The organism is Streptomyces flavotricini, from assembly GCF_020639365.1.
GTDB classification, from domain to species: domain Bacteria; phylum Actinomycetota; class Actinomycetes; order Streptomycetales; family Streptomycetaceae; genus Streptomyces; species Streptomyces flavotricini.
The window spans coordinates 5,632,620-5,735,616 of the sequence record NZ_JAINUL010000001.1; the positions used below are offsets into that span (position 1 = coordinate 5,632,620).

General features: G+C 72.9%; 88 protein-coding genes, 2 tRNA genes and 2 pseudogenes. 43 read left to right on the forward strand and 49 right to left on the reverse strand.

Annotated features, from left to right (window positions below):
- Window positions 1-164 precede the first annotated feature (164 nt).
- Genes K7B10_RS25655 through K7B10_RS25670 form a run of 4 tightly spaced genes read right to left on the reverse strand, consistent with a single transcriptional unit; the run spans window position 165 to window position 4,990 of the window.
- The gene (locus K7B10_RS25655; protein ID WP_229339475.1) at window positions 165-1,499 is read right to left on the reverse strand and encodes an AAA domain-containing protein; all 1,335 of its coding nucleotides are present in this window, start codon (window positions 1,497-1,499) and stop codon (window positions 165-167) included.
- A complete protein-coding gene (locus tag K7B10_RS25660) occupies window positions 1,496-3,061 on the reverse strand; it encodes a hypothetical protein (RefSeq protein WP_229339477.1) in 1,566 nt (521 codons plus the stop codon). Before K7B10_RS25660 ends, K7B10_RS25655 begins: the two co-directional genes overlap by 4 nt.
- Complete coding sequence (locus K7B10_RS25665) at window positions 3,049-4,194, reverse strand: hypothetical protein (protein WP_229339479.1); 1,146 nt, start codon at window positions 4,192-4,194, stop codon at window positions 3,049-3,051. Before K7B10_RS25665 ends, K7B10_RS25660 begins: the two co-directional genes overlap by 13 nt.
- Window positions 4,133-4,990, reverse strand: coding sequence for a phosphatase PAP2 family protein (locus tag K7B10_RS25670; RefSeq protein WP_229339481.1), 858 nt, complete (start codon window positions 4,988-4,990; stop codon window positions 4,133-4,135). The genes K7B10_RS25665 and K7B10_RS25670 overlap by 62 nt, the downstream gene beginning before the upstream one ends.
- Before the next feature lie 117 nt (window positions 4,991-5,107).
- Here K7B10_RS25670 and K7B10_RS25675 point away from each other — a divergent pair, with 117 nt between their 5' ends.
- Window positions 5,108-5,704 carry a histidine phosphatase family protein gene (locus tag K7B10_RS25675; RefSeq protein WP_030866362.1) on the forward strand — a complete coding sequence of 199 codons (597 nt, stop codon included), beginning with the start codon at window positions 5,108-5,110 and terminating at the stop codon, window positions 5,702-5,704.
- A gap of 71 nt (window positions 5,705-5,775) precedes the next feature.
- Window positions 5,776-6,117 carry a VOC family protein gene (locus K7B10_RS25680; RefSeq protein ID WP_229339483.1) on the forward strand — a complete coding sequence of 114 codons (342 nt, stop codon included), beginning with the start codon at window positions 5,776-5,778 and terminating at the stop codon, window positions 6,115-6,117.
- A gap of 80 nt (window positions 6,118-6,197) precedes the next feature.
- On the opposite strand, the gene K7B10_RS25685 is transcribed toward K7B10_RS25680, so the two are convergent.
- Window positions 6,198-7,493: an NsdA family TPR-like regulatory protein gene (locus K7B10_RS25685; protein WP_229339485.1), complete on the reverse strand. Its 1,296-nt coding sequence runs from the start codon at window positions 7,491-7,493 to the stop codon at window positions 6,198-6,200.
- Between the two features lie 275 nt (window positions 7,494-7,768).
- On the opposite strand from K7B10_RS25685, the gene K7B10_RS25690 reads away from it, so the two are divergent.
- The 3 genes from K7B10_RS25690 (at window position 7,769) to K7B10_RS25700 (ending at window position 9,544) form a co-directional block, all read left to right on the forward strand.
- Window positions 7,769-8,284 carry a hypothetical protein gene (locus K7B10_RS25690; RefSeq protein WP_229339487.1) on the forward strand — a complete coding sequence of 172 codons (516 nt, stop codon included), beginning with the start codon at window positions 7,769-7,771 and terminating at the stop codon, window positions 8,282-8,284.
- Window positions 8,275-9,204, forward strand: a complete 930-nt coding sequence (locus K7B10_RS25695; RefSeq protein WP_372481564.1) for a spermidine synthase — start codon at window positions 8,275-8,277, stop codon at window positions 9,202-9,204. Before K7B10_RS25690 ends, K7B10_RS25695 begins: the two co-directional genes overlap by 10 nt.
- 133 nt (window positions 9,205-9,337) lie before the next feature.
- The gene (locus K7B10_RS25700; RefSeq protein WP_229339489.1) at window positions 9,338-9,544 is read left to right on the forward strand and encodes a cold-shock protein; all 207 of its coding nucleotides are present in this window, start codon (window positions 9,338-9,340) and stop codon (window positions 9,542-9,544) included.
- Window positions 9,545-9,587: 43 nt separating this feature from the next.
- Here K7B10_RS25700 and K7B10_RS25705 read toward each other — a convergent pair whose 3' ends face one another.
- Complete coding sequence (locus K7B10_RS25705; protein WP_229339491.1) at window positions 9,588-10,130, reverse strand: hypothetical protein; 543 nt, start codon at window positions 10,128-10,130, stop codon at window positions 9,588-9,590.
- 79 nt (window positions 10,131-10,209) lie between these two features.
- Between K7B10_RS25705 and K7B10_RS25710 the strand changes: the two genes are divergently transcribed.
- The 4 genes from K7B10_RS25710 (at window position 10,210) to K7B10_RS25725 (ending at window position 13,511) form a co-directional block, all read left to right on the forward strand.
- Complete coding sequence (locus tag K7B10_RS25710; RefSeq protein WP_030010722.1) at window positions 10,210-10,899, forward strand: response regulator transcription factor; 690 nt, start codon at window positions 10,210-10,212, stop codon at window positions 10,897-10,899.
- 25 nt (window positions 10,900-10,924) lie between these two features.
- Window positions 10,925-12,316 (forward strand): sensor histidine kinase, encoded by a 1,392-nt coding sequence (locus tag K7B10_RS25715; RefSeq protein WP_229339493.1) that lies wholly within the window; start codon window positions 10,925-10,927, stop codon window positions 12,314-12,316.
- Between the two features lie 64 nt (window positions 12,317-12,380).
- On the forward strand, window positions 12,381-13,055 hold the full coding sequence (locus K7B10_RS25720; protein WP_229339495.1) for an NADPH-dependent F420 reductase: 675 nt from the start codon (window positions 12,381-12,383) through the stop codon (window positions 13,053-13,055).
- A gap of 159 nt (window positions 13,056-13,214) precedes the next feature.
- On the forward strand, window positions 13,215-13,511 hold the full coding sequence (locus K7B10_RS25725; RefSeq protein ID WP_229339497.1) for a DUF3303 family protein: 297 nt from the start codon (window positions 13,215-13,217) through the stop codon (window positions 13,509-13,511).
- A gap of 79 nt (window positions 13,512-13,590) precedes the next feature.
- Here the strand turns inward: K7B10_RS25725 and K7B10_RS25730 are convergent, their stop codons facing one another.
- On the reverse strand, window positions 13,591-14,097 hold the full coding sequence (locus tag K7B10_RS25730; protein WP_229339499.1) for a MarR family winged helix-turn-helix transcriptional regulator: 507 nt from the start codon (window positions 14,095-14,097) through the stop codon (window positions 13,591-13,593).
- A 119-nt stretch (window positions 14,098-14,216) separates the two neighbouring features.
- Between K7B10_RS25730 and K7B10_RS25735 the strand changes: the two genes are divergently transcribed.
- The 3 genes and pseudogenes from K7B10_RS25735 to K7B10_RS25745 all read left to right on the forward strand — a co-directional run.
- Window positions 14,217-15,038, forward strand: coding sequence for an NAD(P)H-binding protein (locus K7B10_RS25735; RefSeq protein ID WP_229345410.1), 822 nt, complete (start codon window positions 14,217-14,219; stop codon window positions 15,036-15,038).
- Window positions 15,039-15,152: 114 nt separating this feature from the next.
- Window positions 15,153-15,770: a hypothetical protein gene (locus K7B10_RS25740; protein WP_229339501.1), complete on the forward strand. Its 618-nt coding sequence runs from the start codon at window positions 15,153-15,155 to the stop codon at window positions 15,768-15,770.
- Between the two features lie 76 nt (window positions 15,771-15,846).
- A pseudogene (locus K7B10_RS25745) lies at window positions 15,847-16,559 on the forward strand (substrate-binding domain-containing protein); the annotation flags it as partial.
- An 89-nt stretch (window positions 16,560-16,648) separates the two neighbouring features.
- Here K7B10_RS25745 and K7B10_RS25750 read toward each other — a convergent pair.
- The 4 genes from K7B10_RS25750 to K7B10_RS25765 form a co-directional block, all read right to left on the reverse strand.
- Window positions 16,649-16,721: transfer RNA gene (locus tag K7B10_RS25750), tRNA-His, on the reverse strand.
- A gap of 107 nt (window positions 16,722-16,828) precedes the next feature.
- The gene (gene orn / locus K7B10_RS25755) at window positions 16,829-17,431 is read right to left on the reverse strand and encodes an oligoribonuclease (protein WP_048474947.1); all 603 of its coding nucleotides are present in this window, start codon (window positions 17,429-17,431) and stop codon (window positions 16,829-16,831) included.
- A gap of 92 nt (window positions 17,432-17,523) precedes the next feature.
- Window positions 17,524-18,696 carry a helix-turn-helix domain-containing protein gene (locus K7B10_RS25760; RefSeq protein WP_229339503.1) on the reverse strand — a complete coding sequence of 391 codons (1,173 nt, stop codon included), beginning with the start codon at window positions 18,694-18,696 and terminating at the stop codon, window positions 17,524-17,526.
- 374 nt (window positions 18,697-19,070) lie between these two features.
- Window positions 19,071-19,391 carry a hypothetical protein gene (locus tag K7B10_RS25765; RefSeq protein WP_229339505.1) on the reverse strand — a complete coding sequence of 107 codons (321 nt, stop codon included), beginning with the start codon at window positions 19,389-19,391 and terminating at the stop codon, window positions 19,071-19,073.
- A 453-nt stretch (window positions 19,392-19,844) separates the two neighbouring features.
- Here K7B10_RS25765 and K7B10_RS25770 point away from each other — a divergent pair, with 453 nt between their 5' ends.
- Entirely contained in the window at window positions 19,845-20,375 is a 531-nt protein-coding gene (locus tag K7B10_RS25770) for a universal stress protein (RefSeq protein ID WP_229339507.1), read from the forward strand.
- Window positions 20,376-20,474: 99 nt separating this feature from the next.
- Window positions 20,475-21,044 (forward strand): GPR1/FUN34/YaaH family transporter, encoded by a 570-nt coding sequence (locus K7B10_RS25775; RefSeq protein WP_229339509.1) that lies wholly within the window; start codon window positions 20,475-20,477, stop codon window positions 21,042-21,044.
- A 70-nt stretch (window positions 21,045-21,114) separates the two neighbouring features.
- Here K7B10_RS25775 and glmS read toward each other — a convergent pair whose 3' ends face one another.
- The 3 genes from glmS to K7B10_RS25790 all read right to left on the reverse strand — a co-directional run bounded on the left by glmS (window position 21,115) and on the right by K7B10_RS25790 (window position 24,311).
- Window positions 21,115-22,932 carry a glutamine--fructose-6-phosphate transaminase (isomerizing) gene (gene glmS, locus K7B10_RS25780; protein WP_229339511.1) on the reverse strand — a complete coding sequence of 606 codons (1,818 nt, stop codon included), beginning with the start codon at window positions 22,930-22,932 and terminating at the stop codon, window positions 21,115-21,117.
- 77 nt (window positions 22,933-23,009) lie between these two features.
- Complete coding sequence (locus K7B10_RS25785) at window positions 23,010-23,285, reverse strand: hypothetical protein (RefSeq protein ID WP_030008735.1); 276 nt, start codon at window positions 23,283-23,285, stop codon at window positions 23,010-23,012.
- 120 nt (window positions 23,286-23,405) lie between these two features.
- A complete protein-coding gene (locus tag K7B10_RS25790; RefSeq protein WP_229339513.1) occupies window positions 23,406-24,311 on the reverse strand; it encodes a DUF4429 domain-containing protein in 906 nt (301 codons plus the stop codon).
- Between the two features lie 51 nt (window positions 24,312-24,362).
- Here K7B10_RS25790 and K7B10_RS25795 point away from each other — a divergent pair, with 51 nt between their 5' ends.
- Window positions 24,363-25,946, forward strand: coding sequence for a beta-N-acetylhexosaminidase (locus tag K7B10_RS25795; protein WP_229339515.1), 1,584 nt, complete (start codon window positions 24,363-24,365; stop codon window positions 25,944-25,946).
- 177 nt (window positions 25,947-26,123) lie between these two features.
- On the opposite strand, the gene K7B10_RS25800 is transcribed toward K7B10_RS25795, so the two are convergent.
- The 6 genes from K7B10_RS25800 to K7B10_RS25825 form a co-directional block, all read right to left on the reverse strand.
- Window positions 26,124-27,914, reverse strand: coding sequence for an IucA/IucC family protein (locus K7B10_RS25800; protein WP_229339517.1), 1,791 nt, complete (start codon window positions 27,912-27,914; stop codon window positions 26,124-26,126).
- The gene (locus K7B10_RS25805; RefSeq protein WP_229339518.1) at window positions 27,911-28,498 is read right to left on the reverse strand and encodes a GNAT family N-acetyltransferase; all 588 of its coding nucleotides are present in this window, start codon (window positions 28,496-28,498) and stop codon (window positions 27,911-27,913) included. Before K7B10_RS25805 ends, K7B10_RS25800 begins: the two co-directional genes overlap by 4 nt.
- Window positions 28,495-29,796 (reverse strand): lysine N(6)-hydroxylase/L-ornithine N(5)-oxygenase family protein, encoded by a 1,302-nt coding sequence (locus K7B10_RS25810; protein WP_229339520.1) that lies wholly within the window; start codon window positions 29,794-29,796, stop codon window positions 28,495-28,497. The genes K7B10_RS25805 and K7B10_RS25810 overlap by 4 nt, the downstream gene beginning before the upstream one ends.
- Window positions 29,780-31,270, reverse strand: a complete 1,491-nt coding sequence (locus K7B10_RS25815) for a pyridoxal phosphate-dependent decarboxylase family protein (protein ID WP_229339522.1) — start codon at window positions 31,268-31,270, stop codon at window positions 29,780-29,782. Before K7B10_RS25815 ends, K7B10_RS25810 begins: the two co-directional genes overlap by 17 nt.
- A gap of 147 nt (window positions 31,271-31,417) precedes the next feature.
- Window positions 31,418-32,338: a siderophore-interacting protein gene (locus tag K7B10_RS25820; protein WP_229339524.1), complete on the reverse strand. Its 921-nt coding sequence runs from the start codon at window positions 32,336-32,338 to the stop codon at window positions 31,418-31,420.
- Between the two features lie 71 nt (window positions 32,339-32,409).
- Window positions 32,410-33,450 carry an ABC transporter substrate-binding protein gene (locus K7B10_RS25825; RefSeq protein ID WP_229339526.1) on the reverse strand — a complete coding sequence of 347 codons (1,041 nt, stop codon included), beginning with the start codon at window positions 33,448-33,450 and terminating at the stop codon, window positions 32,410-32,412.
- A gap of 220 nt (window positions 33,451-33,670) precedes the next feature.
- Here K7B10_RS25825 and K7B10_RS25830 point away from each other — a divergent pair, with 220 nt between their 5' ends.
- Both K7B10_RS25830 and K7B10_RS25835 read left to right on the forward strand, forming a co-directional pair.
- Window positions 33,671-35,551 (forward strand): GTPase, encoded by a 1,881-nt coding sequence (locus K7B10_RS25830; RefSeq protein WP_229339528.1) that lies wholly within the window; start codon window positions 33,671-33,673, stop codon window positions 35,549-35,551.
- A complete protein-coding gene (locus K7B10_RS25835) occupies window positions 35,551-37,620 on the forward strand; it encodes a dynamin family protein (protein ID WP_229339530.1) in 2,070 nt (689 codons plus the stop codon). Before K7B10_RS25830 ends, K7B10_RS25835 begins: the two co-directional genes overlap by 1 nt.
- Window positions 37,621-37,692: 72 nt before the next feature.
- Here K7B10_RS25835 and K7B10_RS25840 read toward each other — a convergent pair whose 3' ends face one another.
- The 4 genes from K7B10_RS25840 to K7B10_RS25855 are packed head-to-tail and all read right to left on the reverse strand — an operon-like array spanning window position 37,693 to window position 43,484.
- Window positions 37,693-38,853 (reverse strand): acyl-CoA dehydrogenase family protein, encoded by a 1,161-nt coding sequence (locus K7B10_RS25840; protein WP_229339532.1) that lies wholly within the window; start codon window positions 38,851-38,853, stop codon window positions 37,693-37,695.
- 8 nt (window positions 38,854-38,861) lie between these two features.
- Window positions 38,862-39,782 carry a hydroxymethylglutaryl-CoA lyase gene (locus tag K7B10_RS25845; protein WP_229345412.1) on the reverse strand — a complete coding sequence of 307 codons (921 nt, stop codon included), beginning with the start codon at window positions 39,780-39,782 and terminating at the stop codon, window positions 38,862-38,864.
- Window positions 39,783-39,793: 11 nt separating this feature from the next.
- Entirely contained in the window at window positions 39,794-41,851 is a 2,058-nt protein-coding gene (locus K7B10_RS25850; RefSeq protein ID WP_229339534.1) for an acetyl/propionyl/methylcrotonyl-CoA carboxylase subunit alpha, read from the reverse strand.
- 16 nt (window positions 41,852-41,867) lie between these two features.
- Window positions 41,868-43,484 carry a carboxyl transferase domain-containing protein gene (locus K7B10_RS25855; protein WP_229339536.1) on the reverse strand — a complete coding sequence of 539 codons (1,617 nt, stop codon included), beginning with the start codon at window positions 43,482-43,484 and terminating at the stop codon, window positions 41,868-41,870.
- A 99-nt stretch (window positions 43,485-43,583) separates the two neighbouring features.
- Here K7B10_RS25855 and K7B10_RS25860 point away from each other — a divergent pair, with 99 nt between their 5' ends.
- Together K7B10_RS25860 and K7B10_RS25865 are read left to right on the forward strand one after the other, a co-directional pair.
- Window positions 43,584-44,162, forward strand: a complete 579-nt coding sequence (locus tag K7B10_RS25860; RefSeq protein WP_229339538.1) for an SACE_7040 family transcriptional regulator — start codon at window positions 43,584-43,586, stop codon at window positions 44,160-44,162.
- A gap of 56 nt (window positions 44,163-44,218) precedes the next feature.
- Entirely contained in the window at window positions 44,219-45,025 is an 807-nt protein-coding gene (locus K7B10_RS25865; protein ID WP_030868509.1) for a phosphatase, read from the forward strand.
- A gap of 47 nt (window positions 45,026-45,072) precedes the next feature.
- Here K7B10_RS25865 and K7B10_RS25870 read toward each other — a convergent pair whose 3' ends face one another.
- Window positions 45,073-45,933 carry an SDR family NAD(P)-dependent oxidoreductase gene (locus K7B10_RS25870; RefSeq protein WP_229339540.1) on the reverse strand — a complete coding sequence of 287 codons (861 nt, stop codon included), beginning with the start codon at window positions 45,931-45,933 and terminating at the stop codon, window positions 45,073-45,075.
- Between the two features lie 78 nt (window positions 45,934-46,011).
- On the opposite strand from K7B10_RS25870, the gene K7B10_RS25875 reads away from it, so the two are divergent.
- On the forward strand, window positions 46,012-46,485 hold the full coding sequence (locus K7B10_RS25875) for a MarR family winged helix-turn-helix transcriptional regulator (protein WP_229339542.1): 474 nt from the start codon (window positions 46,012-46,014) through the stop codon (window positions 46,483-46,485).
- A 66-nt stretch (window positions 46,486-46,551) separates the two neighbouring features.
- Window positions 46,552-47,418 (forward strand): DUF4253 domain-containing protein, encoded by an 867-nt coding sequence (locus K7B10_RS25880; RefSeq protein WP_229339544.1) that lies wholly within the window; start codon window positions 46,552-46,554, stop codon window positions 47,416-47,418.
- An 11-nt stretch (window positions 47,419-47,429) separates the two neighbouring features.
- Here K7B10_RS25880 and tesB read toward each other — a convergent pair whose 3' ends face one another.
- The 4 genes from tesB to K7B10_RS25900 form a co-directional block, all read right to left on the reverse strand.
- Complete coding sequence (gene tesB, locus K7B10_RS25885) at window positions 47,430-48,308, reverse strand: acyl-CoA thioesterase II (protein WP_229339546.1); 879 nt, start codon at window positions 48,306-48,308, stop codon at window positions 47,430-47,432.
- 18 nt (window positions 48,309-48,326) lie between these two features.
- On the reverse strand, window positions 48,327-49,484 hold the full coding sequence (locus K7B10_RS25890) for an acyl-CoA dehydrogenase family protein (protein WP_229339548.1): 1,158 nt from the start codon (window positions 49,482-49,484) through the stop codon (window positions 48,327-48,329).
- A 169-nt stretch (window positions 49,485-49,653) separates the two neighbouring features.
- Window positions 49,654-49,977: a hypothetical protein gene (locus K7B10_RS25895; RefSeq protein WP_229339550.1), complete on the reverse strand. Its 324-nt coding sequence runs from the start codon at window positions 49,975-49,977 to the stop codon at window positions 49,654-49,656.
- 130 nt (window positions 49,978-50,107) lie between these two features.
- Window positions 50,108-51,574: a PucR family transcriptional regulator gene (locus tag K7B10_RS25900; protein WP_229339552.1), complete on the reverse strand. Its 1,467-nt coding sequence runs from the start codon at window positions 51,572-51,574 to the stop codon at window positions 50,108-50,110.
- Window positions 51,575-51,684: 110 nt separating this feature from the next.
- Between K7B10_RS25900 and speB the strand changes: the two genes are divergently transcribed.
- A complete protein-coding gene (speB, locus tag K7B10_RS25905; RefSeq protein WP_229339554.1) occupies window positions 51,685-52,650 on the forward strand; it encodes an agmatinase in 966 nt (321 codons plus the stop codon).
- Window positions 52,651-52,676: 26 nt separating this feature from the next.
- Window positions 52,677-54,365, forward strand: coding sequence for a thiamine pyrophosphate-binding protein (locus tag K7B10_RS25910; protein ID WP_229339556.1), 1,689 nt, complete (start codon window positions 52,677-52,679; stop codon window positions 54,363-54,365).
- Window positions 54,366-54,389: 24 nt separating this feature from the next.
- Here the strand turns inward: K7B10_RS25910 and K7B10_RS25915 are convergent, their stop codons facing one another.
- Window positions 54,390-54,818, reverse strand: coding sequence for an ATP-binding protein (locus K7B10_RS25915; RefSeq protein WP_229339558.1), 429 nt, complete (start codon window positions 54,816-54,818; stop codon window positions 54,390-54,392).
- Between the two features lie 151 nt (window positions 54,819-54,969).
- Between K7B10_RS25915 and K7B10_RS25920 the strand changes: the two genes are divergently transcribed.
- The 4 genes from K7B10_RS25920 (at window position 54,970) to K7B10_RS25935 (ending at window position 61,788) form a co-directional block, all read left to right on the forward strand.
- Entirely contained in the window at window positions 54,970-55,731 is a 762-nt protein-coding gene (locus K7B10_RS25920) for a GntR family transcriptional regulator (protein ID WP_229339559.1), read from the forward strand.
- Between the two features lie 141 nt (window positions 55,732-55,872).
- The gene (locus K7B10_RS25925) at window positions 55,873-59,751 is read left to right on the forward strand and encodes an ABC transporter ATP-binding protein (RefSeq protein WP_229339561.1); all 3,879 of its coding nucleotides are present in this window, start codon (window positions 55,873-55,875) and stop codon (window positions 59,749-59,751) included.
- 158 nt (window positions 59,752-59,909) lie between these two features.
- On the forward strand, window positions 59,910-60,269 hold the full coding sequence (locus tag K7B10_RS25930) for a hypothetical protein (RefSeq protein WP_229339563.1): 360 nt from the start codon (window positions 59,910-59,912) through the stop codon (window positions 60,267-60,269).
- 85 nt (window positions 60,270-60,354) lie between these two features.
- Entirely contained in the window at window positions 60,355-61,788 is a 1,434-nt protein-coding gene (locus tag K7B10_RS25935) for a S28 family serine protease (protein WP_229339565.1), read from the forward strand.
- Between the two features lie 33 nt (window positions 61,789-61,821).
- On the opposite strand, the gene K7B10_RS25940 is transcribed toward K7B10_RS25935, so the two are convergent.
- Complete coding sequence (locus K7B10_RS25940; RefSeq protein WP_229339568.1) at window positions 61,822-63,747, reverse strand: glycoside hydrolase family 3 protein; 1,926 nt, start codon at window positions 63,745-63,747, stop codon at window positions 61,822-61,824.
- A 9-nt stretch (window positions 63,748-63,756) separates the two neighbouring features.
- Window positions 63,757-64,713, reverse strand: a complete 957-nt coding sequence (locus K7B10_RS25945) for a LysR family transcriptional regulator (RefSeq protein WP_229339570.1) — start codon at window positions 64,711-64,713, stop codon at window positions 63,757-63,759.
- Window positions 64,714-64,824: 111 nt separating this feature from the next.
- Here K7B10_RS25945 and K7B10_RS25950 point away from each other — a divergent pair, with 111 nt between their 5' ends.
- Complete coding sequence (locus K7B10_RS25950) at window positions 64,825-65,790, forward strand: EamA family transporter (RefSeq protein WP_229339572.1); 966 nt, start codon at window positions 64,825-64,827, stop codon at window positions 65,788-65,790.
- Here K7B10_RS25950 and K7B10_RS25955 read toward each other — a convergent pair.
- Together K7B10_RS25955 and K7B10_RS25960 are read right to left on the reverse strand one after the other, a co-directional pair.
- Window positions 65,741-66,244: pseudogene (locus tag K7B10_RS25955) on the reverse strand (GNAT family N-acetyltransferase); the annotation flags it as partial. The gene K7B10_RS25950 and the pseudogene K7B10_RS25955 overlap by 50 nt on opposite strands.
- A 46-nt stretch (window positions 66,245-66,290) precedes the next feature.
- Window positions 66,291-66,824 (reverse strand): DUF937 domain-containing protein, encoded by a 534-nt coding sequence (locus K7B10_RS25960; RefSeq protein WP_229339574.1) that lies wholly within the window; start codon window positions 66,822-66,824, stop codon window positions 66,291-66,293.
- A gap of 286 nt (window positions 66,825-67,110) precedes the next feature.
- Here K7B10_RS25960 and recD2 point away from each other — a divergent pair, with 286 nt between their 5' ends.
- Together recD2 and K7B10_RS25970 are read left to right on the forward strand one after the other, a co-directional pair.
- Window positions 67,111-69,357, forward strand: a complete 2,247-nt coding sequence (recD2, locus tag K7B10_RS25965; protein ID WP_229339576.1) for an SF1B family DNA helicase RecD2 — start codon at window positions 67,111-67,113, stop codon at window positions 69,355-69,357.
- A gap of 182 nt (window positions 69,358-69,539) precedes the next feature.
- Window positions 69,540-70,829, forward strand: a complete 1,290-nt coding sequence (locus K7B10_RS25970) for a citrate synthase (RefSeq protein ID WP_030161574.1) — start codon at window positions 69,540-69,542, stop codon at window positions 70,827-70,829.
- A gap of 382 nt (window positions 70,830-71,211) precedes the next feature.
- Here K7B10_RS25970 and K7B10_RS25975 read toward each other — a convergent pair whose 3' ends face one another.
- The 3 genes from K7B10_RS25975 to K7B10_RS25985 all read right to left on the reverse strand — a co-directional run bounded on the left by K7B10_RS25975 (window position 71,212) and on the right by K7B10_RS25985 (window position 74,719).
- The gene (locus tag K7B10_RS25975) at window positions 71,212-73,491 is read right to left on the reverse strand and encodes a heavy metal translocating P-type ATPase (protein WP_229339578.1); all 2,280 of its coding nucleotides are present in this window, start codon (window positions 73,489-73,491) and stop codon (window positions 71,212-71,214) included.
- A gap of 97 nt (window positions 73,492-73,588) precedes the next feature.
- Window positions 73,589-73,825 carry a heavy-metal-associated domain-containing protein gene (locus tag K7B10_RS25980; protein WP_030868575.1) on the reverse strand — a complete coding sequence of 79 codons (237 nt, stop codon included), beginning with the start codon at window positions 73,823-73,825 and terminating at the stop codon, window positions 73,589-73,591.
- Window positions 73,826-73,987: 162 nt separating this feature from the next.
- Window positions 73,988-74,719 carry a TetR/AcrR family transcriptional regulator gene (locus tag K7B10_RS25985; RefSeq protein ID WP_229339580.1) on the reverse strand — a complete coding sequence of 244 codons (732 nt, stop codon included), beginning with the start codon at window positions 74,717-74,719 and terminating at the stop codon, window positions 73,988-73,990.
- Window positions 74,720-74,850: 131 nt separating this feature from the next.
- Here K7B10_RS25985 and K7B10_RS25990 point away from each other — a divergent pair, with 131 nt between their 5' ends.
- On the forward strand, window positions 74,851-77,139 hold the full coding sequence (locus tag K7B10_RS25990; protein WP_229339583.1) for an MMPL family transporter: 2,289 nt from the start codon (window positions 74,851-74,853) through the stop codon (window positions 77,137-77,139).
- Between the two features lie 67 nt (window positions 77,140-77,206).
- Here K7B10_RS25990 and K7B10_RS25995 read toward each other — a convergent pair whose 3' ends face one another.
- The 3 genes from K7B10_RS25995 to K7B10_RS26005 all read right to left on the reverse strand — a co-directional run bounded on the left by K7B10_RS25995 (window position 77,207) and on the right by K7B10_RS26005 (window position 79,582).
- Window positions 77,207-77,407 (reverse strand): helix-turn-helix transcriptional regulator, encoded by a 201-nt coding sequence (locus K7B10_RS25995; RefSeq protein WP_030297784.1) that lies wholly within the window; start codon window positions 77,405-77,407, stop codon window positions 77,207-77,209.
- Between the two features lie 229 nt (window positions 77,408-77,636).
- On the reverse strand, window positions 77,637-78,647 hold the full coding sequence (locus tag K7B10_RS26000) for a Gfo/Idh/MocA family protein (RefSeq protein WP_229339585.1): 1,011 nt from the start codon (window positions 78,645-78,647) through the stop codon (window positions 77,637-77,639).
- Between the two features lie 20 nt (window positions 78,648-78,667).
- Window positions 78,668-79,582 (reverse strand): sugar phosphate isomerase/epimerase family protein, encoded by a 915-nt coding sequence (locus K7B10_RS26005; protein WP_229339587.1) that lies wholly within the window; start codon window positions 79,580-79,582, stop codon window positions 78,668-78,670.
- Between the two features lie 41 nt (window positions 79,583-79,623).
- On the opposite strand from K7B10_RS26005, the gene iolC reads away from it, so the two are divergent.
- The 4 genes from iolC to K7B10_RS26025 are packed head-to-tail and all read left to right on the forward strand — an operon-like array spanning window position 79,624 to window position 84,811.
- Complete coding sequence (gene iolC / locus K7B10_RS26010) at window positions 79,624-80,574, forward strand: 5-dehydro-2-deoxygluconokinase (RefSeq protein ID WP_308284637.1); 951 nt, start codon at window positions 79,624-79,626, stop codon at window positions 80,572-80,574.
- Window positions 80,575-80,594: 20 nt separating this feature from the next.
- Entirely contained in the window at window positions 80,595-81,434 is an 840-nt protein-coding gene (gene iolB, locus K7B10_RS26015; RefSeq protein WP_229345416.1) for a 5-deoxy-glucuronate isomerase, read from the forward strand.
- Complete coding sequence (iolD, locus tag K7B10_RS26020; RefSeq protein WP_229339589.1) at window positions 81,431-83,299, forward strand: 3D-(3,5/4)-trihydroxycyclohexane-1,2-dione acylhydrolase (decyclizing); 1,869 nt, start codon at window positions 81,431-81,433, stop codon at window positions 83,297-83,299. Before iolB ends, iolD begins: the two co-directional genes overlap by 4 nt.
- A gap of 12 nt (window positions 83,300-83,311) precedes the next feature.
- Window positions 83,312-84,811 carry a CoA-acylating methylmalonate-semialdehyde dehydrogenase gene (locus tag K7B10_RS26025; protein ID WP_229339591.1) on the forward strand — a complete coding sequence of 500 codons (1,500 nt, stop codon included), beginning with the start codon at window positions 83,312-83,314 and terminating at the stop codon, window positions 84,809-84,811.
- Between the two features lie 83 nt (window positions 84,812-84,894).
- Here the strand turns inward: K7B10_RS26025 and K7B10_RS26030 are convergent, their stop codons facing one another.
- The 7 genes from K7B10_RS26030 to K7B10_RS26060 all read right to left on the reverse strand — a co-directional run bounded on the left by K7B10_RS26030 (window position 84,895) and on the right by K7B10_RS26060 (window position 92,121).
- Window positions 84,895-86,052 (reverse strand): hypothetical protein, encoded by a 1,158-nt coding sequence (locus tag K7B10_RS26030; protein WP_229339593.1) that lies wholly within the window; start codon window positions 86,050-86,052, stop codon window positions 84,895-84,897.
- Between the two features lie 58 nt (window positions 86,053-86,110).
- The gene (locus K7B10_RS26035) at window positions 86,111-87,145 is read right to left on the reverse strand and encodes a WxL protein peptidoglycan domain-containing protein (RefSeq protein ID WP_229339595.1); all 1,035 of its coding nucleotides are present in this window, start codon (window positions 87,143-87,145) and stop codon (window positions 86,111-86,113) included.
- A gap of 161 nt (window positions 87,146-87,306) precedes the next feature.
- On the reverse strand, window positions 87,307-88,599 hold the full coding sequence (locus K7B10_RS26040; RefSeq protein WP_229339597.1) for a hypothetical protein: 1,293 nt from the start codon (window positions 88,597-88,599) through the stop codon (window positions 87,307-87,309).
- A gap of 343 nt (window positions 88,600-88,942) precedes the next feature.
- Window positions 88,943-90,133 carry a S8 family peptidase gene (locus K7B10_RS26045; protein WP_229339599.1) on the reverse strand — a complete coding sequence of 397 codons (1,191 nt, stop codon included), beginning with the start codon at window positions 90,131-90,133 and terminating at the stop codon, window positions 88,943-88,945.
- A gap of 105 nt (window positions 90,134-90,238) precedes the next feature.
- Entirely contained in the window at window positions 90,239-90,652 is a 414-nt protein-coding gene (locus K7B10_RS26050; RefSeq protein WP_229339601.1) for a GNAT family N-acetyltransferase, read from the reverse strand.
- Window positions 90,653-90,753: 101 nt separating this feature from the next.
- Window positions 90,754-91,452 (reverse strand): 4'-phosphopantetheinyl transferase family protein, encoded by a 699-nt coding sequence (locus K7B10_RS26055; RefSeq protein ID WP_229339603.1) that lies wholly within the window; start codon window positions 91,450-91,452, stop codon window positions 90,754-90,756.
- A 144-nt stretch (window positions 91,453-91,596) separates the two neighbouring features.
- A complete protein-coding gene (locus K7B10_RS26060; RefSeq protein WP_229339605.1) occupies window positions 91,597-92,121 on the reverse strand; it encodes a hypothetical protein in 525 nt (174 codons plus the stop codon).
- 309 nt (window positions 92,122-92,430) lie between these two features.
- Here K7B10_RS26060 and K7B10_RS26065 point away from each other — a divergent pair, with 309 nt between their 5' ends.
- Window positions 92,431-92,901 (forward strand): phospholipase, encoded by a 471-nt coding sequence (locus K7B10_RS26065; protein WP_229339607.1) that lies wholly within the window; start codon window positions 92,431-92,433, stop codon window positions 92,899-92,901.
- A 112-nt stretch (window positions 92,902-93,013) separates the two neighbouring features.
- Here the strand turns inward: K7B10_RS26065 and K7B10_RS26070 are convergent, their stop codons facing one another.
- Entirely contained in the window at window positions 93,014-93,775 is a 762-nt protein-coding gene (locus tag K7B10_RS26070) for a class I SAM-dependent methyltransferase (RefSeq protein ID WP_229339609.1), read from the reverse strand.
- 199 nt (window positions 93,776-93,974) lie between these two features.
- Between K7B10_RS26070 and K7B10_RS26075 the strand changes: the two genes are divergently transcribed.
- Window positions 93,975-94,463 carry a hypothetical protein gene (locus K7B10_RS26075; RefSeq protein WP_229339611.1) on the forward strand — a complete coding sequence of 163 codons (489 nt, stop codon included), beginning with the start codon at window positions 93,975-93,977 and terminating at the stop codon, window positions 94,461-94,463.
- Between the two features lie 80 nt (window positions 94,464-94,543).
- Here the strand turns inward: K7B10_RS26075 and K7B10_RS26080 are convergent.
- A tRNA-Arg gene (locus K7B10_RS26080) sits at window positions 94,544-94,616 on the reverse strand.
- A 332-nt stretch (window positions 94,617-94,948) separates the two neighbouring features.
- Here K7B10_RS26080 and K7B10_RS26085 point away from each other — a divergent pair.
- The 6 genes from K7B10_RS26085 to K7B10_RS26110 form a co-directional block, all read left to right on the forward strand.
- On the forward strand, window positions 94,949-96,562 hold the full coding sequence (locus K7B10_RS26085) for a GTPase domain-containing protein (RefSeq protein WP_229339613.1): 1,614 nt from the start codon (window positions 94,949-94,951) through the stop codon (window positions 96,560-96,562).
- A gap of 4 nt (window positions 96,563-96,566) precedes the next feature.
- Window positions 96,567-98,456, forward strand: coding sequence for a GTPase (locus K7B10_RS26090; protein ID WP_229339615.1), 1,890 nt, complete (start codon window positions 96,567-96,569; stop codon window positions 98,454-98,456).
- Window positions 98,457-98,566: 110 nt separating this feature from the next.
- Complete coding sequence (locus K7B10_RS26095) at window positions 98,567-98,974, forward strand: single-stranded DNA-binding protein (protein WP_229339617.1); 408 nt, start codon at window positions 98,567-98,569, stop codon at window positions 98,972-98,974.
- A 197-nt stretch (window positions 98,975-99,171) separates the two neighbouring features.
- On the forward strand, window positions 99,172-100,368 hold the full coding sequence (locus tag K7B10_RS26100) for a thioester domain-containing protein (protein WP_229339619.1): 1,197 nt from the start codon (window positions 99,172-99,174) through the stop codon (window positions 100,366-100,368).
- A gap of 233 nt (window positions 100,369-100,601) precedes the next feature.
- Window positions 100,602-102,071 carry a bifunctional phosphatase PAP2/diacylglycerol kinase family protein gene (locus tag K7B10_RS26105; RefSeq protein WP_229339621.1) on the forward strand — a complete coding sequence of 490 codons (1,470 nt, stop codon included), beginning with the start codon at window positions 100,602-100,604 and terminating at the stop codon, window positions 102,069-102,071.
- A 474-nt stretch (window positions 102,072-102,545) separates the two neighbouring features.
- Window positions 102,546-102,997, forward strand: a 452-nt coding sequence (locus tag K7B10_RS26110; protein ID WP_229339623.1) for an ATP-binding cassette domain-containing protein, incomplete at its 3' end; no start/stop codon positions are given.

Genomic DNA, 102,997 nt, shown 5'->3' on the forward strand with positions numbered 1-102,997 from the left:
ATCGTGCCGCCGTCTCGCCGTGTCAGGGCCTCCAGGGCACCCGGTGCTCCGCGAGGTGGGCCAGGACCGAGTGGTTGGCCTCCCAGCCGTCCGGGCTGTGTTCACCGGCCGCCTCCGGCGGCGTGCCGGACTCCGTCCGGCGATCGTGCCGCCGTCTCGCCGTGTCAGGGCCTCCAGGGCACCCGGTGCTCCGCGAGGTGGGCCAGGACCGAGTGGTTGGCCTCCCAGCCGTCCGGGAACTTCACCGTCACGCCCAACTGGACCGGCTCCGTGGACGGGTGGTCGTCCAGCAGCTCCGCTATGCCCGCCCGGGCCACCACCACGCAGGCGTGCCGGTGCCGCGAGGCCAGCACGCACAGGCGGCCCGTCTCCAGGTGGAACGCCGTCGCGTCCGGGCGGCCCGACAGCGGATGCAGCACCACCGTGAGGTCGTACTCCCGCCCCTGGAGCCGGTTCGCGGTGTCCACCGTGACCCCGGCGACGCCCAGCTCCGCCAGCGCGGCCCGGACCGCCGAGGCCTGGTCGCGGTGCGCCGTGCCGACCGCGATCCGGTCGGCGGTCAGCGGGGTCGGGGCCTGCGACTGCTCGTCCGCCGTCACCGCACCCCGGTCCAGCGCCCGCCGGACCACCAGGGCCACCGCCCGTACGGCCTCCGGGTCGGTGCGCGGGGTGTGCCGCGCGGGCAGCTCCAGCAGGCCCCAGCCCGACTCCGCGGCCTCGTCCAGCACCCGGTCCGGGCCCGAGCCGTCGCCGGCGACCCCGTACGACAGCCGCCGCTCGCCCGGTCCCGTACCGCTGCGGAACTGCGTGTACGGGTAGAACGCCCGTGAGACCAGCGGCGCTGCCGACGCCGGGAGCCGCCAGGACACCGGCAGCCGGTGCTGCGGCAGCTGCGGGTTGTGCGCCAGCAGGGTGCTGACGGCACTCGCCGAAGGGTCGTACGACAGCCCGGCCCACTGCTCGGCGCCGACCACGCTGAACGGGTCCAGCTGCCCCGGGTCGCCCACGAACAGGGCCCGGTCGAACAGCCCGGCCACGGCCAGCAGCGCGTCCGAGCGCATCTGGTACGCCTCGTCGACGATGGCGTGTTCCCAGGGCTCGGCGTCCTTCACGTACGCCCACTTCGCCGCCGTCGAGATGGTGATCGGCAGCTCCGCGAGGTCCTTCGGCTTCGCCGAGAGGGTGACCGAGGGCAGCTCGCGCAGTGCCGGATCGTAGGCGTCGCCCTCACTGCTGTGCAGCCGGCCGACCTTCAGCTCCGGATCCTTGTCGGCGAGCCGCAGCACCAGGTCGTCGACCTGGGCGTTGGTCTGCGCGACCACCATCAGCCGGCGCCCGGCCGCGGCCAGTTCGCGGGCGGCCCGCACCACCAGCGTGGACTTGCCGGCCCCCGGCGGGGAGTCGACGACCACGCCGCGCTCGCTGCCGTGCAGGGTGTCGCGCAGGATGGCGGCGGTCGCCTCGGCGGCCGCGGCCCCCGGGTCGAATGCGGTGGTCACAGGATGTCCTCGTCCGTCACGGCGTCAGGAAGCGGAGCGGCGGCCCGGGATCCGGGCGGGCCGCCGTGCGTCCACGGGGTCTTCTCCGGGTCCGGCAGCTTCGGGCCGCCGCGCGCGTCGTGCTCGAACAGCGTCCAGCAGATCCGCTCGCCCTTCTCCGGCACCGAGCCCGGCTCCGGCTCCCTGCCGCGGCCCATCTTGTCCAGCAGCCGCAGCACGAGCCGCCCGTCCTCCTCGAAGCGGACGAACTGCGCCGCTTGCGGGCGGCCCTCAAGCGAGCGGAACACCTTGCCGCCGCCGCCCTCGGCGAGCTGCGGACGGTCCTCCGTGGCCACCGTCACCAGCGGGCGCGGACTCGGCCGCTTCGACTCCGTCCACTCCATCACGACCTCGGTGACCTCGCCCGCGAAGGCCTCGCCCGACAGCCGCCGGCCCGCCATCACCAGCGGATCGTCCAGCGCCTCCTGGGCGTCCAGCCGCACCTGCTCGGTCTCCCGCGTCGCCAGCTTCTGCGCGGCCGTCACCGCGTCGTCGCGGCGCGGCTGTGGCGGCTCGCCCGCCCGGACCCGGTCCCGGTGGCCGGTGTACGACCAGCGGTCGCGGGTCCAGCGCTCCTCGGCCCGCTCCCCGGCCGGCAGCGCGCGCAGCAGCTCCAGCGACTGCCACACCGCCCGCCAGGTGGGCCGCATCTGCTCCGCGACGAGCTCCCGGACGGCCGCCTCGGCGCGGGCCGCCGCCTTCGGGTCCCCGTCGGCGCGCGCCGCGTCGTAGCGGGCCATCGCCGGGGCCAGCAGCTTGTTGTCGAAGGCCGGATCGGTGGCCGGTCCGGCGGGCGGCACCAGCAGCTGCCCGTCCCGGTCGCGGCCCAGTTCGGCCCGCAGGGCCGCCTCCGCGCCCGATTCCCCCTCCGGCGGGGCTATCCACGACAGCAGGGCGCCCAGGTGCTGGTCCTCCAGATTGCTCTGGCCGGTGGCCCAGTGCCGCCCGAGCAGCTCCGTCGCCGACAGCAGCATCGAAGCCCCCGGAACCCGCGAGCGCTCGCCGAGGTGCGTGAACCAGCGCCCCAGCAGCGGCACCCGCGTGGGCGCCGGATACGGATTCTCCGGATCCTCCTCGGCCGTCCGCCTGAACCGCATCGACCGCCCCAGCAGCCGTACGTACTCGATGCCGGCCCGGCTCGGCACGATCAACTGCGGCGCGTCCAGGCAGAGCTCGGCGGCGACCTTGCTCTTCGCGCCGGTGTCCGGGTCGGTCTCGGTGCGCTCCACGTACTCGACGTCGTCCGCGTACCCGTCCAGGTACGGCAGGACCACGTCGGCCAGGTCCGCCAGGAAGGCCCAGCGCAGGTCCCGGTCGCGCGGCTGCGCCACCACGAGCAGCCGCGGCTCCGCGGGATCCGTGCCGACGAGCGCGCCGAGCGGGGCCCCGGCCTCGCCCGCCGTGGTCAGGGGTACGAGGACCAGTGGGCGCTCGCTCAGATGCCGGTGCCGTACGGTCGCCAGGGGCCGGGCCCGGCCCGCCCGGACGGCCTCCAGTCGCGCGAGGGTGTTCAGCAGGGACATGCGGCCGCCTCCAGGGCCTCGGCGCGCAGCCGGGCCGCGTGGTGGAGCGAGGCCGCCGTCGGGTCGTCGGGGCCGCCGGATCCGGCGGCCGCCGCCAGGGCCTCCTCGACGGTGGTGAGCGCGCCGAGCTCCCCCCGTACGGAACGGCCCAGCGCGGTCACCGCGTCGGCGGCGCGGGCCCGCTCCCGGCAGTGGAAGGCCAGCTCGCAGGCGGCCAGGCATTCGGGGGCGTAGGAGGCGGAGACGGCCGCCACCGCCTCGGTCAGCTCCTCGGCGGGGCGCGCCGGGTCGAAGCTGAGCCCTTCGGGCAGGGCCGCGGCCAGCTCCTCGACCCGGGTCAGCCGCTCCAGCTGGCGCCGGGTCACGGCCCGCTCGCGGCGGATGTCGACGGGCGCGGCGGCGGGCAGGTTGGAGAAGTCCTTCGGGCAGACGAGCAGCACGGTGTGCCCGACCACGGCGGAGGCCAGCTTCCCGGCGGTCTTCTCCAGGGCCAGTACGTACACGGCGGCCTGCCGGGCGGCGGCGCCCACCTTCGCGGCGTCGGCGGCCCCGTCGATCATCGGGAACGACTTGATCTCGACGACGGTCCAGCGGCCGTCGGGGTGCACCACGACGGCGTCCGGCTCCAGATAGGCGGGGGAGCCCGCCACCTCCAGGGCCAGCATCGGGTGGTCCAGCAGGGTCCACGCGCCGGAGGCGGCCGCGGCGGCGGTCGCCTCGCGCAGCGCGAGCGCGGTGCGGGCGGCGCGGCCCTCGGGCCCGGCGGCCGTCAGATCGGGGACGCGCGCGTCCGGGCCGGGGGGCTCGGAGCCCGCGCCGAGGTGCTCGTGCACGAGCCGCAGGAGCTCGGCTCCGCCGTCGCCCTTGACCTTGGCCTCGAAGGAGTTCCCGCGGACGATCGCGAACTGCGACTGGCCGAAGGCGGCGGGCGAGCCGAGGGCGGCGGCCAGGGCGGTCTTGTCCACGCCCGCGCCGTCGAGCAGGGCTCGTCTGCCGCATCCTGGGTTGGCGGCGAGCGCCGCCAGCGCTCGGGCGTCGAGCGGGCGGGGCGGCACGGCGGGGCCGCGCAGGTCAGCGAGCCGCTGCCGCAGTGTCGTCTTCGGAGGCGGGCCGCTGGGCGGGTAGGAGCTCACGGGCGGAAGTGTCCCATCCGCCACTGACAATCGGGGCGGTACCGCGGAAACCGGCTGTTCGGGCCGGTGGCCGGGCGGCTCGCGCGGGCAGCCGGCGGGTGATCGCGTACCCGGCGGCCATCACGGCGGCTCCGGCCGCCGCGTCCAGGAAGTAGTGGTTGGCGGTGCCCATGACCACGAGCGCGGTGACGGCGGGATAGGCGATGCCGAGCGCCCGCAGCAGCGGGTGGCGCCCGTGCCGCCAGAGCAGGACCCCGCACCACAGGGCCCAGCCCACGTGCAGGCTCGGCATGGCCGCGTACTGGTTGGTCAGGCCCCCGAGCCCGCGCGGCGCACTGGCCTCGGCGCCCCACCACCCGTACGCGCTGTACTGGGCCATCGTGTCGGTGAACCCCTGCGCGGAGTCCAGCAGCCGGGGCGGGCAGGTGGGCATCAGGGTGAAGCCGACGAGCCCGAGGAGGGTGGAGACCACGAGCCAGGTGCGGGCGGAGCGGTAGTGCCGGGGCCGGCGCAGGTACAGCCAGACCAGCACGGCCGGGGTGACCAGGTAGTGCAGGGAGGCGTACATGAAGTCGGCGGGTATGCCGAGCAGTGCCTGCTGGGAGAACAGCCGGTTGAGCGGCCGTTCGAAGTCGAGCCCCAGCAGCTCCTCGGTCCGCAGGACGGAGAGGCCGTGGCCGACGGCGAGGTGCACGTCGCCCCGGGCGAGGAGTCTGCCACCGGTGTACGCGCCGTAGACGAGCCCCAGGAGCAGCAGTTCGGCCCACCACCGGGTGGGCTTCTGCCGATCAGTCATACGCGGTAGGACGCTTGTGCGACGGGGTGGGTTGCCTGGTGTTCATGTGATGGATGATGGATGGACGACGCAATCGCCCAAAGTCGTACGAAAAACTACTTACCGGGAGAGTTCCCTATGGCCCCCCGCATCCTCCTGGCCCGGCACGGCCAGACGGCGTGGTCCCAGCTCGGCAAGCACACCGGACGCACGGACGTGCCCATGCTGGAGGAGGGCAGGCGCGGCGCGAAGCTGCTCGGCGAGCGGCTGGCCCGCGCCCCCTGGAACGGCCTGCCCGGTGTGGAGGTCCGCACCAGCCCGCTGGTCCGCGCGAGCGAGAGCTGCGACCTGGCGGGCTTCGGCGCCCAGGCGGATCCGTGGGACGCCCTGATGGAGTGGGACTACGGCGACTACGAGGGCATGACCCCGGCCGAGATCCAGGCGGTCCGCCCGGGCTGGCTGATCTGGCGCGACGGGGTGCCGGGCGGCGAGTCCGTTGCCGACGTCGCGGCCCGCGCCGACGAGGTCGTCGCCTGGGCCCGCTCGGCGGAACGCGACGTGCTGGTCTTCGCGCACGGGCACATCCTGCGCACCCTGGCCGCCCGCTGGCTCGGCCTGGAGGCCTCCTTCGGCGCCCGCATCCGCCTGGAGCCCACGTCCCTCTCGGTCCTGGGCTGGGCGTACGGGGCCCCCGCCCTGGAACGCTGGAACGACACGGGCCACCTGGACCTGTAGTCGGGTCTCCGTCCGAAGTCCCATGCTGGGGTGGCTGGTTGGGAGCTCTGCGCGGCTGCGAGGATGGGGTCGTGACGATCGATTCCGTGGTGATCAGGCGGCGCGTGCCCGACCTCGACGCGGTCCAGACGTTCTACGAGGAGCTGACCGGCGAGCCGGCGAACCGGTTCGCGTTCGCCGGTCTGCAACTGGCGGCCGTCGGCCCCTTCCTCCTGTTCACCGGACCGGACGAGGTCGCGGAGCGGTTCGCGGGGGTGGCCGCGACCCTGGGCGTGGCCGACCTGGACGCGGCCGTCGAGCAGGCCCGGGCGGCCGGCGCCGAGCTCGTCGCCGCGCCCGCCGACACGCCGAACGGGCGGAGGGCCGTGCTCCGGCACCCGGACGGCGCGGTCTACGAGTACGTCAGCGGCTGAGCGCGGCGGCGGGGCGGGCCCGGCCCGGGCGGTGCGAGCGGTCTGGCCGTCGAGTGGCGCGTCAGACCGTCGAGTGGCGGTCAGGCCGTGGCGTGGCGGGTCAGGAAGGCGGACACGCGGGGGCTGCGCTGGTGCGGGACCAGGGTGCGGGCCGTGCCCGAGAGCATGGACCGGATCCGGGTGGACTGGACCTCGGTGAGCAGGTCCAGGACCCGCCCGCCCGCCCAGGCCGCCTCGTCCGGGGCGCCCGCGCGCGCCAGGTCGTCGGCCAGCTCCGCCGTGTAGAGGGCCACGTTCCGGGCGAAGTGCGGATCCTGGAGGTCCGCCGCGCGGCGGGCGTGCCGGGCCGCGCGGGCGTGCTCCCCGAGGGCCGCCCAGCACCGCGACTCCAGGGACTCCAGTTCGGCCTCGCCGAAGAAGGACATCCACTCCGGGTCGGCTGCCGCCGGGCCGCGCGAGAACTCCGTGTGCGCCCGGGTCAGCGCCTCCTCGCAGGCCTTGCGGTCGGCCAGCCCCGCCCAGCCGCCCGCCTCGCGCAGCGCGAGCAGCGACAGCAGCCGCGGGGAACCGAGGGAGCGGGCGGCCCGGCGGCCCGCCTGGGCCGCCCGTACGGACTCCCGGGGCCGGCCGCAGTCCCGGGCCAGGAAGGCCATGTTGCTGAAGGCGTGCGCCTCCAGGCCCGCGTCCCCCGCGACCCGGGCCGTGGCGAGGGCCTCCGCGTAGTGCGAGCGGGCGTCGTCGAAACGGCCGGAGTCGTGCGCCAGCCAGCCCACGGAGACGGCCAGTTCACCGGCGCCCGCGTGCAGCCGGTCCTCGGTGGACTGCCGGGTGGCACCCGCGTCCAGCAGCGCGTAGGCGGTGCGCAGGGGTTCGGCGGCCTTGCGGTACAGGGCGTCGGCCCCGTGCCGGTCGTCCAGCAGCCGGATCTGGCGTACGGCCTCCTCGACCGCGGCCGCCTCGGACTCGCCCGCCCGGGAAGGCGGCCGGCGGGTGTCGCCGAGCAGGGTGAAGCCGATCGTCGCGGCCGCCACGGTCGCGGAGCCGCCCGCCATGAACGCGCGACGCAGCACGTCGCTCTCCTTGTGGGTGAAAGGGGCGCTGCGCTGCGCGGACCGGCCGCGGACCGCCTCGCGCGGAGAGAAGCCCAGATCGGCCAGGGTCCGGCCGGGGAACATGTGCAGGAAGACCCGCTCGTACGCGTAATTGGGACAGCGGATCTCACCGGACTCGACCCGGCCGATGTAGCGGGCGTCGCAGGAAACCGTTTCTCCGATTTCCTTCGCGGCCCGGCGCACCATGGCCGCGAACTCGGCCGGGGAGTTCCGGCCGCGCAGTCGCCGGAACGTCTGATTGGGTGAGTGGGGGAACGCCGCCATGGACGTGGCCTCTCTGGCAAGGGACGCACCGCCGGTTCCGCGGGATGGGGCCGGTCCCGGCGCGCATGAAAGTACCGCCAGAGGCGGACGGCTGACGCGGTGTTTGGCTACAAAAGGGATATCTCACCCGCGATCCGCCATGAACTGCCATCCTTTGCAGCGTCTTGCCACCGCACCCGTTGACGTTTTCGCGCGTTGAGCCCATGCGGGGTGTGAGCTGACTCCCGCCCCGCTCGTACGCGGATCGAGGAGGGGTTCCCTTGGTGGAGGGCGGCATGGAGAGCACTGGAATGAACACCGCGCCCGCGTCTTCGGGCTCGACCCCCGTCCCGGCCGCGACCGCCGTGGCGGTCGCCCCGGTCGCCGGGGTGGCTCCGGCCGGTCCGGTGGCTCCGGCCGTCGTCGCCGTCGCCCCGGCGGGCGCGGTGGGCCCGGCCGAGGCGCCGGACCTGGTGACCGTGCCCACCCGGCAGGGCCTGGAGGCCGTGGACATCATCCGCCGCGCCGCCAGCCTGGCCGGCGGGGTCGGACCGGTGCTGCACGACGGCTCCGGCGACACCCTCGGCTTCATCGTCCCGCCCGGCACCGCCGACGCCTGGGACATGCCGGGCAGCGCCTGCACCCAGACCAACGGACGCGGCATGCGCTTCGGCGACGTCTCGCCCACCGCCGGTGACACCGGCTGGCTGCTCCCCCCGGAAGCCGTCGGTCCGGTCACCGACCCGGAGGTGCTGCGCGCCGCGCTCGGCGAGGCCGCCCGCCTGATCGAGGCGGCGGACAACTGCCGCTGACCGGCGACAATGGGGTGGTGGCAGGCAAGGGCAGAGGAAGCGGCAGCGGCGGCGGCAGGCAGCGCGGGCGCGGAGGCGGGAGCGCGGGCTCCGAGGCGGTCGTCGGGCGGGTGGACGGCGGCACGGCGGAGCTGGCTCCCGACCGGGAGCGCGCCGAGGCCTGGACGCTGCTCATCGACGGGGCCCCGCAGTCGCATGTGGACCTGGGCGATCCGGGGTACCTGGACTTCGCCTACCAGCGCCGGATCGGCCACCTCATCGACCTCGTCGCACCCGCCCGGCAGCCCCTGAACGTGGTGCACCTGGGCGGCGGCGCGTTCACCCTCGCGCGCTACACGGCGGCCGCCCGGCCGCGCTCCACCCAGCAGGTCGTGGAGATCGACGCCGCGCTGGTGGCCTTCGTACGGCAGCACCTGCCGCTGGACCCGCAGGCGCGGGTCCGGGTCCGGGCGGTGGACGCGCGGGCGGGCCTGGCCAAGGTCCCGGACGGCTGGGCCGACCTGGTGATCGCGGACGTGTTCAGCGGCGCGCGGACCCCGGCCCACCTGACGAGCGCCGAGTTCCTGGACGACGTACGCCGGGCCCTGGCGCCCGGCGGGTGGTACGTGGCCAACCTCGCGGACGGTCCGCCGCTCGCGCACCTGAAGGGCCAGATCGCGACGGCCGCGTCGCGCTTCGAGCACCTGGCGCTGGCCGCCGACCCGGTGGTGTGGCGGGGGAAACGGTTCGGCAATGCGGTGCTGGTGGCCGCGGACCGGGAGCTGCCGGTCGCCGAGTTCACCCGCCGGGTCGCGAGCGATCCGCATCCCGGCCGGGTCGAGCAGGGGCGGGCCCTCGCGGACTTCGCGGGCGGCGCGGCGCCGGTCGCGGACGCCTCGGCGGTGGCCTCGCCGGAGCCCCCGCCGTCGGTCTTCCGCTGAGGGGCGCGGTCCGTCGCGACACGCCCTCGTACGGATGACCTTGCGGTCCGATCACCCCGGGAGCGGGTATGTCTGCGAGTCGGATGCCCCGCCGGGGCGCCCGGACACCGTCAGGCAGCAGGGAGACAGGGACATGGCTCAGGGCACCGTCAAGTGGTTCAACGCGGAGAAGGGCTTCGGGTTCATCGCGCCCGAGGACGGCACCCCGGACGTCTTCGCCCACTTCAGCGAGATCCAGGGGACCGGATTCAAGGAGCTCCGGGAGAACGACAAGGTCGAGTACGACCTCGGCCAGAGCACGAAGGGGCCGCAGGCGACGAACATCAGCGTCATCCGCTGACGGGCCGGGCGCCCCGGGCCCGGCCTGATCCAGAAGACGCCGCCTAGCCCTCGTACGTCTCCACCAGCGGCGGGTGGCCGTTCCAGGTGCAGAAGACCGACATCTCCCGGCCCGCCTTCGTGAAGGTGACCCGGATCCAGTACGGCTGTTTCCACACCTGCATCTGCCAGCCGGCGTCCGGCGTCGCCGAGACCAGCTCGGCCGAGGACGTCCCGAGGTCGAAGACCACGCGGCCGCCCGTGACCGGGTAGGCCTTCACCTTGCCCGGATCCCCGTCGCCCTGCTGCCCCTCCGGGCTCGGGCTCGGCGGGGCCGCCTTCTGCGCGGGCTTCGAGGGCGAGGCGCCGGCGGAGGGCGGAGCCGAGGGGGAGGCGGCGGACGGGGAGGGCGCGTCCGGGGACGGCCCGGCCGGGGGCGTCGCCGCGTCGTGCGTCGAGGAGGACAGCGGCTGCGTGGTGAGCGGCACCGCCAGCGGCGGATCGTAGGCCGTTCCGGACATGACCGTGTGCACGCCCCACCAGGACAGCGTCACCGCCGCCCCGGTCGCCAGCGTCCAGGCGAGTGCGTGAACAAGACCTCGGTGCATGAAGGCACATACTGCACCACGCGTCCGGGAAGCGGCCCGACACCCCGCCGGGTCCCCCGAATGGACTACGGTGCGGCCCATGGCAAGTGTGCTCGTGGTCGAGGACGACCAGTTCGTACGTTCCGCCCTGATCCGGCACCTGACCGAGGCCTCGCACACCGTGCGGAGCGTCGGTACGGCCCTGGAGGCGCTGCGCGAGGTCGCCCACCACCGGTTCGACGTGGTCATCCTCGACCTCGGGCTGCCCGACCTCGACGGGTCGGAGGCGCTGAAGATGCTGCGCGGCATCACCGACGTACCGGTGATCATCGCCACCGCGCGCGACGACGAGGCCGAGATCGTCCGGCTCCTCAACGACGGCGCCGACGACTACCTGACCAAGCCCTTCTCCGTGGAGCACCTCTCCGCCCGCATGTCCGCCGTCCTGCGCCGTGCCCGCGCGGCCGCCGGGGCCGAGCCCCCCTCGCGCGTACTGCGGGTGGGCGGGCTGGCCATCGACCCGCTGCGGCGCCAGGCCGAGCTGGACGGGGCCGTACTGGACCTCACGCGGCGGGAGTTCGACCTGCTGGCCTTCCTCGCCGGGCGGCCCGGGGTGGTCGTGGCCCGGCGCGAGCTGCTCGCCGAGGTCTGGCAGCAGTCGTACGGGGACGACCAGACGATCGACGTGCACCTGTCCTGGCTGCGCCGCAAACTGGGCGAAACGGCCGCCCGGCCGCGGTACTTGCACACCCTGCGGGGGGTCGGCGTCAAGCTGGAGCCGCCCCGGTGAGCGCGGTGGACGCGGTGGGCGCGCGATGAGATGGGCGCTGGTCAAGGTGTGCCTCGCGGTCACGGCCATGGTGGTCGTGGCCTTCGCCGTGCCGCTCGGGCTCGTCGTCCAGGAGATGGCCCGCGACCGGGCCTTCTCCAACGCCGAACGGCAGGCCGCCACGATCGGGCCGACCCTGTCCATCACCACCGACCCCGGTCAGCTGCGCAAGGCCGTCGAGTCCACGCAGATGGGCGCGGCCCAGCGGATGGCGGTCCACGTGCCCTCGATCGGGGGCGGCGCACCCGTCGAGATCGGCACCACGCGGGCCGGGTCGCACGCCGTGGAGGAGACCCGGCGGATGGGGCGGGCGATGACGGCCCGGCTGGCCGGGGGCGGTTCGGCGCTGCTCCAGCCGACCGCGCTCGGCTCGGGGGACATCGCCGTCGTGGAGATCTTCGTACCGGAGAGCGAGGTCAGCAACGGCGTCGCGACGGCCTGGGTGGTGCTCGCGGGGGTCGGCCTGGCGCTGATCGTGGGCTCCGTGGCGGTCGCCGACCGGCTCGGCGCCCGGCTGGTGCGGCCGGCCGAGCGGCTCGCGGACGCCGCGCACCAGCTGGGCGAGGGCCGGCTGGGGGCGCGGGTGCCGGAGGACGGGCCGAAGGAACTGCGCTCGGCGGCCGTCGCGTTCAACTCGATGGCGGACCAGGTGGTGGAACTCCTCGCCAACGAGCGGGAGCTGGCCGCCGACCTCTCGCACCGGCTGCGGACGCCGCTGACGGTGCTGCGGCTCAACGCGGCCTCGCTCGGCGACGGGCCGGCCGCCGAGCAGACCCGGGCGGCGGTGGAGCAGCTGGAGCGGGAGGTCGACACGATCATCCGTACCGCCCGTGAGCAGCGCGCTCCGGCGTCCGGCGCGGCCGGCGGCGGGGGCGGGGCGGGCTGCGACGCCTCGGAGGTGATCCGCGACCGCATGGCCTTCTGGTCGGCGCTGGCGGAGGACGAGGGCCGCGAGGTGCGCCTCGCGGGGGTGGACCGCACGGTGCGGCTCCCGGTCGCCCGGCCGGAGCTCGCGGCAGCCCTCGACGCCCTGCTCGGCAACGTGTTCCGGCACACCCCGGAGGGCACCCCGTTCGCGGTGGACGTGCACGACGCCGGGGACGCGGTCATTGTGCTCGTCTCGGACGCGGGCCCCGGGATCGCCGATCCGGACGCGGCGCTGCGGCGCGGCAACGACGGCGGGCGGGACGGCTCGACGGGGCTCGGGCTGGACATCGTGCGCCGGGTCGCGGAGTCGACGGGCGGAGACGTGCGGATCGGGCGCTCGATGCTCGGAGGGACCGAGGTCCGGGTGTGGATCGCCCTGGACGACCGGGCGCGGGGCGGCTCGGGCGGCGTACGGACGCGCCGGGTGAGCCGGCGCAAGCGGCGCGGCTGACGCGTACCGTACGGGGGTTGTTGCTCGTCCTTCGTCCCTTCCCTCGAACGGAATGGAACCGGTCATGCGCTATGCAGTCCTCGGCACCGGCATCGTCGGCCGTACGGTGGCCGCCCGCCTCGCCTCCCTCGGCCACGAGGTGGTCATCGGCACCCGGGATCCCGAGGTCACCCTCGCCCGTACCGAGTACGCCGAATGGCAGTCGGCCAACCCGCAGGTCGGCCTCGCCTCCTTCCCCGACGCCGCCCGGCACGGAGACGTCCTGGTCAACGCCACCGGCGGGCAGGTCAGCGTGGCCGCCCTGACGGAGGCGGACGCCGCGCACCTGGACGGGAAGGTGCTGATCGACATCGCCAACCCGCTGGACTTCTCGCACGGGTTCCCGCCCACCCTCGACCCGGTGGACGACGACAGCCTGGGCGAACTGCTCCAGCGGACCTTCCCGGGGCTGCGGGTGGTCAAGACGCTGAACACGATGAACTGCCAGGTCATGGTCGAACCGGCGCGGGTGCCGGGCGAACACAACGTGTTCCTGTCGGGCGAGGACGCCGATGCCAAGAAGTCCGTACGCGAACTCCTCCACTCCTTCGGCTGGCCGGAGGAGAGCATCCTCGACCTCGGAGGGATCGAGTCGGCCCGCGGTACGGAGATGCTCCTGCCCGTCTGGCTCCGTCTGATGGGGACGCTCGGGCACGCGGACTTCAACTTCCACATCCAGGGCGCGACGGCGGGCGACTGAGGACGTCCGGGGCGGCGCGGGGCCCCGGCCGGCGCCGGCGCCGGCGCCGGCGCGGGTGCGGGTGCCGCGGCCGGTGCCTCGGCCGGGGCCGGATGGGCGAGGAGAGGTTGCCGGTGCCGGTGGCCCGGCCGAGTGTGGGCCCGACGGAAGGAGTCAGGCATGAGAGTCATGCTCCGGGCCCACATCGACACGCAGGCCGGCAATGAGGCCACCAGGGCCGGCACCCTGCCCCAGGCCATGAAGAAGCTCATGGAGAAGGTCAAGCCGGAGGCAGCGTACTTCGGCCCCTCCGAGGGCGTCCGGAGCTGCTGGATCGTCTTCGACATGCAGGACAGCGCGGAGATGCCGGCGCTGCTCGAAGGGCTCTTCACGGAGCTGAACGCCGAGATCGAGATCAGCCCGGTGATGAACGCGGAGGACCTGGCGAAGGGGCTCTCGCAGATGCAGGGCGCGTAGCGCCCGTACGCGACCGTGCCCGGCCGGCGGCCGCCACCGCGAACGACGCGGAGGCGGCCGCCGGTGCGTGTACGAGGGATCAGCCGCCGGAGTTCAGGCGCTGTGCCTGGGCGCGGCCGACCTCGGCGGCGCGGTGCAGGTAGTCGGCGATGACGGCGAGTTCGGAGTCGGAGTAGCCCTCCAGGACGGCGCCGAAGGCCCGGCCGGGGGTCTCCCAGGCCTCGCCGATCCGGCGGCGGGCCTCGGGGACGAGGGCGACCAGGGAGCGGCGCCGGTCGCGGGGGTCGGCGAGGCGCTCGACGATGCCGGCCTTGACCAGCCGGTCCACGAGGCGGGTCGCGGAGCCGGAGGTCAGGCCGGTGAGGCGGGCGATGTCCCCGGTGCTGACGGGACCGGGTTCCATGTCGAGGAGCGCGACGCACTGCATGTCCGTGGGGTGCAGGCCGACGTGGTCGGCCATCGCCTGCGTGAAGAACGAGTAGTCGGCGTAGTGCCGCTGGCTCTCGGTGACGATGCGCGCCAGGAGTTCGGCGCGGCTCCACTCATCGGGGGCGGCGTCACTCGAACGAGGGGAATCGGTTGACATCGGCTTCTCCATGCCTGAAATTTATCTGCGTGGCGCAGAGTATTTGTGGTGCAGAATCTGTGCCGCGTACTCATCTTAGCGTGGACACCGTCCACATGAACAGGAAGCAGGAACCCGTCATGTCGATCCTCGTCACCGGTGCCCGCGGCTCCGTCGCCCGCGGTCTCGTCTCCCTCCTCGCCGCCCGCGCCGTCCCTCACCGCCTCGCCTCCCGCGAGCCGGACACGCCGGACACCGTCCGCTGTGACCTGGGAGATCCCGCGACCTTCCCGGGCGCTTTGGCCGGAGCGCGGTCCGTCTTCCTCTACGCCGAGGCCTCCGCCGTCGACGCCTTCGTCAAGGAGGCCGTCGCCGCCGGAGTCGAGCACGTCGTGCTCCTGTCCTCCTCCTCGGTGCTCGCCCCCGGCGCCGCCGACAGCCCGCTGGCTGCCGCCCATCTCGCCGTCGAGGAGGCCCTGCTGGGCTCCCCGCTGCGCACCACCCTGTTGCGCCCCGGCTCCTTTGCGAGCAATGCCCTCGGCTGGGCCCGGTCGCTGAAGTCCGGCCGCCCGGTCCACCTGCCCCACCCGGGCTCGCACGGTGACCCGGTCCATGAGGCCGACCTCGCCGAGGCCGCGTTCGCCGTCCTCACCGACCCGGCCCTCGCCGGCCGCGCGTACCACCTGACGGGACCGCAGTCGCTGACGTTCGCGACCCAACTCGCGATACTCGGGCGGGTCCTGGGCACCCCCGCACCGTTCGAGGCCGTCACCGCCGAGCAGTGGAAGGCCGAGGTCGACGGGTACATCCCCGGCCCCTACGCTGACGCGCTCCTCGAATACTGGGCCGCCGGCGACGGGATACCGGCCGAGATCACCGACGCCGTCGAGCACCTCACGGGCCACCCGGCCCGTACCTTCGAAGCGTGGGCCCACGACCACGCGGAGGCCTTCCGCGGCTAGGGCGCGTGCCGGGCGTCGCGGGGCAGGCGGGACTTTGCGGACACCCCCCATGGGGTGTCTTGTCGATCGAGCCCGGCCAGACGGGGCTTTGACGACACGACCTAGGGTGTCGGGATGCAGAGGATCGGTGTGGCGGGGAGTGCGGAGGGGGGCGTGGCGGTGCGGCCGCGGCGGACGGCGAACACCCTGTTCTGGGCGGCTCTGATACCCACGGCGGCCACGGCGGGCGGCTTCGGCAGCCAGTACCCCTACGGCATGTTGTGGGTCGGCGTCCTGATCGTCCTCGCCGCCGCGGCAGCGGGGGCGATCGTGGCGGGCTCGGTCTGGAGGCGGGCGGGCGCCGCCACCCTGGTGGGCTTCGCCGTCTTCGCGCTGGGGCTGTTCGCCGGGTCCAACCTCAACGAGACGTACCTCAAGCAGCTGGGCGAAGGCACGGGCGCGGTGGTCGTGGAGGCGGGGGAGCGGGTCAACGTCAGGGGCGACGTACGGCACTTCTGCCGAGTCCTCGACGATTCGGGGAGCCGCGCGGAGCTGGGCGACATCCAGAACTGCCACGGCCAGTTCGCTACGGGGCGGCGCGTCGTCCTCTTCGAGGACCGGCTGGGCGGCCTGGATCCGTGGATCGAGGCCGGTGACGACCGTGCCGTCGACCCCGTCGGCCTGGGCATCACCGCGGGCCTCTACGTCCTGACCGCCGCGACCCTCCTCTACGCGGGCCAACGCCGCCGCTGAGCCGCCTCCCGAGCAGCGTGGCGGGCCCGACCTGATCGGCCGGGGCGGCAGCACCGGAGGGCTGCGCGGCCGGCCCGTCTTCGCCGGCAGTGACCGCGAGCGCCGCCGGCTCGCCCAGTACCTGTCCGCGCACCGCGTCGACGGGGTCCTACTGGTCGCCGTCCACGCCGACGACCCGCTGCCCGAGCTGCTGGCCGAGCTCGGCATCCCGGCCGTGATCAGCGGCCGCCGCTCGGCCGCCGCTCGGCCACCGAGCCGATGCCGTCCGTCGACTGCGACAACGCGGCGGGCGCCGCCGGGGCGGTACGCCACCTCCTCGGCCGGAGCCGGCACGCGATAGCCACCGTCACCGGGCCGCTCGACGTGTACGGGGCGCGGTGCCGGCTCGACGGCTACCGGGAGGCCCTGACGGCCGCAGGCCTCCCCGTCGACGGGCTGCTGATCACGGACGGGGATGTCACCGAGGAGGGTGGCCGCCGGGCCGTGCGCGAGCTGCTGGAGCGCCGTCCCGCCCCCGACGCCGTCTTCGCCGCCTCCGACGTGATGGCCGTGGGCGCCCGCCGCGAGCTGCGCGCCGCCGGCCGCCGGATACCCGAGGACGTGGCGCTGGTCGGCTTCGACGACTCGGTGCTGGCCCGGCACATGGATCCACCGCTGACCAGCGTCCGCCAGCCGGTCGAGGAGGTGGGCCGGACCATGGCGCGCGTGCTGCCGGCCCGGATGGCGGGGGAGCCCGGGGAGGCAGCCGTGGTGCTGCCGACCGAGCTGGTCGTGCGGGAGCCCTCGTAGGCCGTCATCGCAGGCCGTCCCCGGATGCCGGGGAGTCCGTACAACGCAGAGGGCCCCGGCCGCTTTCGCGTACCGGGGCCCTCTCGCAGGGTGAGTGACGGGACTTGAACCCGCGGCCACCTGGACCACAACCAGGTGCTCTACCAACTGAGCTACACCCACCATGTCCGGTCGGAAAACCGACCGGCCGAAGAAAAGGGTACAGGGTCCGGGAGGGTGCTCGCTCCTCCGTTTCCCCCGCCCCCTTCTCCGGAGGCCCCCGCCGGGTCCTATTCGGCGGACAGGGTGTGCTTGGCGGCGATCGCCCGGGCGGTGTCCGAGTCGGGCCCGGGCTGCGGGACGAAGACCGCCTCCCGGTAGTACCGGAGCTCGGCGATGGACTCCCTGATGTCCGCGAGCGCCCGGTGGTTGCCGTTCTTCGGCGGGCTGTTGAAGTACGCCCGCGGGTACCAGCGCCGCGCCAGCTCCTTGACCGAGGACACGTCCACGATCCGGTAGTGCAGGTGGCTCTCCAGCGCGGGCATGTCGCGCAGCAGGAATCCGCGGTCGGTACCGACCGAGTTTCCACAGAGGGGCGCCTTGCGGGGCTCCTTCACGTGTTCCCGTACGTACGCCAGGACCTGTGCCTCGGCGTCGGCGAGGGTGATCCCGTCGGCCAGCTCGTCGAGCAGTCCGGAGGCGGTGTGCATCTCGCGCACCACGTCGGGCATGGTCTCCAGGGCCGCGTCCGGCGGGCGGATCACGAGGTCCACGCCTTCGCCGAGCACGTTGAGCTCCGAGTCGGTGACCAGTGCGGCCACCTCGATAAGTGCGTCGTCCGTCAACGAGAGCCCGGTCATCTCGCAGTCGATCCACACCATGCGATCGTTCATGCGGCCCAGCTTATGCGGATAACGCGGAAGGTCCCCCGCTCCGGTGGCGACCGATGCGGGGGACCTCCGTCAGGCAGTGCCCGTGGCGGGAGCTACGCGTGCTCGCGCAGGACCCGGTTCGGGGCGTACAGCTCCGTCACCGTCGGGCCGGCCGCGGCCAGGGCCGCCGCCGCCCGCTGGGGCTGCGGGGTGCGCTGGTGCGGCACCGGGTTCCCCGACATCTCGGAGACCTGCGACACGTCGGCCTGCGGCCGGCGTGCCCGGTAGGCCGAGCGGTACGCGGCCGGGGAGGACCCGAGCTGGCGCCGGAAGTGCCCGCGCAGGGCGACCGGCGAGCGGAAGCCACAGCGCCCGGCGACCTCGTCGACCGAGTAGTCGGAGGTCTCCAGCAGCCGCTGGGCCTGGAGCACCCGCTGGGTGATCAGCCATTGCAGCGGCGCGCTGCCGGTCAGCGAGCGGAACCGGCGGTCGAACGTGCGCCGGCTCATGTACGCGCGGGCCGCGAGCGTCTCCACGTCGAACTGCTCGTGGAGGTGCTCCAAGGCCCAGGCGACGACCTCGGCCAGCGGGTCGGCGCCGATCTCCTCCGGCAGCGACCGGTCGAGATAGCGCTCCTGGCCGCCCGTGCGCCGCGGCGGGACGACGAGCCGGCGGGCCAGTGCCCCGGCCGCCTCGCTGCCGTGATCCGTGCGCACGATGTGCAGGCACAGGTCGATTCCGGCCGCGGTGCCCGCGGAGGTCAGCACGTCGCCGTCGTCGACGAACAGCTCGCGCGGATCGACATGGACGGACGGGTACCGCTTGGCCAGCGTCGGCGCGTACATCCAGTGCGTCGTCGCGGGCCGGCCGTCCAGCAGACCGGCGGCGGCGAGCACGAAGGCCCCCGTGCACAGTCCGACGATCCGGGCGCCTTCCTCGTGCGCCAGACGCAGTGCGTCGAGCGCCTCCGGAGGCGGCGGTGAAGTGATCGAGCGCCAGGCCGGAACGACGACCGTGCCTGCCCGGGCGATCGCCTCCAGCCCGTACGGCGCGGTGAGCTCGAGTCCGCCGGTGGTCCGCAGCGGACCGTCCTCCCCGGCGCAGACGAGCAGTCGATAGCGTGGAACTCCCGCGTCCTGCCGGTCGATGCCGAACACGGAAAGTGGAATGGAGCTCTCGAAGATCGGTCCGCCGCTGAACAGCAGCACCGCGACGATCTCCCTGCGGCGACGCCCCGCGAGCTTCCTGCCGGCGTCTGCGACGACGGCGGTGGAATCCTGGCTCATGGCTAAGCCCCCCTTGGGTGTCGCGACTCCTTGGTCTGGTCGCACCTGCACGTTTCCCCTCGGCCTTGCACGTGGATCCCCCGCCGTAAATACATGATCGAATCTACTGCGTCCCGTGGTGTCGGCGTGACAAGTTCAGCACGCAGCGCTATGTCGACTTGGCAACTTGGCGAAAAGCATTCGATCAGGAAGCCTTCCACTCCGCTACCGGAGTGGGAAGCTCGCCCTCCGGCCATGGCCAGTACCCATAGGGTCTCGGAGCCCCCTTGGCTCTGTCGTCGCTGGTGGTAGGGGGGTTGAGGGGGCATTCCGGCAAGACCGGCATTGTTCCGGGAAGTTGGCTGAAAACATGCGGGTGTGGGTGTGCGAATCAGTCAGTCCTCGGGGGAAATTCCACCGGACGTGTGGCAGCCGCGACCCCCGGACCCACCCCCGGCGCGCGAACGCCGGCGCCGCCCGCCCGGCGGAATCCGGTCCTCCGCGAAAGCCAGGGCGGCCCGCTCCGCCTTCTCCGAGTAGCGCAGCATCGCCCGGCACGCCGCCGTGACCGCGACCAGCCCGAGGGTCGCCACGGCGGCCCCGCCGAAGGAGGTTCCGTACACGACCAGCACCACGGGCACGAGCAGGCAGCTGAAGGAGGCCCAGCGCACCACGTCACCCGCCGGGTCGTCATGGGGGCGTCTGGCCGGGTGCACGGACGAGTGAACGGGAGCGGGCGTGAAATGCGGTGTCGTATCGGTGTGCTGAGCGGGCTGGACGGGGTGAACCGGATGGCCGGGCACGGCGTGCTCCCTGCGGGCTCTTCCTGGACGGTCGGACGCCTGTTCAACGGCGCGCGACGCGGCTCGGTCACTGCGCGCACGGGTGGCGCACGAGTGGCCCGTGCGGCAACTCGTCACTGGCTGTAGGGGACAGCGGCCATTGCCAAGGAGCCCTCGCTCCGGCATGCTCCCTGGGACGCTCTCCAAGGGCGGCATGCCCTGTGCAGGACAGGAGTGTCGCCGTACCCTGGTGGGTAAGGGCTTGGGAAGATGCTTCCCGGACAGAGCTCCGTCACCCAGAGTCGTCGTTTTTTCAATCGTCGCTTCCGCCCATCGCCGCCCCGTTGCCTTGTCCCTTCCCCCGAGGACCTCTTCGCCGAGACATCCATGGCCGGTCACGAAACTCCCGAACCCGCGGACCGCAAGCGCAAACCGCTCGCAGACCACACGTCGAGCGACCTGCGTGCGGCGGAACAGACACGTCATCCCTGCGACCCGGCCTTCCGGCACGGGGTCGTGGTGGGGTTCGACGGCTCCACCTCCAGCGAGCGCGCCTTGGCGTACGCGATCGGGATGGCCCGCCGCTCCGGATCCGGCCTCATCATCGTGCACGTGGCCAACCGGCTGCCCACCACCGTGTGGGCCGGCTGTGAGCCGCCCGTCTTCGTGGACGTGCCGGACCACCGCACCGAGGTGCTGGGACTGGAGCTCGCCTGCGCGGACTACCTCACCGAGGTGCCGTGGATCCTGGTGGAGCGCGGCGGGGACATCTGCCACGAGCTGGAGGAGGTCGGCCGGGAGTACTCGGCGGACGCCATCGTGGTGGGCTCCACGCACGGGATCGTGGGCCGGATCTTCGGCTCGGTGGCGGGCCGGCTGGCCAAGCGCGCACAGCGACCGGTTGTTGTCATTCCGTAACCCGCTGTACGTCGCTCGTGCGGTTGTGAACCCCTTTGTAAAGGGTAGATAAATGCTGCTGGGACGCAGCAAACAACTGCAGATCGAAGGGAGCCCGCCGTGGACAATGGTGTCTCTGCGGGAAGCACGGCCTCGACTTCGACCCTCGGGAACATAGCCCTGGGTCTCACCCTTCTCGCATTCGGTATCGGCCACACCGCCATCGTCAGCGGAGTGTCCGTCGCCAACTCCGTGTCACTCGCGACCTACGTCGGCGGTCTCGCCCTGTTCGTCCTCGGAGTCCTCGAGTTCCGCGGCGGGAACGGCTTCAACGGCACGGCGTTCGCGGGCCTCGGCGCCTTCTGGTTCACCTGGGCGGCAGGGGCGGACGGAAAGGTTTCGGCACACGCGGCCGGACTGTTCCTGGTCCTCTTCGCCCTGCTCGCGCTGACCCTCACCGTGAGTGCCGCGAGCGGACTGTTCGGTCAGGGCGCGTACGCCCTGCTCACCCTCTCCCTGCTGCTCCTCGCGGTCGGCTCCTTCGCCGGCAGCGGCGGGCTCGCCAAGGCCGCCGGCTGGGTGGCCGCGCTCTCCGGGCTGCTGTTCTGGTACGGCGCGACCGCCGCGCTGGCCCACTGGCCCACCGCACTGGGCAAGGCCTCGGGGCGCGGCGCGGTCGCCGCGGGCTGAACCGGCGTACGGGAACGGCCCCCGGGGGAATCCCCGGGGGCCGTTCCGCTTGCCTGGCGGGCAGGCGCGACTACTCGACCGTGACGGACTTCGCCAGGTTGCGCGGCTTGTCGATGTCCCGGCCCAGGGCCAGGGCCGTGTGGTACGCCAGCAGCTGGAGCGGGATGCCCATCAGGATCGGGTCCAGCTCGTCCTCGTTCTTGGGTACGAGGATGGTGTGGTCCGCCTTCTCCTGCTCGCGGTGGGCGACCGCGAGGATCCGGCCGCTGCGGGCCTTGATCTCCTCCAGCGCCGCGCGGTTCTTCTCCAGCAGGTCGTCGTCCGGGACGATCGCGACCGTCGGCATCGCCGGCTCGATGAGCGCGAGCGGGCCGTGCTTGAGCTCGGAGGCCGGGTAGGCCTCGGCGTGGATGTAGGAGATCTCCTTGAGCTTGAGGGAGGCCTCCAGCGCCACCGGGTAACCGCGGACCCGGCCGATGAACATCATCGACTTGGCCTCGGCGTACTCGGCCGCCAGCTTCTTGATGTCCTCTTCGCCCTCGAGGATCTCCTGGATCTGCGCGGGCAGCTTGCGCAGGCCCTCGATGATCCGCTTGCCGTCGGTGACCGACAGGTCCCGGATCCGGCCCAGGTGCACGGCGAGCAGCGCGAAGGCCACGACCGTGTTGGTGAAGCACTTGGTGGAGACGACGCAGACCTCGGGGCCGGCGTGCACGTACACGCCGCCGTCGGCCTCGCGGGCGATCGCGGAGCCCACGACGTTGACGACGCCCAGGACGCGGGCGCCCTTGCGCTTCAGCTCCTGCACGGCCGCCAGCACGTCGTACGTCTCACCGGACTGGGAGACGGCGATGTAGAGGGTGTCGGGGTCGACGACCGGGTTGCGGTAGCGGAACTCCGAGGCCGGCTCGGCGTCCGCGGGGATGCGGGCCATGCTCTCGATGAGGCCGGCGCCGATCAGGCCCGCGTGGTACGAGGTGCCGCAGCCCAGGATCTTGACCCGGCGGATGCCGCGCGCCTCGCGCGGGTCCAGGTTCAGGCCGCCCAGGTGCACGGTGTTGAAGCGGTCGTCGATCCGGCCGCGCAGCACGCGGTCGACCGCGTCGGGCTGCTCGGAGATCTCCTTGTGCATGTACGTGTCGTGGCCGCCCATGTCGTAGGAGGCGGCCTCCCACTCCACGGTCTCCGGCGTGGCCGTGGTGGTGGCGCCGCTGGTGGTGTACGTGCGGAAGTCGTCGGCCTTGAGGGTGGCCATCTCGCCGTCGTCGAGGGTGACGACCTGGCGGGTGTGGGCGACGAGCGCGGCGACGTCCGAGGCGACGAACATCTCCTTCTCGCCGATGCCGAGGACGACCGGCGAGCCGTTGCGGGCCACGACGATGCGGTCGGCGTAGTCGGCGTGCATGACGGCGATGCCGTACGTGCCCTCGATCGCCTTGACGGCCTCGCGGACCTTCTCCTCGAGGGTGTCGGCCTGGGAGCGGGCGATCAGGTGGACGATGACCTCGGTGTCGGTCTCCGAGACGAAGACGACGCCCTCGGACTCCAGCTTGGCGCGGAGCTCGGCGGCGTTGTCGACGATGCCGTTGTGGACGACCGCGACCTTGTTGTCGGCGTCGAGGTGCGGGTGCGAGTTGATGTCGCTCGGCGCGCCGTGGGTGGCCCAGCGGGTGTGGGCGATGCCGGTGGTGCCGGCGAAGCGCTTGGGGACCCGGGATTCCAGCTCGCGGACCCGGCCCTTGGCCTTGACCACCTTGAGCGCGGGGGACTTCGGGTTGTTGACGACGATGCCCGCGGAGTCGTACCCGCGGTACTCCAGTCGCTGCAGGCCTTCCAGCAGCAGCGGTGCCACGTCACGCTTGCCGATGTAACCCACGATTCCGCACATAAAGTCTTGCCCCTCCTGAAGTTCGGTTGCCCTTGCCGCTGTTGTCGCCGCGCCTGGCCGTCGGACGGCCCTGTCGCTCAGCCGTAGACGATGCGGCGCAGCTGCCGGAGCGAGAGCTCCGGCGGCGCCACGGCGCGGTGCGGCAGCTCGGCCGCGATCCGTTCGAAGATCTCCGCGTTGACCGCGCCGCCGGACTGGAGCTCACGGTGGCGGCGGCGGACGAATTCCTCGGTCGTCTCGTCGAAGTACGCGAGCACGTCGAGCACCACCCGGGCGGCCTCACCGCGCTGCAGCGCGGTGCTGCGCACCAGGTGGTCGACGAGATCGTCATGAGACGGGCGGCGGTCGAGCACCCGTAGATACTGACTGGCCGTGGCCTGGAACGCAAAGATCCTGCCCGGATTCGGGCAGGATCCCTCTGGTCCAGACCAGCGGAAGGCGTAAATCCGGTCATGGAAATGCGAAGGTACGGGTCAGAAACGCCGCAAAACGGCCTGCTTGGCTGCGGCGAACTCCTCGGCCGTGAGGATGCCGCCCTGGTGCAGATCACCGAGCTCGCGCAGCCGGCGCAGCAGGGCGTCGTGGTCCTCCCGGGCGGCCGGCTCGGGGGCCGAGGCGGCGAGTTCCGGCACCGGGGCCTTGGCGAGGGCCGGAGCGGGCTCGGCCGGGTCCGCGGCGCTCCGGGGATGGGGCATCCGTACCGCCACCGCCGCCGCGACCAGCGCCATCAGCGGGTCCTTCTTGAAGCCGAACAGTTCCACCGTGTACGGGTCGTACTTGGGGGCGGGAGCCGAGGGGGCGCCCGCAAGCGTGAACCGGATCCAACCGTTGTCCAGGCCCTTGGAGGGGGACCACTCCACCACCCGCAGGTCCGCGACCCGGAACTCGCGCGGCCCGCCGGAGCTCTTGGCCTCCTCCGTCGTCCAGTTCCAGTCGAGCGCCACCCGGTCGCCGTCGAAGGCCACCGTCCCGTCCCCCGCGGCCACCGTGATCGGCACGGCCGGCCCCGGCAGCAGGTACGCGTCCACCGGGCCGGGGTCCACCTGGTCCAGCAGCAGCGCGCCCCGGACCTCGTCCACGAAGTACTCGGCCACCCCGGTCCGGTCCGCGTCCACCGTCAGCCGGTACGGATCGGAGGCCTCCGGCAGCCGCCCGCCCGTCACCTGGAGCAGCGGGTCGGCGCCGTCACGCAGCTTCAGCCTCAACCGGCCCGCCCTGCGGCCCGGTTCGTGGCTGATCCCGGCGAGCGCGCGCAGCGGGACGACCACCTCGCCCAGCGTCTGGCGCAGCAGCCCCACCCCCTTGTCGCGGCCGGGCACGATCCGCACCGCGTCCCCGTCGAAGGTCCATGTGCCGTCCTTCTGGATGATTTCCGCCATCCGTCGATTCTCGCACCGGACCCGGCACGCCAGTTGGCCTATACCTGCCCTATGAGAGTCCTGCGACGCACGCTCGGCACACTCCTCTTCCTCGGCGCGGCCGTCTCCTGCGCCGCGTCCCCCGACGCCGACGCCAGACCCGGGGACGGCCGCCCGGCCGCCCTCGCCCCCTACGCACAGCTGCTGCCGGCGCCCGCCTCCGCCCGCGCCGAAGGCCCCGGGTACGCCGTCGGCGCGGGCACGGTCATCCGTACCGGCCCGGGCGGCGACGAGGAGGTCCGGCGGGTCGGCGAGCTCCTCGCGGACCAGCTCAGAGCTCCCAGCGGGCTCCCGCTGCCGGTGGTCGACGGGGCCGGGGGAGACGGGATCCGGCTCCGGCTCGACGCGGGGGCGGAGGTGACCGGCGTCGAGGGGTACCGGCTGGAGGCGGACCCGGGCGGGGTCACGCTGACCGCCCGGACCCCTGCGGGTCTCTTCCACGCGGGCCAGACGCTGCGGCAGCTGCTGCCGGTGGCCGGTCCGGGCACGGTGCCCGGCGGCGAGATCACCGACGCGCCGCGGTTCGCGTACCGGGGGGCGATGCTGGACATCGCCCGCCACCACTTCACGGCGGAGCAGGTCAAGCGGTACGTGGACCAGCTGGCCCAGTACAAGGTCAACACGCTCCACCTGCACCTGACCGACGACCAGGGCTGGCGGATCGCGATCGACTCCTGGCCGCGGCTGGCGGAGTACGGCGGCGGCAGCGAGGTCGGCGGCGGCCCGGGCGGGTACTGGACGAAGGACGAGTACCGGGACCTGGTGGCGTACGCGGGCGAGCGGTACGTGGACGTGGTCCCGGAGATCGACATGCCGGGGCACGTGAACGCGGCCCAGGCCTCGTACGCGGAGCTGAACTGCGACGGGAAGGCGCGCGAGCGCTACACCGGCATCAAGGTCGGCTTCAGCTCGCTGTGCGTCGGCAAGGAGCGGACGTACGAGTTCATCGACGAGGTGCTCGGCGAGCTGGCGGACATGACCCCGGGCCGCTACCTGCACATCGGCGGCGACGAGGCGCACTCGACGCCCGCGGCGGACTACGCGGCGTTCATGGACCGGGCCCAGCAGATCGTCGGGCGCCACGGCAAGACGGTGGTGGCCTGGCACCAGCTGGCGACGGCCCGGCCGGCGCCGGGTGCGGTGCTCCAGTACTGGGGCCACGACCGGACCGGGGCCGCGGAGAAGGCGGCGGTGGCCGCGGCCGCGAAGGCGGGCCACCCGCTGATCCTGTCGCCCGCGGACCGGCTGTACCTGGACATGAAGTACGACCTGACGACGAAGCCGGGGCTGGCGTGGGCGGGCTTCGTCCCGGTGCGCAGGGCCTACGACTGGAACCCCGGGACGTACTTGGCCGCGGCCGGAGTCCCGCAGTCCGCGGTCCTCGGCGTGGAGGCCCCGCTGTGGACGGAGACGATCGCGACCCGCGCGGACCTGGAGTTCATGGCCTTCCCGCGGGTGCTGGGCCTGGCGGAACTGGGCTGGAGCCAGGGCCCGGCCGACTGGTCGGAGTACAGCAGGCGGGTGGCGGCGCAGGGGCCGAGGCTGGACGCCCAGGACATCACGTACTACCGGGCCCCGGACGTCCCCTGGTCGTAGCCGGAGTAGCCGGAGTAGCCGGAGTAGCCGTGGCCGGAGCGGCCGTGGCCGGGGAGGAAGGATGCCCGCGGCGTGTCCGCGAAGAGGGCCGGTCAGGGCTTCGCGGACACGTCCTCGGGCGAGGACAGCGGGTGCGCTGCCGAGGGACCGTATTCGGCAGCGCACCCGCCCCTTTGATCACCGTCGCGATGCGTAAGGCGCGACGGGGTTCTTGAGGGTGCCGATCAGCTGGAGGGCGGCCGCCGGGTCGGCGAGGTCCACCATCTGCTTGTTGTTGCGCAGCTGGAGCCGGTTCAGGCAGGACAGCTGGAACTCCTCGGCGAACAGGTCGTAGCGCTCGAAGCGCTCAGCGAGCTGCGGCATCGACTCCTGGTAGTCGTGGCCGCACTCCGCGACCGCCTTCCAGAAGGTCTCCTCCTCGCAGATGCCCTCCGTGGCCAGGATCGAGCCCAGGAAGCGGAAGAAGCAGTCGAAGACGTCCGTGAAGATCGACAGGAGCTTCATGTCCTCCGGGATGTCGGCCCTGACGCGCTCGACGGCCGGCGGGAGCACCGCGTCGGGGTCCATGACCACGATCTCCTCGGCGATGTCCTTGAAGATCGCCCGCTTCACCACGCCGTTCTCGATGACGAGGATGGTGTTCTCGCCGTGCGGCATGTAAGCGAGGTCGTACTGGTAGAAGCAGTGCAGGAGCGGCAGGAGGTACGCCCTCAGGTACGGCTTCAGCCACTGCGACGGGGTGAGGCCCGATTCCTCGATCAGGGCGCCCACGAAGGACCTGCCCTCGGAGTCGACGTGCAGCAGCGAGGCCATCGTCGCCAGGCGCTCGCCGTCCCGCAGGTGGTTGACCGGGGATTCGCGCCACAGGGCGGCCAGCATCTTGCGGTACGGCGAGTACCGGTCGGTGGCGCGCTCGTACTGGCGGTGGTGGTAGCCGATCGCCGCGCGTTCGCGGATGATCGAGAAGTCCACCGACCGCAGGACCTCGTCGCCCTCGATCAGCTGGTGCAGCCAGTCGTTGATCGCCGGGGTGGCTTCCATGTACGCCGCCGACAGGCCGCGCATGAAGCCCATGTTGAGGACCGAGATGGCGGTCTTCACGTAGTGCTTCGTCGGCGTCGTCGTGTTGAAGAACGTACGGATCGACTGCTGGGCCAGGTACGCGTCCTCGCCCTCGCCGAGCAGCACCAGACGGCGGTTCGCGATCTCGGCCGCGAAGGTGACCGTGGTCTTGTTCCACCACTGCCAGGGGTGGACCGGCAGGAAGTGGTACTGCGCCGGGTCCAGGTCCAGGGCGGACAGCTTGGCCTCGAACCCCGCGATGGCGGCCTCGCCCAGTTCCTCGCGCATGAACGCGTCGTGGTCCAGGCCCGCACCGGCCGTGAAGGTCGAGACGTCCTTGCGGGCCGCGACCCACACCAGGTGGACGGGGCTCGCCGTCTCCGGGGCGTAGGAGAGGTACTCGTGCACGCCGAAGCCGAGCCGGCCGTTGTTGGCCACGAAGCAGGGGTGGCCCTCGGTCATGCCGGTCTCGATGTCCTGGAAGGAGGACTTCGCGAGCACGGCGGACGGGACCTGCGGCTTCGTGTACTTGTAGCCCGAGCCGGCCAGGGTGGAGGAGATCTCCTCCAGGTAGACCGGCAGGACCTCCGCGCTCAGGCCCAGGGCCTCGCGCAGCTCGATGTGGAAGTCGAGGGCGTCCAGCGGGAGCTCGGCGCCGTCCCGCAGGCGGGTGACCGAGGCCTCGTCCACCGCCCAGTGGTCCAGGGCGTGGCGGGCCGCGGTGAAGCGGTATTCGACCGAGCCGTCGTCGCTGAGGACCGAGTACGCCGACTCGGAGCCGTCGAGCGGCTTCGGGGTCAGCAGGCGCTCGTGCGAGAACTCCGCCAGGGCCTTGCGGACCAGGGCGCGGTTCGCACGGGCCCACAGTTCGGGGGAGAGGTGCGAGATCGCGTCGGTGAGGCTCATATGGAGGCTCCCGTCACGCCGGTGGCCGCCTCGAACTGCGCGCGCGTGCAGAAGCTCAGCAGGGCCATTTTCTCCGGCTTCTGCACCGGGCGCTCCGCGACGAAGCCGACGGCCTCGTTGAGGGCGTGCACGGCCTTGTTGTCCACGTCCGGCTCCACCACGACGCGTTCGGTCTTCGGGTCGGCGAAGACGGCCGCCATCACGGTGGTGATGACCGCGCGGGTGAAACCGTGCAGCGGCCGGTCGCTCGGGGCGACGAGGAAGTGCATGCCGACGTCGCCGGGCAGGGCGTCGTACAGGCCGACGAGCTCCAGCTCGCTCGGGTCGTACGTCTCCATCAGGAAGGCGGGGCGGCCCTCGTGCAGGCCGATGAACGCCTGGTGGTGCTCGTGGGCGGCGATGCGCATGTACTCGCGCTCGACGTCCGGCAGCGAGGCGTCCTGCATCATCCAGAACGAGGCTTTGGGGTGCGTGACCCAGCCGTGGAGCAGCTCCGCGTCGGCGAAGGGGTCCAGCGGGCGGATGGAGAAGCTGCCGAGGACGGCGTCGTCGCGCGTGTAGAGGCTTTCTGCGGTGGTGCTCATGCGTGGGTGCCTTCCGGGGCCGCGAACTGCTGGAACGCGATGGACTTCTCGACCTTGTAGTACTCGCGGCCGAGGAGCTCTCCGACGATGTACGCGTTGCGGTACGCGGCCATGCCCAGGTCGGGCGAGGTGATCGAGTGGTTGTGCACCGTGCCGTTCTGCAGGAAGACCCCGCGGCCGGTCACGTCGATGCTGTAGTTGCGGGCCGCGTCCGGCCGGCCGTGGCCGTCGAAGGCCAGGCGCTCGCGCACCGGGTTCAGGAACTCGGGCAGCGTGTACTTGTAGCCCGTCGCGAGGACCAGGCCCTCGGTGGCGAGGGAGAAGTCGCGCTCCTGCTCCTCCTGGCGCAGCCCCAGGGCGTAGGAGCCCGTGGTGGTGTCGTACGCCGCGGAGTTCAGCGAGGTGTTGGTCAGCAGGGTGGTCGGGACCGGGCCCGGGGAGGTGACCTTCTTCTGGTAGAGCAGGTCGAAGATGGCGTTGATGAGCTCGCCGTCGATGCCCTTGAAGAGGTTCTTCTGCTGGGTCTCGAGCCGGTAGCGGGTCTCCTCGGGGAGCGCGTGGAAGTAGTCCACGTACTCCGGGGAGGTCATCTCCAGGGTCAGCTTCGTGTATTCCAGCGGGAAGAACCGCGGTGAGCGGGTCACCCAGTTGAGCTGGTAGCCGTGCACGTCGATCTCGGACAGCAGGTCGTAGTAGATCTCCGCCGCGCTCTGGCCGGAGCCGATGAGCGTGATCGACTTCTTCCGCTGGAGCTCGGCCTTGTTCTGCACGTAGGCGGAGTTGTGCGTGAAGTCGCCTCCGAGGCCGGCACAGGCCTGCGGGACGAACGGCGGGGTTCCGGTGCCCAGGACCAGGCGGCGGGCGCGGTGGGTCTCGCCGCGGTCGGTGTGGACCTCGTACACCTCGGCCTGCTCGTCGTACGTGACCTCCGTGACGGAGGTGGAGTACTGCACGTTGGTGAGGCGGTCGGCGGCCCAGCGGCAGTAGTCGTTGTACTCGGTCCGCAGCGGGTAGAAGTTCTCCCGGATGTAGAAGGAGTACAGCCGGTCCTTGTCCTTCAGGTAGTTCAGGAAGGAGAAGGGCGAGGTCGGGTCGGCCAGGGTGACCAGGTCCGACATGAACGGCGTCTGCAGGTGGGCGCCGTCCAGGAACATCCCGGCGTGCCACTCGAAGTGCGGCTTCGACTCGATGAAGAGCCCGTCGAGCTCGTCGATCGGCGCGGTCAGGCAGGCGAGTCCCAGGTTGAAGGGACCGAGGCCGATACCGATGAAGTCGTGGGGCTCAGTGGTGGACGGCAAGGGATTCTCCCAGGAACTGCTCGGCGTGTGCGGCGAGGAGGTCGAGGACGGCCGCGATGTCGGCCGTCGTGGTCTGCGGGTTGAGGAGGGTGAACTTCAGGTACTGGTCCCCGTCCACCTTGGTGCCGGCGACGACGGCCTCGCCGGAGGCGAACAGCGCCTTGCGGGCGTGCAGATTGGCCTCGTCGACGAGGTCGTTGCGGACCTCGACGCCGTCGAGGCGGGGTACGTAGCGGAAGACCAGGGTGGAGATCTGCGGGCGGACGACGACCTCGAAGCGCGGATCGGCGTCGATGATGTCCCAGCCGGCGGCGGCCAGGTCGATGACCTCGTCGAAGAGCGAGCCGAGGCCGTCCGCGCCCATGGTGCGCAGGGTCATCCAGAGCTTGAGCGCGTCGAAGCGGCGCGTGGTCTGGATGGACTTGTCGACCTGGTTGGGGATCCGCTCCTCCGCCATCCGGCGGGGGTTGAGGTAGTCGGCGTGGTACGTGGCGTGCTTGAGGGTGTCGCGGTCGCGCACCAGCATCGCGCTGGAGCTGACCGGCTGGAAGAACGACTTGTGGTAGTCGACCGTGACCGAGTTCGCGTGCTCGATGCCGTCGAGCAGGTGCCGGCGGGTGGGGGAGACCAGCAGTCCGCAGCCGTACGCGGCGTCCACGTGCATCCAGGTGGAGTGCTCGGCGGCCAGGCGGGCGATCTCGGGGAGCGGGTCGATGGAACCGAAGTCGGTGGTGCCGGCGGTGGCGACGACGGCCATCGGGAACAGGCCCTCGCGGACGCAGCTCTCCAGCTCCAGGGCGAGCACGGAGGTGTCCATGCGGCGGTTGCGGTCGACCGGGACGGCGATGACGGCCTCGTAGCCGAGTCCGAGCATGGCGGCCGACTTCTTGACGCTGAAGTGGCTGGCCTCGGAGGTGAAGATGCGCAGCTTCGGCAGGACTTCGGACTTCGCGAGCGGCCGGTGGCTGTTCTGCATGACCGTGCGGCAGGCCTCGTCGCGGGCCAGCAGCAGGGAGTGGAAGTTGGACTGGCTGCCGCCGGAGGTGAAGATGCCGTCCGCGTCCGGGCCGAGGCCGATGCGCCCGGCGGTCCAGTCGATCAGCCGGCGCTCGATGAGCGTGCCGCCGATGGACTGGTCCCAGGTGTCCAGGGAGGAGTTGACGGCCGAGAGGACCGCCTCGCCGAGGACGGCGGGGATGACGACCGGGCAGTTGAGGTGGCCCAGGTAGCGCGGGTGGTGGAAGTACACCGCGTCGCGGAGGTAGACCTCTTCCAGCTCGTCGAGGACGGCGGCGGGGTCTTCGAGCGGCCGGTCCAGGTCGATCCCGTTGATGACCGGGGCGAGTTCGTCGACGGACATGCCGGTGTGGGGCCGCTCGGTGGTCGCGAGTTTCGCCGCGACGCGCTCGACGCCTTCCGTGACGGAACGCCGGTACAGGTCCGCGGTCGTCTCATTCAGCAGATGCGAGCGCATCAACGTTCCTCCGGGCAGGGGGAGATGGGGGGTGGGGAAGGCGTTCCTTAGGTTAGCCTAACCTAAGTGTCACACCAAATGGAGATGGGCCCCGGCCAAAAGCCGGGGCCCATCTCGCAACAGTGGAGCGGACAAGGGGAGTTGGGACTACAGCGCGGAGGTGGGATCCTCGCTGGCAGCCTGTCCCGAGTACGCCTCGGCGAGGAGTTCCTCCTCGCTCGCGCCGAGACGCCAGTAACCGGTGAAACGCACCGCGCGCCGGTCGATGGAACGTTCCTGCACGATGTGCCGGCGGACCGCCCGAACGGTGCCCGCCTCGCCCGCGAGCCAGACGTACGGGGCTTCGGCGTCCGGGAGTTCGGCCGCCCGCAGCGCCTCCACCACGCGCTCGGCGCGCTCCTTGCCCGTGCCGCTCTCGCGCACGATCCAGGTGACGTCCAGGTCGGCGGCGCTCTGGAGGTCGAGGCGGTCATCGGCGTGCGGGACCTCGAACCAGGCCGCGACCCGGGTGCCGGCGGGAAGCCGGTCCAAGATCGCGGCGGCCGCGGGCAGCGCGGTCTCGTCCGCGTACATCACCAGCGCATCGGTGGCGGCCGGCGGCTGGAACCGTACGGACTTGTTCTCCGCGACGGCCGGGCCGATCGCCATGATCCGGCGGCCGGTGACGGCCCGTCCGGCCCAGTACGAGGCGGGGGACGAGTCGCCGTGCAGGACGAAGTCGATGTCGACCTCGTCCGCGCCCCCGGCCGTGCGGCGCTGCTCGCGCACGGTGTACGAGCGCATCACCGGGCGGTCGGCGTCGGGCATCGCCCGCCAGGCGCCGAACCACGTGTCCTCGTCGGTGGACGGGAGCGCGGTGTGTTCCTCGTGCGCGGGCGGCAGGAAGACCGACAGGCTCTGGTCGTAGCCGCCCGAGCGGAAGCCCGCGAGGGACTCCCCGCCGAACGTGACCCGCAGGAACGAGTGTCCGAGCCGGCGGGTGCGCAGCACTTCGAGTTCGAAGAACCGGAAGTGGGCGGCGGCCGGTACGGCTTCGGAGGCAGTCGCGTCGGATGCGATGGCGGTCATGCGGAGAATCCCCCCTGGGAATGGATGGGGCGCCTGGTCGTGGCGCCGGGGGCCGGCGGGCCGGCCGAGGGTCAGCTGACCTTCTTGGCGCCCTGGACGGCCTTGGCGAGGTCCTCGAGGATCTTGGCGCACTTGTCATACGAGTAGATCGGCTCGGTCACGCGCGGGGCGACCTGGCCGGCCTTGACGGCGGGCATCTCGGCCCAGGTCGGCTTGGCCTTCAGCTCCTCCGGCTGCAGGGTGCCGGTGCGGTTGTCGAGCAGGACCAGGTCGGCCTTGTACTTGCCGGCGTTCTCCCAGCTCAGGCTCTCGAAGAAGTTGCCCTCGCCCAGCTTGTCCGGGGTGACGAACTCGACGCCCAGGGACTTGAAGTACTTCAGGTCGGCCGAGGTGTCGGGGGAGGAGGCGTAGAACAGGTCGGCGGAGCCGGAGCCGACGAGGACCTTGATGCCCGGGTTGGCCTTGGTGGCCTCGCGGACCTTGGCGGCGGCGGCTTCGAAGCGGGCCTTGCCGTCGGCGGCGGACTTGGCGTTCATGTCGGCGCCGAGGGACTTGGCGAGGTCCGCGGTGCGCTCCAGGGCCTTGTCCATGGAGACGTCGCCGCCGACGCCGACGGCGGCGGCCGGGGCCAGCTTCAGGATCTTGTCCTTGGAGGCCTCGGGCACGTACCAGTACGTGCCGTCCCAGGTGTTGGTGACGAGCAGCTCGGGCTGGAGGGAGGCGTACTTCTCGACGTTGAACTCGTCGTAGACGTTGCCGAGGATCTCGACCTTGGAGATGTCCATCGAGCCGGCCTGGACGTCCGGCTTGCCGTCGGCGGTCTTGGTCGGGCCGAAGACGCCCTTGACCTGGATCCCGTAGTCGTACAGCGCGGCGGCGGTGCCGGTGAAGGCGACGATGTTCTTCGGCTTCGCCTTGAGGCTGATGTCCTTGCCGAGGTCGTCCTTGAAGGTCCAGGGGCCCGAGGCGGCGGCGCTCTTGTCCTTGTCGCCCGCCCCGCCCTTCGCCGAGTCGGATCCGCCGCACGCGGTGAGGGCCGCGACGAGGCCGAGGGCGCCGCCGGCGGCGATGAGACCGCGGCGGGAGAGGTGGGGGGTACGGGACTTGGGCATGTCTATGTCCGCTTTCGTGCGTGCCGGGCGGCCACTGGGCCGTTCGGAGGGAAGGTTAGCCTAACCTTGGCTAAAAGTAGTAAGGGGGACCTAAGTTTTTACCGGGTGCCCCTTCTCCCCGCACGTATGCGGGGCTTCCCGCCGAACCGGGGGCGCCGGGCTCCGTCCGTTGGCATCATGGCCGTGCCGGGAGGTCCTGACGGGGTGGGGTGGCGGCGCTGTGGCCGGTACGGAGGAGCGCGAGGTCGAGCTGCGACAGGCCGAACTCGCCGAAGGGGTCGCCCTGCTGGCGGACCGGGCCGGGGCGGACTCCACCGCCTCGCTGATCCGCCGCACGGCCCGCCGCGCGGAGTCCCCGCAGGCCCGGATCTGCGTCATCGGCGGCAGCAACGTCGGCAAGTCCCGCCTCGTGAACGAGCTCGTCGGCGCGGTCTGCGTGCCGGTGTCCGTGCACCCGACGGACGGGCCGCCCGTGGTGGTGCGCCCGTACGCCGCCGAGTCGGAGCAGTCCGGTGAGCTCGGCGGACCTGCGGGGCCGGGCGGATCTGCGGGCCCCGGCGGACCCGCGGCGCCGGGCGGATCTCCCGGACCGGCGGGATCCGGCCATGAAGCCGGATCGGACGCCGCCCCGGGTCCCGGTGACCCCGGGCCGGCGGGCCTCCGTACCGTACGCGTCGAAGTGCCGTCCGGTTCCTGGCCCGCACGTACCGGGGTGGAGCTCGTCGACACCCCCGGCTGGGAGGGCTGGTCCGGAGTGCGCAAGCCCGACACCGCCGCCCTCGCCCGGATCGTCGGCGACTGCGACGTGGTGGTCGTCGTCACCGAGGCGCGGCGCGCGATGCTCGCCACCGAACAGGCCCGGATCAAGGCGCTCGCCACCGCCCCGCACAGCCCTCCGCTCGCCGTCGTCGTCACCAAGCTCGCCGAGGTCGAGGACGAGGCGGCCGACATCATGCGCCGCGTCAACCACCTCGTCTCGGTACTGGCCCCCGAGGCGCTGGTGCTGCCCGGTCCGGTCCCCGCCACCGGCCCGGTCCCCGCGTCCGGCGCGGCACCCGGGGCCGCGGAACCCGACGGCGTCGACCCGCTCCGCGCGGTCCTGGGCCACCTGGCCGGGATCCGGCTGCGCCGCGCGCTGCGGACCATCCGCAGACTGCACCTCCTCGCCGCCACCTGCGCCCTCGTGGAGGAGGCCGCCGGGCGGGCGCTCACGGACGTGAACCGGCCCGACCCCGTCAGAACGCGGGCCGCCCAGATCTGGCACACGGCCCAGGAGAGCGCCCGCTTCCACTGGATCGTGCTCAGCGCCGACGCCGGGGAGTGGCGCGCCACGCTCGTGCAGACGATCGCCGCCGAGGCGCGCAAGCGGCGGGCCGCCGCGGCGCGCGAACTCGCCGCGCGCTTCTCCCGGATGCTGGACACGCCGCAGGAGCAGCACTTCATCCGCCTCCACGCGATCCCGTACACCGCCGAGGCCCTCCAGCGGTTCGAGGCGTGGATCACCGAAGCGGTCGACCGGGCGCTCGAGGACGACACCCGCCGGCTGCGCGCCGCCCTGCTCCGCAACCGCCCCGGCGAGGAACTCTTCCAGGGCCTGGCCGCCCCCGACGCGGGGCGGGTCGTACCGTCCGCGGCCCTCCCCGGGGTCGCGGAGGAGGCCGCCGCCGCGGAGTCGCGCAACGCCACCGGCTGGGACGCCTCCTGGCTGCCGGAGTTCGTCGGGACCGCCATCGAGAGCGTGCTCACGCCCATGTCGGCCGAGGCCGTGGGGCAGATCGCGGGAGCGGCCGGTACGGCGCTGGTGGCCGAAGCGCTCGAACACGGCCAGGCGGAGCGCCGGGAACGGGCCATCGACGACCTGGAACGGATCGTCGAGGCTGCGTTCACGGAGCAGGTGGCACGGACCGAGGCGCGCATCGGCCAGGTCTACGACCACCTGCTGAGCCGGGCGCGGGACCGCGACGAGCAGTGGTGGCGGCTGCACACGACGGCCGTCGCCGCGCAGCCGGAGTCCCTCGACCACTGGCGTTCACTCCAGAGCACGGCGCGGACGCTGGGCCGCTCCGTGCACGCTCACCTCTTACCCCTGGAAGGGGCCTGATGGCGCACGAGAACCGGCGGTTGGCGGCCGGGCAGGAATCACCGGCCGTGCAGTTCCGCGGCTGGAGCGAGAACATCGGAACGCTGCGTTCGTACTACCAGCGCCTGCAGCAGGTGGCCGGCGAGGCCGCCGCCGTCATCGCCCCGCCCGGCACCCCGGGCGCCGCACTGGACCTGGGGATCAACGGGGCGGTCTTCGAGCGCGAGACCTTCCGCATCATGGTGCTCGGCGAGTTCAGCAGCGGCAAGAGCACCCTGATCAACGCCCTGCTGGGCAAACGGCTGCTGCCCACCAAGGCCAATCCGGCCACCGCCTTCACCACAGTCCTGCGCTGGGGCGAGACCGAGCGGGCCTGGCTGTACCGCGACGGGGACCGGCGGGGCGGTGAAACGGCCGTGACGACCGAGGAGTTCAAGCGGGAGGTCGCCCTCCAGCTCGACGCGCACGGCGCACCCCGGACCCCGTCCTTCGCGCTGGCCGTCGTCGAGCAGCCGCTGGAGCTGCTGCGCAGGTCCGTCGAAATCGTGGACTCGGCCGGGATCAACGAGAGTGCCGACCGCGAGCTGGTGACCCTGCGGTACCTGGAGGAGGTGGACGCCGTCGTGTTCGTCACCGACGCGGGGCGGCCGTTCACCCTCCACGAGACGGAGAACTACCTCACCCGGGTCAGGAAGCTCGGCCACCGGGACATCTTCTTCGTGGTGAACCAGTTCGACCGGATCGAGGAGGAGGAACGGGCGGAGGTGATGAGCCGGTGCCGCAACGCGGTCGCCGAGCTCAGCGGGGAATCCGGCCCGGCCGCCGCCAACGTGTTCTTCATCAGCGCCCTCCAGGCCCTTCGGTCGCGGACCGGCGGCGACGCGGAGGGCCTGAGGGCCTCGGGGATCGGGCAGCTGGAGTCCGCCCTGGAGGTCTTCTGCATGCGCGACGCGGCCCGGGTGAAATTCGTCCGGCTGGCCGAGTTCCTGCGCCACAACGCCGTCAACCTGCGCGTGCGCCTGCACGACGAGGGCGCGGTCCTGATGAAGTCGACGGCGGAGCTGCGCGAGCTCCTCGACCGCAGCCAGTCCACCCAGGACCAGCTGCGCACCAGCGCCGACGCGATCCGCGACATCGTCAGCAGCAAGATCCTCGGCATCGAGCACGAACTGCAGCGCAGGTTCGCCGAGTTCCTCACCGAGATCAGCTGCGAGATCCACGAGTGGCACATCACGACCGGCCCGGGACGTCTGACCCGCGCCGTGCGTTCCTTCACCAGGGGCGGCCGCGTCGCCGCCCAGCACGAGCTGATGGAGGCGTACACGGTCCAGCTCCAGGAGCGCATGCAGATCTTCTGCGCCCAGGAGCTCGACCAGGTCATCGAGGAGGGGCAGGGCGATCTGGTGCGCCAGCTCGAACCGCTGATCCGGGCGCACGCCGACCTCCTCGACAAGCTCCGCGAGGAACTGACCGGCTCCCAGGCGGAACGGGACCAGAACCACCTGATCTACACGCTGGCCATCGCGGCGGGCAAGGGCAAGGCGGGCGAGAGCCGCCGCCTCGGCGACGACGTGCCGCTGATGTTCCGCCCCAGCTCGCTCATGATGTACGGCGCGGGCGGCGGTGCGGCGCTCGGCGTCGGGGCGGCCGCCGCGGCGGCGGCGGCCGGTCTGATCAGCCTGGCCCTTCCGCCGGTCGGCGTGGCCGTTGCGATCGGCGTGGCCATGGGACCGCTTCTCGCGTCGGGGGCGGTCCTGTTCGCCCCCGGCAAGCTGCAGACGCGCGCGGCGGAGGAGTTCGCCACCCACGTGAAGGACTCCGCGGACCAGACCGCCCGCCAGTACGCGGGCAGCCGCGCCGCCGACCTGCGCGAGATGTGGGGCGGGATCAGCGGAACGCTCCACCTGCAGCTCCAGGACCTCATCGGCATCGTCCAGCGGAACATAGAGGAGTCCCGGCAGGACGAGCAGGCCAAGGCGGGCATGCGGGACCAGCTCTACGCCTTCGAGCAGCGGATCACCGATGTGGAGCAGTACATCGCGAACTTCCTGCAGCCGTTCGTCTCCGAGGCGGAGCGCGAACAGGTGTAGGGAGGGGAAGAGGGCGACCGCCGGACCCGTCGGGGCCCGGCGATCGCCCACGTCCGGCTCACGCCGGGTCCACTATCCGGCGAAGCCCAGCTCGCGGGCGATGAGCATGCGCTGCACCTCGCTGGTGCCCTCGCCGATCTCCAGGATCTTGGAGTCCCGCCACATGCGCGCCACGGGGTACTCGTTCATGAACCCGTAGCCGCCGTGGATCTGCGTGGCGTCCCGGGCGTTGTCCACCGCGACCGTGGAGGAGTACAGCTTCGCGATCGCCGCCTCCTTCTTGAACGGCTCCCCGGCCACGAGGCGCGAGGCCGCGTCCCGCCAGCCGATGCGGGCCATGTGGGCGCGCATCTCCATGTCCGCCAGCTTGAACTGGATGGCCTGGTTGTCGCCGATCGGCCGACCGAAGGCCTTGCGCTCCTTCGCGTACTTCACCGACTCGTCCACGCAGCCCTGGGCCAGACCGGTGGCGAGCGCCGAGATCGCGATGCGGCCCTCGTCGAGGATGCGCAGGAACTGGGCGTAGCCGCGGCCTTCCTGGCCGACGAGGTTGGCCAGCGGCACCCGTACGTTGTCGAAGGCCAGCTCACGCGTGTCCGAGGAGTTCCAGCCGACCTTGGAGTACGGCGCGGCCACCGTGAAGCCCGGGGTGCCGGACGGGACGATGATCGAGGAGATCTCCGGGCGGCCGTCCGCCTTGCGGCCCGTCACGGCGGTGACGGTGACCAGGCCGGTGATGTCCGTACCGGAGTTGGTGATGAAGCACTTCGAGCCGTTGATCACCCACTCGTCGCCGTCCTTGACGGCCGTCGTACGGGTGCCGCCGGCGTCGGAGCCGCCGTCCGGCTCGGTCAGGCCGAAGGCGCCGAGCACCTCGCCGGAGCACATCTTCGGCAGCCACTGCCGCTTCTGCTCCTCGGTGCCGAAGAGGTACAGGGGCATGGCGCCCAGCGAGACGCCCGCCTCCAGGGTGATCGCGACCGAGGAGTCGACCCGGGCCAGCTCCTCCAGGGCGATGCCGAGGGCGAGGTAGTCGCCGCCCATGCCGCCGTACTCCTCCGGGAAGGGCAGGCCGAACAGGCCCATGCGGCCCATCTCGCGGACGATCTCGTACGGGAACTCGTGCCGCTCGTACAGGTCGCCGATCTTCGGCGCCACGACGTCGTGCGCGAACGCCTCGACGGTGCGGCGGAGTTCCTCGTGCTCAGGTGTGAGCCGGTGGTCGAGGGCCATGGTGTTCGTTACTCCTTGTGGGAGAGGGCGCGGACGGTACGGGAGGGGCTGGGACGTCCCAGCTGTTCGGCCATCCACACGCTCGTGGCGGTGAGGGCGGCCAGGTCGACGCCGGTCTCGATGCCGAGACCGGCGAGCATCCACACCAGGTCCTCGGTGGCGAGGTTGCCGGTGGCGCTCTTCGCGTACGGGCATCCGCCGAGGCCGCCCGCGGAGGCGTCGACGGTGGTGACCCCGTGCTGCAGCGCGGCGAGGGTGTTGGACAGGGCCTGGCCGTAGGTGTCGTGGAAGTGCACGCCGATCCGGTCGGTCGGCACGCCCTCCTCGTTCAGCTCGCTGAGGAGGGTCTGGACATGGCCCGGGGTGGCGACGCCGATGGTGTCGCCGAGGCTGAGCTCGTCACAGCCGAGGTCGAGCAGGGCCTTGGCCACGCGGACCACCTGGTGGACCGGGACCGGCCCCTCCCAGGGGTCGCCGAAGCACATGGAGAGGTAGCCGCGGACGTGCGCCCCGCCCTCCTTCGCGCGGGCCACGACGGGCTCGAACATGGCGAGGGACTCGTCGACGGTCCGGTTGAGGTTGCGCGACGCGAAGGTCTCGGTGGCCGAGCCGAAGACGGCGATGCGGGTGGCCCCGAGGGCGAGCGCCCGGTCGAGGCCGCGCTCGTTGGGGACGAGGACCGGCAGGTGCACCCCGGGGAGGTCGCCCAGCTCCGGGAACAGCTGCTCGGCGTCGGCCAGCTGGGGCACCCACTTCGGGTGCACGAAGCTGGTGGCCTCGACGGTGGTGAGGCCGGCGGCGGCGAGCCGGTGGATGAACTCGGCTTTGACGGCGGTGGGTACGGCCGTCTTCTCGTTCTGCAGCCCGTCGCGGGCACCGACCTCGTGGATGCGGACCCGGGCCGGCAGCCCGGGGACCGGGAAGGTCATGGGCAGCCCGTTCACGCGCTCTCCTCCTTCTCGTCCTCGTCCGGGGTGACGACGGCCAGGACCTGGTCCATGGCGACGGTGCTGCCGGGGGCGACGTCCAGCTCGGTGACCGTGCCGGAGTGCGGGGCGGAGATGACGTGCTCCATCTTCATCGCCTCGACGACGAGCAGACTCTGCCCGGCCGCCACCTTGTCCCCGACGGCCACCTTGACGACGGTGACGGTGCCGGGCATGGGCGCGGCCAGTGTGTCGGCGCCGCCCCTCGCGTTCCCGGTGAGGGACGCGGTGACGGGGTCGTGGTCCTGGACGTGCCAGCTGTCCGCGTCGCGGCCGAGCCAAGTCCCCTCGGGGGACGCGGCGTACGTGAACTGGTGCGTGACCCCGTCCAGTTCGACCGTGAGGCGGTCGGCGCTGAGGGCGACGATCCGGCCGCGGGCCGGTGCGCCGGCGGCCACGAGGAGCTCAGTGGCAAGGCCGGAGCCCGGTCCCGCGGGACGGGTGCGGACCTCGACGGGGTCCTGGCCGGGGAGGCGGAAGTGGCGGACGGTCCAGGCCGGGGTACCGCCGAGGCGCCAGCCGTCGGCGGCCCCGAAGGGGTTCACCCAGCCCGGGTTCCCCGAGCCCCCGGCAGGGTTCCGGGAAGGGGCGGGGTGGGGGAGGGAAGCCTGGGCCAGCAGGGCCGCCGCCGCGTACACCTCGGGCGGCACGCCGTCCGGGAGCAAGCCGGACAGGTCCCGCTCCACCAGTCCCGTGTCCAGGTTCCCGGACACCACGTCCGGATGCGCCAACAGCCTCCGCAGGAAACCGGCGTTGGTCTGGACGCCCAGGATCACGGTGTCGGCGAGGGCGCCCCGCAGCATCCGCAGGGCCGTCGCCCGGTCGGGGCCGTGGACGATGACCTTCGAGAGCATCGGGTCGTACGTGGAGCCCGTGTCCACCCCGGCCAGCAGCCCGGAGTCCGTGCGCACGGCACCACCGGACGGCTCGGACAGCGCCAGCACCATGCCGCCGGACGGCAGGAACCCGCGCGCCGGGTCCTCGGCGCAGACGCGGGCCTCGACGGCGTGGCCGGTCAGGGTGACGTCGGCCTGCCCGAAGCCCAGCTCCGCGCCCGCCGCGACCCGCAGCTGCTGCTCCACCAGGTCCAGGCCGGTGATCAGCTCGGTCACCGGGTGCTCCACCTGGAGCCGGGTGTTCATCTCCATGAAGTAGTAGGAGGAGGGGTCGCCGCCGGGCACGATGAACTCCACCGTTCCCGCGCCGACGTACCCGCACGACCGCGCCGCCTCCACCGCCGCCGCGCCCATCGAGGCCCGCAGCTCCGGTGTGAGCAGGACCGACGGGGCCTCCTCGATCACCTTCTGGTGGCGCCGCTGCAGCGAGCACTCGCGCTCACCCAGGTGCACCACGTTGCCGTGCGCGTCCGCCAGAACCTGGATCTCGATGTGCCGGGGCCGGTCCACCCACCGCTCCACGAGCAGCGTGTCGTCGCCGAACGAGGACCGCGCCTCGCGGCGGGCCGCCGCGATCTCCTCGCCCAGCAGCCCGGCCTCGCGGACCAGCCGCATGCCCTTGCCGCCGCCGCCCGCGGACGGCTTGAGCAGCACCGGCATGCCGATCTCCTCGGCCGCCGCGACCAGTTCGGCGTCCGACAGCCCGCTGCCGGAGGAGCCCGGCACCACGGGCACGCCCGCCGCCTTCACCGTCTCCTTGGCCCGGATCTTGTCACCCATCAGGGAGATCGCCGAGGCCGGCGGCCCGATGAAGGCCAGGCCGGCCTCCGCGCAGGCGGCCGCGAAGGCCGCGTTCTCGGCGAGGAAGCCGTAGCCGGGGTGGACGGCCTCGGCGCCGGTGCGGCGGGCCGCGTCGAGCAGCCTCTCCACCGACAGGTAGCTCTCGGCGGCCGCCGCCGGACCGATCCGGACGGCCGTGTCGGCCTCCCGTACGTGCCGCGCGTCCGCGTCCGCGTCGCTGAAGACGGCCACGGACCGCACGCCGAGCTCCCGCAGCGTGCGGATGACCCGTACCGCGATCTCGCCCCGGTTGGCGACCAGAACAGTGCTGAACATCAGTGAGGTCCTCACGTCACATACGGAAGATGCCGAAGCCGCGATCGCCCAGCGGAGCGTTCGCGCACGCGGTCAGGGCCAGCCCCAGCACCTGCCGGGTCTCCATCGGGTCGATGACCCCGTCGTCCCACAGCCGCGCCGTGGCGTAGTAGGCATTGCCCTGTTCCTCGTACTGCGCCCGGACCGGGGCCTTGAAGGCCTCCTCGTCCTCGAGCGGCCACTCCTGGCCCGCGCCCTCGATCTGGTCCCGCTTGACGGTCGCCAGTACGGACGCGGCCTGTTCGCCGCCCATCACGGAGATCTTGGCGTTGGGCCACATCCACAGGAAGCGCGGGGAGTACGCCCGCCCGCACATCGAGTAGTTGCCGGCCCCGTACGAGCCGCCGACGACCACCGTCAGCTTCGGGACCCGCGTGCACGCCACGGCCGTGACCATCTTGGCGCCGTGCTTGGCGATGCCGCCGGCCTCGTAGTCGCGGCCGACCATGAAGCCCGAGATGTTCTGGAGGAAGAGGAGCGGGATCCCGCGCTGGTCGCACAGCTCGATGAAGTGCGCGCCCTTCTGGGCGGATTCCGAGAAAAGGATGCCGTTGTTGGCGACGATGCCCACCGGGTGGCCGTGGATCCGGGCGAAGCCGGTGACCAGCGTCTGCCCGAACTCGGACTTGAACTCCTGGAAGCGGGAGCCGTCCACGATCCGGGCGATGACCTCGCGGGCGTCGTAGGGGGTGCGCGAGTCGACCGGGACCGCTCCGTACAGCCCGTACGGGTCCACCTTCGGCTCTTCCGGCGCCTCGACCGACCAGGGCAGGGCCCCGCGCTCGGGCAGGGTCGCCACGATGTTCCGTACGATCCGCAGCGCGTGCGCGTCGTCCTCCGCGAGGTGGTCGGTGACGCCCGAGGTCCGGGAGTGGACCTCGCCGCCGCCGAGCTCCTCGGCGGTGACCACCTCGCCGGTGGCGGCCTTCACCAGCGGCGGGCCGCCGAGGAAGATCGTGCCCTGGCCGCGGACGATGACGGCCTCGTCGCTCATCGCCGGGACGTACGCGCCGCCCGCCGTGCAGGAGCCGAGGACGGCGGCGATCTGCGGGATGCCGGCGCCCGACATGCGCGCCTGGTTGTAGAAGATGCGGCCGAAGTGCTCCCGGTCGGGGAAGACCTCGTCCTGCATGGGGAGGAAGGCGCCGCCCGAGTCGACGAGGTAGAGGCAGGGGAGACGATTCTCCAGGGCCACTTCCTGCGCGCGGAGGTGCTTCTTGACGGTCATCGGGTAGTACGTGCCGCCCTTGACGGTGGCGTCGTTCGCGACGATCACGCACTCGCGGCCGCTGACCCGGCCGATGCCGGCGATGACCCCTGCGGCCGGGGCCGCGCCCCCGTACATCCCCTCGGCGGCCAGCGGGGCCAGCTCCAGGAAGGGGGATCCGGGGTCGAGGAGGGTGTCCACCCGGTCGCGGGGGAGCAGCTTCCCGCGGGCGGTGTGGCGGGCGCGGGCCTTCTCGCCGCCGCCGAGCCGGGCCGCGTCGAGCCGGGCGCGCAGCCCCTCGGTGAGCTCGCGGTGGGCGGCCTCGTTGGTCCGCCAGGCCTCGGACGCCGGGTCCGCGGCGCTCGTCAGCACTGGTGCCTGCTGCATCGGTCGAGCTCCCTTGCTCGGTGCACGCTGTTAATGAGCGTTAACGCATGTACAGCTTAGGTTAACGAGCGCTAACGGCCCTGTCTAGAATGGATTCCCATGAGCACCAGAGCCGCCGCCCCGACCCGTCGCGAGCAGATCCTCAGCGAGGCCGCCCGTCTCTTCGCCGCGCGTGGATTCCACGGCGTCGGCGTGGACGAGATAGGGGCCGCCGTGGGCATCAGCGGCCCCGGCCTCTACCGCCATTTCGCGGGCAAGGACGCCATGCTGGCCGAGCTGCTCGTCGGGATCAGCGAGCGGCTGCTGACGGGCGGCCGCCACCGGGTGGCCGAGGCCGCGGGCGACCCGGAGGGCGTACTGGCCTCCCTCATCGACGGCCACATCGACTTCGCGCTCGACGACCGGGCGCTGATCACCCTGCACGACCGGGAGCTGGACCGGCTGCGGGAGGCCGACCGCAAGCTCGTACGGCAGCTGCAGCGGCAGTACGTCGAGCTGTGGGTGGAGGTCGTACGGGAACTGCACCCGCAGGTCGGCGAGGCGGAGGTGCGGGTGGCCGTGCACGCCGTCTTCGGCCTGCTCAACTCCACCCCGCACCTGGCGGCGCTCGGCCGCGAGGCGACGGAATCCCTGCTGCGGCGCCTCGCGCACGGGGCGTTCGGGGCGCTGTCGGGGTGAGGCGACGCGTCCGCTGGTCGGAATGGCACCGGCGCCCGGGGCCCGGCGGCGGCAGAATGGGCCGCATGCCGAAGCCGATAGAGACGCACGTACCGACCCGCGCCGAGCTCGTCGACCATCTGGTCCGCACCCGGATCTCGGGTCAGGTCGCGACGCCCCGTGAGAACAACCTGTCGCACTACCGCAAGCTCGCCAACGGCGACCGGCACTACTGGCTGGGCCTGGAGCTGGGCGACCGCTGGACGGACGAGCAGGACGTGCTCGCCGTGATGGCGGAGCGGGTCGGGGTCGTCGACGACGCCGCGCACCGCTTCGGCCAGGACACCATCGACCCGGAGCTGACCGTCTCCGGCCTCGACCGGATGGCGGCGCGGCTGCGGAAGGCGGCCCTGGACCGGCAGAGCGTGCTGCTCGCCACGGGGCACCCGGGCGGGCTGCTGGACGTCCACCGGGCGACGGCGGCGGCGCTGCGCGCGGCGGGCTGCGAGATCGTGGTGATCCCGGCCGGTCTGGTCGCGGACGAGGGCTCGGTGTGGCAGTTCGCGGACGTCGCCGTGCTGGAGCGGGGCGCCACGCTGTGGCACACCCACTCCCCGGAGCCGATGGCCGCGATCCTGGACGGCCTCGCGGCGGCGAACCGCCCCCAGCCGGACCTGGTCGTCGCCGACCACGGCTGGGCGGGGTGCGCGGCGCAGCGCGGGCTGGACGCGGTGGGGTACGCGGACTGCAACGACCCGGCGCTGTTCCTCGGCGAGGCGGAGGGCACCCTCCAGGTGGCGGTCCCCCTCGACGACCACGTCCGCGACCCGCGCTTCTACGACCCGATGGTGGCGTACCTGCTGTCGTCGGCGGGTCTGCTCTGAGAGGTGCCCGGCGGGGCGTCGCCGCGGCCCCGCCGGTGTGCCTTCGGTTAGGCGAGCCAGCTCGTCATCTCGGTCTGGACAATCGAGCCGTCCAGGTCCGCGAGCTTCATGCCGACGAAGTTGCGCGCCCAGTCGGAGGTCTGGATGCGGAACGGCATCTTCTCGGCGGTCAGCGCGTCGATGACCGGCGCCGCCGCCTGCTCCGAGGTCTGGGCGGTGTCGCTGCCGAAGGACTGCAGGGCGTGGTTGATGTAGCCCTGCAGGGCCGGGGCGTACGGGCCCGCCTGGGTGAGCAGTGCCGGAATGTCGAGTCCGACGTTGTTCACGAACTCGCTGGCGACGGCGCCCGGCTCGATGACGGACACCTGGACGCCCATGGCCGCGGCGACCGGGGCCAGCGACTCCATGAAGCCCTCCACGGCGAACTTGGCGGCGCAGTAGGACTCGTTGAACGGCTGGCCGATGACGCCGCCGACGCTCGTCACGGTGATGACGCGGCCGCCCGAGGCGCGCAGGTGCGGGAGCGCGGCGCGGGTGAGCTCGGCGACGCCGAAGAAGTTGACCTCCATGACGTTCCGCAGCTGCTCCATGCCGTGCTGCTCGATGGTGCCCACGAAGCCCGCGCCCGCGTTGTTCACGACCGCGTCGAGGTGGCCGTGCTCGGCCACGACCTCGGCCACGCACGCCGCCACGGACTGCGCGTCGGTCACGTCGAGCCGCTTGACCTGGACGAGTTCGGTGACGCCGGCTTCGGCGGCGGCCTTGTTCAGGGCGTCGGCGCGGGTGGTGTCGCGCATGGTGGCGACGGTGTGCCAGCCGGCCCGGGCGGCGGCGACCGCGGCGGCCAGGCCGATGCCGGAGGAGGTGCCGGTGATGAGGACGGTCTTGGCGGCGGTGTCGGTGCTCATGGAAGGCTCCCTAGATTTGTGCGTGCACACACACATTAACGATGTGTGCGTGTGCACGCAACCCGGTATCCTTCCCGTATGGCGCACACGAATCTCAACCTGGACGGCCTCACCCCCCGCGACCACGCCTTCTACGGTCTGGTCTGGGCCGGGACCACCCTCACCGCCCGGGTCGACCAGGCGCTCACGCGCCGGCACGACCTGCCGCTGTCGTGGTTCGAGGTGATGCTGTGGCTGAGCGTCCAGAAGGATCCGGTCGCCCCGTCCGAGCTGGGCGCCCGGACCCTGCTCAGCCGCAGCCAGGTCTCGCGCGTCGCCGATTCGCTCCGCGCCCGCGGCCTGGTCGAGCGGGTCCCGTCCCCGACGGACGCCCGGTCCGTGGGCATCGCCCTCACCGAGGCGGGCCGCCGCGCCTTCGCGGAGGCCGACGCCACCCGCCGCGAGGCCCTCGCCGAGGTCTTCGACGACCGCCTCGACGACGCGGACATAGCCGCGCTGGAGGCGGTCTGGGCCAAGCTCAAGGCCAAGCCCGGGGCCAAGCCCGAGGCGTAGCCCTTCAGGCGCCACCGGCCCTTCCGGCACAGGGCGTTGTCAGTGGCCGGGGCTAGCGTCGAAGGCGTGACGACACCGCCGAAGAACCAGAACGCGCTGTCCCCGCTGGCCGAGGACCCGCAAGGCCGCGCCCTGGGGCTGGACCTGCCGCCCGGCACGATCGTCGACGGGCCCGCCGGGCGGACCCCGCTGTGGTCCCGGGCGCGGCGCGAGCCGTTGCTGTGGGTCTCCGACGAGCCCGTCGGCGTCGGCGTGCTCGCTGCCTGCCGCTCCCGCCTGGCCCGGACCGGCGCCGGCCTTCAGGCGGTACTGCTCCAGGAGCGGCGCGGCCTGGAGGAGTGGTGGAACCGCGGCGAGCTGTGCCCCGGTTCGATGTCCGACCCCGACGACCACCACGTCGAGCCGGTGCTGCGCGAGTTCTGGGCCGGGGTCGTCCCCGATCCGGAGGAGGGGGAAGGCCCCGACGGGGCCGGGCTCATGGCCCCCTTCGGCCGCGACTGGCCCGGCCTCGCGGAGCACCGGACCCCGCGGGAGGACCCGGAGGCGGTCGCCCTCGCCCTCGCCGACGAGCTGATCCGGGACGGGGTCCTGCCGGGCCCGCGGCTCGCGCTGGTCCCCGCCGCCCGGGGAGCCGACGTACCCACCGCGATGGGCTGGCAGGGTGCGGCGAACCACGAGAACGACACGGCGCTGCTCACCACCGTCATGCGCTCGTGGGAGGAGCGGTTCGGGGCCCGCGTCATCGCACTCGGCTTCGACGAGGTCCACCTGTCCGTGGCCGCCCCGCTCCCGACGAGGGTCGCGGCGCTGCCGGTCGCCGCCGAGCACTTCGCCTTCTGCCCCGACAACGTGTGGCAGGGCTCGGGCAGCGTCCGCGCGTATGCCGACGAGGCCGTGACCGGCGCGGAGCACTGGGCGTTCTGGTGGGACTGACGCAGTGGGCGTTAGGCGCGGGGGACGCGTACGACGCCCTCCTGGATGACGGTCACGGCGAGACGCCCGTCCTGGGTCCAGATCCGGGCCTGCCCGAGCCCGCGCCCGGCCGCGGCCGACGGGGACTCCTGGTCGTACAGCAGCCATTCGTCGGCGCGGAACGGCCGGTGGAACCACATCGCGTGGTCCAGCGAGGCGCCCACCACGTCGCCGACCGCCCAGCCGCCCCGGCCGTGCGCGAGCAGCACCGAGTCGAGCAGGGTCATGTCCGAGACGTAGGTGGCCAGGCAGGTGTGCAGGAGCGCGTCGTCGCTCTCCAGCTTCCCGGCCGTGCGGAACCACACCTGCGAGCGCGGTTCGACGGGCTTGCCGACGCTGCCCCAGGGCGGGACCGTCGCGTACCGCAGGTCCACGGCGTCGCGCGCCTCGATCAGCCGCTCCACCGTGCCCGGGTCGCGGAAGACCTCCCGGTACGCGGGCAGCGCCTCGGCGGCCGTCGGCAGGCTCTCCGGATCGGGTGCGTCCGGCATCGCGGCCTGGTGGTCCAGGCCCTCCTCGTACGTCTGGAAGGACGCGGAGAGGTGGAAGATCGGCTGGCCGTGCTGGACGGCGACGACCCGGCGGGTGGTGAAGGAGCGCCCGTCGCGGATCCGGTCGACCGCGTAGACGATCGGCGCGCCGGGATCCCCGGCGCGCAGGAAGTACGAGTGCAGCGAGTGCGCGGTGCGGTCCTCGGGCACGGTCCGCCCGGCCGCGACCAGGGCCTGGGCCGCGACCTGGCCGCCGAAGACGCGCGGTACCAGCGCCGAACGGCTGGTACCGCGGAAGATGTTCTCCTCGATCTGCTCCAGGTCGAGCAGATCGAGGAGCGTCGTCAGTGCCTCGTTCATGGAGTGGAGGCCAGGGCCTTACAGCCCCATCGCCTTGGCGATGATGGACTTCATGATCTCGCTGGTGCCGCCGTAGATGCGGTTGACGCGGTTGTCGGCGTACAGACGGGCGATCGGGTACTCGTTCATGTAGCCGTAGCCGCCGTGCAGCTGGAGGCAGCGGTCGATCACGCGGTGCGCGACCTCGGTGCAGAACAGCTTCGCGGAGGCGGCCTCGGCGGGGGTCAGCTCGCCGGCGTCCAGGGCCTCCAGGGCGCGGTCCGCGACGGCCTGGGCGGCGTCCACCTCGGCCTGGCAGGCGGCCAGCTCGAACTTGGTGTTCTGGAAGTGGGCGACCGGCTTGCCGAAGACGGTGCGGTCGGTGACGTACTGCTGGGCGAACCGGACGGCCGCGGCGGCCTGGGCGTACGCGCCGAACGCGATGCCCCAGCGCTCGGAGGCCAGGTTGTGGCCGAGGTAGTAGAAGCCCTTGCCCTCCTCGCCGAGCAGGTCCTCGACGGGGACCTTGACGTCGACGAACGCCAGCTCGGCGGTGTCGGAGGTGCGCAGGCCGAGCTTGTCGAGCTTGCGGCCGATGGAGTAGCCCTCGGACTTGGTGTCCACGGCGAAGAGGGAGATGCCGAAGCGGCGGTCGTCCTCGCGCGGGGCGGCGGTGCGGGCGCAGACGATCACGCGGTCGGCGTGCACGCCGCCGGTGATGAAGGTCTTGGAGCCGTTGAGGACGTAGTGCGTGCCGTCCTCGGAGAGCTTGGCGGTGGTCTTCATGCCCGCGACGTCGGAGCCGGTGCCCGGCTCGGTCATCGCGAGGGCCCACATCTCCTCACCGGAGACGAACTTCGGCAGGTACCGCTTCTTCTGCTCGTCGTCGGCCAGCATCTTGATGTAGGGGAGCGCGAGCAGCACGTGCACGCCGGAGCCGCCGAAGTTCACGCCCGCGCGGGAGGTCTCCTCGTACAGGACGGCCTCGAACTTGTGGGTGTCCAGGCCCGCGCCGCCGAACTCCTCGGGGACGTTGATGCCGAAGATGCCCAGCTCGCCGAGCTTGTAGTAGAAGTCGCGCGGAGCCTGGCCGGCCGCGAACCACTCGTCGTAGACGGGGACGACCTCGGCCTCTATGAAGGCACGGATGGTCTCGCGGAACGCTTCGTGGTCCTCGTTGAAAACGGTACGGCGCACAGCCGCCTCCTCGATCCTGTCGCCCGTCGCGCTGTCGCGCCGTGTCTAAGCGCTTGCTCAGACTATTAAGTTACCGGTGGGTCGGGTGGGCTGTCCAGAGTCGCGGAGGGGTACCGGGTGTGATGTCCGGCGCGGGCCGGCGGGGTGAGCCGTCGGCCCGCGCCGACCCTCACTTGCCGAGCACCTTGCCGGTCCACTGGCCGGCGGCGCCGTGCATCAGGGCCTCGTTGCCCAGGATCTGGGTGCCGGGCAGCGAGGCCATGCCGATGTCGCCGGCCGGCGCCGCGCCGTTGTGGGAGCCGACCGTGTTGTCGCGGCCGGCGTTGAACACGTCGTCGCCGGCCACCTGGTTCAGGTCGCCGAAGACGATCGAGTACGTGTTGTCGATCGGCGCGTACACGGTGAAGGTGTCGTCGGCGCAGGCGGCGGAGGCGCCGGCCAGGATGACGCCGCCGGCGGCGAGAGCGGTCAGGGCGAGGCGGATCGATCGCACGAGGGCACTGCCTTTCGAGGTGGGGGTGGGGGAGCAGTGCGAAGGTAGGCCGCCGCGCGGCGCGAGAAGGCGAGCCCGCCGCCGGGAGCGACGAGTCCATCCGTACGGCGCAGCCCCCCGCCCGGTCCGCTCAGGACTCCGGTGCCCGGGTCAGCGCGAACCACAACTCCATCCGGGCGTCCGGGTCGTCGAGATTGCGGTCGAGGAGGGCCGCGGCGCGGGCGATGCGCTGGCGGACGGTGTTGCGGTGCAGGCCGAGGGCGGCGGCGCTGCGGTCCCAGCTGCCGTGGTGCGCCAGCCAGGCGCGCAGGGTGTCCCGCAGGGCGGGGGAGAGCGGGCCGAGCAGGGCCTCGGCGTGGGCGCGGGCCTCGGCCGCGCCCACGAGCCCCGCGAGCCCGGGCTCGGTGTGCCGGGCCAGCGGGGTGCGGGCCGCCTCGGCGCGGTCCAGGGCCCGGCGGGCCTGCGCGTCGGCGGTGGACAGGGCGTCGGGGCCGGCCGGTGCGCTGACCCCGAGCCGCCACCCGGGCTGCGGGGCGGGCTCCCGGTCGGTGAGGAGCCGTACGGCCGGGCCGTCCGGGTCCAGCAGCACGGTGCCCAGCGCGGCGGCGAGGGCCTGCGGATCGGCGCCGCCTCGGGCGTGGACGGCGTACCAGGGCCCGGGCCCGCCCAGCGCCCCCGCGGGGGAGCCGCCGAGCAGCAGCCGGGCCAGCGCGGCGGCCTCGGCCCCGGCCGGCCGCTCCGCGGTGATCAGGGTCAGCAGGACGGCGGCGACGGAGGCGATGGTGTGGTCGCCGGGGACCCGGGCCGGGGTGGCGAGGGCCAGCACCCGGCCGCCGCCGACGGCGTAGACGGCGAGGTGCGTTCCGCGGGAGGCGTCGGTGGCGGTGGCCGCGGCCCCGCCCGCCACCCGCCGCGCCAGCTCCCGCACGGCGCCGAGCACCTCCTCCCCGACCCCGGCCCCGGCGGCCCGTACGATCCCGACCGCGGTCGAGGCGGGGGCCGTCGCGGGGCCCGGCGCCGGGCCGCCCGAGGGACCGGGCCCCGCGGCCGCGGCGCCGGCCGGGGTCAGGAGGGCGGCCCAGCCACCCAGGCTCGACGCCAGGCGGGTCAGGACCGCCGCGACCGGGTCGGGCCGGGCGGCCGCCGTGGCGAGCGATTGCTGGACCTCGGCGACCCGGCGCAGCTCCCGCGTACGGGCCTGCGCCATCAGCCGCCAGACGCTCCGGGCGACCGCCGTGAAGGGGGTCCGCGGCGGGACTTCCAGCAGAGGCAGCCCGTACCGCGCACAAGCCGCCGCCAGCGCCGCCGGCACCTCCTCGTGCACGGGCGCCACGCCGAAGCCGAGCGCCGCCGCGCCCGCGGCGACGAGCCCTCTCACGTAGCCGTCGGGGTCGGCCCCCAGCTCCGCGCCGGCGGTGAGCAGCAGCTCGCCGCCCAGCAGGTAGGGCGAGGGATCGGCCATCTCGGAGGCGTGCACCCCGTGCACATCGGCCTCGGCGGGCCCCGCGAGGTGGCGCAGCCCCAGCTCCCGGTCGGCGAGCAGCGCGGCCAGGGGGACCGGTGGGGTGGGCGGGGCCTCCATGGATGCTCCGTACATATCAGAGAGGGTTGATGGATGAAACGTACACTTCGCGCCCTCGTGGTGGCGGCTTACGCTCGAAGCACCGCACCGTCACCCCCCGCAGGACCTCCGGAAGGGCACCCCTCATGAGCACGCAGCCGCGCGGCCCCGTCGACTCCTCCCGCATTCCGCGCTACGCGGGCCCCGCGACCTTCGCCCGGCTGCCCCGCCTGGACGAGGTCGGCTCGGCTGACGTCGCCGTCGTCGGTGTCCCGTTCGACTCGGGCGTCTCGTACCGCCCCGGCGCCCGCTTCGGCGGCAACGCCATCCGCGAGGCCTCCCGCCTGCTGCGCCCGTACAACCCGGCGCAGGACGCCTCCCCGTTCGCGCTCGCCCAGGTGGCGGACGCCGGCGACATCGCGGTGAACCCCTTCAACATCAACGAGGCCGTCGAGACGGTCGAGGCGGCCGCGGACGAGCTCCTCGGTGCCGGCTCCCGCCTGATGACCCTCGGCGGCGACCACACCATCGCCCTCCCGCTGCTGCGCTCCGTCGCGAAGAAGCACGGCCCGGTGGCGCTGCTGCACTTCGACGCCCACCTGGACACCTGGGACACCTACTTCGGCGCCGAGTACACGCACGGGACCCCGTTCCGCCGCGCCGTGGAGGAGGGCATCCTCGACACCGAGGCGCTCTCCCACGTCGGCACGCGCGGCCCGCTGTACGGCAAGCAGGACCTGGACGACGACGCCAAGATGGGCTTCGGCATCGTGACCTCGGCCGACGTCTACCGGCGCGGCGCCGACGAGGTCGCGGACCAGCTGCGCCAGCGCATCGGCGACCGCCCGCTGTACATCTCGATCGACATCGACGTGCTGGACCCGGCGCACGCGCCCGGCACCGGCACGCCGGAGGCGGGCGGCATGACCTCCCGCGAGCTGCTGGAGATCATCCGCGGTCTGTCCTCCTGCAACCTGGTCTCGGCGGACGTCGTCGAGGTCGCCCCGGCGTACGATCACGCCGAGATCACCTCGGTCGCGGCCTCCCACACCGCGTACGAGCTGACGACGATCATGAGCCGCCAGATCGCCGCCGCGAAGAAGGCGAAGTAGGACCCGAGAAGGGCGAGTAAGCGCACGTGACGCACGACCACGACCTGGTACTCCGTCCCACCGAAGCCCAGACGGCGGCCGCGCTCGCGCCGCCGCCGGGGCGGACGGGCGGTGACCTGGTCGTGGAAACGCTCCGCGGCCTCGGCGCGACCACCGTCTTCGGTCTGCCGGGGCAGCACGCGCTCGCCCTCTTCGACGCGGTCGGCCGCTCCGACCTGCGCCTGATCGGGCTGCGTACGGAGAACAACGCGGGCTTCGCCGCCGACGCGTACGGCCGCATCACCGGCGAGGCGGTTCCGCTGCTGCTCTCGACCGGCCCGGGCGCGCTGATGGCCCTGCCGGCCCTGGCCGAGGCGGCCGCCGCCTCGGCCCCCGTCCTCGCCATCGCCTCGCAGGTCCCGGTGGCGGGGCTGGGCGGCGGCCGGCGCGGGCACCTGCACGAACTGCGGGACCAGTCGGCTTCGTTCCGCGACGTGGTGAAGTCGGTCCACACGGCCCGCACGCCCTCGCAGATCCCCTCCGTGATCGCGGAGGCCTGGGAATCGGCGCTGACGGCCCCGCACGGCCCGGTCTGGGTGGAGATCCCCGAGGACGTGCTGCGCGCGCAGACGGTGATCCCGCAGGTCACGGCTGTGGACGCGAGCCCGCACGAGCTCGCCCCGCGCCCCGAGCTCACCGCGCTCGCGGCACACTGGCTGGGGCGGGCCTCCCGCCCCGTGATCATCGCGGGCGGCGGGGTGGTCCGCTCGGACGCGGCCGGCAAGCTGCGACAGCTGGCGGAGCGGCTGAACGCCCCGGTGGTCACCACCTTCGGCGGCAAGGGCGCCTTCCCGTGGACCCATCCGCTGTCCCTCCAGTCCTGGCTGGAGGACCGCCACATGACGGACTTCCTGGAGGACGCGGACGTCCTCCTGGTGGTCGGCTCGGGCCTGGGTGAACTGTCGTCGAACTACCACACGTTCTTCCCGACGGGCCGGGTCGTCCAGATCGAGGCGGACCTCGGCAAGCTGGAGTCCAACCACGCGGCCCTCGGCATCCACGCGGACGCCCGCCTGGCCCTCCAGGCCCTCCTGGAGACGGTCCCGGAGCGCCGGGACCCCCAGGCACCGGAACGCGTCCGCCTGCTCCTGTCGGAGATCGAGACCCGTCTGTCGGCGCAGGACGTGGCGCTGGAGCGCGGGCTCCTCAGCTCGATCCGCGCGGCCCTTCCCGCCCGCTCCCCGTCCTTCTGGGACATGACGATCCTGTCGTACTGGGCCTGGTCGGCGTTCGACGCGAAGCACCCCAACACGATGCACTCGGCGCAGGGCGCCGGCGGCCTCGGCTACGCCTTCCCGGCGGCCCTCGGCGCCTGCGTCGCGGAACCGGACACCCCGGTCCTGGCGGTCTCGGGCGACGGCGGCGCGATGTACTCGATCGCCGACCTGGCGACCGCGAAGCAGCACGACCTGGACGTGACCTGGCTGATCGTTGACGACGGCGGCTACGGCATCCTGCGCGAGTACATGACGGACTCCTTCGAGGGCCGCACGACGGCCACCGAGCTCACCCGCCCGGACTTCACGGCCCTGGCCGAGTCCTTCGGCGTCCCGGCGTCGACGACGACCCCGGAAACCCTCCGCGAGGACCTGAAGAAGGCCCTGACCACCCCGGGCCCCACCGTCCTGGTCCTCCCGACCACCCTGAAGATGTTCGCCCCGACCCACCTGGCGTAACCGCGCCCTTCCGTACGGTGCCCCTCACGCACCGCTGCCGGGAACGGGAAAATCCGCCCAGACCGTCTTGCTGATGCCGTGGGCGCGGGGCTCGACGCCCCAGCGGGCGGCCACGGCGGCGATGACGGCGAGTCCCCGCCCGCCCTCGCAGTCCGGCCGATGGCCCCGTGGCTCCAGATCCGTCCAGGGGCCGGCGTCGGCGACTTCGACACGCAGGCACGCGCCGTCCCACAGAGCCTTCACCCCGATCTCGCGGCCCCTGGGCGCGCGGGCGTGCCGTACGGCGTTGGTGACGAGCTCCGACAGCGCCAGCTCGGCCGCCTCGGCGATCTGCGGGGCGACGCCCCAGCAACGGGCCTGCGCCCGGAAGAAGGCGCGCGCCCAGCCGGGGGTGCGCGGGTTCCGGGGCAGGAGCCAGACGGCATCGAGCTGCTGAAGAAGGGGTGGTTCCATCGGGCACCTCACATCTCTAGAGATGTATCGAGTCAAGCGGTGATGGCGTCCTCGGTCAACCTCTTCTCTAGAGATGTTCTCTCGTGATTTACGCTGCGCGAGCTCTGCCGCATTGCACGCCTACGATGTCTAGAGATGATCAGGAGGACGTATGCCGAGTGACGGCTCCGGGCGGCAGCCCAAGTACCAGCGGATCGCCGCAGAGCTGAAGGCCGCCATCCGGTCCGGCAGGTACGGGCCCGGCGACCGTCTGCCCGGCGAGAACGACCTGATGGCCGCCCATGGCGTTGCCCGTATGACCGCACGTCAAGCGCTCGGCGTGCTGCAAGCCGAAGGGCTCGCCGAGGCCCGCAAGGGGGCCGGGGTCTTCGTGCGCGAGTTCCGGCTGATTCGACGCCGTGGAATCCAGCGTCTGGCTGCCGACGTCTGGAGCCAAGGAAGGTCCATCTGGGCCGCCGACACGGAGGACCGTGAACTCGTCGTCGATTTCCTCTCCGCTACCGACGAGCCGGCTCCGTCGGCAATCGCTGTGGTCCTCGGCCTCGCCGAGGGCGCTCGCGCGTGTGTCCGGCGCCGAAGGTTCTTGCTCGACGGCAAGCCCGTCTTGCTGGCGACCTCTTACCTGGACGCCGCCCTCACCGCCGGCACCGCCATCGCCGAGCCCGACTCCGGCCCCGGCGGCATCTACGCCCGGCTGGCGGACCTCGGCCGCGAGCCGGTGCGGTTCCGCGAGGAGGTCCGCTCCCGGATGCCCACTCCGGAGGAGGCCGACCGGCTCGGTCTCGTGCCCGGGACCCCGGTGGTGCTCGTCTGTCGCACCGCCTACACCGCCGACGGTCACGCGGTCGAGGTCAACGAGATGACCCTCGACGCCTCCGCCTACGTTCTGGAGTACGAGTTCGACGCCCAGTAGCCGGAGCGTGGAGAGGAGTCACCCGGTGGGGTGAAGCCCGCGCGCGGGGGGCCGTACGCCGGTGCGAATGTTGCGGCGGGATGAAATCCGCCGGTCGGGGCGTTGGAGGAGCGGCAGGACTGGACGAACGGGGAGGACCACGTGGCGGCGGCAGCGACGGCAGCGGGCGAGAAACAGGGCTGGGCGAGGCGGCTGACCGCCTACACCTGGCGGTACCGGACCAATGTGCTGCTCGCGCTCGGATCCTCACTGGCCGGCATGGCCGTCATGGCACTCGTCCCCCTGGTCACCAAGGTCATCATCGACGACGTCATCGGCGACCACACCAAGCCCATGGGCGTCTGGGCCGGGCTCCTCATAGGCGCCGCGGTCCTCGTGTACGTGCTGACCTACATACGCAGGTACTACGGCGGCCGCCTCGCGCTCGACGTCCAGCACGACCTGCGCACCGACATGTACGACACCATCGCCCGCCTCGACGGGCGCCGCCAGGACGAGCTGTCCACCGGCCAGGTCATCGGGCGCGCCACCAGCGACCTCCAGCTGATCCAAGGGCTGCTCTTCATGCTGCCCATGACCATCGGGAACTTCCTCCTCTTCGGGATATCCCTCGGCATCATGCTGGCGCTGTCCCCGCTGCTGACCCTCGTCGCGCTGCTCATGGCCCCCGCCCTCTGGTTCATCGCCAAGCGCAGCCGCAAGAAGCTCTTCCCCGCCACCTGGTGGGCCCAGGGCCAGGCCGCCGCCGTCGCCACCGTCGTCGACGGGGCCGTGACCGGCGTCCGCGTCGTCAAGGGCTTCGGCCAGGAGGAGCAGGAGACCGGCAAGCTGCGCGACGCCGGGCGCCGGCTGTTCGCCGGCCGGATGCGGACCATCCGGCTCAACTCCCGCTACACCCCGGCCCTGCAGGCCGTACCCGCCCTCGGACAGGTCGCCATGCTGGCCCTCGGCGGCTGGATGGCCACCCAGGGGCACATCACCCTCGGCACGTTCGTCGCCTTCTCCACCTACCTCGCCCAGCTCGTCGGCCCCGTCCGCATGCTCGCCATGGTCCTCACCGTCGGCCAGCAGGCCCGCGCCGGCGTCGAGCGCGTCTTCGAGCTCGTCGACACCGAGCCCGCCATCGAAGAGGGCACGCGGGAGCTGCCCGCCGACGCCCCCGCCACCGTCGAGTTCGACGCGGTCGGCTTCGGGTACGACCCCGAGCGGCCCGTCCTCGACGGCTTCTCGCTCTCCATCGCCGAAGGCGAGACCGTCGCCGTCGTCGGCGCCTCCGGCTCCGGCAAGTCCACCGTCTCCCTCCTCCTGCCCCGCTTCTACGACGCCGACCGCGGCACCGTCCGCGTCGGCGGCCACGACGTGCGCGAGCTGACGTACGACTCGCTGCGCGCCGCCATCGGACTCGTGCCGGAGGACTCGTTCCTCTTCTCCGACACCATCCGCGCCAACATCGCGTACGGGCGGCCCGACGCCACCGACGCGCAGGTCGAGGCCGCCGCCCGCGCCGCCCAGGCCGAGGGGTTCATCCGGGCCCTGCCCGCCGGGTACGACACCAAGGTCGGCGAGCAGGGGCTCACCCTCTCCGGCGGCCAGCGCCAGCGCATCGCGCTCGCCCGGGCCATCCTGACCGACCCCCGGCTGCTGCTCCTCGACGACGCCACCTCCGCCGTCGACGCCCGCGTCGAGCACGAGATCCACGAGGCGCTGCGCGCCGTCATGGCCGGCCGCACCACCCTCCTCATCGCCCACCGCCGCTCCACGCTCGCGCTGGCCGACCGGATCGCCGTACTCGACCGCGGGCGGCTCTCCGACATCGGCACCCACGAGGAACTGGAGCGCCGCTCGCCCCTCTACCGGCGCCTGCTCACCGACCCGGACGCGCTCGGCGCCGGCTCGCCGCGCACGCCCGACGCGCCCGCGATGACCGAGTTCGAGCGGGACATCGACGGGAAACTCGAACGGGACATCGAGCTCGAAGCCGAGATCGACTCCGAGCCGGTCAACGCCAAGCGGCGGGTCGTGGACGGGGTGACCCCCGAGCTCTGGCGCCGCCAGGAGGAACAAGAGGAGGAAGAGGAAGCGGAGGCGGAAGCCGCCGCCGGGACCGCGGCCGCGACCGGCGCGCCCGGAACCGGTGTCCCCGGCGCCACCGTGGCCGGCGCCGTGGCCGGCATGCCGGCCACCCCGGAGCTGCTCGCGCAGGTGGCCGCGCTGCCGCCCGCCGACGACGAGCCCGCCGTGGACGAGGACCGCGCCGCGGGCGCCGAGAAGAGCTACAACCTGCGCCGGCTGCTCAGCGGCTTCTGGGCGCCGCTCGCCATCAGCCTCGCCCTCGTCGCCGTCGACGCCGGCTCCGGGCTGCTGCTCCCGATCCTGATCCGGCACGGCATCGACAAGGGCGTCGAACAGGCCGCCCTCGGCGCCGTCTGGGTGGCCGCCGTTCTCGCGCTCGGCGTCGTCGTGGCGCAGTGGGCCGCCCAGTTCGCCGAGACCCGGATGACCGGCCGCACCGGCGAGCGCGTCCTGTACGCCCTGCGCGTCAAGATCTTCGCCCAGCTCCAGCGCCTCGGCCTCGACTACTACGAGCGCGAGCTGACCGGCAAGATCATGACCCGGATGACCACCGACGTGGACGCCCTGTCCAGCTTCCTGCAGACCGGGCTCGTCACCGCCGTCGTCTCCGTCTTCACGTTCTTCGGCATCCTGGTCGCCCTGCTCGTCCTCGACGTCGAGCTCGCGCTGATCGTCTTCGCCACCCTCCCCGTGCTGGTCGTCGGCACGATCGTGTTCCGCCGCAAGTCGGTCGCCGCGTACGAGCTCGCCCGCGACCGGGTCAGCCTGGTCAACGCCGACCTCCAGGAGTCCGTCTCCGGGCTGCGCATCGTCCAGGCCTTCCGCCGACAGCGGGCCGGCACCGCCCGGTTCGCGGAGCGGAGCGACTCGTACCGCGAGGCCCGGGTGCGCGGCCAGTGGCTGATATCCGTCTACTTCCCCTTCGTGCAGCTGCTGTCCTCCGGGGCGGCGGCCGCCGTGCTGATCGTCGGCGCGGGCCGGGTCGAGACCGGCACCCTCACCACCGGCGCGCTGGTGGCGTACCTGCTCTACATCGACCTGTTCTTCGCCCCCGTCCAGCAGCTCTCCCAGGTCTTCGACGGCTACCAGCAGGCCACCGTCTCGCTCGGCCGGATCCAGGGGCTGCTGCGCGAGCCCACCAGCACCCCCCGCCCGGCCGATCCGCGCGCGGTGGAGGAGCTGCGCGGCGAGATCGCTTTCGAGGACGTGCGGTTCGCCTACGGCACGGCCGAGGAGCGCGGCGAGAAGGGCGACGCGCTGGCCGGAATCACCCTGCGCATACCCGCCGGCCAGACCGTCGCCTTCGTCGGCGAGACCGGCGCCGGCAAGTCCACGCTGGTCAAGCTCGTGGCCCGGTTCTACGACCCGACCTCGGGCCGGGTCACCGCCGACGGCGCCGATCTGCGGGAGCTCGACCTGACGGCGTACCGCCACCGGCTCGGGGTCGTCCCCCAGGAGCCGTACCTCTTCCCGGGGACGGTCCGCGACGCCATCGCCTACGGGCGGCCCGAGGCGGGTGACGCCGAGGTGGAGGCGGCCGCCCGCGCGGTCGGCGCGCACGAAATGATCGCCACCCTCGACGGCGGCTACCTGCACACCGTGGCCGAGCGCGGCCGCAACCTCTCGGCAGGCCAGCGCCAGCTGATCGCGCTGGCCCGCGCCGAACTCGTCGACCCGGACGTGCTGCTGCTCGACGAGGCCACGGCCGCGCTCGACCTGGCAACCGAGGCCCAGGTCAACCGGGCCACCGACCGGCTCGCCGGCAAGCGCACCACCCTCGTGGTGGCGCACCGGCTGACCACGGCCGCCCGCGCCGACCGCGTCGTGGTCATGGACCGCGGCCGGGTCGTGGAGGACGGCACGCACGCCGAACTCGTGGCCCGCGGCGGTCGCTACGCCGAACTGTGGCGCACCTTCGTGGGCGAGGACGAACGCGCCGCCGCCTGACCCGAGCCGTCGGCACGCCGGTTCGCAGACCCCCCGGATCTTGTTCCAAGCAACCTTCCGGGGGGTCTGCGCGTCGTACGTGCGTACGTGTCGCGTACGACCGATCGGGGGACAGGGTGGAGCACGGACGGAAGGGGCGCGGTCGGGGGGCCGCGCCGGTGCGGGTGTTCGTGGCCGGGCTGATGCTGTGCGCCGGAGGGCTGCTCGCGGCACCTCCGGTGCACGCGGCGACCGGCGGCTGCGGCGGTGACCTGGTCAGGACGCTGCCGCTGCAGGCGGGCGAGGTGCGCGTCTACAAGAGCCGTACGCAGGCCTGCGCGGTGACCGTCGCCCGAGATCCGGGCCGGCGCCGGGCGATGGCGGTGAGCATCCAGCCGCGCGGCGGGGTCCCGGTCCGCGATGCCGGGCAATTCACCCGATATGCCGGACCTGTCACCGTCGGCGCGATCAGCCGCTGCGTGTATGTAAAGGGGAGCATCGAGGCCGGATCTGTCGATTCCGGCTGGATCCTGTGCTGAACGAGCGGCCCAACTAGGTCTGGTCAGCGGCGCGTTGACCCCGCTAGGTTCACGGGCGACCGAAGTGAACTCAAGGGGAGGGTGAATGCGCAAGACGCTCGGCTGGCTGCTGTCGCTCGTGGTGCTGATCGGCACCATGGGAACAGCCGGCTTCACGGCTCAGGCGGCCACCGCCGCAGGGCCGTCCGCCGCGACGGACATCAAGGACGAGATCCTCGGCATTGCCGGGATGAGTCTGATCGAGGAGAAGGCGTACCCCGGGTACCGCTTCTTCGTACTGAACTACGAGCAGCCGGTCGACCACCGGAACCCGTCGAAGGGCACCTTCAAGCAGCGCCTCACCCTGCTGCACAAGGACGTCTCCCGGCCCACGGTCTTCTTCACCTCCGGCTACAACGTCAACACCAGCCCGCGCCGCAGCGAGCCGACGACCATCGTCGACGGCAACCAGGTGTCGCTGGAGTACCGGTTCTTCACGCCCTCCCGGCCCGATCCGGCCAACTGGGCGAACCTGGACATCTGGCAGGCCGCCAGCGACCAGCACCGCATCTACACCGCCCTGAAGAAGGTCTACAAGAAGAACTGGCTGGCCACGGGCGGCAGCAAGGGCGGTATGACGGCGACGTACTACGAGCGCTACTACCCGCGCGACATGGACGGCGTCGTCGCGTACGTCGCGCCGAACGACGTCGTCAACAAGGAGGACTCGGCGTACGACCGGTTCTTCGCCAAGGTCGGCACCAAGGAGTGCCGCGACAAGCTGAACGCGGTGCAGCGCGAGGCCCTCGTACGCCGTGAGCCGCTGGAGGCCAAGTACGCGGCCGCCGCCGCCGAGAACGGCTGGACCTTCAACACCGTCGGCAGCCTCGACAAGGCCTACGAGGCCGTCGTGCTCGACTACGTGTGGGCCTTCTGGCAGTACAGCCTGCTGGCGGACTGCGCCTCGATCCCGGCCGCCGCGACCGCGAGCGACCAGGAGATCTGGGACTCGATCGACACGATCTCCGGCTTCTCGGCCTACGCCGACCAGGGCCTGGAGACGTACACGCCGTACTACTACCAGGCGGGTACGCAGCTCGGTTCGCCCGACATCAAGCAGCCGCACCTGGGGGGCCTGAGCCGCTACGGCTACCAGCCGCCGCGCAACTTCGTGCCCCGCGACATCCCGATGACCTTCCAGCCGGGGGTCATGGCGGACGTCGACAACTGGGTGAAGAACAACGCCAACCAGATGCTGTTCGTGTACGGGCAGAACGACCCGTGGGGTGCCGAACCGTTCCACCTCGGCTACACCGTCCGCGACAGCTACGTCATGATCGCGCCGGGTGCCAACCACGGGGCGAGCGTCTCGAAGCTCATGGACGGCGAGAAGGCGCTGGCCACGCAGAAGATCCTGCAGTGGGCCGGGGTCGCGCCGACCGCCGCGCTCGCCGACGCGGGCCGGGCGACGCCGCTGGCGAAGCCCGACGCGGTGCTCGACCAGAAGGACCTGGAGCGCGAGCCGCAGCTTCGGCCGTAGCCCCGCCGCCGGGCCGCGGGCTGTCGTACGCGCTCAGTCGTACGAGAGCCCGTGGCCCAGCGGGTAGCGGCCCGGTACCGGGACCGGGAGGCGGCCCGTGGGCCGTACCGCCCCGGTGACGACCCGGGCCGCCGCCCGCATCTCCACGTCCGTCCAGGTGTACGTCGCCAGCTCCGCCGCGCACGCGGGCAGCCGGGCGGGGTCGTACGGATTGCGGATCGCCACCAGGACCACCGGCACCCCGGTGGCCAGCAGCTCCTTGACCAGCGTGCGCTGCGGATCGTCCCCCTCGGGGACGTTGTACGTGCAGACCAGTACCGCCGCGTTGCCGGGAGCCGCGGCCACGGCCCGGGCGGGCGGCGCGGCCGTCGCCCGGCAGCCCAGGGCGGTCAGCTCCCGGGCCAGTACCGTCGTAGGGGGTCCTGTCGTACCGCTGGGGGAGGCGGGGTCGGTCCCGGTGACCAGCACCCGGGGCGCGGCCGCCGGGTCCAGCGGCAGCAGTTTGACGGGATTGGCCAGCAGGGTCGTCGTACCCGCCGCGATCTCGTCCGCGGCCGTCAGATGCGCCGGGATCCCCACCAGCGCGTCCGTCTGCCCGGCGGCGGTGTGCGCCGCGTCGAACAGGCCCCGGCGGGCCTTCAGTTCCAGGATCCGCAGCACCGACTCCTCGATCCGGGCCTGCGTGAGCTCGCCCGCCTCGACGGCCGCGAGCACGCTGCGGTGCGCGAGGCCCAGGTCCGGCGGGTTCAGCAGCTGGTCGCAGCCCGCCTTGAGGGCCAGTACCGGGACCCGGTCGTCCCCGTACTTCTGGCGTACCCCGGCCATGTCGAGGGCGTCGGTGACCACCACCCCCCGAAAGCCGAGGCGTTCGCGCAGGATGCCGGTCACGATCGGCCGGGAGAGGGTCGCCGGGTCCCCCGAGGGGTCGAGCGCGGGGAAGACGATGTGCGCCGTCATCACGGCGTCCACGCCCGCCTCCACCGCCGCCCGGAACGGCGGCTCGTCCAGCTCCTCCCACTGGGCCCGGCTGTGCCGCATCACCGGCAGCCCGACGTGGCTGTCGGTCTCGGTGTCCCCGTGGCCCGGGAAGTGCTTGGCGGTGGCGGCCACCCCGGCGCCCTGGTAGCCGCGGACCTGGGCGGCGACCAGGGCCGCCACCGCCTGCGGGTCGGAGCCGAAGGACCGTACGCCGATCACCGGATTGGCCGGGTTGACGTTCACGTCGGCCACCGGCGCGTAGTCCTGCCGGATGCCCATCGCGGCCAGCTCGGCACCCGCGATGCGCGCGGCGCGGCGGGCCTCGGCGGTGGCCGCGGAGTCGGAGTCGGATCCGGCATCGGTACCACCCGTACCCGTACCCGTACCCGTACCGCCCGCTCCGCCCGCCCCGTGGCGCGCCCCCAGGGCCATCGCCCCGGGCAGCAGCGTCGCGGGCTTGCCGATGCGTGCCACGGCGCCGTGCTCCTGGTCCGTGGAGAGCAGCAGCGGGACACCGGAACCGCTTGCGGCCGCCGCACGCTGGAGGGCGGCCGACAGCTCGGCGATCTGCTGCGGGCCGCGGGTGTTGTGGGCCCAGGAGAAGTAGATGATCCCGCCGAGGTGGTAGCGGGAGACCAGTTCCGCGGCCGTGCGCACCCCGAACAGCTTCAGGTTCTGCTCGGCGTCCGCCGGGTCCGGATCGGTCGCCGAATGCCCGTACGCGCGCGATACGAAGAGCTGCCCGACCTTCTCGGCCAGGCTCATCCCGGCCACCAGGCGGCGCAGCTCGGCCCGGTCGGGCGCCCGGCCCGGCGGCCGGTCGCCGGGCCGGGCGTCGTCCGGGTGCGGCCCGGCGGGGCGCGGCCCGCCGTCCCCGCCGTCCGGCCCGCCGACCGCGGCGTACGAGGCCACCCCGGCGGCCGTGACGGCGGCCAGGGCGGCCGCGGTGAGCAAGGACCTGCGGGTCGCTTGGTACGACACGGCCGGACCCTACTGCCGCACCGCGCCCGCGCCGCCGCGGACACTCGGGAGGTCCCCCGGAAGGGGTGCCGCGTACGCCCAGTGCTCCCGCAGCGTCCGTACGGCCTCGGTGATCGCCGGCCGGCGGGCCGCCCCCGTCCGCCACACGGCGTACAGCCTGCGTACGGGGCCCGGTTCCAGCGGCACGGCCACCGCCCCCGGCGGCAGCGCCCCCGTGCCCAGCCGGGGTACTACGGCCACCCCGAGTCCGGCCGCGACCAGCGCGACGATGGTGTGGTTCTCCTCGGCCACATGCGCGATGTCGGGCTCGAACCCTGCGGCGCGCAGCGTCCGCATCAGCCAGTCGTGGCAGACCCGGCCGGGCGGCTGGCAGACCCAGCGCTCGCCGCCGAGATCCGCCCGGCGGATGACCGCCCGCCGCGTGAACGGGTGGTCCTGCGGTACCACCAGGTCGCAGCGGTCGTCCCCGATGACCGCCTGCTCGACGCCCTCCGGGGCCGGCAGCGGGGCGATGTCCCAGTCGTGTGCCACCGCCAGGTCGGTGACCCCGCGGGCCACCAGGTCCACCGACAGGTGGGGGTCTACCTCGGTGAGGCGTACGTCCAGCGCGGGATGGCGGCGCGCGAGATCGGCGAGCGCCCCGGGCATGAGCCCGCGCGCCGCCGAGGCGAAGGCGGCCACCCTCAACAGCCCGCCCGGCTGCCCGCGGCGCTCCTCCAGGGTGGTCTCGGCGCGCTCCACGATCGACAGCAACTCCTGGGCGGTCTCGGCGAGGTGCCGGGCCTCCTCGGTGAGCGCGACCCCGCGCCCGCGCCGCTCCAGCAGCGTGGTCCGGGTCTCCCGCTCCAGCTTGGCGATCTGCTGGGACACGGCGGAGGGGGTGTAGCCGAGGGCGGCCGCCGCGCCCGCGACCGAGCCGTGGACGGAGACGGCGTGCAGGGCGCGCAGCCGGGAGAGGTCGAGCATGCGGCCCATCGTAGGCACCGCCGGGCCGCGAGGCACCCGTAAGCGATGCTTCATCCATCCCGAAAGGGATCCGCGCTGGTGCTACATGGTCATCGCCCCGATGCTCGAAGCATGCGTCCCGTTCACACCGCACTCGCCGTACTCGTCGCCGCCGTCTGGGGCTTCAACTTCGTCGTCATCGAGATCGGCCTCGGCCACTTCCCGCCGCTGCTCCTTTCCGCCCTGCGCTTCCTCGTCGCCGCGCTGCCCGCCGTGTTCTTCGTCGGCCGGCCCAAGGCCGCCTGGAAGTGGATCATCGCGGTCGGGGTGGCCCTCGGCATCGCCAAGTTCGGCCTCCTGTTCACCGGCATGGCCGCCGGGATGCCCGCCGGACTCTCCTCGCTCGTGCTCCAGGTGCAGTCCGTCTTCACCGCGGTCCTCGCCTCCCTCGTCCTGCGCGAGCGGCCCGGGCGGGTCCGGATCGCCGGCATGGCCGTGGCCCTCGCCGGGATCGCCGTCGCCGCCGTGGACGAGGGCACCTCCGGGCCGGTGCTCGGCTTCACCCTGGTCGTCGCGGCCGCCGCCTGCTGGGGCGTCTCCAACGTGCTGACCCGCAAGGCGTCCCCGCCCGACGCGCTGAACTTCATGGTCTGGGTGTGCACGGTCCCGGTGCTGCCGCTGTTCGCCCTCTCGCTGCTGCTGGAGGGGCCCGAGCGCGACCTGGCCGCACTGCGCGGGCTGGACTGGTCCGGGGTCGCGGTCATCGCGTACGTCGCCTGGGTGTCCACGGTGTTCGGGTTCGGCGCCTGGAACCACCTGCTCAAGCGCTACCCGGCCTCGTCGGTCGCGCCGTTCTCGCTGCTGGTGCCGGTGTTCGGGATGTCCTCGGCGGCGCTGGTCCTGGGGGAGGACGTCTCGGGGCCGCGGTGGGTGGCGGCGCTGCTGCTGGTCGGCGGGGTGGGCATGACCTCGCTGGCCCCCGCCCGCGCGGGCGCCCGTACGGAGGCGGTGGGGGACGGCGGTGCGGCGGCGGCCGGTGCGGCGGCCGTCAGCGCGGGGAGTCCTCCTGCAGCGGCAGCCGCCAGTCCTGCCCCGTGAGGCCGACGCCGTACGAGCGGTGCGGGCGCTCCGCCACGAGGGTGAATCCGGCGCGCTCGTAGAGGGAACGGGCCGAGGTCAGCACGTCGTTGGTCCACAGCACCAGTTCGCGGTAGCCGACGGAGCGGGCGAACGCGACGACCGCGTCGACCAGGAGGGATCCGACGCCGCGGCCCCGGCCCCGCGGCTCCACGAGCAGCAGCCGCAGCCGCGCCGTGCCGGGCGAGCCGTCCTCGCGGACGCACATCACCGACCCGACCGGGCGGCCGTCCAGCACGGCGATCCAGACGCGCTCCAGATGCGGGTCGTGGTCCTCGGCGAAGTCCGCGACGATCCGGGCCACCAGGCCCTCGAACTCGGTGTTCCAGCCGTACTCGGCGGCGTAGAGCGCGCCGTGCCGCTGAACGATCCAGCCCAGCTCCCCGGGCTCGGGGTCCCGCAGCCGCACATCTGCGGGGGAGTTGTCGGCGCGGGGCTCCATGGAGCCCCAGGGTAGCGGGCTACTTCCTGCCGCCGCCCAGGATCTGGCCGAGCAGGTCGCCGAGTCCGCCGCTCTCCGCCGGAGCGCCACCGGGAGCGGCTCCGGGAGCGGCACCGGGGGCTCCGGCGGCCGCGCCCTTGCCGGCCGCCGCGCGCTTGGCGAAGACCGCCAGCACGACCGGGATCAGCAGCTCCATGACGCGGGAGACGGTGGCCGCGGGGATGCCGGTCTTCTTGGACACCGCCGCGGCGACCGGCTTGCTCACCTTGGCGAGCACCCCGGCCATCAGGCCCCCGCCGAGCAGCCCGCCGCCGAGGGTGGCCACGCCCTGCAGCGGGGGTTCGGCCACCTCCGCGAACGCCTGGCGGACCTCGTCGCCGTCCTCGTCGTCGGCGTCGGCCTTCTCCTGCAGGCCGCCGGTCATGGCGCCGACCGTGGTCGCGACGGTGTCGCGGGCCCCCGCCTCGTCGGTGCCGAGCAGGCCGGCGATCTCGCTCAGCCGGTCCGGGCCCAGCTCGCCGAGCACGTCGTCCTGGAATGAAGATTCGCTCATGCTCGAAACGCTACTTCTGTGGTGATTCACCGGCACCTCGGGTCGGCTCCGGGCCGCGCCAAGGTAATGGAAACGTAAAGTTCCGATTCCGCGTGCAACCCCTGGGCGGGGCAGCGGGTCGTATGGTGCGTCGGCACTTCCGGGGAGGGATCTGGGGGGATCGGGAAGTCCGACACGGGAGGGGTAACCGTGAGGGGGTCCGGCCGCGAGGCCGGACCCCCTTCTGGGTTCCCCGGGTTGTCCACAGGCCTGACGGGCTGTCGGTGCCGGGCGGTAGCTTCGTGCCATGGCAACCAACGGGGCGGTGCAACTCGCAGTGGTCGAGGGGGTGCTCGAGCGCATCACCTACGCCAACGAGGAGAGCGGGTACACGGTCGCCCGCGTGGACACCGGCCGCGGCAGCGGCGACCTGCTCACGGTCGTCGGCTCCCTGCTCGGGGCCCAGCCCGGTGAATCGCTGCGCATGGAGGGCCGCTGGGGCTCCCACCCCCAGTACGGCAGGCAGTTCACGGTGGAGAACTACCGCACCGTGCTCCCCGCGACCATCCAGGGCATCCGCCGCTACCTCGGCTCCGGCCTGATCAAGGGCATCGGCCCGAAGATCGCCGACCGGATCGTGGAGCACTTCGGCACCGACACCCTCGACGTGATCGAGGAGGCGCCGAAGCGGCTGATCGAGGTGCCCGGGCTCGGCCCCAAGCGGACCAAGCTGATCGGGGCCGCCTGGGAGGAGCAGAAGGCGATCAAGGAGGTCATGGTCTTCCTCCAGGGCGTCGGAGTCTCCACCTCCATCGCGGTCCGGATCTACAAGAAGTACGCCGACGCCTCCATCTCGGTGGTCAAGAACCAGCCGTACCGCCTCGCCGCCGACGTGTGGGGCATCGGCTTCCTGACCGCCGACCGGATCGCCCAGGCCGTCGGGATCCCGCACGACAGCCCCGAGCGGGTCAAGGCCGGGCTCCAGTACGCCCTGTCCCAGTCCACCGACCAGGGGCACTGCTTCCTGCCCGAGGAGCGGCTCATCGCCGACGGGGTCAAGCTGCTCCAGGTGGACACCGGGCTGGTCATCGAATGCCTGGCCGAACTCGCCGCCGATCCGGAGGGCGTCGTACGCGAGTCCGTACCGGATCCGCAGGGCGGGCCGGACCCGCTGACCGCCGTGTACCTGGTGCCCTTCCACCGGGCCGAGTTGTCCCTGGTCGGTCAGGTGCGGCGGCTCCTGAACGCCGATGACGACCGGATGCCCGGCTTCCAGGACGTGGACTGGGACAAGGCGTTCGGCTGGCTGGCCGGGCGCACCGGGGCCAAGCTGGCCCCCGAGCAGCGGGACGCCGTCATGCTGGCGCTGACCCGCCGGGTGGCCGTCCTGACCGGCGGGCCGGGCTGCGGCAAGTCCTTCACCGTCCGCTCGATCGTGGAGCTGGCCCGGGCCAAGAAGGCCAAGGTCGTGCTCGCCGCACCCACCGGCCGGGCCGCGAAGCGGCTCGCGGAGCTCACCGGGGCGGAGGCCTCCACCGTGCACCGGCTGCTGGAGCTCAAGCCGGGCGGGGACGCGGCGTACGACCGGGAGCGCCCGCTGGAAGCGGACCTGGTCGTCGTCGACGAGGCTTCGATGCTGGACCTGCTGCTGGCGAACAAGCTGGTCAAGGCGGTGGCGCCGGGTGCGCACCTGCTGCTCGTCGGGGATGTGGACCAGCTGCCCTCGGTCGGCGCGGGCGAGGTGCTGCGGGACCTGCTGGCCGAGGGCGGTCCCGTCCCCGCGGTCCGGCTGACCCGCATCTTCCGGCAGGCCCAGCAGTCGGGCGTGGTCACCAACGCCCACCGCATCAACACCGGGGTCCCGCCGATCACCGACGGACTGCCGGACTTCTTCCTGTTCCCGGAGGAGGACACGGAGGAGGCCGGGCGGCTCGCCGTGGACGTGGCCGCCCGGCGGATTCCGGCCAGGTTCGGACTCGACCCGCGCCGTGACATCCAGGTGCTCGCGCCCATGCACCGCGGCCCGGCCGGCGCCGGGAACCTCAACGGGCTGCTCCAGCAGGCGATCACGCCGGCCCGGCCGGACCTGCCGGAGAAGCGGTTCGGCGGCCGGGTCTTCCGCGTCGGCGACAAGGTCACCCAGATCCGGAACAACTACGAGAAGGGCGCCAACGGGGTCTTCAACGGCACGGTCGGCGTGGTCACCGCCCTCGACGTGGACGAACAGCGGCTGACGGTGCGCACGGAGGAGGACGAGGAGGTGGGCTACGAGTTCACCGAGTTGGACGAGCTGGCGCACGCGTACGCCATCACCATCCACCGGTCCCAGGGAAGCGAATATCCGGCCGTGGTGATCCCTGTCACCACCGGGGCTTGGATGATGCTCCAGCGCAACTTGCTCTACACGGCGGTGACCAGGGCGAAGAAGCTGGTCGTACTGGTGGGCTCCCGCAAAGCCCTCGGCCAGGCCGTGCGTACCGTTTCCGCAGGTAGGAGGTTCACGGCGGTCGCGCCCAGGCTGTCCGGCCGGATACCGGTGGGAAACATCACCTAAATGATCGATCATTTTGGGTTCCCGCACCGGTGCGGAGGGGGCAGGATGAGCAGGTTGAAGGCACTCAGTGCCGTCAAAAGGACCAAAGGCCGACCCCGAGTGCACTCTCCTGCGCCAAATGGGGGAAGGTAGAGGCAGTCAGGGCACCTCGAAGAAGAGGCACTACGTCGGTGAGGGATGACGTGAGCGACAACTCTGTAGTACTCCGGTACGCGGACGGTGAATACACCTACCCGGTGGTCGAAAGCACCGTCGGTGACCAGGGCTTCGACATCTCGAAGCTGAGGGCCCAGACCGGGCTCGTCACCTTGGACAGCGGCTACGGCAACACCGCCGCCTACAAGTCCGCGATCACCTACCTCGACGGTGAGCAGGGCATCCTGCGCTACCGCGGTTACCCGATCGAGCAGCTGGCCGAGCGCTCGACCTTCATCGAGGTCGCGTACCTGCTGATCAACGGTGAGCTGCCGACCGTCGACCAGCTCGCGTCTTTCCGCAACGAGATCACCCAGCACACGCTGCTGCACGAGGACGTGAAGCGCTTCTACGACGGCTTCCCGCGTGACGCGCACCCGATGGCGATGCTGTCCTCCGTGGTCAGCGCGCTGTCGACGTTCTACCAGGACAGCCACAACCCGTTCGACGAGAAGCAGCGGCACCTCTCGACGATCCGCCTGCTGGCCAAGCTCCCGACGATCGCGGCGTACGCGTACAAGAAGTCGGTCGGCCACCCGGTCGTCTACCCGCGCAACGACCTCGGCTACGTCGAGAACTTCCTGCGCATGACCTTCTCCGTGCCGGCCCAGGAGTACGACCTGGACCCGGTCGTGGTCTCCGCGCTCGACAAGCTGCTGATCCTGCACGCGGACCACGAGCAGAACTGCTCGACCTCCACCGTGCGCCTGGTCGGCTCCTCGCAGGCGAACATGTTCGCCTCGATCTCCGCCGGCATCTCGGCCCTGTGGGGTCCGCTGCACGGTGGCGCCAACCAGTCCGTCCTCGAGATGCTCGAGGGCATCAAGAACGACGGCGGCGACGTCGACGCCTTCATCCGCAAGGTGAAGAACAAGGAAGACGGCGTCCGCCTCATGGGCTTCGGACACCGCGTCTACAAGAGCTTCGACCCCCGGGCGAAGATCATCAAGGCGGCGGCGCACGACGTCCTCTCCTCGCTCGGCAAGAGCGACGAGCTGCTCGACATCGCGCTCAAGCTGGAAGAGCACGCGCTGGCCGACGAGTACTTCGTCTCGCGCAACCTCTACCCGAACGTGGACTTCTACACCGGCCTGATCTACCGGGCCATGGGCTTCCCCACCGAGATGTTCACCGTGCTCTTCGCGCTCGGCCGCCTTCCCGGCTGGATCGCCCAGTGGCACGAAATGATCAAGGAGCCGGGTTCCCGCATCGGCCGCCCGCGCCAGATCTACACCGGCGAGGTCCTGCGCGACTTCGTCCCGGTCGAGGCCCGCTGACCCGAGGCACCTCGAGCAAGCGAAAAGCGCCCCGCCGTCGATCCCCCCACGGGTCGACGATCGGGGCGCTTTCCTGTCCCCGGAACGGATTCCCCCCACGGGACCCGAGCCGGGGTGTCGGCGAGGAGCGCACGCGCGGTGCGCTCCGGTTGGGTGTCTGCCGGGACCCGTACGGGTCGGGAGGGCCGCTCAAAGCACCCCGTTGGGCACGCGTCCCGGCCGGCTGATGCCCCGGACGTCCCCCAAGACCCCCGTGAACGTCCCCCAAGACGTTCCTGGCATCGCCCCATTAGACCCACTGCAGTGCCGGATGGTTACGTTGCAATCACTGTGATCTGCGTCTCCCGTGAAGAAAGTGTGGGCAAGCCGGGGAGATGATCCATCAGCGGAAGGTTCGCAACCGGAGGCTGTTGCTCACCACGAAAACGGAGGAGAACGCCATCGCGGCCCCTGCAATCATCGGGTTGAGCAGGCCGGCGGCCGCGAGCGGCAAGGCCGCCACGTTGTAGCCGAAGGCCCAGAACAGGTTGCCCTTGATGGTGGCCAGGGTCCGGCGGGAGAGCCGGATCGCGTCCGCCGCCACCCGCAGGTCCCCCCGTACGAGGGTCAGGTCGCCCGCCTCGATCGCGGCGTCGGTGCCGGTCCCCATGGCCAGGCCCAGGTCCGCCTGGGCCAGCGCTGCCGCGTCGTTGACCCCGTCGCCCACCATGGCCACCGTCCGGCCCTCGGCCTGCAGTCGGCGTACGACGTCCACCTTGTCCTGCGGGAGGACCTCGGCGATCACCTCGTCGATGCCGACCGCGCGGGCCACCGTCTCGGCGACGGCCTTGTTGTCGCCGGTCAGCAGTACCGGGGTCAGGCCCAGCGCCCGCAGTCGCGTGACCGCCTCGGCGCTGGTCTCCTTGACGGCGTCGGCGACGGTCAGGACCCCGCGGGCCGCCCCGTCCCAGGCCACCAGGACGGCGGTGCTGCCCGCGGCCTCGGCGGCCGCCTTGGCCTCGGCCAGGCCTGCGGGCAGTTCGATCGACCAGTCCGCCAGCAGCTGCTCGCGGCCGACCAGGACGGCGTGCCCGTCGACGACGCCCTGGACGCCGAGGCCGCCGAGGTTCTCGAAGCTCTCCGGGACCGACAACCCCTCGGCGAGGTCGCTCGCCGCGGCCGCCACCGCCCGGGCGATCGGGTGCTCGGAGGCGTGCTCCAGCGAGCCCGCCAGGTGCAGGAGCTCGTGGGCGTCCACGCCTTCGGCGGGGACGGCTCCGGTCAGGGTCATCCGGCCGGTGGTGACCGTACCCGTCTTGTCGAGCACGACCGTGTCCACGCGGCGGGTGGACTCCAGCACTTCGGGGCCCTTGATCAGGATGCCGAGCTGCGCGCCCCGCCCGGTGCCGACCATCAGCGCGGTCGGCGTGGCCAGGCCCAGGGCGCAGGGGCAGGCGATGATCAGGACGGCCACGGCTGCGGTGAAGGCGGCGGTGGGGTCGTCGGTGATCAGCAGCCAGCTGACCCAGGTGCCGAGCGCCAGCACCAGTACGACCGGTACGAAGATCCCGGAGATCCGGTCGGCGAGGCGCTGCACCTCGGCCTTGCCGTTCTGCGCGTCCTCGACGAGCCGGGCCATCCGGGCGAGCTGGGTGTCGGCGCCGATCCGGGTGGCCTCGACGACGAGGCGGCCCGAGGTGTTGACGGTGGCGCCGGTGACGGAGTCGCCCACGGCGACCTCGACCGGGACGGATTCGCCGGTCAGCATCGAGGCGTCCACGGCGGAGGCGCCCTCGACGACCGTGCCGTCGGTGGCGATCTTCTCCCCGGGCCGGACCACGAACCGGTCGCCGACCGCGAGCCGCGCCACCGGGATCCGCACCTCGGCGCCGCCGCGCAGGACGGCGACGTCCTTCGCGCCGAGCTCCAGCAGGGCCTTCAGTGCGGCACCCGCCTTCCGCTTGGAGCGGGCCTCCAGGTAGCGGCCGAGCAGGATGAAGCTGACGACCCCGGCGGCCACCTCCAGGTAGATCGAGGAGGAGCCGTCCGTGCGGGAGACGGTGAGGTCGAAGCCGTGGCGCATGCCCGGCATCCCGGCGTGGCCGAAGAACAGGGCCCACAGCGACCAGGCGAAGGCGGCGAGCGTGCCGACCGAGACCAGGGTGTCCATGGTGGCGGCGCCGTGCCGGGCGTTGGTCCAGGCGGCCTTGTGGAAGGGGAGGCCCCCCCAGACGACCACGGGGGCGGCCAGGGTCAGCGAGAGCCACTGCCAGTTGTCGAACTGGAGGGCCGGGACCATCGAGAGCAGGACGACGGGCAGGGCCAGGGTGGCCGAGACCAGCAGGCGCTGGCGCAGTGCGGCCAGTTCGGGATCGCGCGGGGCCTCGGTCCCGGGCCCGGGGTGCCCGGTCTCCGGTTCCGGTTCCGGCGGCGGGGGCTCCTCGGCGGTGTACCCGGTCTTGACGACGGTCTCGATCAGGTCGGCGACCTGGACGCCGTTCCCGTACGAGACGCGGGCCTTCTCGGTGGCGTAGTTCACCGTCGCGGTGACCCCGTCCATCCGGTTCAGCTTCTTCTCGATGCGGGCGGCGCAGGAGGCGCAGGTCATCCCGCCGATGGTCAGCTCGACGTGGGCGGCCTCGGCCGCCGCTATGGGCCCGTCGTGCACTGTGCTGCTGCTCATGTCCGGCTCCAGGGGGAGGGCCGGGTCGTACGGAACCAGTATCAGCTGGCCGGTACGGCCCGGCGGGGTACTGCGAAGGAGGAGGGGCGCAGGGCGCTCAGCCGGCCTGGCCGGCGAATTCGTACCCGGCCTCGTCCACGGCGGCGCGCACGTCCTCCTCGGCGAGCGGGGCGGCGGAGACCACGGTGACCTCGCCGGTCGCGGCGACGGCCTTGACCGAGCTGACGCCGGGCAGGGCGGAGATCTCGGTGGTCACCGCGCCCTCGCAGTGGCCGCAGGTCATGCCGGTCACCCGGTAGACGGTGGTGGTCTGGGTGTCCGTCTCGGCGGTCATGTCGTTCTCCTCTTCAAGGGCGTGTCCGGTCGCCGGAGGCGGCGGCGTCGCGGATGTTCTCGCTCCACCGTCCTCCCGACACTCGAAGACTATACCCCTAGGGGGTATCAACGCGAGTGTCGGGAGCGGTGTCCGGGGTGGTGTCCGGATCGGCGGCCCGGGTCAGTGGAGGTGGGGAGCGGCGAGCATCGGCTCCAGGTAGCGCAGCAGTACGGTCTTCAGCTCGGCGACGTACGCGGCGCGCTCGGCGCCCTCGCTCGCCAGGATCAGGTCGAGGGCCGCCTTGAAGATGCCCAGGATCATGCCGGAGACGCGGGTGAGCTCCTCGGGTGAGCCGTCCGGGCAGAAGGTGCGCAGGATGCCCTGGACCCGCTCCAGCAGGCCGGAGTGGAGCTCCTCGCGCTCCTGGGTGATGCCGGGGATGCCGGAGCCGTGCATGAGGGCCCAGAAGGCCGGGTTCTCGCAGTTGAAGGCGATGACCGGGTCCAGGACGGCGTCGAGCAGCTCGGGCAGGGGCTTGTCCAGGTTCTCGGGGAGGAAGGCCTGGCCGTGCATGTCGCGGGCGCGCCGGAGCAGCTCGTCGCCCAGGTGGACGGCGATGGCCTCCTTGTTCGGGAAGAACTGGTAGAGCGTGCCCGGCGAGACCTCGGCCTCGCGGGCGATGGCGTTGGTGCTGGCCGCGGCGTAGCCGGTGCGGCAGAACACGCTGGCGGCGGCGTCCAGGAGCTGGGCGATCCGGCGCTCGCCGCGGGCCTGTCGCCGCGGGGCGGCCACCTTCTTGGTGGCGCTCCCGGTCGCCTTTCCGGACGCCTTCCCCGCGGCCTTTCCGGCCGCCGTGCTCCGGGGGGCCTTCGGGGCTTTCGCGGCGTTTTCGGCCTGGGGCCTCTCGGGCATGTCCCGTCCTTCGCTTCCCGTGGGTGATTGACAAATGCGAGAGGGCGCTCGCATTCTTGGAAAACGCGAGCGAGTGCTCGTGTTTGCCAGTCTAAGTTGTCTGGCAATCACGGTGAAGGGGACACCGAGTCATGTCCGAAGTCAAAAAACCGCCGTCGTCTGGGGAGAGCGGACGGTGGACCCGGATCGTCACGGCCCGGCCGCGGCTCTCGCTGCTGCTCGCCCTCGTGGTCACGGCCCTGGCCGTCCTCGCGGGCGGCGGCGTCGCCGACCGGATGGGCAGCGGCGGCTGGGAGGACCCGGACGCCCGGTCCACCTACGCCGCCAAGGTCCTGGAGCGCGAGTTCCCGGGCTCCCAGCCCAACCTCCTCCTGTTGGTGGACGCCGCCGGACCGGGGACGGCCGGGGTGGACGATCCGGCGGTCGCGGCCGAGGCCGAGCGGCTGACCGCGCGACTCGCCTCCGAGCAGGGGGTGGCCGGGGTCGGCTCCTACTGGCGCACGCACCTGCCCGCGCTGCGCTCCGAGGACGGCCGGCAGGCACTCATCGCCGCCCGGGTGCTCGGGGACGAGAAGGCCCGCGCCGCCGTGCTGGAGCGGATCGCCCCGCGCTACCGGGGCGGGCACGGGCCGGTGAGCGTCTCCCTCGGGGGGCCGGTCGCCGTCCAGCGCGAGGTGACCACCACCATCCAGGAAGACCTGCTGCGGGCCGAGGTGATCGCCCTGCCGGTGACCCTCGTCCTGCTCGTCATCGTCTTCGGCAGCGCCGTGGCCGCGCTGCTGCCGCTGGGTGTGGGCATCGTCGCCATCCTCGGCACCAATGCCGTGCTGCGCGGTCTCACCGAGTTCACCGACGTCTCCGTCTTCGCCCAGAACCTGACGACCGCGCTCGGCCTCGGACTCGCCATCGACTACGCCCTGTTCATCGTGCGGAGGTTCCGCGAGGAGCTCGCCGCCGGCCGGGATCCGGTGGCGGCCGTGGGCGCCACCTTGCGCACCGCCGGGCGGACGGTGCTGTTCTCGGCGCTGACCGTGGCCGTCTCGCTCTCGGCGATGCTGTTCTTCCCGATGTACTTCCTGCGCTCCTTCGCCTACGCCGGGGTCGCGGTGGTCCTGCTCGCGGCGGGTGCCGCCCTCGTCCTGCTGCCGGCGGCGCTGGTGCTCCTCGGTGAGCGGGTCAACTCCCTCGATCTGCGGCGGCTGTGGCGGCTGCGGCGCGGCCGGTCCGGGGCGGGCGCCGGCGAGCCGGACGCGGTCACCGGGAGCGGGACGGGGCGGGGCTGGGCGCGGACGACCGCGCTGGTGATGCGCCGGGCCCCGGTGTTCGCCATCGCCACCACGGCCGGACTGCTGCTCCTCGGGCTCCCCTTCCTCGGGGTGAAGTTCGGCACCGTGGACGACCGGCAGCTGCCGGAGACGGCCACCTCCCACCTGGTCCAGCAGCAGATCCGCGACGGCTTCCCGGGCAGCCCCGGGGCCGGGCTGACCGTGCTGGCCGAGGGTGCGGCCGGTCCCGCCGACCTCGCCGCCTACCGGGAGCGGCTCGCTTCGCTGCCCGGGGTACGGGTGGAGGGGCCGGTCGGCTCCCCGGACCGGCCGGGTTACGCCTACTTCTCGGTGGTCACCGGCGGCGAGCCGGTGGGGCAGCAGGCCCAGGACCTGGTCGGCGTGGTGCGGAAGGTGGACGCCCCCTTCGACACCGCGGTGACCGGCCAGGCCGCGGTCCTCGTCGACGCCCAGAAGGCGATAGCGGAGAAACTGCCGGCCGCGCTGGCCTTGGTGGTCCTCGCCACGCTGCTGCTGGTGTTCCTGCTCACCGGGAGCGTGCTGATACCCGTCCAGGCGGTCCTGCTCAACGCACTGAGCCTGACGGCGATGTTCGGGGCGGTGGTGTGGGTCTTCCAGGACGGGCACCTCTCCGGGTTGCTCTCCTTCACCTCCACCGGGGACATCGAGACCACCCTGCCCGTGCTGATGTTCTGCATCGCCTTCGGACTCTCCATGGACTACGGGGTGTTCCTCATATCCCGCATCAAGGAGGAGTACGAGCGCACCGGGGACCACGAGGGGGCGGTGCGGACCGGGCTGGTCCGCACGGGTGGGCTGATCACCGCGGCGGCCGTGATCCTGGCGGTGGTGATGGTGGCCATCGGCAGCTCCCGGGTGACCAACACCAAGATGCTGGGGCTCGGGATCGCGCTGGCCGTGCTGATGGACGCCCTGGTCGTACGGAGCCTGCTGGTACCGGCGGTGATGAAGCTGACGGGGAGAGCCACCTGGTGGGCGCCGGGCCCGCTGCGGCGGCTGCACGAGCGGTTCGGGCTCAGCGAGGGGGAGTCCGCGCCGGCGGCGCCGCAGGCGGCGGGGGAGGTGAGGGGGGAGACCCCCGAGCCGGACCGCATACCGGCGGGCAGCCGCTAGGCCGGCGGCGGCCGCTTACGCGGCCCGGCCCCGGCGGGCGCGTACGGCGCCGGGGCCACCGCCCGGGTCAGTCCTCGCGGCGGCCCCGGTTGCCGGGGCGGCGGGCCACCCAGGTGCGGATCGTGTCGGCGTACCAGTAGGGCTTGCCGCCTTCCACGTGGTCGGGGGCGGGGAGCAGCCCGTGCTTGCGGTACGAGCGCACCGTGTCCGGCTGGACCCGGATATGGGCGGCGATTTCCTTGTACGACCACAGCTGTCGGTCGCTCATCCACGACACCTCCTTGTCCACGGGGCGGGGCCGGCCGGGAGGCCGTCGGGGGAGCCGACGCGTGGACAGTGACGATCAATCGGGTTGTGCCCGGAGAACGACAGAGGGTGAAGGTGGGAGGGGGCTTGTCGACGGGCTGTGACGGAATGCCCGCGTAATGGGGATATGTGTGACACGAGAGCGACGGTTGTGACACTTGCGGCACAACGGGGAGGAGCCGGGGGGAGGTTCAGAGGTAGAGGGCGGGTCGCTCCACCAGCTCCACCGGGGTCCGTACTCCGCTGTGCGCGGCGGTCAGCCCCGCCGCGGAGACGGCGGCCGCCGCGTAGCCGTCCCAGGCGTCGGGCCCATCCACCCGGCCCTGCGCGGCCGCGGCCACCCAGCGCCGCAGCTGACGGTCGTACGCGTCGGCGAAGCGCACGGTGAAGTCCTGCGCGATCTCGCCGGAGCTGAGGCCCGCGGACCGGACGACCATCGACTGCCCCTCTCCGATCTGGGCGCTGCCGGACTCGCCGACCGCCTCGCACCGGACCTCGTAGCCGAAGCCGCAGTTGACGAAGATCTCCACATCGACGATGGCCCCGCCCGCGGTCTCCAGCAGGACCAGCCGGGGATCGCGCAGCCCCTCGGGGGCCGCCGAGCTGGGCGTCGGCGAGAGTACGGACACCGCCGTGATCTCCTGCCCGAGCAGCCAGCGCGCCGCGTCGACCTCGTGCACGACGGAGTCGGTGATCAGCATCTCGCTGGTGAAGAAGGAGGGCGAGGAGGCATTGCGGTGCCGGCAGTGCAGGAAGAGCGGCCGGCCGATCCCGCCCGCGTCCAGCAACTCCTTCAGCCGCTCGTACTCGGCGTCGAACCGCCGCATGAACCCCACCTGCACCAGGCGCCGGCCCAGCCGCTGCTCCGCCTCCATCACCCGCAGCGCCCCCGCCGGATCCGGGGTCAGCGGCTTCTCGCACAGCACCGGCAACTCCCGCTCCAGGGCGTGCAGGATCGCTTCCTCGTGGGCGGGCCCGGGGGAGGCGATCAGTACGGCCTGCACTCCGGGTGCCGAGATCGCCTCCGCCGGATCCGTGTGCGCGCTCGCGCCGTCCAGACCCGCCGCGACCGCCTTCACCCGGTCCCCGTCCGGATCGGCCACGGCCACCACCCGGGCCCCGCCCACCGTCCGCCCGATCCGGCGGACATGGTCGGCGCCCATCTTCCCCGTCCCGATGACGGCGATGCCCAGCGTGCTCATGTCGTGTTCCCTCCGGGGAGTCAGCGGGCGCCGCAGGAGCGCAGGTAGGCGCGGGTGCGGCGGGCGATCGGCAGCGGCCGGTCGGGCGGGCACGGGTACATGTCCTGCTCCACGATGGCGAAGAGGTCCACACCGAGCCGCTGGGCGGCCGCCAGGACGGGCTCCAGCGCGGGCACCCCGGCCGGAGGCTCGCACATCACCCCGCGGGCCACGGCCGGCCCGAAGGGCAGCTGCTCCGCGCGGACTTCGGCGAGGATCCGCGGGTCGACCTGCTTGAGGTGGAGGTAGCCGATCCGCTCGGCGAAGGTCTCGATGGCCTCGACGCTGTCGCCGCCGCAGTAGGCGTAGTGCCCGGTGTCCAGGCACAGGGAGACCAGGTCCGGGTCGGTGGCGTCCAGGAAGCGGGCCACGTTCTCAGGGGTGTCGATGTGGGTGTCGGCGTGCGGGTGGACGACGATCCGCAGCCCGTACCGGTCCTGCACCTCCCGGCCCAGGCGTTCGGTCTGCGTGGTCAGTTCACGCCACTGCGCCGGGGTGAGGGCGGGGTCCTCCAGCATCTTGCCGGTCTTGTCGTCGCGCCAGAAGGACGGGATGACGACGAGGTGGCCGGCGCCCATGGCCTGTGTGAGCGCCGCGATCCGCGACACGTGCTCCCAGGTCTGCGCCCAGACGGCGGGGCCGTGATGGAGTCCGGTGAAGACGGTGCCGGCGCTGACGCGCAGACCCCGTTCGGCGGTCTCCTCGGTGAGGCGGGCGGGGTCGGTGGGGAGGTAGCCGTACGGGCCGAGCTCGATCCACTCGTACCCGGAACCGGAGACCTCGTCGAGGAACCGCTCCCACGGGGTCTGCAGCGGATCGTCGGGGAACCAGACACCCCAGGAGTCCGGAGCCGAACCGATGCGGATACGGGTCAACGCGGGTGGGGAGGACGTCATGACGGCCACCTTAGGGTGCGAGACGAGTGGGAGGACTGCCTGTGACGACCGCGGACGATGTCGCGTTCGACGTGATCACCATGGGGCGGATCGGGGTGGATCTCTACCCGCTGAGAACGGGTGTACCGCTGGCGGAAGCGGACACCTTCGGGAAGTTCCTGGGCGGCTCGCCCACGAACGTCGCCGTCGCGGCGGCCCGGCTGGGCCGGCGGGTGGCGGTGATCACCCGGACCGGAGCGGACCCCTTCGGCGCCTATCTCCGGGCTGAGCTGCGCGGATTCGGGGTGGACGACCGGTGGGCGGGGGAGGTGGCGCGGTACCCGACCCCGCTGACGTTCTGCGAGATCTTCCCGCCGGACGACTTTCCGCTGTACTTCTACCGGTTGCCGAAGGCCCCTGACCTGGAGATCGAGCCGGGGGAGCTGGACCTGGCGGCGGTACGGGCCGCGCGGGTGTTCTGGATGACGGGGACGGGCCTGAGCGCCGAGCCGAGCCGGTCCGCGACCCTCGCCGCGCTGGAGGCGCGCTCGAAGTCAGGGATCACGGTGTTCGACCTCGACTGGAGGCCGATGCTGTGGGGAGGCGAACCGGACAAGCCCTACGCGCAGGCGCTGGCCCTCGCCACCGTGGCGGTCGGCAACGCGCAGGAGTGCGCGATCGCGACCGGCGAGTCCGAACCCCGGGCCGCGGCGCGGGCACTGCTGGCGGCCGGGGTGGAGCTGGCGGTGGTGAAGCGAGGGCCGGAGGGGGTGCTGGCGATGCGGCGGGACGGGACGGTGGTGGAGGCGACGGCGGTGCCGGTGGAGGTGGTGAACGGGCTGGGGGCCGGGGACGCGTTCGGGGGCGCGCTGTGCCACGGGCTGCTGGCGGGATGGGATCTGGAACGGGTGCTCCGCTTCGCCAACGCGGCGGGGGCGATCGTGGCTTCGCGACTGGCGTGCTCGGCGGCGATGCCGTACGCCGATGAGGTGGAGGAGGTGTTGGGTTCGTGACGCCGATCGCCTCGCATGAGATGGGGTTCGCGGCGCTGCGGGTGCTGGAGCTCGCGCCCGGGGAGGTGTTCCGGCACGCGTGCGGGGACCGGGAGTGGATCGTCCTCCCGCTGGCGGGAGGCTGCACGATCCGCTGCGGGGAGGCAACGGGATCCGCCGGGGCCGGGCCGCGGGTGTTCGAACTCCGCGGCCGGGAGAGCGTGTTCTGCGGCGTGAGCGACTTCGCGTATCTGCCCCGGGACGGGCAGGCGGAGATCGGGTCCGCAGCCGGAGGGCGGTTCGCGCTCGCCGGGGCGCGGTGCGAGAACGTGCTGCCCGCCCGGTACGGGGCCGCCGGGGGCGTCCCCGTCGAGATCCGCGGCGCCGGACACTGCACGCGGCAGGTCAACAACTTCGCCGCCGCCGACGTCTTCGACTGCGACCGGCTCATCGCCGTCGAGGTGCTGACCCCCGGCGGGAACTGGTCCTCGTACCCGCCGCACAAGCACGACGAGTTCGACCCCGGCCACGAGTCCCGTCTCGAAGAGGTCTACTACTTCGAGATCGCCCCCCACGGCGACACGCCCGGCGTCGGCTACCAGCGTGTCACGCCGTCCCCCGCCGGGAAGACCGACATCCTCACCGAGGTGAGGACCGGGGACGCGGTGCTCATCCCGGACGGCTGGCACGGGCCGTCCATCGCCGCCCCCGGGCACGACATGTACTACCTCAACGTCATGGCCGGACCCCCGGGCCAGCCCCGCGAGTGGCTGATCCGGGACCACCCCGACCACGCCTGGATCAGGGACACCTGGAGCGGCCAGGACGCCGACCCCCGGCTGCCCTTCCACCGACACCGAGCGGAGGACGAGACTCCATGAGGCTCACCGTCGCCCAGGCCCTCGTACGGTTCCTGGCCGCCCAGTACACCGAGCGCGACGGGCACAGACAGCGGCTGATCGCCGCCACCTGGGGGATCTTCGGGCACGGGAACGTCGCCGGCATCGGGCAGGCCCTCCTGGAGAGCGGACCGGACGCGATGCCCTTCCTCCAGGGGCGCAACGAGCAGGCCATGGTGCACGCCGCGGTCGGGTACGCCCGCCGCAGCGGGCGGCTCTCGGCCCATGCCGTCACCACCTCGATCGGGCCCGGCGCCACCAACCTCGTCACGGGGGCCGCCCTCGCCACCATCAACCGGATTCCCGTACTCCTCCTGCCCGGAGACACCTTCGCCACCCGGCCCGCCGATCCCGTCCTCCAGCAGCTGGAGGTGCCCTACGCCGGCGACATCTCCGTCAACGACACGCTCCGGCCCGTCTCCCGCCACTTCGACCGGATCACCCGCCCCGAGGCCCTGGTCCCGGCCGCCCTCCAGGCGATGCGGGTGCTCACCGACCCCGTGCAGACCGGCGCGGTCACCCTGGCGCTGCCGCAGGACGTCCAGGCCGAGGCGTACGAGTGGCCGCCCGGGTTCTTCGCCGAGCGCGTGTGGACCGTACGCAGGCCCCGGCCCGACCGGGACGAGCTCGCGCGGGCCGCCGAAGCCGTACGGGGCTCCGCACGCCCACTGATCGTCGCCGGCGGCGGGATCCGGCACAGCGCGGCCCAGGCCGCGCTGGCTGAGTTCGCCGGAGCCACCGGGATCCCGGTGGCCTCGACGCAGGCGGGCAAGGGGGCGCTCCCGTACGACCACCCCGCCGATGTCGGCGGCATCGGGCACACCGGCACGGCCACCGCCGACGATCTGGCCCGCGGCGCCGACCTGGTCATCGCAGCCGGGACCCGGCTCACGGACTTCACCACCGCCTCGGGGACCCTGTTCCAGAACCCCGCCGTCCGCTTCCTCGGGCTCAACCTCGACCCGTACGACGCCCACAAGCTCGCCGGTCGGCCGGTGGTCTGCGATGCACGAGAGGGCCTGGAAGAACTCCGGGCCGCGGTCGCCGGGTACCGCGTGGACCCCGGGTACGAGACGGCGTACAAAGAGAAGAAGAGCGGCTGGGAGCTGCTGGTCGACCGGGCCTACGCGGCCCCCGACGAGGATGCCGCCCCGACGCAGGCCCAGGTGCTCGGACTGCTCGACGCGGTCGTCGGCGCCGACGACGTCCTGATCAACGCCGCCGGCTCCCTCCCCGGGGACCTGCACAAGCTGTGGCGGGCCCGCTCGGCCGACCAGTACCACGTGGAGTACGGGTACTCCTGCATGGGCTACGAGATCCCGGCCGCGATCGGGGTCGCGCTCGCCGCCCCCGGCCGGCCGGTGTGGGCGCTGGTCGGCGACGGCACGTACCTGATGAACCCGACCGAGCTGGTCACGGCCGTGCAGGAGGGCCTCCCGATCAAGGTGGTGATCCTCGACAACCAGGGCTACGCCTCCATCGGCGGCCTCTCCGGGGCCGTCGGCGCGGAGGGCTTCGGGACCGCGTACCGCTTCCGGGCGGACGACGGTTCGTACACCGGCGCCCCGCTGCCGGTGGACCTCGCGGCCAACGCGGCTTCCCTCGGGATGGCCGTGATCCGCACCCGCACCATCAGTGACCTGCGGAAAGCCCTCGCCGAGGCGCGTGCGGCGGACCGTCCCACATGTGTCTACGCACAGACCCGAACACCCGACACTGTGTCGGGCCCGCCCCCGGCGCAGGCGTGGTGGGATGTTCCTGTGGCCGAGACCGCGACACGGAAATCCGCGGCCGCGGCCCGCGAAGAGTACGACCGGCAAGCCGCGCAGCGACGTCGCCATCTGTGAAGGAGCAAGGCAATGAAGACCGTCAACCACTGGATCGGTGGCAAGACCGTCGAGGGCGCGTCGGGCAACTACGGCCCGGTCACCGACCCGGCCACCGGCGAGGTCACCACGCAGGTCGCGCTGGCCTCCGCCGATGAGGTCGACGCGGCCGTACGCGTGGCCCAGGAGGCCTTCCAGAGCTGGGGCCAGTCCTCGCTGGCCGCCCGTACCAAGGTGCTCTTCGCCTACCGCGCCCTGCTGGACGCCAACCGCGACGCCATCGCCGAGCTGATCACCGCCGAGCACGGCAAGGTCCACTCGGACGCGCTCGGCGAGGTGGCGCGCGGCCTGGAGATCGTCGAGCTGGCCTGCGGGATCACCACGCAGCTCAAGGGCGAGCTGTCGACCTCGGTCTCGAGCCGGGTCGACGTCTCCTCGATCCGCCAGCCGCTGGGCGTGGTCGCGGGCATCACCCCGTTCAACTTCCCGGCGATGGTGCCGATGTGGATGTTCCCGCTGGCCGTGGCCTGCGGAAACACCTTCATCCTCAAGCCGAGCGAGAAGGACCCCTCGGCCGCCAACAAGCTGGCCGAGCTGGCTACCGAGGCCGGCCTGCCGGCCGGTGTGCTCAACGTCGTCCACGGTGACAAGGTCGCCGTCGACGCGCTGCTCGCCCACCCGGGCATCGCCGCCGTCTCCTTCGTCGGCTCGACGCCCATCGCCCGGCACATCCACACCACGGCTTCCGCGAACGGCAAGCGGGTCCAGGCGCTGGGCGGCGCCAAGAACCACATGCTGGTGCTGCCGGACGCCGACCTGGACGCGGCCGCCGACGCGGCGGTCTCGGCCGCGTACGGCTCGGCCGGCGAGCGCTGCATGGCGATCTCGGCGGTCGTGGCCGTCGGATCGATCGGCGACGCGCTGGTGGAGAAGATCCGCGAGCGCGCCGAGAAGATCAAGATCGGCCCCGGCAACGACCCGACCTCCGAGATGGGTCCGCTGATCACGGCCGCCCACCGCGACAAGGTCGCCTCGTACGTGAAGGGCGCGGCCGACCAGGGCGCGGACGTGATCCTGGACGGCACGGGTTACACGGTCGGCGGGTTCGAGAAGGGCCACTGGATCGGCCTGTCGCTGCTGGACAACGTCAAGACCGACTCCGACGCGTACCGCGACGAGATCTTCGGGCCGGTGCTGTGCGTGCTGCGCGCCGAGACCTACGAGGAGGGCGTGGCGCTCATCAACGCCTCGCCGTTCGGCAACGGCACCGCGATCTTCACCCGCGACGGCGGCGCGGCCCGCCGCTTCCAGCTGGAGATCGAGGCGGGCATGGTCGGCGTCAACGTGCCGATCCCGGTGCCGGTGGGCTACCACTCCTTCGGCGGCTGGAAGGACTCGCTCTTCGGCGACCACCACATCTACGGGAACGACGGCATCCACTTCTACACCCGCGGCAAGGTCGTCACGACCCGCTGGCCGGACCCGTCCGAGGCGCCGGTGGGCGTGGACCTGGGCTTCCCCCGCAACCACTGACCGGCCGACCGAGTGACTGACTGATGGATCGGCCTCGCGACCGGCTCGCCTCCCGCACCCTCACGCGGGAGGCGAGCCCGCGTTCAGAACAGGGACCAGACGTCGGCCGCCGCCGTCCGGCTCCAGACCGCGTCGCCGTGGCCGTACCCCGGGACCACCGTGAAGGTGACGCGGTCGTTGCCGGCCGCGCGGATCAGGTCCGCGCCGCGCGGATGGTCCCCGCGGCCCAGCGCGGTGTTGACCCAGACCACCTCGGCCCGGATGCGCTCCCAGGCGATCCGGTACGTCGTCCCGTCTCCCGCCCAGATCGCGGCCAGGTCCCGCATCAGGGCGGTCGGGACCAGCCCGCTGCCGAGAGCGGAGGTGGCCGCGTGCCAGGTGGTGAGCGGGGTGCGGGCCAGAGCGAAGCGGTCCCCGGCCGGGGTCGCGCCGAAGGCGTACTCGCCCGCACTGTGGCCCCGGGCGTAGATCCAGTTCGCCGGGCCCGGAAGGGCGGCCGTACGGATCAGCGCGAAGTGGGCGAGCCCGGCGTGGGTGAAGCGGAGCTCAGGATCCGGCGGCCAGGGGGCCTGCGAGGGACCCGCCGGGTCAGTGACGGCCCTGGAGATCAGAGCCGCCAGCCCCGGGTCGGTCGCGTACGTGCCCCGCGCGAGCTGGTCGGCGTACGCGTCCCGCGTCGCGGCCGCCCGCAGTGCCAGGTCACCGGTGTACGGTCCGGTCGTGTCCAGGACGAGCACCCGGCGCAGCCGGGGCGACTCGTCGTGCGAGGCGGCGTCGAGCGCGAGGGCGGCCCCGGCCGAGTGGCCCGCGTACGCGTACGGCAGTGCCCGTACGGAATCCAGCGCGCGCACCACCCCGGCCAGGTCCCGGCGGTGCGCCGCGAGCCCCCAGGAGGCGGTGATCTCGGCGGCGGTCGCGGCGTCCTCGCGCGGGGTCACGCCGACGACCAGCAGGCCCCGGCGGCGCAGCAGGTGGGCGAGGTTGTGGTCGTCCGGGCCGCCCGGGGTGAAGAAGTCGGCGGCGAAGTTCAGCCCGCCGCCGGGCAGCAGGTACGCGATCCCGCGCGGCGGCCGCCGCGTGTCCGCGACCACGTCCACGGTGAGGCGGCTGCCGGCGAGCCGCAGCGTGAGGCGGGTCCAGCCGGAGCCTTCGATGCGCGTCGCGCCGGCGGCGCCCAGTGCGCGCTCGATGCCGGGCAGCAGGCCGGACGCCGCGCCGGTCTCGGTGTGCTGTCGTTCCATCGGTCGTCCCCCCGTCGCCGGTGACGGCCGGACGCCGCACCGGGACCACCCTCGCCCGTCAGTGGGTCGCGGCCAAGTCCGGCGCGGACTCGGCCCGTTCCGCGTGGGGGCGGCGGCGCCGCAGGACCAGGGAGGTGAGGGCGGCGCCCGCCAGCACCAGCAGCGCGCCGAAGGCGGGCCACGGCACGGCGATGAACTCCGCCTCGGACGCCGAGGTCAGGTCCGGATAGGCCGTCGCCCCGGCCGAGATCCGTACGGTCACCCAGTCCGACTGCGGCGCGTCCGCCCACGGTTCGGTCAGCTCGATCCGCTGGCCGGGCAGCAGGACCAGCTTCAGCTCGCGCGCCGGCCGGTCCAGCACCGTCCGCCCGAACAGGCCCTGCGCGGAGACCGCCACCTTGGGCTCGACGACCACGTTGCCCCGGTTGACCAGCGTGTACGAGACCGTGGCGCGGGCGTTCTTGACCCACGGCAGCAGCGGCGCGGACCGGCTGACCTTCACGTCCTCCACGCTCAGCCCCGGTGTGACCGGCCCCGGCACCCGGAAGTACAGCCGCGAGCCGACCTGCCGCTTCACCCCGACCTGGACCTTGCCCTCCTGCCGGATGCCCTCCACCGCGGTGTTGAGGGCGACGATCCCGCCGACGTGGTCGCCGGGCGTCGCGTCCTCGGGGACCTTCACCGTGAACGGGATGTCCTTGCGGCCTTTGGGCGGGACGGTCACGGTGGTCGCCGCCTCGGGCGCCAGCGCGATCCACGCGCCCACGTCCTTGGGCTTCTGCTCCACCGGCAGCAGCGCGAAGGCGCCGCCGGCCGGGGTGTTCACGGCGTCGGTGGCGAAGACCTGGAAGGTCAGCTCCCGGTCGGAGGAGTTCAGGACGGTCACGCTGTCGCTGATGGTGGTCCCGGCCGCGCCCTGGTGGAAGAAGTACGCGCGGTCGGTCATCGCGGCGCCGGCCGCGGGGGTCGGGAACACCCCCCAGGTGCCGTTGTCCGCGGCCGTCGCCGTCGCGGCCGGCAGCAGCAGGCCCGCGACCAGCAGCAAGAGGGTGAGGAGCGGACCGTAGGCGGCGATGCGGGGGCGGGGGCGCATGGGCGGTTCTCCAGTCGGCGCGGGGAGGCGGGGCGAAGAGGCGGGGAGGGCGGGGGAGGCGGGGCGAAGAGGCGGGGAGGGCAGGCGGGGTGGGGCGGAAGCCGAAGGGGTGGTGCGGCGCCGTGGCGCCGCACCACCCTGGGTGCACTGCTCCTGCCGGGTCAGGCGATCGAGAAGGTGACGACCGTCTGGTAGGTGTCGGCGAACATGAACGGAGGGAGCTGGATCATCCCGGCGCCGCCGACGGCGAACTCACCACCGGTCAGCTCGTCCCCGCCGGCCGCCTGCGAGGCCACCTTCATCGGGGTATCGGAGATCGCGCCCGGAGTGCCCGCGGTGCAGGTGCTCGGGCTGTCCGGGTTGGTCACGGTGCAGGACGGCTGGATGCCGATCTGCGCCTTGGCCATCGAGTGGCCGGTCGCCTGGTTCAGGAACGGCGTACGGGTCGCCGTCACGTCCCAGCCGAGGGTGCCGCCGCGGAAGTCCTGGACGGTCGCGGCGTTGAAGACGCCGACCACCGACTGGGCCTTGCCGTTGATGGTGACCGAGGGGAAGGCGACGGCCGGCTGGCCGTCCTTCGGGCCGAGCGCCAGCGGGCCGGGGAGGACCTCGATGTCGACCGGGTTCTTCACGCCCGCCTGGTCCTCCAGGTACACGAAGGACTTGTACGGGGTGACCGAGCCGTCGATCTTGATGGCGTCGGCCTTCTTGGTGACGGTGATGTTGCAGGTGGCGGCGCCGCTCGCGTCCGCCGTACCGGTGCCGGTGTCACCGGTCGCCGCGCCCGCGAGGAGGGCGGAGCAGGTGACGGGGCCGGCCGGGAAGTTGGCGCCGTTGACCGCGACGGCCGTGCCGGCCTTGCCGCTGTTGGGTGTCAGCTTGGTGGTGACCGGGTCCTTGGGCAGGGCCTCTACGGCGACCGAGCCGAGGGTGGCGCTCGGGCGGGGCGCCGGGGTGCAGGTCGTCGTGAACACGGAACCGCTGAGGTCCGCGTCGGTGACCGCCAGGTCCAGCTTGACGTCGACCGCGGTGCCCTCGGTGCCGTCCGGGATCTTGATGGTTCCGGAGAAGGACTTCGGGTCGAGCGGGGTGCCGGCGACGACGCTGACGGTCTCGGGCGGGCTGGTGACGACCTGGGTGGTCGTGCCCACCTTGAGGGTGATCTTGGTGGTGTTCACCGTCGTGACGGAGAAGCCGGGGATCAGCGGGCTCGCACCGGGGTCGATCGTGATCGGTACGACGTCGCCGGCCTTGGCCGTGTCGGGCACGGTGATCGTGTAGTTCTGGTTGCCCGAACCGTCCGGCTGCGGTGCCGGGGCGTCGCAGTTCTCGAAGACGGGGGTGGTCACGGTCGCCGCCTGGGCGGTGCCGGTCAGGCCCACCACGCCGCCCGTCAGCGCGAGGGACAGGGCGCCCGCCCCGGCCAGAATTCTTCGTCGGAACGTTGTACTCACTGGGTCGCGACTCCTTCGTCAGACGAACCCCTCCCCCCACCCGCTGTGTGGGGGAGGCCGAGCCGGTGCGGTGGCCGACATTGACGCGTCGCTGTGATGAGAAGTCAATGGCTTGCTTTCGCCCGAAGCGCACAGAAATTGATGTCCCATCAGATCGGGTCGTCAGGGGTGCGGGGCGGGTGGGATGGGTGGGGTGCGGGCGGGGGGCCGGCCCGGGCGCTGACCTGGGCACGGGCCGTGGCGTCGGCGCGCGCACCGACCCGGTCGTACGGGATCTTTCGGATCACGCCGGTCAAGCCCGCGGGCTTGACCGGCGTGATCCGAAAGATCCGGGAGGCACGGCCTAGCCGGCGGCCGGCGGGTGGTGCAGGAGCAGGTTGGCCGTGTCGGCAGGGACCCCGGTGAGACGGTCCCGTACGGCGTCCCGCACCAGCTCGGCGGAGACCTCGGCGGGGGTCTTCGCCGTACCGCCCGCCGCGATGCCCTCCGCCAGGATCAGGGCCGCGACGCCCGCCGCGTGCGGGGCCGCCATGGAGGTGCCGGAGGCGCGGGCGAGGGTGGTCGCCGAGCCCTTCCAGGCGGAGGTGACGGAGACGCCCGGTGCGACGAGGTCCACGCAGCGGCCGTGACTGGAGAAGGGGGCCCACTGGTCGGCGACGTCGGCCGCGCCGATCGTGAGCGCCGAGGGGGCGGCGGCGGGGGAGCCGGTGCAGGCGTCGTCGGCGGAGTTGCCGGCGGCGACGGTGAAGGTGATCCCGGCGGCGACCGCCCGCGCCACCGCCGCGTCGAGGGCGTAGCTGCGGGTGCCGCCCATGCTCATGTTGGCGACGGCGGGGGTGCCGGGGGCCTTGGCGGCGTCCTTCACCATCCACTCCAGGCCGCCCAGGATGGAGGTCAGGGACGCGGATCCCTTGCAGTTGGCGACCTTGACGCCGACGAGGGAGACCCCCTTCGCCACGCCGTACGTCGCCCCGCCCAGGGTGCCCGCGACGTGCGTGCCGTGGCCGTTGCAGTCGCTGGAACCCTCCAGGAACACCCCGTTGTAGCCGACCCGGGCCCGGCCCCCGAACTCCTGGTGGCTCGTGTAGATCCCGGTGTCCACGACGTACGCGGTGACGCCCTGCGCGGTGGTGGCGTACGCGTACGAGCCGTCGAGCGGGAGCGCGCTCTGGTCGATCCGGTCCAGGGGCCAGGGCGCCGGGCTCTGCGCGTCGCTGATTCGGAACTCGGAGTCCGGCTCCACCGAGGCCACCCGGGGGTCGGCGGCCAGGGCTTCGGCGCGGGCGGCGGTGGTGCGGACGGCGAAGCCGCTGAGGACGGTGTCGTAGACGTCCCCGACCTGGTCGCCGAAGCCCTCGGCCTCGGCGGCCAGGGCGCGGGTCGGGGCGCGGGAGGTGGTGTCCTTGAGGACGACGACGTACGGGGCGGTGCCGGTCGCGGTGTCGGTGTCGGCGGCGGTTGCGGGGTGCGGCGCCACGGCCGTGGCCGCCGCCAGCAGGGCGGCGGCCGGGAGCAGCGCGGTGAATGCGGTCATGCGGCCGATGCTCGGCGAGCCGCGCCCCGCTCGCGCGGAGGGTGCGCCGACTGGCCCCACGACACGCCGCCGAACGGGTCCCCGGCAGGATCCGGAAGACCGGCGTCAGCCGGACAGGGGCCAGCCGCGCATCGCGAAGACGCCCTCGTCGCGGGAGCCGGCGGAGGCGTAGGTGGCCAGGGCGGCCTCGTTGTCGGTGTCGACCCCCACCCACATGCCGTAGCAGCCGCGTGCCTTGGCCTCCTCGACGAGGGCCGCGGTCAGGGCGCGGCCGATGCCGCGGCGCCGGTAGCCCTCGTCGACGGAGAGCTCGTACAGGCACATCTCGGTGCCCTTGTCGGGGTGGCTCATCTCGACCCCGGAGACCATGCCGGCCGGGATGTCGTCCACGTAGGCGATGAGCATCAGGTGTCCCGGCGCGGAGAGGAAGCGTTCGGACCAGTCGAGTCGGGCGGGGCCGTCGAAGAGCCCCTCCGCGGCCTGGAGTTCGGCGACGGTACGGGCGGGGCGGATGTCCATGGCGGTCACGATAGGGCCGTGCGACGAGCGGCGACCTTGATTTCGACCCGGCGTGGCGAGCGGCGCAATGGGGCGGGGGTGGTGCGGGGTGGGGCGTGGCGTCAGGCGCGGAGGGCCAGGGCCGCCGCGTACGCGGCGGGGGCCGGGAGGTCCGTGAGGTGCCAGCCGGGCACCGGGGACGGGGCGGGGCCCGAGCCCACGTAGGGCTCGGCCAGGCCCAGGGCCAGGCCGGTGCCCGTGCCCTTGAAGTAGGCCTCCTTACGCGACCACAGGCGGGCCAGCGCCTGGGGCCGCTCCTGCGCGGGCAGCGCGGAGAGCTCCGCCGTCTCCGCCGGATGCAGGGCGTGCAGCACGTCCGCCACCGCCGCCGCGCTCGGCACCGCCTCCACGTCGACCCCGACCGGCACCGCCGCGAACGCGAGGTACGCCAGGTCGTCGCTGTGCGAGAGCGAGAACTGCACCGCGCCCCCCGCCACCGCCGGCCGCCCGTGCGGGCCGTCACAGCACGGGCAGTCCTCACGGACCAGCACGACCTCCTGCGGGGCCAGCCCGAGGTAGCCGCCGAGCAGCACCCGCAGCCCCACGTGGGAGGCGAGGTACCGGTGCCGGTCCCCGGCCCGCAGCAGCCGCCCGGCCCGCTCCCGTTCGCCCGCGTCCAGGAGCGACAGCGCCGCGTCGACCCGGTGGCCGCCGACCACGTCGAGCGTGGTGTCCAGGGACCACACCGCCACGGCGGTCCCCGCCGGGGGTTCGCCGGTCCGCGGGGCGTCCTCGCCGAGTCGGTTCACGTACGTACTCACCCGATGAGCCTAGACGAGCGCCGATCCGGAAGGGACGTCCAGGGAGTGTCCGCGAAGCAGCGCCGTCCGCCCGAACGGCGGTCCCGCGGCGTCCGGTGCGTGCTCTCGGGGTGCCGGGCGGAAGCCCGTGTCTGCGGACACCTTCTAGCCCCGGCTGCGGGCGTGGGCCGTGGCCGGGGGGTTGTCCTGCGGCTCGGAGCCCGGTGACCGGGTGCCGTCCGTCCAGGCGTAGACGCGCTTGCCGCGCACCGCCACCTGGTACTGGTGGACGTCCCGGCATTCGGGCCGCTCCTCGGCCCGAATGCCGTTCGGCCACCACTTCGCGTTCAACTTCCGCCCGCCCAGGTCCTTCGGCGTGCCCGCCGTGCACTGCGGGCCGTCCAGCGGGGTCGCTCCGAGCGTGAAGCGGATCAGCCTGGCCTCGCCGCTGGTGCGCACCCGTATGCGTATGTCGGTGGCGTCCTTGGGCACCCAGGACGGCAGCGTGAAGGCCGCGTTGGCGCGGGTGGGCGCGTCGGCGGCGGTCGCGAAGTGCTTGCTCTTCTCCTCGAAGACCCGGTCGTTGATGGAGTCGGTCAGCGGGTTGGGCGGGAGGTTGGGCAGCGCCAGGGCGGCGGTGGCGACGACTCCCACAGTGGCGGCGGCGATGACGAGGGGACGGCGGTTCATGTGATCCAGTCTCGGCCGCCCCCGCCCCCTCGCGCGTCCCTCCGTAGGACGAACCCGTTCTCTGCCGGAAGTCTGATACGGCGTGCTACCTGAGAGCTGCACCCGCCGGCAACCGGCCGTGAAGGCGGGCCCCTTGTCCGCGCCCGCCCACGCCCGCGTCCGCGCCCGCACCCGACACCCGCACCCGGCGAGCGGCGTTATAGCGGCGTTAAGCGGCGGCGATAGGACGTGCCCCGAGGGTGGGATCCGACGCCGTACCGGGGGTACCTCCGGGCGGCCCCCCCACCCCCCCCGTCCTGGAGGAATGCCATGCGCCGTCGTCTCGTTCCCCTCCTCGCGTCCGCGGCGGCCGGTGTGCTCGTCGCCGCCACCCCCGCGTCGGCGGTCCCGGCCGACAAGCCGCAGGTCCTGAGCAGTTGGACGCAGACCAGCGCCGCCAGCTACAACGCCTGGGTCGCCGCGCGCGGCAACCAGGGCAAGTGGTCGGCGTACGGGTTCGACTGGTCCACCGACTACTGCTCCTCCTCGCCCGACAACCCCTTCGGCTTCCCCTTCCAGACGTCCTGCGCCCGGCACGACTTCGGCTACCGCAACCACAAGGCGGCAGGTGTGTTCCAGGCCAACAAGGCGAGGCTGGACGACGCCCTCTACGCCGACCTCAAGCGCGTCTGCGCGGCGTACTCGGGTGTGAAGAAGGGCTCCTGCGACAGCACCGCGTGGACCTATTACCAGGCGGTCAAGGCCTTCGGCGTCTCCCCGCAGGACGCGCCGGTCGCCTGAGCGCACCCGTGATCGGCCCCTGCGCCCCTTGGTCTCCGGTCCCGCCCGACCCCCCTCGGGCGGGACCGGCCGCGTCCGCGTGCCGGTGGACCCCCGCACGCCGCACGCCGGATCACGTCCGGGGCCGCTCCGGCCGGCCCGCCCGCGCGACCCGCAGGTCGACGACGTAGTGCTCCTCGACGGTCCCCCCGGGGAACAGCTCGCGGAGCCGCTCCCTCTCCTCGTCCAGGAACTCGTCGGTCCCGGCCCGCCCGATCAGGAAGAGGGAATGGGTCGCCAGCTTGGCGAGGTGGACATCGACGGGGACCCGGCGGGACCAGCGCAACGACCTGGTGGTGAACTCCAAGCCGGCCTGCGGGCGCGGATGTTCGTTGACGTACCAGCCGGGGCCGAACCGTTCCTCGATCCGCTCCTCCTGGCCGGCGATCCACCCGACGTCCACGTCGGGGTCGTTCGACCAGACGGCCAGCGCCCCGCCGGGCCGCAGCACCCGCAGGGCCTCCGGCCCGGACCGGGCCGGATCGGTCCAGTGCCAGGACTGCGCGTACGCGAGGAGGTCGAGTGCCCCTGAAGCGAAGGGCAGCCGGTCCCCGTCTCCCCGTACGAGCGGTACGTGCGGGTGGCGCCGCCGGAATTCCGCGGCCATCCCCGCCCCGGGCTCGACGCCGACGACCCGCGCGCCCCGGGCGTGCAGCAGCCCGGTGGCGATCCCGGTCCCGGCGCCCACGTCGGCGACCCGGGCCCCGGCCAGCGCCACCCCGGAGAGCTCCTCCAGGGCGTCCGCCAGCGCGTCGGGATACGAGGGCCGGTAGTCCCCGTACCGCCCGGCCGCCGCCCCGAACGACCTCGCCCGCTCACCGGATCCGTCCGCCATCCCCCCAGCCTCCCGCACGACCCCGTTGCGGCACCAGTGCGCACGGGGACGACGGCCGCCCCTCCCGCGGTGGCGGAAGGGGCGGTGGCCGGGCGGGTCAGGCGAGGTGGCGGGCCACGACGCGGGCGATCGCGGCGAGGGGGGCCGGAGCCGCATCTCCTCGTGCGCGCAGCCCACCGCGTGGACCTCGATCTCCCCGGTGACGTGGCCCGACCAGGTCCCGGCCGTGACCGGGGTGCGTCCCGGCGTCGCGGCCGAGAAGAGCGGCAACGAGGACCCCGTGCCGTGGCTGCGCCTGGCCGCCGCGTCCATGTACCTGCAGATGGATCTGCGGGACATCGGGGAGGCGCGCCGCAGGCTGCTGGAGGCCGCGTCCGCGGTCGATCCGGTCGGCATGCCGCTGCACCACCGGGAATCGCTCGTCCTGCGATGCCAACCCGCCTTCCACGAAGGACGCTTCGACGAGGCCACGACGCTCAGCGCACGGCTCGGCGAGGACCCCGAGGGCGTGGGCGGGCAGGACCGGGCGCGGCTGGAGATCCCGCGCAACCAGCCGGCGATCATCGCCGAGGTCCGGGCGGGTGCCGTGGTCGCCATGGAGCGCCTGGCCAAGGAGGCGCGCGGTCCGGCAACGTCGAGCTGTGGTCCGAGATCTGGCGCGCACTGGCGGAGTCCCTCGCGCACGTGAACGGCGTCACCGCCTAGACACCCCCTGGCCCGCACGAAAGCCCTCCCTGGTGGGGAGGGCTCGGGGTGGGACGTGGAGAGTGCCCCCGGCAGGACTCGAACCTGCGGCCAAGTGCTTAGAAGGCACCTGCTCTATCCACTGAGCTACGGGGGCCGGAAGGTGGCCGTGGTGGCCTGGAGCCCCGGGGTGGGGGTGGGACTCTCGTCCGGACCGGGTCAAGGATAGGGCTCCGGCCGCCTTGTCCCGGTTGCTTCACCCGCGTGCCACGATGTGGAGGTTCGGTGAAGCGGTCCCGATAATCGCAGGCAGGTGCGATTCTCGCACCGCTTTTGCGCCGCGGCGGGCCTGGTGTTGTGCACTCGTTATGCCTGAGTCCCACTCGTCCGGTGTGCCCGAAAAGTCTCACTGAACTCGCGATCGGCGCGCAGAGGGCGTATAAGCTTCAAAAATGGTCCCAAATTGGGCATTCTTCGCATGTGGTGACCTTGGATGTTCGGCCTCAGCTGCTCGATGCCCTGTCCGCCCTGCGCGACCGGGTCGCGTCCGTGCGTCTGCCGCTGCCCCTGCCCGGCGCCCCGCGCGCCCGCCAGACCAGAGCCGAGCTGCTCGCGCAGCTCGACGACTACCTCGTACCCCGGCTGAAGGCGCCCGAGGCGCCGCTGCTCGCCGTCGTCGGCGGGTCCACCGGGGCCGGTAAGTCCACTCTCGTCAACTCCCTCGTGGGACGCCAGGTGAGTGAGGCCGGCGTCCTGCGGCCCACCACCCGCATCCCCGTACTCGTCTGCCATCCGGATGACCATCACTGGTTCGCCGGCATGCGGGTGCTCCCCGACCTGATGCGGGTCTGGGCTCCGCCCGGCGAGGACGACCCCCTCCCCGGACCCCACCGCGGCTCTCCCCGCGGATCCGGGAACACCGCCGCCACCCGCGAACTGCGCATCGAGACCGTCGCGGGCCTCCCCCGAGGGCTCGCCATCCTCGACGCCCCCGACATCGACTCCCTCGTGGTCGAGAACCGGACACTCGCCGCGCAGCTCATCTGCGCCGCCGACGTCTGGGTCATGGTCACCACCGCCTCGCGGTACGCCGACGCCGTCCCCTGGCACCTGCTGCGCACCGCCAAGCAGTACAAGGCCACCCTGGGCATCGTCCTCGACCGGGTCCCGCACCAGGTGCTCGCCGAGGTCTCGCGCCAGTACGGGGCCCTGCTCACCCGGGCCGGGCTGGGCGACGTACCGCGCTTCACGGTGCCCGAGCTGCCCGAATCGGCCGGCGGGGGCGGGCTGCTGCCCGCCAGCGCCGTCGCCCCCCTGTTCGCGTGGCTCGCCCACCACGCGCAGGACCCCGCCGCACGCCAGTACGCCGTCGGACGGACCGCCCTCGGCGCGCTGGACTCGCTCGGGCGGCGGATGCCGGAGCTGGCATCCGCCGTCGCCGCCCAGCACGCCGCCGCCGTACGGCTGACCTCGGCCGTCGAGGACGCGTACAAGAGGGAGGGCAAGCGGGTCCGGGGCCGCCTCGACCAGGGCGCGGTACTGGCCGGCGACGCGCTGACGCGGTGGCGCGGCTATCCCCTCGACACGAGCACCGACGAACTGCTCGACTCGCTCGCCGAGTCGCTCGCGGCGCTGCTCCAGTGCGCCGTGGCCGCCGCCGACGAGCGCATCGCGCAGGCCTGGCGGCGTGAGCCGGCCGCCGGGGCGGTGCGGTTGCCCGCGCCCGACCGTGAGGCGGCGGAACGTATCGGCATGGCCGTACGGCGCTGGCGGCGCGTACTGGAGGAACTCGCCGAGGAGGAGGTGGCCCGGCTCGACAAGCAGCCCGCGCCCGACCCCGACGGGATCGCCGCCCTCCTCGTCGCGGCCCTCCTCGGCGGCAAACGGGCCCGGCCCGCCGGGGAGAAGCTCGCGGAGCGGATCGGCGTACAGGCCGCCGTACGACTGCGCGACCGGGGCGGCGAACTGGTCGCCGAACACCTGGAACAGGTGCTGCGCGCCGAACGGGACCGCCGGCTGGCCCCGCTGGAGGCGCTCGAAGTGACGCCGGAACCGCAGGCCGAGCTGATCGCCGCGCTGTCCCTACTGCAGAAGGAGAGGTGACGCGGTGACCGCTCTGACCGACCGCGACCGCACCGATGACCGCTGGGACGACGGATTCATCGCACGTTCGCGCCGCGCAGGCGTCGGGGCCGACGTCGAGGACGGCGCCGCACTCGGCGAACTCGGCGCACGCGGCGAAGGGGACGACGGAGGCGACGGGAGCGACGACGCGCTCATCCGCGCCGTCTCCGGTGCCGGAAACGACGGGGGCAAGGCGCCCTCACAGCCGCTCAGCTCCGAGGGGCAGGCCCTGCGCACCCGCCTCGAAGCGCTGCGCGAGCTGGTCGGGCTCTCGCGGACCCGGCTCGACGGCAAGACCCTCGCCGAGGCGGGCCGGGTGCTCGACGAGGCGGCCGCGCGGCGCGGGCTGTCGACGCAGCACACGGTCGTCGCGATCGCCGGAGCCACCGGAAGCGGCAAGTCCACGCTCTTCAATTCACTCGCCGGAGTGCAGATCTCCGAGACCGGGCTGCGCAGGCCGACGACCGCCGCGCCCATCGCGTGCAGTTGGTCCGACGGCGCCGCCGGGCTGCTCGACCGCCTGGAGATCCCGGGCCGGCTGCGCCGCCGCCCGCGCGAGACCTCCGAGGCCGGCGCGCTGCGCGGCATGGTCCTGGTCGACCTGCCGGACCTGGACTCCGCGGTCGGCGCCCACCGCGACCACGTGGACCGGGTGCTCGCCCTGGTCGACGCGGTGGTGTGGGTGGTCGACCCGGAGAAGTACGCCGACGCCGTGCTGCACGAGCGGTACCTGCGGCCACTGGCCGGGCACGCCGAGGTGACGTTCGTCGTGCTGAACCAGGTGGACCGGCTGCCCGGCGAGTCGGCCGACCTCGTACTGGACGACCTGCGGCGGCTGCTCGACGACGACGGCATCGCCCTCGGCGAGCACGACGAGCCCGGCGCCACCGTCCTCGGGCTGTCCGCACTGACCGGCGAGGGCGTCGGTGAACTGCGCGACCTCCTCGCACAGTTCACCCAGGAGAAGGGCGCCGCGACCCGCCGGATCTCCGCCGATCTCGACCGGGCCGCCGGACGCCTGCGCCCCCTGTACGTGGCCGACGGCCATCCGTCGCCGGAGATCGGGGAGGCGGCGCGCGCCGAGTTCGAGGACCGGCTCGCGGAGGCGGTCGGGGCGTACGCGGCCGGGCTCGCCGCCGAGCGGGCCTGGCGCCGCAACGCCGGGAAGGCGTGCGGCACCCCGTGGCTGAGGCTGTGGCGGTGGTACGAGGGCCGGCGCACCCCGCGCACGCTGGCCGGACTGGCCGCCCTGGCGGTGATCGGCGGCGGCCGCGGTCCGGTGGACGCGCAGGCGCCGGCCGACGAGGAGGTGACCGCGCGCCAGCGGGTGGAGCAGGCCGTACGGACGGTCGCCGACGCGGCGGCCGACGGGCTGCCCGACGCCTGGGCGCAGGCGGTACGGGAGACCGCGGTGCGCGGCGCCGACCAGCTCCCGGAGGCGCTGGACGAGATCGCGGTGACGCTCGGGTCGGCGGTCACGGTGCCCAGTGCGAGGCCACCGCGGCCCACGTGGTGGCCCGCGGCGGTGCTGGCGCAGGCGGCGATGACACTGCTGCAGATCTACGGCGGACTGTGGCTGGTCGGGCAGATCGTCGGGGTCCTTCAGCCGCGCCTGATGCCGCCGGTGCTGCTGATGGTGGCGGGCATCGTCGGCGGTCCGCTGGTGGAGTGGGCCTGCTCGATCGCGGCCAGGGGCCCGGCGCGGCGGTACGGGCAGGACGCGGAGCGGCGGCTGCGGCAGGCGGCGGCCGGCGTCGGACGGGCCCGGGTGCTGGAGCCGGTGGCGGCGGAGCTGCTGCGCTACCGGGAGGTGCGCGAGCAGTACGCGACGGTGGCCGCAGGGGGGACGAAGTTGTCCACAACCCGCGAGTAGTCCACAGGCCCGAGCGGGATCCGGGGGGTCGCGCCAGCATGGTTCGTACCTCGTGCGGATGGTCCGTGCGGGTACCGATGCGGGTACGGACGTGGGGGAGGGCCGCCGGGATGAACGACACCCTGGTGACGCTGGTCGGCTGTGTGGCCACGCAGATCGACTACAAGGAGACGGCGACCGGGCCGTCGGCGCGGTTCCGGTTCGCCGTGACGCCGCGGTACTTCGACCGGCGCAAGGAGGCGTGGGCGGACGGGCCCACCAGCTTCTACACGGTGTGGGCGCGGCGCGCGCTCGCGGTGAACCTGGCCGGTTCCGTCGCGGTCGGAGAGCCGCTGGTGGTGCACGGGCGGCTGCGGGTGCGGGACGATCCGCCCGACGGCGAGGGCAACCGGTGGTTCTCGGCGGACATCGACGCGACCGCCGTCGGGCACGACCTGAACCGGGGGACGGCGGCGTTCCGCCGGGTCGTCAAGGCGGACCCGCCACTGATGGCCACTCAGAAGGTGGCGGTGGTCTGAGTGTTCGAGGCGGTTAGGATTCCCCGGTACTCACGGGCACCTGGGTCATTGGCCCGAAGGGGAAGACTGTGTCGATTGCCGTTCCCGCATCCTCCGCTCCTGATTCCGCTCCTTCTTCGCTTACTCCTTGCATTACCCCGTCCGTCACTTCCGCACCACCGGCCGCCGCGCTCGCGCCCGCCGCGTCCCTGGACGGCGTGGCGGGGGTGGCGCCGGTACGGGCCAGCGCACGGCGGCCGTTGGCGGCCGCGCTGCTCGCCGCGGCCCTGGCCACGGCACCGGCCGCCCAGGCGGCCGCCGACTCCGGGACTCCCGCGTCCCGGACACCTGAAGGCGCGAGCGCCGTGCTGGACGGGCTGAAGACGTACGGACAGGCCGTCCTGCGCGGCAAGGACGGGTCGGTCCGCCAGATCCCGGCCGGGCTGTACGAGATGCGGGTCGACGGCGGCGGGATGCTCCAGACCTACGGGGTCGGCGTGGCGGGCAACGCCCAGCCGCAGGCCCGGTACACGGAGAGCGGCTGGAGCGGCAGCCTGCTCGCCGGGAACGGGGAGGCGGGTCGGATCCGCTGGATCCTGGAGCACTCCTATCCGCAGCTGAACGATCTCGCCGGACTGGCGAAGGCGGCCGGGGCCGGCGCCCTGACCGCGGAGAGCGCGGCGGCCGGTACACAGGTCGCGATCTGGCGGCTGGCGGACGGGGCGCAGGTGGAGGCCACCGACCCGGCGGCGGAGAAGCTGGCCGACTACCTCCAGCGGTCGGCGGGCAAGCTGCCGGAGCCGCCGGCCTCGCTGGGGCTGGACCCCGGGCGCGTGTCGGGGCCGGTGGGCACGCGGCTCGGGCCGGTCACCGTGCGGACGGGGGCGCAGAGCGTGACGGTCACCCCGGACGCGGCGGCCGCGGCGATGGGCGTCCGGGTGGTCGACGCCGAGGGGCGGCCGGTCACCACCGCGGCGAACGGCAGCAGGCTGTACTTCGAGGTGCCCGCGGGCACCCCGGACGGCTCGGCGTCCGTCACCGTCCAGGGCTCCACGAAGGTGCCGGTCGGGCGGGTCTTCACCGGCGAGGCGCCGAGCCAGACCCAGATCGTGGCAGGCTCCAGCGAGTCCGCCCTGGCGGCGACGGCGAGTGCGGTCTGGCCGCAGCCGGTGGTCGTGGCGGAGGCGGGCACCACGGGCGACGGGCCGGCGGTGACGCAGGCCGCCGCGGCTGCCGCTGCGGCGGCCGCGGCAGCTTCGGCCGAGTCCAGCCCGGACGAGGAGCACCTGGCCACCAGCGGCAGCTCGGCCGCGACCCCGGTCATCGCCTCGCTGGCGGTGGGCCTGGTGGTCCTGGGCGGCCTGGTGGTCCTCCTCCTGCGCAAGCGCCCGCTGGACGAGGAGGACCAGGCGTAGGGAGTACCCCCGTCCCCTCGGGGCGGGGCCCGGGGAGCGGCGCGTCGGACGTGAGGTCGCTCCGCGTCGGCCGTGAGGTCGTTCCTCGGCAGGCGGGCAGTGGGCAGGCGGGCAGGCGGGTCTCGGGCAGGGCGTCGGCTTGGTCCGTACGAGTGCCGCTTCGGCGGTCGGCGGGCGGGGAGGCGGTTTCAGCGCGGGCCCGCGGGTAGGCGTGGGCAATGGGCGATCAAGAGTTGACGTGGAGAGGTGCCGCCGCGCGGTGGGACCGGGCGCTGTTCGACGGGGTGGCCCGTCGGCACTGGCCGGCGGGCGACCGGGTGCTGCCGAGGCTGGGGCGGGCCGCCAACCACGGGGTGCTGTGGGGCGGGGCCGCCGCGGCGATCGCGGTCCTCGGTTCGACAGGGGCCCGCAAGGCCGCGCTGTGCGGAGCCGCCTCGCTGGCGTTGGCCTCGGCCACCGTCAACACCATCGGCAAGTGGTCCGTACGCCGGCCCCGGCCGCTCCTGGAGGGGGTGCCCGAGGTGCGGCGGCTCGTGACGCAGCCGACGACCACCTCGTTCCCGTCCGGGCACTCGGCCTCCGCGTTCGCGTTCACCACCGGGCTCGCGCTGGGGGCGCCGGGCTGGGGCGCCGCACTGGCCCCCGTGGCGGCGTCCGTGGCGTTCTCCCGCGTGTACACGGGGGTCCACTACCCCTCCGACGTGGCCGTCGGGGCGGCGCTGGGCGTTGCCGCGGGTCTCGTCGTACGCCGCCTCACCCGCGCCGTGGAGGAGGCGCGGATCGTGCCGGGCGACGAGCGGACCGCCGCCGAGGCGCCCGCGCTGCCGGACGGGGCCGGGCTCACCGTCGTGGTCAACACCGGTTCCGGTACGGCCGCCGCCGCGGGGATCGACGAACTGCGCGCCCGGTTGCCCCGGGCCGAGGTGGTCGAGTGCGAGGGGCCGGAGCTGCCCGCGGAGCTGGCGGCGGCCGCCGCCCGGTCCACGGTCCTCGGGGTGTGCGGCGGCGACGGCACCGTCAACGCGGCCGCCACCGCCGCGCTGCGGGCCGGGGTGCCGCTGGCGGTGTTCCCCGGCGGCACCCTCAACCACTTCGCCCTCGACCTCGGCCTGGGCGGAGCCGATGAGACCTGCCGCGCCGTCGCCGCCGGCCGTGCGGTCCGGGTCAGCGTGGGCCGCTTCACCCCGGGCCCGGGTCCCGAGGACGGCGGCTGCGGGTACTTCCTGAACACCTTCAGCATCGGCGCCTATCCCGAGCTGCTGGGGCACCGCCTGCGCTGGGCACCGCGGATCGGCGGCGGCCCGGCCGCGCTGCTGGCCGCGTGGAAGGTCCTGCGCGCGGAGCGCCCCGTACGGCTCCGGCTGGCCGGGCGGCCCCGGAGCGTCTGGCTGCTCTTCGCCGGCAACGGCACCTACCACGGCACCGGAGCGACCCCCCGCCGGCGTGACAGCCTCGGCGAGGGCCTGCTCGACGTCCGCGCCGTCCACGGCGGCGGCCGCCCCGGCCCGCGCCTGCTCGCGGCCGCGCTCACGGGCCCGCTGAGCCGTTCCCCCGTCCACACGGCCACCCGCCTGCGGAGCCTGCGCATCGGCGACATCCCGCCGGACACCCCGCTCGCGTACGACGGCGAGCACACCCCCGCCCCGCCCGCCCTCGTCCTCGACGCCCTCCCGGACGCCCTGACGGTGTACCGCTTCCGCTGACGGTGACGGTGACGGTGACGGCCCCCCGTTGTCGGGAGGGCGGCTTCCTGGTGGTCGATTGGCGCGATCACGAGGTGCCCGCTCCGGGCCCTCGGCCACCCGGAGGCCGCTCCGACGCCCGGATCGGGTGGCGGAGCTCCGCCACCCGACGCCCGGGCAGCAGGCGCCCAAGTGCCCGCGCGGGCGCGCCGCGGCCGGGGCCCGGCCCGCCGGGACATCCTCGCGCCGATCATCGAGAACCGGGCCCCCGGCACCCGCGCTGACCTGCTGCTCCGACCCCCTCCGCCGTCCCCTTCGCCGCCCCCGTGGCACCGCTCGGCCCGCCTCGTGGCCGACGGTGACCGGGGCGTCACGGCGTCCGGCCGGGCACGGCACGGGCGGCGCGGGGGCTGACCTACCCATTCGCCCGTAGGGGTGGACGACTGGCAAGATGGGGTGTATCTGCCCACCCATCGATCTGCCGGACGGTTTCTCTTGGCTGAGTTCATCTACACCATGCGCAAGACGCGCAAGGCGCACGGCGACAAGGTGATTCTTGATGACGTCTCCTTGAACTTCCTGCCCGGCGCGAAGATCGGTGTGGTCGGCCCGAACGGCGCCGGTAAGTCCACCGTTCTGAAGATCATGGCGGGCCTGGAGCAGCCGTCCAACGGCGACGCGTTCCTGTCGCCCGGCTTCACCGTCGGCATCCTCATGCAGGAGCCCCAGCTCGACGAGTCCAAGACGGTCCTGGAGAACGTCCAGGACGGCGCGGCCGAGACCATGAAGAAGCTCAAGCGCTTCAACGAGGTCGCCGAGCTGATGGGCGTGGAGTACACCGACGCCCTCATGGACGAGATGGGCAAGCTGCAGGAGGACCTGGACCACGCCAACGCGTGGGACCTGGACGCCCAGCTGGAGCAGGCCATGGACGCGCTGGGCTGCCC

Coding starts and splice junctions, on each gene's coding strand:
- K7B10_RS25800 (WP_229339517.1), bottom strand. CDS start 27,914: ATGAGCCTCACCGACGCGATCTCGCACCTCTCCCCCGAACTGTGGGCC.
- K7B10_RS25670 (WP_229339481.1), bottom strand. CDS start 4,990: ATGACTGATCGGCAGAAGCCCACCCGGTGGTGGGCCGAACTGCTGCTC.
- K7B10_RS25870 (WP_229339540.1), bottom strand. CDS start 45,933: ATGAGCACCGACACCGCCGCCAAGACCGTCCTCATCACCGGCACCTCC.
- K7B10_RS26005 (WP_229339587.1), bottom strand. CDS start 79,582: ATGACGTCCTCCCCACCCGCGTTGACCCGTATCCGCATCGGTTCGGCT.
- K7B10_RS25995 (WP_030297784.1), bottom strand. CDS start 77,407: ATGAGCGACCGACAGCTGTGGTCGTACAAGGAAATCGCCGCCCATATC.
- K7B10_RS25985 (WP_229339580.1), bottom strand. CDS start 74,719: ATGCCCGAGAGGCCCCAGGCCGAAAACGCCGCGAAAGCCCCGAAGGCC.
- K7B10_RS25735 (WP_229345410.1), top strand. CDS start 14,217: ATGTCGATCCTCGTCACCGGTGCCCGCGGCTCCGTCGCCCGCGGTCTC.
- K7B10_RS26045 (WP_229339599.1), bottom strand. CDS start 90,133: ATGACCGCATTCACCGCGCTGCTCCCGGCCGCCGCCCTGCTGGCGGCG.
- K7B10_RS25760 (WP_229339503.1), bottom strand. CDS start 18,696: ATGAGCCAGGATTCCACCGCCGTCGTCGCAGACGCCGGCAGGAAGCTC.
- tesB (WP_229339546.1), bottom strand. CDS start 48,308: ATGAACGAGGCACTGACGACGCTCCTCGATCTGCTCGACCTGGAGCAG.
- K7B10_RS26065 (WP_229339607.1), top strand. CDS start 92,431: ATGCGCCGTCGTCTCGTTCCCCTCCTCGCGTCCGCGGCGGCCGGTGTG.
- recD2 (WP_229339576.1), top strand. CDS start 67,111: ATGGCAACCAACGGGGCGGTGCAACTCGCAGTGGTCGAGGGGGTGCTC.
- K7B10_RS25945 (WP_229339570.1), bottom strand. CDS start 64,713: ATGCTCGACCTCTCCCGGCTGCGCGCCCTGCACGCCGTCTCCGTCCAC.
- K7B10_RS25845 (WP_229345412.1), bottom strand. CDS start 39,782: ATGACCTTCCCGGTCCCCGGGCTGCCGGCCCGGGTCCGCATCCACGAG.
- K7B10_RS26070 (WP_229339609.1), bottom strand. CDS start 93,775: ATGGCGGACGGATCCGGTGAGCGGGCGAGGTCGTTCGGGGCGGCGGCC.
- K7B10_RS25950 (WP_229339572.1), top strand. CDS start 64,825: ATGCGTCCCGTTCACACCGCACTCGCCGTACTCGTCGCCGCCGTCTGG.
- K7B10_RS25975 (WP_229339578.1), bottom strand. CDS start 73,491: ATGAGCAGCAGCACAGTGCACGACGGGCCCATAGCGGCGGCCGAGGCC.
- K7B10_RS25740 (WP_229339501.1), top strand. CDS start 15,153: ATGCAGAGGATCGGTGTGGCGGGGAGTGCGGAGGGGGGCGTGGCGGTG.
- K7B10_RS26095 (WP_229339617.1), top strand. CDS start 98,567: ATGAACGACACCCTGGTGACGCTGGTCGGCTGTGTGGCCACGCAGATC.
- K7B10_RS25960 (WP_229339574.1), bottom strand. CDS start 66,824: ATGAGCGAATCTTCATTCCAGGACGACGTGCTCGGCGAGCTGGGCCCG.
- K7B10_RS25820 (WP_229339524.1), bottom strand. CDS start 32,338: ATGACCGCCATCGCATCCGACGCGACTGCCTCCGAAGCCGTACCGGCC.
- K7B10_RS25805 (WP_229339518.1), bottom strand. CDS start 28,498: ATGAGCACCACCGCAGAAAGCCTCTACACGCGCGACGACGCCGTCCTC.
- iolB (WP_229345416.1), top strand. CDS start 80,595: ATGGGGTTCGCGGCGCTGCGGGTGCTGGAGCTCGCGCCCGGGGAGGTG.
- K7B10_RS25690 (WP_229339487.1), top strand. CDS start 7,769: ATGGAGAGCACTGGAATGAACACCGCGCCCGCGTCTTCGGGCTCGACC.
- glmS (WP_229339511.1), bottom strand. CDS start 22,932: ATGTGCGGAATCGTGGGTTACATCGGCAAGCGTGACGTGGCACCGCTG.
- K7B10_RS26025 (WP_229339591.1), top strand. CDS start 83,312: ATGAAGACCGTCAACCACTGGATCGGTGGCAAGACCGTCGAGGGCGCG.
- K7B10_RS25685 (WP_229339485.1), bottom strand. CDS start 7,493: ATGGCGGCGTTCCCCCACTCACCCAATCAGACGTTCCGGCGACTGCGC.
- K7B10_RS25865 (WP_030868509.1), top strand. CDS start 44,219: ATGGGCCGCATGCCGAAGCCGATAGAGACGCACGTACCGACCCGCGCC.
- K7B10_RS25915 (WP_229339558.1), bottom strand. CDS start 54,818: ATGGAACCACCCCTTCTTCAGCAGCTCGATGCCGTCTGGCTCCTGCCC.
- K7B10_RS25900 (WP_229339552.1), bottom strand. CDS start 51,574: ATGTACGGAGCATCCATGGAGGCCCCGCCCACCCCACCGGTCCCCCTG.
- K7B10_RS26030 (WP_229339593.1), bottom strand. CDS start 86,052: ATGGAACGACAGCACACCGAGACCGGCGCGGCGTCCGGCCTGCTGCCC.
- K7B10_RS25815 (WP_229339522.1), bottom strand. CDS start 31,270: ATGCGCTCGCATCTGCTGAATGAGACGACCGCGGACCTGTACCGGCGT.
- K7B10_RS25920 (WP_229339559.1), top strand. CDS start 54,970: ATGCCGAGTGACGGCTCCGGGCGGCAGCCCAAGTACCAGCGGATCGCC.
- iolD (WP_229339589.1), top strand. CDS start 81,431: ATGAGGCTCACCGTCGCCCAGGCCCTCGTACGGTTCCTGGCCGCCCAG.
- K7B10_RS25875 (WP_229339542.1), top strand. CDS start 46,012: ATGGCGCACACGAATCTCAACCTGGACGGCCTCACCCCCCGCGACCAC.
- K7B10_RS25835 (WP_229339530.1), top strand. CDS start 35,551: ATGGCGCACGAGAACCGGCGGTTGGCGGCCGGGCAGGAATCACCGGCC.
- K7B10_RS25980 (WP_030868575.1), bottom strand. CDS start 73,825: ATGACCGCCGAGACGGACACCCAGACCACCACCGTCTACCGGGTGACC.
- K7B10_RS25710 (WP_030010722.1), top strand. CDS start 10,210: ATGGCAAGTGTGCTCGTGGTCGAGGACGACCAGTTCGTACGTTCCGCC.
- K7B10_RS25860 (WP_229339538.1), top strand. CDS start 43,584: ATGAGCACCAGAGCCGCCGCCCCGACCCGTCGCGAGCAGATCCTCAGC.
- K7B10_RS25705 (WP_229339491.1), bottom strand. CDS start 10,130: ATGCACCGAGGTCTTGTTCACGCACTCGCCTGGACGCTGGCGACCGGG.
- K7B10_RS25850 (WP_229339534.1), bottom strand. CDS start 41,851: ATGTTCAGCACTGTTCTGGTCGCCAACCGGGGCGAGATCGCGGTACGG.
- K7B10_RS25840 (WP_229339532.1), bottom strand. CDS start 38,853: ATGGCCCTCGACCACCGGCTCACACCTGAGCACGAGGAACTCCGCCGC.
- K7B10_RS26060 (WP_229339605.1), bottom strand. CDS start 92,121: ATGAACCGCCGTCCCCTCGTCATCGCCGCCGCCACTGTGGGAGTCGTC.
- K7B10_RS25770 (WP_229339507.1), top strand. CDS start 19,845: ATGGCCGGTCACGAAACTCCCGAACCCGCGGACCGCAAGCGCAAACCG.
- K7B10_RS25825 (WP_229339526.1), bottom strand. CDS start 33,450: ATGCCCAAGTCCCGTACCCCCCACCTCTCCCGCCGCGGTCTCATCGCC.
- K7B10_RS25700 (WP_229339489.1), top strand. CDS start 9,338: ATGGCTCAGGGCACCGTCAAGTGGTTCAACGCGGAGAAGGGCTTCGGG.
- K7B10_RS25795 (WP_229339515.1), top strand. CDS start 24,363: ATGAGAGTCCTGCGACGCACGCTCGGCACACTCCTCTTCCTCGGCGCG.
- K7B10_RS26050 (WP_229339601.1), bottom strand. CDS start 90,652: ATGGACATCCGCCCCGCCCGTACCGTCGCCGAACTCCAGGCCGCGGAG.
- K7B10_RS25725 (WP_229339497.1), top strand. CDS start 13,215: ATGAGAGTCATGCTCCGGGCCCACATCGACACGCAGGCCGGCAATGAG.
- K7B10_RS25990 (WP_229339583.1), top strand. CDS start 74,851: ATGTCCGAAGTCAAAAAACCGCCGTCGTCTGGGGAGAGCGGACGGTGG.
- K7B10_RS25790 (WP_229339513.1), bottom strand. CDS start 24,311: ATGGCGGAAATCATCCAGAAGGACGGCACATGGACCTTCGACGGGGAC.
- orn (WP_048474947.1), bottom strand. CDS start 17,431: ATGAACGATCGCATGGTGTGGATCGACTGCGAGATGACCGGGCTCTCG.
- K7B10_RS25935 (WP_229339565.1), top strand. CDS start 60,355: ATGCGCAAGACGCTCGGCTGGCTGCTGTCGCTCGTGGTGCTGATCGGC.
- K7B10_RS25715 (WP_229339493.1), top strand. CDS start 10,925: ATGAGATGGGCGCTGGTCAAGGTGTGCCTCGCGGTCACGGCCATGGTG.
- K7B10_RS25855 (WP_229339536.1), bottom strand. CDS start 43,484: ATGCAGCAGGCACCAGTGCTGACGAGCGCCGCGGACCCGGCGTCCGAG.
- K7B10_RS26000 (WP_229339585.1), bottom strand. CDS start 78,647: ATGAGCACGCTGGGCATCGCCGTCATCGGGACGGGGAAGATGGGCGCC.
- K7B10_RS25660 (WP_229339477.1), bottom strand. CDS start 3,061: ATGTCCCTGCTGAACACCCTCGCGCGACTGGAGGCCGTCCGGGCGGGC.
- K7B10_RS25675 (WP_030866362.1), top strand. CDS start 5,108: ATGGCCCCCCGCATCCTCCTGGCCCGGCACGGCCAGACGGCGTGGTCC.
- K7B10_RS26035 (WP_229339595.1), bottom strand. CDS start 87,145: ATGCGCCCCCGCCCCCGCATCGCCGCCTACGGTCCGCTCCTCACCCTC.
- speB (WP_229339554.1), top strand. CDS start 51,685: ATGAGCACGCAGCCGCGCGGCCCCGTCGACTCCTCCCGCATTCCGCGC.
- K7B10_RS25730 (WP_229339499.1), bottom strand. CDS start 14,097: ATGTCAACCGATTCCCCTCGTTCGAGTGACGCCGCCCCCGATGAGTGG.
- K7B10_RS25720 (WP_229339495.1), top strand. CDS start 12,381: ATGCGCTATGCAGTCCTCGGCACCGGCATCGTCGGCCGTACGGTGGCC.